The organism is Pseudomonas rhizophila (genome assembly GCF_003033885.1).
GTDB lineage: Bacteria > Pseudomonadota > Gammaproteobacteria > Pseudomonadales > Pseudomonadaceae > Aquipseudomonas > Aquipseudomonas rhizophila.
In genome coordinates, this window is record NZ_CP024081.1 from 2142541 (window position 1) to 2257883 (window position 115343).

General features: G+C 60.4%; 96 protein-coding genes, 1 tRNA gene and 1 pseudogene (1 of these 98 running past the window's edge). 51 read left to right on the forward strand and 47 right to left on the reverse strand.

Features of this window, described 5'->3' with window-relative positions; genetic code table 11:
• The first annotated feature begins 157 nt into the window (after nucleotides 1-157).
• Genes CRX69_RS09950 through CRX69_RS09960 form a run of 3 tightly spaced genes read left to right on the forward strand, consistent with a single transcriptional unit; the run spans nucleotide 158 to nucleotide 2970 of the window.
• The gene (locus CRX69_RS09950) at nucleotides 158-1264 is read left to right on the forward strand and encodes a GGDEF domain-containing protein (RefSeq protein ID WP_047227128.1); all 1107 of its coding nucleotides are present in this window, start codon (nucleotides 158-160) and stop codon (nucleotides 1262-1264) included.
• Entirely contained in the window at nucleotides 1257-2192 is a 936-nt protein-coding gene (locus CRX69_RS09955) for an iron-sulfur-binding ferredoxin reductase (protein WP_076383668.1), read from the forward strand. Before CRX69_RS09950 ends, CRX69_RS09955 begins: the two co-directional genes overlap by 8 nt.
• 28 nt (nucleotides 2193-2220) lie before the next feature.
• Nucleotides 2221-2970 carry an enoyl-CoA hydratase-related protein gene (locus tag CRX69_RS09960; RefSeq protein WP_107321956.1) on the forward strand — a complete coding sequence of 250 codons (750 nt, stop codon included), beginning with the start codon at nucleotides 2221-2223 and terminating at the stop codon, nucleotides 2968-2970.
• A gap of 480 nt (nucleotides 2971-3450) precedes the next feature.
• On the opposite strand, the gene pyk is transcribed toward CRX69_RS09960, so the two are convergent.
• Nucleotides 3451-4902, reverse strand: coding sequence for a pyruvate kinase (pyk, locus tag CRX69_RS09970; RefSeq protein ID WP_047227107.1), 1452 nt, complete (start codon nucleotides 4900-4902; stop codon nucleotides 3451-3453).
• 252 nt (nucleotides 4903-5154) lie between these two features.
• Between pyk and CRX69_RS09975 the strand changes: the two genes are divergently transcribed.
• From CRX69_RS09975 to CRX69_RS10005, 7 genes are all read left to right on the forward strand, one after another.
• A complete protein-coding gene (locus CRX69_RS09975) occupies nucleotides 5155-5529 on the forward strand; it encodes a tetratricopeptide repeat protein (RefSeq protein WP_047227106.1) in 375 nt (124 codons plus the stop codon).
• Nucleotides 5530-5823: 294 nt separating this feature from the next.
• Entirely contained in the window at nucleotides 5824-6183 is a 360-nt protein-coding gene (locus CRX69_RS09980; RefSeq protein ID WP_107321958.1) for a PilZ domain-containing protein, read from the forward strand.
• A gap of 1108 nt (nucleotides 6184-7291) precedes the next feature.
• Entirely contained in the window at nucleotides 7292-10519 is a 3228-nt protein-coding gene (locus CRX69_RS27850; protein ID WP_240539593.1) for a hypothetical protein, read from the forward strand.
• Between the two features lie 132 nt (nucleotides 10520-10651).
• Nucleotides 10652-14284 carry a Tc toxin subunit A gene (locus CRX69_RS09990; RefSeq protein WP_107321959.1) on the forward strand — a complete coding sequence of 1211 codons (3633 nt, stop codon included), beginning with the start codon at nucleotides 10652-10654 and terminating at the stop codon, nucleotides 14282-14284.
• Nucleotides 14281-18366 carry a Tc toxin subunit A-related protein gene (locus CRX69_RS09995; protein WP_107321960.1) on the forward strand — a complete coding sequence of 1362 codons (4086 nt, stop codon included), beginning with the start codon at nucleotides 14281-14283 and terminating at the stop codon, nucleotides 18364-18366. Before CRX69_RS09990 ends, CRX69_RS09995 begins: the two co-directional genes overlap by 4 nt.
• Complete coding sequence (locus CRX69_RS10000; RefSeq protein ID WP_240539594.1) at nucleotides 18359-23128, forward strand: Ig-like domain-containing protein; 4770 nt, start codon at nucleotides 18359-18361, stop codon at nucleotides 23126-23128. Before CRX69_RS09995 ends, CRX69_RS10000 begins: the two co-directional genes overlap by 8 nt.
• Nucleotides 23129-23150: 22 nt before the next feature.
• Complete coding sequence (locus CRX69_RS10005) at nucleotides 23151-24128, forward strand: hypothetical protein (protein ID WP_107321961.1); 978 nt, start codon at nucleotides 23151-23153, stop codon at nucleotides 24126-24128.
• 16 nt (nucleotides 24129-24144) lie between these two features.
• Here the strand turns inward: CRX69_RS10005 and CRX69_RS10010 are convergent, their stop codons facing one another.
• The 6 genes from CRX69_RS10010 to CRX69_RS10035 all read right to left on the reverse strand — a co-directional run bounded on the left by CRX69_RS10010 (nucleotide 24145) and on the right by CRX69_RS10035 (nucleotide 31076).
• Nucleotides 24145-25476, reverse strand: a complete 1332-nt coding sequence (locus CRX69_RS10010) for a DUF58 domain-containing protein (RefSeq protein ID WP_107321962.1) — start codon at nucleotides 25474-25476, stop codon at nucleotides 24145-24147.
• Between the two features lie 217 nt (nucleotides 25477-25693).
• A complete protein-coding gene (locus CRX69_RS10015) occupies nucleotides 25694-26698 on the reverse strand; it encodes an AAA family ATPase (protein WP_047227100.1) in 1005 nt (334 codons plus the stop codon).
• Entirely contained in the window at nucleotides 26695-27858 is a 1164-nt protein-coding gene (locus CRX69_RS10020; protein ID WP_107321963.1) for a DUF4350 domain-containing protein, read from the reverse strand. Before CRX69_RS10020 ends, CRX69_RS10015 begins: the two co-directional genes overlap by 4 nt.
• On the reverse strand, nucleotides 27855-29393 hold the full coding sequence (locus CRX69_RS10025) for a DUF4129 domain-containing protein (RefSeq protein WP_107321964.1): 1539 nt from the start codon (nucleotides 29391-29393) through the stop codon (nucleotides 27855-27857). The genes CRX69_RS10020 and CRX69_RS10025 overlap by 4 nt, the downstream gene beginning before the upstream one ends.
• Nucleotides 29380-30354, reverse strand: coding sequence for a stage II sporulation protein M (locus tag CRX69_RS10030; protein WP_047227097.1), 975 nt, complete (start codon nucleotides 30352-30354; stop codon nucleotides 29380-29382). The genes CRX69_RS10025 and CRX69_RS10030 overlap by 14 nt, the downstream gene beginning before the upstream one ends.
• Nucleotides 30351-31076, reverse strand: coding sequence for an RDD family protein (locus CRX69_RS10035; RefSeq protein ID WP_107321965.1), 726 nt, complete (start codon nucleotides 31074-31076; stop codon nucleotides 30351-30353). Before CRX69_RS10035 ends, CRX69_RS10030 begins: the two co-directional genes overlap by 4 nt.
• Before the next feature lie 498 nt (nucleotides 31077-31574).
• Between CRX69_RS10035 and sbcB the strand changes: the two genes are divergently transcribed.
• Nucleotides 31575-33002 carry an exodeoxyribonuclease I gene (gene sbcB, locus CRX69_RS10040; RefSeq protein ID WP_047227095.1) on the forward strand — a complete coding sequence of 476 codons (1428 nt, stop codon included), beginning with the start codon at nucleotides 31575-31577 and terminating at the stop codon, nucleotides 33000-33002.
• Nucleotides 33003-33095: 93 nt separating this feature from the next.
• Here the strand turns inward: sbcB and mvaT are convergent, their stop codons facing one another.
• Nucleotides 33096-33473 carry a histone-like nucleoid-structuring protein MvaT gene (gene mvaT, locus CRX69_RS10045; RefSeq protein WP_047227094.1) on the reverse strand — a complete coding sequence of 126 codons (378 nt, stop codon included), beginning with the start codon at nucleotides 33471-33473 and terminating at the stop codon, nucleotides 33096-33098.
• A 303-nt stretch (nucleotides 33474-33776) separates the two neighbouring features.
• On the opposite strand from mvaT, the gene purU reads away from it, so the two are divergent.
• Complete coding sequence (purU, locus tag CRX69_RS10050) at nucleotides 33777-34625, forward strand: formyltetrahydrofolate deformylase (protein ID WP_047227093.1); 849 nt, start codon at nucleotides 33777-33779, stop codon at nucleotides 34623-34625.
• Nucleotides 34626-34683: 58 nt separating this feature from the next.
• Complete coding sequence (locus tag CRX69_RS10055) at nucleotides 34684-34875, forward strand: hypothetical protein (RefSeq protein ID WP_076383681.1); 192 nt, start codon at nucleotides 34684-34686, stop codon at nucleotides 34873-34875.
• Nucleotides 34876-34882: 7 nt separating this feature from the next.
• Here the strand turns inward: CRX69_RS10055 and CRX69_RS10060 are convergent, their stop codons facing one another.
• The 5 genes and pseudogenes from CRX69_RS10060 to CRX69_RS28210 form a co-directional block, all read right to left on the reverse strand.
• On the reverse strand, nucleotides 34883-35878 hold the full coding sequence (locus tag CRX69_RS10060; protein WP_076383682.1) for a glucosaminyl phosphatidylglycerol flippase: 996 nt from the start codon (nucleotides 35876-35878) through the stop codon (nucleotides 34883-34885).
• Nucleotides 35875-36642 carry an N-acetylglucosaminyl phosphatidylglycerol deacetylase gene (locus CRX69_RS10065; RefSeq protein WP_107323251.1) on the reverse strand — a complete coding sequence of 256 codons (768 nt, stop codon included), beginning with the start codon at nucleotides 36640-36642 and terminating at the stop codon, nucleotides 35875-35877. The genes CRX69_RS10060 and CRX69_RS10065 overlap by 4 nt, the downstream gene beginning before the upstream one ends.
• Nucleotides 36643-36658: 16 nt before the next feature.
• Nucleotides 36659-37780, reverse strand: coding sequence for an N-acetylglucosaminyl phosphatidylglycerol synthase (locus CRX69_RS10070; RefSeq protein ID WP_047227089.1), 1122 nt, complete (start codon nucleotides 37778-37780; stop codon nucleotides 36659-36661).
• Nucleotides 37781-37965: 185 nt separating this feature from the next.
• Nucleotides 37966-38730, reverse strand: a complete 765-nt coding sequence (locus CRX69_RS28205) for a methyl-accepting chemotaxis protein (protein WP_370695207.1) — start codon at nucleotides 38728-38730, stop codon at nucleotides 37966-37968.
• Between the two features lie 93 nt (nucleotides 38731-38823).
• Nucleotides 38824-39855 (reverse strand): annotated as a pseudogene (locus tag CRX69_RS28210) (HAMP domain-containing protein); the annotation flags it as partial.
• Between the two features lie 189 nt (nucleotides 39856-40044).
• On the opposite strand from CRX69_RS28210, the gene CRX69_RS10080 reads away from it, so the two are divergent.
• Nucleotides 40045-41532, forward strand: coding sequence for a helicase HerA-like domain-containing protein (locus CRX69_RS10080; RefSeq protein ID WP_107321966.1), 1488 nt, complete (start codon nucleotides 40045-40047; stop codon nucleotides 41530-41532).
• A gap of 206 nt (nucleotides 41533-41738) precedes the next feature.
• Here the strand turns inward: CRX69_RS10080 and CRX69_RS10085 are convergent, their stop codons facing one another.
• The gene (locus CRX69_RS10085) at nucleotides 41739-42194 is read right to left on the reverse strand and encodes a DUF721 domain-containing protein (RefSeq protein ID WP_047227086.1); all 456 of its coding nucleotides are present in this window, start codon (nucleotides 42192-42194) and stop codon (nucleotides 41739-41741) included.
• 307 nt (nucleotides 42195-42501) lie between these two features.
• Between CRX69_RS10085 and secA the strand changes: the two genes are divergently transcribed.
• The 4 genes from secA to CRX69_RS10105 all read left to right on the forward strand — a co-directional run bounded on the left by secA (nucleotide 42502) and on the right by CRX69_RS10105 (nucleotide 48311).
• Nucleotides 42502-45237 (forward strand): preprotein translocase subunit SecA, encoded by a 2736-nt coding sequence (secA, locus tag CRX69_RS10090; RefSeq protein ID WP_107321967.1) that lies wholly within the window; start codon nucleotides 42502-42504, stop codon nucleotides 45235-45237.
• A 122-nt stretch (nucleotides 45238-45359) separates the two neighbouring features.
• Nucleotides 45360-46577: a bifunctional glutamate N-acetyltransferase/amino-acid acetyltransferase ArgJ gene (gene argJ / locus CRX69_RS10095; protein WP_107321968.1), complete on the forward strand. Its 1218-nt coding sequence runs from the start codon at nucleotides 45360-45362 to the stop codon at nucleotides 46575-46577.
• 160 nt (nucleotides 46578-46737) lie between these two features.
• The gene (locus tag CRX69_RS10100) at nucleotides 46738-47370 is read left to right on the forward strand and encodes a glutathione S-transferase family protein (RefSeq protein ID WP_107321969.1); all 633 of its coding nucleotides are present in this window, start codon (nucleotides 46738-46740) and stop codon (nucleotides 47368-47370) included.
• Nucleotides 47367-48311: a Nudix family hydrolase gene (locus CRX69_RS10105; protein WP_107321970.1), complete on the forward strand. Its 945-nt coding sequence runs from the start codon at nucleotides 47367-47369 to the stop codon at nucleotides 48309-48311. The genes CRX69_RS10100 and CRX69_RS10105 overlap by 4 nt, the downstream gene beginning before the upstream one ends.
• 136 nt (nucleotides 48312-48447) lie before the next feature.
• Here the strand turns inward: CRX69_RS10105 and CRX69_RS10115 are convergent, their stop codons facing one another.
• The 3 genes from CRX69_RS10115 to CRX69_RS10125 are packed head-to-tail and all read right to left on the reverse strand — an operon-like array spanning nucleotide 48448 to nucleotide 52032.
• On the reverse strand, nucleotides 48448-49029 hold the full coding sequence (locus CRX69_RS10115) for a cob(I)yrinic acid a,c-diamide adenosyltransferase (RefSeq protein ID WP_107321972.1): 582 nt from the start codon (nucleotides 49027-49029) through the stop codon (nucleotides 48448-48450).
• 2 nt (nucleotides 49030-49031) lie between these two features.
• On the reverse strand, nucleotides 49032-51068 hold the full coding sequence (locus CRX69_RS10120) for a sensor histidine kinase (RefSeq protein WP_047227080.1): 2037 nt from the start codon (nucleotides 51066-51068) through the stop codon (nucleotides 49032-49034).
• A gap of 46 nt (nucleotides 51069-51114) precedes the next feature.
• Nucleotides 51115-52032, reverse strand: a complete 918-nt coding sequence (locus CRX69_RS10125) for a putative 2-dehydropantoate 2-reductase (protein ID WP_107321973.1) — start codon at nucleotides 52030-52032, stop codon at nucleotides 51115-51117.
• Between the two features lie 142 nt (nucleotides 52033-52174).
• Between CRX69_RS10125 and CRX69_RS10130 the strand changes: the two genes are divergently transcribed.
• Complete coding sequence (locus CRX69_RS10130) at nucleotides 52175-52660, forward strand: YajQ family cyclic di-GMP-binding protein (RefSeq protein WP_003205057.1); 486 nt, start codon at nucleotides 52175-52177, stop codon at nucleotides 52658-52660.
• Between the two features lie 96 nt (nucleotides 52661-52756).
• A complete protein-coding gene (locus tag CRX69_RS10135; RefSeq protein ID WP_047227078.1) occupies nucleotides 52757-53599 on the forward strand; it encodes a mechanosensitive ion channel family protein in 843 nt (280 codons plus the stop codon).
• Between the two features lie 151 nt (nucleotides 53600-53750).
• Here CRX69_RS10135 and CRX69_RS10140 read toward each other — a convergent pair whose 3' ends face one another.
• The gene (locus tag CRX69_RS10140) at nucleotides 53751-55004 is read right to left on the reverse strand and encodes an OprD family porin (protein ID WP_047227077.1); all 1254 of its coding nucleotides are present in this window, start codon (nucleotides 55002-55004) and stop codon (nucleotides 53751-53753) included.
• An 854-nt stretch (nucleotides 55005-55858) separates the two neighbouring features.
• Between CRX69_RS10140 and CRX69_RS10145 the strand changes: the two genes are divergently transcribed.
• Both CRX69_RS10145 and CRX69_RS10150 read left to right on the forward strand, forming a co-directional pair.
• Nucleotides 55859-56284, forward strand: coding sequence for an HIT family protein (locus tag CRX69_RS10145; RefSeq protein WP_076383691.1), 426 nt, complete (start codon nucleotides 55859-55861; stop codon nucleotides 56282-56284).
• 4 nt (nucleotides 56285-56288) lie between these two features.
• Nucleotides 56289-56495: a SlyX family protein gene (locus tag CRX69_RS10150; protein WP_047227075.1), complete on the forward strand. Its 207-nt coding sequence runs from the start codon at nucleotides 56289-56291 to the stop codon at nucleotides 56493-56495.
• 70 nt (nucleotides 56496-56565) lie between these two features.
• Here CRX69_RS10150 and CRX69_RS28060 read toward each other — a convergent pair whose 3' ends face one another.
• Nucleotides 56566-57171: a cold-shock protein gene (locus CRX69_RS28060; protein ID WP_047227074.1), complete on the reverse strand. Its 606-nt coding sequence runs from the start codon at nucleotides 57169-57171 to the stop codon at nucleotides 56566-56568.
• 374 nt (nucleotides 57172-57545) lie between these two features.
• On the opposite strand from CRX69_RS28060, the gene CRX69_RS10160 reads away from it, so the two are divergent.
• From CRX69_RS10160 to CRX69_RS10245, 18 genes are all read left to right on the forward strand, one after another.
• Complete coding sequence (locus CRX69_RS10160) at nucleotides 57546-58019, forward strand: Dps family protein (protein WP_047227073.1); 474 nt, start codon at nucleotides 57546-57548, stop codon at nucleotides 58017-58019.
• Between the two features lie 206 nt (nucleotides 58020-58225).
• A complete protein-coding gene (locus CRX69_RS10165) occupies nucleotides 58226-58603 on the forward strand; it encodes a ribbon-helix-helix domain-containing protein (protein WP_107321974.1) in 378 nt (125 codons plus the stop codon).
• Between the two features lie 123 nt (nucleotides 58604-58726).
• Nucleotides 58727-58948 carry an FmdB family zinc ribbon protein gene (locus CRX69_RS10170; protein ID WP_003178589.1) on the forward strand — a complete coding sequence of 74 codons (222 nt, stop codon included), beginning with the start codon at nucleotides 58727-58729 and terminating at the stop codon, nucleotides 58946-58948.
• A 75-nt stretch (nucleotides 58949-59023) separates the two neighbouring features.
• A complete protein-coding gene (gene aspS / locus CRX69_RS10175; protein WP_092393309.1) occupies nucleotides 59024-60799 on the forward strand; it encodes an aspartate--tRNA ligase in 1776 nt (591 codons plus the stop codon).
• A gap of 119 nt (nucleotides 60800-60918) precedes the next feature.
• Complete coding sequence (locus CRX69_RS10180) at nucleotides 60919-61665, forward strand: YebC/PmpR family DNA-binding transcriptional regulator (protein ID WP_076383693.1); 747 nt, start codon at nucleotides 60919-60921, stop codon at nucleotides 61663-61665.
• Between the two features lie 171 nt (nucleotides 61666-61836).
• Entirely contained in the window at nucleotides 61837-62361 is a 525-nt protein-coding gene (gene ruvC, locus CRX69_RS10185) for a crossover junction endodeoxyribonuclease RuvC (RefSeq protein WP_030140802.1), read from the forward strand.
• Nucleotides 62362-62475: 114 nt separating this feature from the next.
• A complete protein-coding gene (gene ruvA, locus CRX69_RS10190; protein ID WP_047227070.1) occupies nucleotides 62476-63084 on the forward strand; it encodes a Holliday junction branch migration protein RuvA in 609 nt (202 codons plus the stop codon).
• Nucleotides 63085-64146: a Holliday junction branch migration DNA helicase RuvB gene (gene ruvB / locus CRX69_RS10195; RefSeq protein ID WP_047227069.1), complete on the forward strand. Its 1062-nt coding sequence runs from the start codon at nucleotides 63085-63087 to the stop codon at nucleotides 64144-64146. It begins immediately after the preceding gene.
• Nucleotides 64147-64274: 128 nt separating this feature from the next.
• A complete protein-coding gene (gene ybgC / locus CRX69_RS10200) occupies nucleotides 64275-64742 on the forward strand; it encodes a tol-pal system-associated acyl-CoA thioesterase (protein ID WP_047227068.1) in 468 nt (155 codons plus the stop codon).
• Nucleotides 64732-65427 carry a protein TolQ gene (tolQ, locus tag CRX69_RS10205; protein ID WP_047227067.1) on the forward strand — a complete coding sequence of 232 codons (696 nt, stop codon included), beginning with the start codon at nucleotides 64732-64734 and terminating at the stop codon, nucleotides 65425-65427. Before ybgC ends, tolQ begins: the two co-directional genes overlap by 11 nt.
• Before the next feature lie 23 nt (nucleotides 65428-65450).
• Entirely contained in the window at nucleotides 65451-65903 is a 453-nt protein-coding gene (tolR, locus tag CRX69_RS10210) for a protein TolR (protein ID WP_160893274.1), read from the forward strand.
• Nucleotides 65903-66946, forward strand: coding sequence for a cell envelope integrity protein TolA (tolA, locus tag CRX69_RS10215; RefSeq protein ID WP_076383694.1), 1044 nt, complete (start codon nucleotides 65903-65905; stop codon nucleotides 66944-66946). Before tolR ends, tolA begins: the two co-directional genes overlap by 1 nt.
• Nucleotides 66943-68244, forward strand: coding sequence for a Tol-Pal system beta propeller repeat protein TolB (gene tolB / locus CRX69_RS10220; RefSeq protein ID WP_076383695.1), 1302 nt, complete (start codon nucleotides 66943-66945; stop codon nucleotides 68242-68244). The genes tolA and tolB overlap by 4 nt, the downstream gene beginning before the upstream one ends.
• Before the next feature lie 52 nt (nucleotides 68245-68296).
• A complete protein-coding gene (pal, locus tag CRX69_RS10225) occupies nucleotides 68297-68794 on the forward strand; it encodes a peptidoglycan-associated lipoprotein Pal (protein ID WP_047227063.1) in 498 nt (165 codons plus the stop codon).
• Nucleotides 68795-68800: 6 nt separating this feature from the next.
• A complete protein-coding gene (gene ybgF, locus CRX69_RS10230) occupies nucleotides 68801-69631 on the forward strand; it encodes a tol-pal system protein YbgF (protein WP_076383696.1) in 831 nt (276 codons plus the stop codon).
• Between the two features lie 166 nt (nucleotides 69632-69797).
• Nucleotides 69798-70445, forward strand: coding sequence for a 7-carboxy-7-deazaguanine synthase QueE (gene queE, locus CRX69_RS10235; RefSeq protein WP_047227061.1), 648 nt, complete (start codon nucleotides 69798-69800; stop codon nucleotides 70443-70445).
• 19 nt (nucleotides 70446-70464) lie between these two features.
• Nucleotides 70465-71139 (forward strand): 7-cyano-7-deazaguanine synthase QueC, encoded by a 675-nt coding sequence (queC, locus tag CRX69_RS10240; RefSeq protein ID WP_171061329.1) that lies wholly within the window; start codon nucleotides 70465-70467, stop codon nucleotides 71137-71139.
• Between the two features lie 63 nt (nucleotides 71140-71202).
• Nucleotides 71203-71278, forward strand: a tRNA-Lys gene (locus CRX69_RS10245).
• A 126-nt stretch (nucleotides 71279-71404) separates the two neighbouring features.
• Here the strand turns inward: CRX69_RS10245 and CRX69_RS10250 are convergent.
• Nucleotides 71405-72340 carry a LysR family transcriptional regulator gene (locus CRX69_RS10250; RefSeq protein WP_047227126.1) on the reverse strand — a complete coding sequence of 312 codons (936 nt, stop codon included), beginning with the start codon at nucleotides 72338-72340 and terminating at the stop codon, nucleotides 71405-71407.
• A gap of 171 nt (nucleotides 72341-72511) precedes the next feature.
• On the opposite strand from CRX69_RS10250, the gene CRX69_RS10255 reads away from it, so the two are divergent.
• Genes CRX69_RS10255 through CRX69_RS10280 form a run of 6 tightly spaced genes read left to right on the forward strand, consistent with a single transcriptional unit; the run spans nucleotide 72512 to nucleotide 79419 of the window.
• Entirely contained in the window at nucleotides 72512-73129 is a 618-nt protein-coding gene (locus CRX69_RS10255) for a thermostable hemolysin (protein WP_047227059.1), read from the forward strand.
• Nucleotides 73126-74691 carry an AMP-binding protein gene (locus CRX69_RS10260; protein ID WP_107321975.1) on the forward strand — a complete coding sequence of 522 codons (1566 nt, stop codon included), beginning with the start codon at nucleotides 73126-73128 and terminating at the stop codon, nucleotides 74689-74691. Before CRX69_RS10255 ends, CRX69_RS10260 begins: the two co-directional genes overlap by 4 nt.
• The gene (locus CRX69_RS10265; protein ID WP_047227057.1) at nucleotides 74666-75547 is read left to right on the forward strand and encodes a TauD/TfdA family dioxygenase; all 882 of its coding nucleotides are present in this window, start codon (nucleotides 74666-74668) and stop codon (nucleotides 75545-75547) included. The genes CRX69_RS10260 and CRX69_RS10265 overlap by 26 nt, the downstream gene beginning before the upstream one ends.
• 8 nt (nucleotides 75548-75555) lie before the next feature.
• Nucleotides 75556-76683, forward strand: coding sequence for an aminotransferase class III-fold pyridoxal phosphate-dependent enzyme (locus CRX69_RS10270; protein ID WP_107321976.1), 1128 nt, complete (start codon nucleotides 75556-75558; stop codon nucleotides 76681-76683).
• Nucleotides 76661-78001 carry an aspartate aminotransferase family protein gene (locus tag CRX69_RS10275; protein ID WP_107321977.1) on the forward strand — a complete coding sequence of 447 codons (1341 nt, stop codon included), beginning with the start codon at nucleotides 76661-76663 and terminating at the stop codon, nucleotides 77999-78001. Before CRX69_RS10270 ends, CRX69_RS10275 begins: the two co-directional genes overlap by 23 nt.
• Complete coding sequence (locus CRX69_RS10280) at nucleotides 77998-79419, forward strand: amidase (protein WP_177513902.1); 1422 nt, start codon at nucleotides 77998-78000, stop codon at nucleotides 79417-79419. The genes CRX69_RS10275 and CRX69_RS10280 overlap by 4 nt, the downstream gene beginning before the upstream one ends.
• Nucleotides 79420-79425: 6 nt before the next feature.
• On the opposite strand, the gene CRX69_RS10285 is transcribed toward CRX69_RS10280, so the two are convergent.
• The 6 genes from CRX69_RS10285 to CRX69_RS10310 all read right to left on the reverse strand — a co-directional run bounded on the left by CRX69_RS10285 (nucleotide 79426) and on the right by CRX69_RS10310 (nucleotide 85799).
• Nucleotides 79426-80337, reverse strand: a complete 912-nt coding sequence (locus tag CRX69_RS10285; protein ID WP_047227054.1) for a DMT family transporter — start codon at nucleotides 80335-80337, stop codon at nucleotides 79426-79428.
• 112 nt (nucleotides 80338-80449) lie between these two features.
• Entirely contained in the window at nucleotides 80450-81637 is a 1188-nt protein-coding gene (locus tag CRX69_RS10290; RefSeq protein ID WP_047227053.1) for a cyanate transporter, read from the reverse strand.
• A 126-nt stretch (nucleotides 81638-81763) separates the two neighbouring features.
• Nucleotides 81764-82690, reverse strand: a complete 927-nt coding sequence (gene copD, locus CRX69_RS10295) for a copper homeostasis membrane protein CopD (protein ID WP_269458137.1) — start codon at nucleotides 82688-82690, stop codon at nucleotides 81764-81766.
• 1 nt (nucleotide 82691) lies between these two features.
• Nucleotides 82692-83078 carry a copper homeostasis periplasmic binding protein CopC gene (gene copC, locus CRX69_RS10300; RefSeq protein ID WP_047227052.1) on the reverse strand — a complete coding sequence of 129 codons (387 nt, stop codon included), beginning with the start codon at nucleotides 83076-83078 and terminating at the stop codon, nucleotides 82692-82694.
• A gap of 59 nt (nucleotides 83079-83137) precedes the next feature.
• A complete protein-coding gene (locus CRX69_RS10305) occupies nucleotides 83138-84055 on the reverse strand; it encodes a copper resistance protein B (protein ID WP_047227051.1) in 918 nt (305 codons plus the stop codon).
• Between the two features lie 10 nt (nucleotides 84056-84065).
• Nucleotides 84066-85799, reverse strand: coding sequence for a copper resistance system multicopper oxidase (locus CRX69_RS10310; RefSeq protein ID WP_047227050.1), 1734 nt, complete (start codon nucleotides 85797-85799; stop codon nucleotides 84066-84068).
• Nucleotides 85800-86192: 393 nt separating this feature from the next.
• Between CRX69_RS10310 and nadA the strand changes: the two genes are divergently transcribed.
• Nucleotides 86193-87251 carry a quinolinate synthase NadA gene (nadA, locus tag CRX69_RS10315; protein WP_047227049.1) on the forward strand — a complete coding sequence of 353 codons (1059 nt, stop codon included), beginning with the start codon at nucleotides 86193-86195 and terminating at the stop codon, nucleotides 87249-87251.
• 48 nt (nucleotides 87252-87299) lie between these two features.
• Here the strand turns inward: nadA and CRX69_RS10320 are convergent, their stop codons facing one another.
• The 8 genes from CRX69_RS10320 to CRX69_RS10365 all read right to left on the reverse strand — a co-directional run bounded on the left by CRX69_RS10320 (nucleotide 87300) and on the right by CRX69_RS10365 (nucleotide 97524).
• Complete coding sequence (locus tag CRX69_RS10320) at nucleotides 87300-87788, reverse strand: RDD family protein (protein WP_107323252.1); 489 nt, start codon at nucleotides 87786-87788, stop codon at nucleotides 87300-87302.
• Nucleotides 87789-87881: 93 nt separating this feature from the next.
• The gene (locus tag CRX69_RS10325; protein WP_047227048.1) at nucleotides 87882-88094 is read right to left on the reverse strand and encodes a cold-shock protein; all 213 of its coding nucleotides are present in this window, start codon (nucleotides 88092-88094) and stop codon (nucleotides 87882-87884) included.
• Nucleotides 88095-88488: 394 nt separating this feature from the next.
• On the reverse strand, nucleotides 88489-89613 hold the full coding sequence (gene gcvT / locus CRX69_RS10330) for a glycine cleavage system aminomethyltransferase GcvT (RefSeq protein ID WP_107321978.1): 1125 nt from the start codon (nucleotides 89611-89613) through the stop codon (nucleotides 88489-88491).
• Between the two features lie 38 nt (nucleotides 89614-89651).
• Nucleotides 89652-91028, reverse strand: coding sequence for an L-serine ammonia-lyase (locus tag CRX69_RS10335; RefSeq protein WP_107321979.1), 1377 nt, complete (start codon nucleotides 91026-91028; stop codon nucleotides 89652-89654).
• A gap of 186 nt (nucleotides 91029-91214) precedes the next feature.
• Complete coding sequence (gcvP, locus tag CRX69_RS10345) at nucleotides 91215-94064, reverse strand: aminomethyl-transferring glycine dehydrogenase (protein WP_107321981.1); 2850 nt, start codon at nucleotides 94062-94064, stop codon at nucleotides 91215-91217.
• A 10-nt stretch (nucleotides 94065-94074) separates the two neighbouring features.
• Complete coding sequence (gene gcvH, locus CRX69_RS10350) at nucleotides 94075-94458, reverse strand: glycine cleavage system protein GcvH (RefSeq protein WP_047227044.1); 384 nt, start codon at nucleotides 94456-94458, stop codon at nucleotides 94075-94077.
• Between the two features lie 431 nt (nucleotides 94459-94889).
• Nucleotides 94890-96398 carry a sigma-54-dependent transcriptional regulator gene (locus CRX69_RS10360; protein WP_047227043.1) on the reverse strand — a complete coding sequence of 503 codons (1509 nt, stop codon included), beginning with the start codon at nucleotides 96396-96398 and terminating at the stop codon, nucleotides 94890-94892.
• A gap of 220 nt (nucleotides 96399-96618) precedes the next feature.
• Nucleotides 96619-97524: a LysR family transcriptional regulator gene (locus CRX69_RS10365; RefSeq protein WP_107321983.1), complete on the reverse strand. Its 906-nt coding sequence runs from the start codon at nucleotides 97522-97524 to the stop codon at nucleotides 96619-96621.
• 112 nt (nucleotides 97525-97636) lie between these two features.
• Here CRX69_RS10365 and CRX69_RS10370 point away from each other — a divergent pair, with 112 nt between their 5' ends.
• Together CRX69_RS10370 and CRX69_RS10375 are read left to right on the forward strand one after the other, a co-directional pair.
• Entirely contained in the window at nucleotides 97637-98515 is an 879-nt protein-coding gene (locus CRX69_RS10370) for an MBL fold metallo-hydrolase (protein WP_107321984.1), read from the forward strand.
• A gap of 197 nt (nucleotides 98516-98712) precedes the next feature.
• Entirely contained in the window at nucleotides 98713-99327 is a 615-nt protein-coding gene (locus tag CRX69_RS10375) for an NAD(P)-dependent oxidoreductase (RefSeq protein ID WP_047227040.1), read from the forward strand.
• 31 nt (nucleotides 99328-99358) lie between these two features.
• Here CRX69_RS10375 and CRX69_RS10380 read toward each other — a convergent pair whose 3' ends face one another.
• From CRX69_RS10380 to CRX69_RS10430, 11 genes are all read right to left on the reverse strand, one after another.
• Nucleotides 99359-99688: a GlpM family protein gene (locus CRX69_RS10380; RefSeq protein WP_173407518.1), complete on the reverse strand. Its 330-nt coding sequence runs from the start codon at nucleotides 99686-99688 to the stop codon at nucleotides 99359-99361.
• A gap of 26 nt (nucleotides 99689-99714) precedes the next feature.
• Nucleotides 99715-101043 carry a two-component response regulator AauR gene (gene aauR / locus CRX69_RS10385; RefSeq protein ID WP_047227038.1) on the reverse strand — a complete coding sequence of 443 codons (1329 nt, stop codon included), beginning with the start codon at nucleotides 101041-101043 and terminating at the stop codon, nucleotides 99715-99717.
• Nucleotides 101040-102941 (reverse strand): two-component sensor histidine kinase AauS, encoded by a 1902-nt coding sequence (aauS, locus tag CRX69_RS10390; protein WP_047227037.1) that lies wholly within the window; start codon nucleotides 102939-102941, stop codon nucleotides 101040-101042. Before aauS ends, aauR begins: the two co-directional genes overlap by 4 nt.
• Before the next feature lie 160 nt (nucleotides 102942-103101).
• A complete protein-coding gene (locus tag CRX69_RS10395; RefSeq protein ID WP_047227036.1) occupies nucleotides 103102-103836 on the reverse strand; it encodes an amino acid ABC transporter ATP-binding protein in 735 nt (244 codons plus the stop codon).
• Nucleotides 103833-104504 carry an amino acid ABC transporter permease gene (locus CRX69_RS10400; protein WP_047227035.1) on the reverse strand — a complete coding sequence of 224 codons (672 nt, stop codon included), beginning with the start codon at nucleotides 104502-104504 and terminating at the stop codon, nucleotides 103833-103835. The genes CRX69_RS10395 and CRX69_RS10400 overlap by 4 nt, the downstream gene beginning before the upstream one ends.
• Nucleotides 104504-105250, reverse strand: a complete 747-nt coding sequence (locus CRX69_RS10405) for an amino acid ABC transporter permease (RefSeq protein WP_047227034.1) — start codon at nucleotides 105248-105250, stop codon at nucleotides 104504-104506. The genes CRX69_RS10400 and CRX69_RS10405 overlap by 1 nt, the downstream gene beginning before the upstream one ends.
• 193 nt (nucleotides 105251-105443) lie before the next feature.
• Nucleotides 105444-106358 (reverse strand): glutamate/aspartate ABC transporter substrate-binding protein, encoded by a 915-nt coding sequence (locus tag CRX69_RS10410; protein ID WP_047227033.1) that lies wholly within the window; start codon nucleotides 106356-106358, stop codon nucleotides 105444-105446.
• Nucleotides 106359-106804: 446 nt separating this feature from the next.
• On the reverse strand, nucleotides 106805-108343 hold the full coding sequence (gene glpD / locus CRX69_RS10415) for a glycerol-3-phosphate dehydrogenase (protein WP_047227031.1): 1539 nt from the start codon (nucleotides 108341-108343) through the stop codon (nucleotides 106805-106807).
• Nucleotides 108344-108672: 329 nt separating this feature from the next.
• Nucleotides 108673-109428, reverse strand: coding sequence for a DeoR/GlpR family transcriptional regulator (locus tag CRX69_RS10420; protein WP_047227030.1), 756 nt, complete (start codon nucleotides 109426-109428; stop codon nucleotides 108673-108675).
• Between the two features lie 96 nt (nucleotides 109429-109524).
• The gene (gene glpK, locus CRX69_RS10425; RefSeq protein ID WP_047227029.1) at nucleotides 109525-111030 is read right to left on the reverse strand and encodes a glycerol kinase GlpK; all 1506 of its coding nucleotides are present in this window, start codon (nucleotides 111028-111030) and stop codon (nucleotides 109525-109527) included.
• Between the two features lie 75 nt (nucleotides 111031-111105).
• Nucleotides 111106-111957, reverse strand: a complete 852-nt coding sequence (locus CRX69_RS10430; RefSeq protein ID WP_047227028.1) for an MIP/aquaporin family protein — start codon at nucleotides 111955-111957, stop codon at nucleotides 111106-111108.
• Nucleotides 111958-112277: 320 nt separating this feature from the next.
• Between CRX69_RS10430 and ybaK the strand changes: the two genes are divergently transcribed.
• The gene (ybaK, locus tag CRX69_RS10435; protein ID WP_047227027.1) at nucleotides 112278-112748 is read left to right on the forward strand and encodes a Cys-tRNA(Pro) deacylase; all 471 of its coding nucleotides are present in this window, start codon (nucleotides 112278-112280) and stop codon (nucleotides 112746-112748) included.
• Between the two features lie 171 nt (nucleotides 112749-112919).
• Nucleotides 112920-113729, forward strand: a complete 810-nt coding sequence (locus tag CRX69_RS10440) for a PhzF family phenazine biosynthesis protein (RefSeq protein ID WP_047227026.1) — start codon at nucleotides 112920-112922, stop codon at nucleotides 113727-113729.
• Between the two features lie 105 nt (nucleotides 113730-113834).
• On the opposite strand, the gene CRX69_RS10445 is transcribed toward CRX69_RS10440, so the two are convergent.
• Both CRX69_RS10445 and argF read right to left on the reverse strand, forming a co-directional pair.
• Nucleotides 113835-114944 carry an ABC transporter ATP-binding protein gene (locus CRX69_RS10445; RefSeq protein ID WP_047227025.1) on the reverse strand — a complete coding sequence of 370 codons (1110 nt, stop codon included), beginning with the start codon at nucleotides 114942-114944 and terminating at the stop codon, nucleotides 113835-113837.
• Nucleotides 114941-115343: the end of an ornithine carbamoyltransferase gene (gene argF / locus CRX69_RS10450; RefSeq protein WP_047227024.1), read on the reverse strand. It continues 518 nt past the right edge of the window; the window shows 403 of its 921 coding nt (coding positions 519-921); its start codon lies beyond the right edge, outside the window; its stop codon occupies nucleotides 114941-114943. Before argF ends, CRX69_RS10445 begins: the two co-directional genes overlap by 4 nt.

The window sequence follows — 115343 nt, forward strand, 5'->3', positions numbered from 1 at the left end:
CCAGCCTCGAACAACTGCGTCAATTTAGGCCATTGCTTTGACGCCATTTTTCTGCTCCAGAATTGAATGGTCATTTGCCCTGCACGCCACTAAAGTGGCGTCTGGCCTGTAGCGTAGGACGCCTCCTGTCAGTTCCTTTCCCATGGTGAGTCAACGATTGACCCATAACGCCATTCAACGTCTTTTGCTGAAACGCTTCGCCTTGGCGGCCGCGACTTACGCGCTGGCACTGGTGTTGTTGTGGTTGGCATATTTCAGTGGTCATTACCTCGATTCGTTGCGCGATGTCATCATCGGCAGCGTGTTGGTGGTGTTGTGCCAGGCAGGGCTGTTCGCGCTGTTTATCACCGACCGCAATCTGCGGTTCGCCGACCCCAGTCTTACTGAAATACAGGTACTGATCGGCCTGGGCTGGCAGACCTGGATGATGGCGCATCTGGACCAGGCTCGGGGCGTGTTCCTGGTGTTCTATGTGCTGATCCTGCTGTTCGGGCTGTTCCACTTGTCCCGTCGGGCTTTCGTGCGCTGCGCGATGCTGGTGTTTTTCAGTTTCACCGCCATTACCCTCTGGGACGGTTACTTCTTCAGGCTTCCTGACCCCACGCTGGCCGCGTTACAGGTGTGCGTGCTGTTTATCGTGCTGGTGTGGCTGGTGCTCTATGCCAGTTACGTACAGAACTCGCGCCAACGCATGCGTCAGCGGCGGTTTGCCTTGCAGGCACATCAGGACACCCTGCGCGGCATGATGCGTCAGCTCGAAGATCTGGTGGCCACGGATGAACTGACCGGCTTATTCAACCGCCGGCACTTCCTGCGCCTGGCGTCCCGTGAGCTCAACACACTCCGGCCCAATGTTGCCCATGGCCTGGCCTTGATCGACCTCGACCATTTCAAACGCATCAATGACCTGCACGGCCACGCCGCCGGTGATCAGGTGCTTCAGGCGTTCGCCAGCATCGCCACGGCCTGCCTGCGCGAAGGTGATGTGCTGGCCCGTTACGGTGGCGAAGAGTTCGTCATGCTGCTGCCGGCCTGCGACCCCTCGCGGCTGACGGCCTGTTGCGAGCGGCTGCGCCTGGCATTTACTGAAGTCGAGTTGATCGGCTTGCAGATCGGCTCCCTCAGCCTGTCGGTGGGCATGACGATGCTGGAGACCGGCGACGACCTGGACAACGCATTGCAGCGTGCCGATCAGGCCTTGTACCGTGCCAAGCGAGACGGCCGCAATCAGTGCGCCGCTGCCTGGGAGAATGTCGATGCCTGAAGTAAAAGTCGCCGACCGGCAGTGGACGGTGGCGGCGGGCAGCAATCTGTTGGACACGTTGAATCAGGGCGGCGTGGCCGTGCCCTACAGTTGTCGCGCCGGCAGCTGCCATGCGTGTCTGGTGCAGTGCGTGAACGGTGACGTGCGCGACAGTCGGCCCGACGCCTTGAGCCCCGCGCAGCGCGAGCAAGGCTGGCGGCTGGCGTGTCAGTGCCAGGTGATCGAGGATGTGCAGATCCACACCTTTGACCCGCAACGTGACGGCCGTGCCGCCCAGGTGACCGCCGCGGATTGGCTGAGCCCCGACGTGCTGCGCTTGCGCATTATTCCTGAGCGGGCGCTGCGTTATCGGGCGGGCCAGCACCTGGTGTTGTGGGCCGGCGATGTCGCCCGGCCGTATTCCCTGGCGAGCCTGCCCGAAGAAGACCGCTTCCTGGAGTTTCACCTCGATTGCCGCGAGCCCGGCCAGTTCATCAATGCGGCGCGACAGATGAAAGTGGGCGACCCGATTTTTCTCGGTGAATTGCGCGGCGGCGCCCTGCATTACGATCCCGAGTGGCACGATAAGCCGCTGTGGCTACTGGCGGCCGGCACTGGCCTGGCACCGTTGTTCGGTCTTTTGCGCTCAGCCCTGCATCAGCATCACCAAGGCACCATTCGTCTTATTCACGTAGCCCATGATGCCGCCGGGCACTATCTGGCCAAACCCCTGGCAGCGCTGGCGGCCAAGCATCAACACCTCACCGTGGAGCTGCTGACCACGGCCGAGGCGCCGTCTGCGTTGGCGCAACTGCGGCTTGTTTCCCGGCAAACCCAGGCCTTACTCTGCGGCCATCCCGACCGGGTCGAGGCCTTTGCCAAGCGCCTCTACCTGGCTGGCCTGCCGCGTAATCAACTGCTGGCCGATGTCTTCCTGACCCGTGGTTGAGCGCTGATCTTCAGACGCGAGACCGACCATGACCGATACCCTGCTGCTTGAGCGCGAACGCGGCCTGTTGACCCTGCGCCTCAATCGCCCGGAAAAGAAAAACGCCCTGACCCGGGCCATGTACAGCCAATTGGCCCAAGCCCTGGCGATGGCTGACGCCGACCCGCAGATCAGCGCGGTGCTGATCTGCGGGTCTCATGATTGCTTCACCGCCGGCAACGATATTGTCGACTTTCTCGAACAGCCGCCGGCCGATCTCGACAACCCGGTATTCGAATTCATGCTCAGCCTGCTCGACTGTCGTAAACCGGTAATCGCCGCCGTGGCCGGGCCGGCTGTGGGCATCGGCACCACGTTGCTGTTGCATTGCGACCTGATCTACGTCAGCCGGGACGCGCGGCTGCGAACGCCGTTCGTCAGCCTGGGATTGTGCCCGGAATTCGGCTCCAGCCTGATTCTGCCGAGGCTGCTCGGCCAGGCCAGGGCTGCGCAGTTGCTGCTGTTGGGTGAGGGCTTGAGCGGCGAACAGGCGGCAGCCTGGGGCATCGCCACCGAGGCGCTGGACAGTGGCGAGGCGGCGTTGGCCAAGGCGCGGGACGTGGCACTGCGCTTCGAATCGCTGCCGGCTGAAGCGGTGCGCATCAGCAAACAACTGATGAAGGCGCCGGATCGGGAACAACTGCGCGCCGTGATCGAAGAGGAGGGCTGGCTGTTCACCCAGCGACTGCGCTCGCCGGAGGCGGTGGCGGCGCTGTCGGGGTTTATCAACAGGCATTAGTTTTGTAGCGCATGGGCTGGCGCTATCGCGAGCAGGCTCGCTCCCACATTGGGTTTGTGTTGAACACGTTATTCATGAACACCACAGATCCCCTGTGGGAGCGAGCTTGCTCGCGAAGGCGTCGGCACATTCAACGTTGGTGCAAGCTGACCCACCGCTATCGCGAGCAGGCTCGCTCCCACATTGGGTTTGTGTTGAACACATTATTCATGAACACCACAGATCCCCTGTGGGAGCGAGCTTGCTCGCGAAGGCGTCGGCACATTCAACGTTGGTGCAAGCTGACCCACCGCTATCGCGAGCAGGCTCGCTCCCACATTGGGTTTGTGTTGAACACATTATTCATGAGCACCACAGATCCCCTGTGGGAGCGAGCCTGCTCGCGATAGCGTCAGCCCAGGCAACACCTTTTTCAGACGGCAAAAACCAAAAAGCCCCGCCATTCACATGGCGGGGCTTTTGTTTTCAGCAACCGGTCACTCAGACCATCGGGTCGCCAACGTGCAGGATTTTCATCCCGTTGGTGCCGCCGATGGTGTGGTAGCTGTCGCCCTTGGTCAGGATGACCCAGTCGCCGGTTTGCACCACGCCGCGCTTGACCAGTTCATCCACCGCCGCCTGGCTGACTTCGCCCGGTTGCAGGGCGGCCGGGTCGAATGGCACGGTGTAGACACCACGGAACATGGCCGCGCGAGCCTGGGTTTCGCGGTGCGGGGAGAACGCGTAGATCGGCACCGAGGAGCGGATGCGCGACATGATCAGCGGCGTGTAGCCACTTTCGGTCAGGGCGATGATCGCCTTCACGCCCGGGAAGTGGTTGGCGGTGTACATCGTCGCCAGGGCGATACTCTCGTCGCAGCGCTCGAAGGTCTTGCCGATCCGGTGGCTGGAGGTCTTGCTGGTGGGGTGCTTTTCAGCGCCGATGCAGATGCGTGCCATGGCCTGCACCGCTTCAAGCGGGTAGAGGCCGGCGGCGCTTTCGGCCGAGAGCATCACGGCGTCGGTGTAGTCGAGCACGGCGTTGGCTACGTCGGACACTTCGGCGCGGGTCGGCATCGGGTTCTGGATCATCGACTCCATCATCTGGGTCGCGACGATCACCGCTTTGTTGTGACGGCGTGCATGCAGAATGATCTTCTTCTGGATGCCCACCAGCTCCGCGTCACCGATTTCCACGCCCAGGTCGCCACGGGCCACCATCACGGCATCGGAAGCCTTGATCAGGCCGTCGAGGGTTTCGTCGTCGGCCACGGCTTCGGCGCGTTCGATCTTGGCCACCAGCCAGGCGGTGCCGCCGGCTTCGTCGCGCAGTTGACGGGCGTATTCCATGTCAGCAGCGTCGCGGGGGAAGGACACGGCCAGGTAGTCGACTTCCATTTCCGCGGCCAGCTTGATGTCGGCCTTGTCTTTTTCGGTCAGGGCCGGCGCCGTCAGGCCACCGCCACGACGGTTGATGCCTTTGTGGTCCGACAGCGGGCCGCCGATGGTCACGGTGCAGTTCAGTTCGGTGGCCGTGGCGGTGTCGACGCGCATCACCACGCGACCGTCGTCGAGCAGCAGCTCGTCGCCCACGCCGCAATCCTTGACCAGGTCCGGGTAGTCGATACCGACCACCTGCTGGTTGCCTTCGGTCAGCGGATGGCTGGTGGAGAAGGTGAAAGTGTCACCAATCTTCAACTCGATGCGCTTGTTGGCGAATTTGGCGATACGGATCTTCGGGCCTTGCAGGTCACCCAGCAGGGCGACAAAACGGCCATGCTTGGCAGCAAGGTCACGCACCAGCTTGGCACGAGCCTTGTGCTCGTCGGGGGTGCCGTGGGAGAAATTCAGACGGGCAACGTCCAGGCCAGCCAGAATCAGCTGTTCGAGAACTTCCGGCGAGTTACTGGCCGGGCCAAGGGTAGCGACGATTTTGGTGCGACGGACGGACATGCAAGACTCCTCAGGTTCAAGCGCCAGCGAAGGCTACTATGCTCTTTGGGTGTAGTCATTGTTCATATGCACTACTTTTTCGTTTCTTTTCGAAATGAACATTCCTGAAAATTTTTGCGCCTCTACGGCTTCACATTCCTTCTGTGGCGAGGGGATAAATCCCCTCGCCACAAGAGCACTGCCAAGCTGCGTTTTCGGGTTGAAGATTTCCCCACCCAGGTCGATACAGAGCTCAAGACAGGAGAACCTCCCATGCGATTCGTGCTTTTTGTTGCCCTGGCCCTGAGCATCACGGGCTGCACCCGTTGGTCGATGAACCACCACATGAACCTGGCCTACAAGGCTTACGAGCGGGGCAATTGTGAGCAGGTGATGCTCGAGTTGTCCAAGGTCGACCGCGCCAGCCGTGCCCGGCGCTACATGCAGCCGGAAGTCTCGATGATGCGCGGCCAATGCCTGGAACGACAGAAGCTGTTTGTCGATGCGGCGCAAACCTACCAGTTCATCATGACCCAATACCCTAACAGCGAATACGCCTTCCGCGCCCGGGCCCGGCTGGAAACCTTGCAGAGCCTGGGTCATTACCCGCTCCGCAGCGCCCCGGTAATCCGCCCCACCGCGCTCTGATACCGTCCGTCAATATCATGGCCAGGGGCAATGCCTGGCCACCCCCACCTTGTACGATTGCACAGGATGAAACTATCGTACCGGGGCTGGCTGTCGCCAAACCTTGAGCTATATTTTGTACAAGAAGTGATTAGAGCCAGGTCTCTAATTCAAGAGGCACCTGTGACCGGCAGAAGTAGAGCCAAGGCGCTTGCAAGCGTCTGGCACCGGGATCGGGGAGAGCGGGCCTGTTCGTGCCCGTTCCGAAGTATCGATAGCCCCTGGTAGAGGGGCGTTCAAAAAGCGATACAGGACATGTACAAAAAGAGGCGAATCGAGCGGCATCAGCTGCCGTATTTCCTGCGCGTGTTCAACGGTATGAACGACAAGCCCATCGGCTTTCTGGGCAACGTCTCTGAGGATGGCCTGATGCTGATCAGCCATTTGCCGCTGATGGTCGGCGCGGACTTTAATCTGCACCTCAAGATCCCTAGCGATGACGGACCGCAGTTGGACATTGAATTGAAGGCCAGTTGCCTGTGGTGTCACGAGGATGTGACGCCGCAGCATTTCGACGCCGGTTTCAGCCTCAAGTGGGCGCCGCCGGAGTACGGGCAATTGGTGAGTGCGTTGCAGCAGTATTTCAGTTTTCATCCGTTGCCGGAGTCGGCTTGAAACCGCCTCTGCAGGAATCGGCCTGACTTTTGCGGGGTTGCCTCAATCCAACTTGTGGGAGCGGGCTTGTTCACGAAAACGGTGGATCAGCTTGCATCAATGCTGAATGTGCCGACTGACCCAGTGTGGGAGCGAGCCTGCTCGCGATGGCGTACTTGAGATTGCCATCGCGAGCAGGCTCGCTCCCACAGGTTCTTCATCGCATCTACGACATTATTCAGTCGGCTTAACCTTCAGCGTTGAACCTTCGTCTCGTTATCCAGCAACTTCTCCAGCAACAACACGCCCATCTCGCCCATCTGCCTCAAAGAACCGCGGGTGACCGTTTGTCCGGACTGTCAGGTATTACAGCTGTTCAATAAGCGAGGAGCCTTGTTCACTGTTCCTCCTCTCGGGTGATATGTGCGTTGTCAGTAAAATTGGAAGGTTTATTGTCCTTACTTGATTAGAGGAATGGGTCATGAGTAAGGGGGATGATAAGTCGGAAAGCGATCCTTGTTCCTCTCAAAGAGGGGTGATTTCTCCAGGTGGCGCTGTTGAAGCTTATAAAGAACAATCGATATGATGAGGCAGGTTTAGTTGTCTTGTCTTTCATCCCATTCGTGATTCTCAACCAATATAGGATTGAGGTTGACCTGCACTTGAAAGTCCCTTCGATGAGGGCCGGAACACAACATCCAATTAAAAGGCAAGCTGCCTGAGGTGTCACGAAGACGTAACGCCGCAGCATTTCGACGCCAGCTTCAGCGTGCATGGGGCGCCGCCGGAGTACGCGCAACTGAACAGGCGTGTTGCTGCAATGAAAGGAAACCCGACTGGATGACGTTTGTGCACATCACTTCATCACCGGGCGACTAAAGCCGGTCGCGGGTTGTCAGCGACGCGAATCAAGTTGCGGGGCAAGGCCGAGGCGCACAAGCCGGCGGATTCTGGCGGATCTGTAGTCCGTTGCGCGAGGAAGCGTAGTCAGTTGGGTGCTTCCCTACATCGAGGCGGCCACTGGTCGGGACTGTCAGGTATGACAGGTGTTTAAGCTGAGGAGCTGGCTTCTACTGCCCTGAATATCTTGTCAAGACCAGCCAATTGAAAGGTTAACCTGGAGCTAATCATGATCGACGATGACACCGACGATATTGATGGGCGCGACGCGGCAGAAATATCAGAAGGAACTAACAGAGTTAATGCCGATAAAACTTATGATGTGCGTAAGGTGTCGGACGTTGTTTCTGCAGATGGTTTGGCTACAGAGCACACAGTGTTTATATATCCAATTGGTAGTGGGGTTGCTATCGCGAAGTTTAAGTTTGAGTACGAGTGGAGTTCCGATGGCGCATCATTTACCGTTGTGGGAAAACAGTATTTATCAAGGCCTAGTGGTTTGGCTAACTGTTATTTTAGTTTGAGGGTTGAGAGTAACGGTAACTGGATTCCAGCAAGTGAAGAAAATGCGCGTCAGGATGATACGTGGCATAGCTTTCCGTTTGTGCACACCGTAAGGAGTAATGCTAGCGAGGAGCTGATTAGTGTACGGGTTTTGTATTGGCAGGGTAATAATCGGATGGATATGAACAATTACTTTATAGCCTCTTACAGTCGTCAGAGCCCTTCGATAACGAGCCCTGTCCGTAACGATGACGTGCTACCCAATCTGGAGGTTTCAGGTACAGCTACTTCTGAAGCCTGGGTTGCGGTTTATGAAGGCCACACAGCTCGGCAATTGTCGGACTGGGTGGAATCCGGTTCTGCATGGCGAACAAGTTTGCGTGAACCGCTGACCCCAGGGATAAAAGTACTGACAGCCAGACAGCAACACCGTGGCGTGCTATCAGGCTGGGCCGACAATATATCTGTGACGGTACTGCCCAAGCCCTCCATCTCATCCCCTATTTCCGGATCGAACATAGAGCATCGCAGGCCGGAAATTTCTGGCTCTGGGGTACCGACCGCAGAGGTGCAACTTCACGTCAGCCATTCGGCGGATGAAATACCCCATCCAGTGTGCATCGTTGATTCGCAACGGCACTGGAGAACAACGCCGCATAACAATTTGCCGTTGGGGGCATTTGTGTTTACTGCCAGACAGACATCGGCTGGTATGCATTCTGACTGGGCAGACAATGTTTCTGTTGTGATTGAATTACCCGTACCTGTCATCACCGGCCCCGTAGCCCATTCGGTGCAAGACAGGACCTTTACCGTGACCGGCAACAATGGGCGTTCGGGTGCCATCGTTCAGGTATTCAGAGATCTGACCGACGATCCTAAATTGGGAGAGACCAACACGTTGACGGGGGCTAATTGGAGCTGTTCCGTTACAGCGCCTGTAGGGAATATATCGCTGGTAGCACTCCAACTAGTAGGCGGGACGCCCTCGAATCGAGGCGCACCCCGAGCCTTCAGAATCCGCCCTCCGGCATTGACCGACGTCACCGTCACCACGCCGACGGACACCTCGGTGAAGTTCGAAGGCAGCGGCTACACCGGTTCAACCGTCCAGATCACGGTTGTCAGCGGGCCCGATGCCCCTGCGCCGGGCCCTGTACCGGTGAATGGAGGCAGCTGGAACACAACCGCAACAAATTGGCCATTTGGTTCTTACAGCGTGAAGGCTGTCCAGCGGTTTCCCGACGGTGACAATGGCTGGATTGACTCGCAGCCGTACACGTTCCCGGTCAACCTGAGACTTCCAGACCCGACCGATATCACCTACACACCGGTCTACCGGCCCGTGTTCTCGGGTAAAGGTTTCAACGGTGCGACGGTGAAGATTCTGAATCCCGACGACTCACCAGCGGCCCCCGAAAGGACGGTGTCCGGCGGTGTGTGGTCGAGCCCCGCCTCAGCGGAGTGGGGGCCGACGTTCGAGCGCCAGGTTAAAATCAGACAATTCAAGGATGGTCAGGAATCGCCAACCTGGCAGGAAATCGAGGTCACCATCCCACCGCTGGCACCGGTCATGAACGTGCCGGTGGAAAATGGTCTCTCGCCCAACCTCAGTGGCACTTGCTGGCCGGAGGCGGTGCTGACACTCACATTCAGTGACAGCGCCACCGAACACCCCATCGAGAACAACAACGGCACCTGGAGTTTCCGGCGCACCGAGCCGTTTGCCCCCGAGGTCACCCACACCGCGACCCTGATCCAGACCGCCGCCCAGCAACCCTCACCGCCAGCGCAAAGGACCTTCTCGGTTGCCACACCCATGCGCAAACCGGTGATCACGTATCCCGCTCCCAGTGCCGAGGTCGGTCGCGTGCTGACCGTCCGTGGGCGTGATGGTATGGCCGAGGCGTCGATGCAAGTGCGTGACGCGCAATTTCAAACGGAGCTGGGCGATCCCAAAGTGCTGACCGCCGACGGCGAATGGTCCGTCGAGTTGCCCGTGCTGGAGTTTCGTCCCTACACCATCGACGCGCAACAGACCCTGCGTGGGGAGCCGTCCGAGCGCAGTGAAACCCTGAGGTTCGAGGTGGTGGTGTTGCCACCGGAGTTTGACGTGCCGCAGCCGGGCGGCAACCTGCCGCGCAGCATGACGTTGTCTGGCACAGGCATGCAGGGCGGGTGGGTTGATATCTGGCTCCAGGGTGCAAGCGAGCCGTTGATCGAAGATGTTTTTGTGGGCGCCGATGGCTGGAGTGCTGACGTGACCCTACCGGTAGGCGAAACCACGATTGTGGCCCGGCAACGCTTCGAAGGTCGGCCCTCCAAGGACACTGCGCCGCTGACCTTCAACGTCGTGCCTGCTGCCCCGTTCATTGAAACCCCGGCCACCGACGAGCCCATCGGCCGGCGTGTGGTGGTGTCGGGTTTCGGTGTGCCGGGCGATACCGTGACGGTAAAACTGGGAGATGCCACGCATGCGGTGCTGGGCAGTAGCCCGGTGCTGGAGGATCGCACCTGGTCGGTGACGGTGGAGTTCGATCAACCCGGGGGCCTCTACGGCCTGATGGCCGTGGCGTCGAGCGAGGGTTTTGATTCCGCCGATTCGCCGGCGCGGTCGGTGGTGCTGGGCACCTATCAACCTTCCATCGACGTGCCCGTGACTGGAGGTTGGGTCGACAACCCGGTTCGCTTCGAAGGCGAGGGAAGACCGGGTGTTGGGCGAGTGGTGAGCTGGTTCAATCCGGATCAAGTCTGGGCTTCGGATCTCAACGTCGAAGCGGGTGGTTGGCAGGGAGGGGCGTCGCAATCGTTGGCCGCTGGCGGCCACTGGTGCCGGTTCAGGCAAACCATCACCGACACGGCGGACGGCGCGACGGCCTCCGATTGGGTTGAGAGCGGGCGCTTTGAAGTCCAGCCGCCCAGCAGCCCGACCCAGGCGCCCAACTCCCGATAGACGGTCATGGAACCTGTCGGTTCTGACAGTAGACGGCTTGGGCTCTCAAGCGCCAAATCACGTTAAGCAAACGCTCGGCCTGACGGCTTCGTCGGGCCGCTTCGGGCCGTTATCGAATTCGAGGACTCGTCCATGGCTGACTCCCGCCCCGCTTTACAGCTGCTAAATCAGGTGTTCAGTGACCAACAACTCACCCACTACGCAACGCTGCACACGTACCTCGAAGAGGGCGGTTCGATCTTTACGCTGGTGGAAAAGGGCGTGCAGGGATTGGTGAGGGACTTTGGCGTGAGCGCCGATGACGCTCGTCAGCTGTTACGGCGCCTCAACAGCATGGCCATTTACCTGCGGCGTCAGTTCATCGAGCACACCCTGTACGGTTCGGCAAAAGAGCAGCGGCGGGCAAGCAGTGGTTTGCTGTCGATGGTTCAAGGCCCCAGTTTCGAGCTCTTGTTCAATCCTCAGTTCGACAGCTTGTGCCCACCCCAGGCCCTGGAGTCTTTCGCATCACCCGTGGCGTATTTGATTGAGTTGATGCGGTGGATCGAGCAACGCATCGAAGCGGTTTCAAGCGACGCAAGCAAGTTGCCCTTGCATGACCGGCGCAAAGACCTGAAGCCGCTGAGCATCGATTTCAACGCAGTGCATCAATCGGTGTCGTCGGTGGACATCATCGTCCCGGTGCTGGAAAAGTTTATCGGTTTGCTTCCGGAGGAACTGGAACAGGCCATGATCGAGGCGCGTTATCCCAACGGGCTGCCGTACTTCCAACATTGGGTCACGGTGGACACCGTTGCCCGCCACCATGGCCTGTCGGTGGGCAGTTTTGCCCAAAGCGTGAGCCCGTCCTTTCCGTATTTTTTCCAGACCCAGGCCTGGTACAGCGATGTGGGCCCGGCCCTGGCCCATGCGTCGCGGCTGGGGCCTTATCAGCGGCGGTTGCTGACGGAGCCGCCCGTAGAGTTTGAGGGAGAAGGGGAGGGAGGCGAATACGAACACATGATTTTTTATATGCAGAACTTCGGCGCCGACGCGCTGAATTGGCAGGACCTCATCGAGGTGCCGTTCTTCGGCGAACGGACCAAGCTCGACACCCAGGGGCTCGAGGCTTTGCTGTCGGTACGGGGCTTTGCGCCAGTGCGTTCGGCCAATGTGACGTACTCGTCGCAGGTGCCTGAAGAACCGGAAAGCGGGCGCTCCGGTTCGGTTTACCTCAACGCCAATGCCCACCCCGCTCTCCATATTACCGGTCGCGGAGAGGGCAATTTGTTTCTTCATAAACTCTCCGTGAGCCCAGGCAACGCGGCGGGACTTGCGCATTACGACCGAATGAATCGCAAGTTGCGCCTGGATCAATGGTTGGCACTGCCCAGCGAACAGGTGGATGCGCTGCTGGTGGCGGCCATCAAGGCTGAAGTGCGCGGTGGTGCGCCGGCAGATAACTGGTGGATCACCGAACAGGTCGTGCATGCCCTCGGGCTGTTTCAGTCCTTGCGCGAGCGCTGTGAATGCCCGGTGAACGACTTTGCCGTGTTTATCGACGAGTTGTCGATTTACGGTCGCGGTGAAGCACTGTCCCAATTCGATCAGCTCTTCAATGGCCAGGGCGATTACCGTGACCCCTTGAAGCTCGACGGCGGAACGTTTCCGATCGTGCCGGCACCTGAGGTGCCCGACCTGACCGTCAGCCAATTGTGCAGCGCGTTGGGCATCGACCTGCAGACCTACAACTACCTGGCCCTGGCGATTGCCAATGCCCATGGCATCGACGGCGACAGTCTGCCGCGTAACCTGGCGATCGTGTCCAGTTTCTACCGCATGGTGAAGCTGCCCCGGCTGTTGGGCATTACCCCGGTCGAAGGCGTGTTGTTGCTGACGGTGTTGGGTGGGGAGCTTTGGCTCGACGGTTTGGCGGGTGTGCCCCGGATCAACTCCACCACAAGCGATAGCCCGGATGTGCTGAACCTCATCCAGGCCATGCAATTGTGTGTGGACTGGTGTGCCGATCACGACCTGCCGGTGCTTTGGATGGTGCAGCAGGTCTCGCCGCCTTCTGCGCTGGACGCTTCCCGGGACGCTGAGGGTCGGCTTTTTGAGCAGTTGCTCAATCTGTTGCCCGGCGCACTGCTCACCCACTCGGCGATCCTGATGGGCGGTGTGCCGGCGATGGCGGGCGCCAGTTGGCTGGAGCTGCTGGGGATGCAAACGACATTGGTCGAGTCCGATGGGCTGGTGATGTCGCGCACGGGAACCGAGGCTCAATACCTGGACTTTGCGCGAAGAGAGCTTGATTACGCCGTGACCATCGGCCTCGGTGAACAATATGAACTGGAGCGCCCCGCTATCGTCGAGAGGCTGCTCGCGGTGGTGTTGGAGGCCAGGGACGCCCAGGTCTCGGTGGTCAAGGAATGCCTGGCTGTTTACACGGGTATCGGTTCCGAGCAAGCGCTCGAGGTGCTGGTGTGGGCCAATTCAACGGTGAGCCGGTTGCTGCGTCTGGTGCTCGAACGTGACCTTTCGCATCTTGAAGGCTCGGTGAAGCGACGCATCGCCTTGGCTGACCCATTGCTTGCGCTGCTGGCCGATGTGCGCCGTCGCAGTGCGGTGGTGGCGAAACTTGAGCTGAGCGCAGAGGTGTTGCGCGACTATCTGGATTACGGCCATAAAGCCTGGCTGGACCAGGACGACAAGCACGCGTTCACGGTGCGCACGCTTTATTACCTGACCACCCTCAACCGTGCGTTCGAGCTGAGCGACCAGCCGGCGCAGACGCTGCTCGACTACCTGCGCGAGGTCAATGCGCTGCCTTCTCCGATAGGGGGGCATGCACTGCGTCTGGCCGAACAAGCGGCGTCCATCCGGCTGGCCGGGTTTTTTGACTGGAGCGTGCAGGAGGTGCGCGAGTGCGTCAGCCGCTTCCAATCTGCGCAAAAAATCCTGAAAAACCTGCCCCAGCTGGATCTGTTGATGCGGGTCCGGGTGCTGGCGGCGCGCACCGGCATGGATGCCTTGACGATTTTCCTGATGGGCGGGCTGCCAGAAGAGATCAACAAACCCGCCTACAAGGCCGCCGCCGAACATGCCTTGCTGAGCCTGTCCGAATCCGATAGGCCGTTGGTGACCTTCACCGGGGATCTGAAGCAGCTCGTTACTGTGACGTGCAATCCGGACAAGTCCACGGTGGTGGCTGGGACTGATGAAACAATCACCTTCACCGTCACCCTTATGGACAGCGACGGGAACCCGTTGAGCGGCGTCAACGTTTACTGGAGCGCTGAACTGGGGACCGTTGAAACCAAGGCTACGGAACCCGACGGCGTGGTTGAGGCCGTGTACAAACCGGGCAAGGTGACGGGGTGGGACACGCCGCAATTCTGGCTCGATCTGTTTGAGCGCGAGTATGCCCCGACCGTCGAGGTCACTATCGATGCTAAACACATAGCCATACCATCACGGTACATGTCACCGGTACCTCTGGAAGCGGTACCTGCCGGTCAGGAAGTCGAACTCTACGCCACCATCAAGGACGTCCATGGAAACATTGCGAAAAACCATCTGACGCGCTGGTTAAGCAGGGACTTGGACGACGGGGGAGGCACGGTGGTTTATCGACCGGATCAGAGCTACACCAACCAGGAGGGCGTGGCCCGAACATTTGTTTCCAGCCCTACTGGCGGAAAGTTCCAGATCAGCGTTGCCCCTGAAGGTAGCGTGTTAGCTAATTTCCCGCCCATCATCTTTGAACGCGAGGAGCAAGTACCATGACTCTGAACACGTTGAGTGACTTGCTCGAAAAACGCCGGACCGCCCTGATCGAATACAGCCTCGGGCACGTTGAAAAAAGTGGTCAGAATCCTCCGTACAACTTCCTGCGGACCCCGGCGGACCTGTTCGAACTGCTGCGCCTGGATCCCCTGGACAGTTACCCGGTGCAAAGCTCCTGGGTCGCCGAAGCGACCAGTTGCGCCCAGCAGTTCATCCACGCCGCCTACCGCAAACTGGAACCCGGCTATGCCGACACCGAGTTCGACAAGCGGGACCTGGCCACCTGGGAGCTCTACAACAACTACCCGGATTGGTCGGCGCTGCAAATGATCGCGCTGTACCCGGAAAACTTCATCAACCCCTTCGTGCGGCAGCGCAAGACCAGCCTGTTCAAGACCCTTGAAAACAACCTCAACCAGGCACACTTGAACAGTGATTCGGTGCAGGTTGCCTTGCAGGAGTACCTGCAAACGTTCGAGCAAACCTGCAACCTGGACGTGCTCAGCAGCTACATGGACAGCGTCTCGCCGGCCCGGGCCGACTACTACTTTGTCGGTCGCCAGCGGGTGCCGCCTTACCAATACTTCTGGCGCAAGGCCGAGGTCGAGCTCTCTCCCACTTGCCCGGCCATCAACCCGGCGGCCTGGAGTGAATGGCTGCCGGTGGACACGCCCACGGGCGTGACGATACTGGATATCCGCCCGGTGTTCTGGAGCGGACGGCTGTGCCTGGTGTGGGCCGAATGGCAGTACAAGGTCGAAAGCGTGGACGAGGACGACGTAAGCCTGCCGCACCGGCTGGACATCAAAGTGGCGTTCATGGCCCAGAATGGCCGATGGTCGGCGCCGCTGAGCCTGCACAGCAGCGTGCATGACGACGACCTTTCCCAAGGCGCCCGGTTGATTGCGACGGTGTGGGCCGACCCCTACAACCCCAAGGGCAAGCTGGGCGTTTTTTTGACCAGCGCTGAGGACTCCCTCAAGGTGTTTGCGGTGCGTGACGTGCTGTTCCGCCCCGTGTCCTGGGACGATGGCGGCTGGCTGGAACACGCGGCGCTCAAGCGATTTGTCACGGCTGAGACGGTGCAACATCCGCTGATGAATCAGCCGACCATGGTCACCTCCGTGGAGAGGACGGGCAGTTTGACACCGTACCTGAGCCTGCAGGCGGTGGTGTTTCGCGACGCCAGCACCGACATGGACAAGCTGTTTGTGCAGGGCTATTGCAGGCCAACGGGTTTGACCGGAGAGGCCACCTTTGACCTGACGTTGCAAAATTCGGCCGACGACCCTCCACCCATTTCGGGAAGTTTTCCCTTGGCCGGTGGCTGGAGTACCGAATGGCAGGAGTTTCAGCGTGAGAGTGGCTCATGGCCGGAGCCAACAACGTTTTCGTTCGGGCATACCGCAACCACGGGTGGATATGGCCGAAATAAATTCGAACTGACCATCATCAACGTCACGAAGTTTGCCCCTGTCTCACTGCTCAAGAACAGCCTCGATGCAGCGCAGTTTCTCTCCCTCAACCAACCCGAGCTGACCCTTAAGTACGCCCGCCTGAATTCGCTGTTCGGCCCCGAGCTGGTGCAGCGCTCGAATATCTCCGTCGAGGCGGTGCTGGATTGGGACACGCAGTTTCTGCCGGAGCCGCCCCCGGAAAGCCAAACGATCAGCGAGCCGAACGGAGCCTTCGACGGCGCTAACGGTCTGTTTTTCTGGGAGCTGTTTTTCCACCTGCCGCATCTGGTGGCCACACGTTTGCGCACCGAGGACCGCTTCCTGGAAGCGCAGAAATGGTTGCATTACCTGTTCGACCCGCAAGCGCCGGCCGACCCGGCCAACGACCCTCAGTACCCGAATCCCAAACCGAAGTATTGGCGCTGCCGCCCTTTGAATAGCAACGGCAACCTGGGCTGTGAAACCCAGGCGCCCACCGACCCTGACGCCATCGGCTATTCGGCGCCCCGGCACTTTCAGATTCTGGTGTTCTCGGAGTACGTCAAGAACTTGCTGGCCTGGGGCGACTGGTATTACCGCCAGCTCACCCGTGACAGCCTGGTGGCGGCCAAGCTGTGTTACGTGCAGGCCGAATTTCTGATGGGCAAGGCACCGGCGGTGCGCACGGTCAACCGCTGGGAAACCGACACGGTAGACAGCTTGATGAACAAAAGCAGGTCGCGACCGGCACTTGAGCAGTTCGAGCAAAGCCTGGCGTTCAGCCTCGCGGATTTCCCCGCGGCCGCCGAAGCGCCGCCGCTGCTGGGGCTGTTGGCCAACGAGCCTTTCAAGGCTCCGATCAATGAGCAGTTGCTCGCGCTGTACGACTTGCCCGGCCAGCGCCTGCATAACCTGCGCAACAACCTCACCCTGGACGGCAAGCCACTGGACACACCGCTATTCAGCCCACCCACCGATCCCAACGCGTTGTTGCGCGACCTGGCGGCCGGTGGTGTCGGTGCGCCAAGGCCCATGGGCGGTCGGTTGGTGGTGGGGGCTTTCCGCTGGCGCACGACGTTCGAGGTGGCATTGCGCGCCGTGCAGGCGCTCCAGGATCACGGCGCCCAGGTGCTGCGTCTGCTTGAACAACGGGACCAGGCCGAGCAGCAGGAACTGCAACAGAACCATCTGGTGGAACTGGGCAGCTACGCCCAGACGGTGCAGGAACAGAACATCACTCAGCTCCAGGCGAGCAGGACTGCGCTGCAGCAAAGCCGGGCGGTGGCAGAGGAACGGGCAACCGCTTATGAGCATCTCTACAACGAAAACGTGTCGAAGGTCGAATACGAGGTCATGGAGAGCTTGCAGCTTTCCAAAATCCTGGCATTGACCTCGGCAAGCATCAAACCCGCGGGCGCCGTGATTGCCTCGATGCCCAATATTTTTGGTTTGGCCGCCGGTGGGCATCGTCTCGAGAAAATAGCCGACGCGGTTTGTTTCGGTCTGGATGTTGCTTCGTCGGTGTTGCAAATGGACGCGGACAAACAGGCCACCACCGAAAGTTACCGGCGTCGCCGTGAAGAATGGCTACTGCAACGTAATCAGGCGCAGGCGGAGGTGCGTGCGCTCGATGCGCAAATCACCGCTCAGACCCACGCGGTGAGCGCCGCTCAAACCACGCTGGATCAAACCCTGCTGGCCAACAACCAGGCCTTGACGGTGTACAACTTCATCAAAAAGCGCGCGTCCAATGCCGAGCTGTATGGCTGGCTGCTGGGTCAGTTCAAGGCGTTGCATTACCAGGCCTACGATGCCGTCGTCAGTCTGTGCCTCAGCGCCCAGGCCTCGCTGAGTGCCGAAACCGGTGACTATGATTCGCAGATCCCCTTGCCCCAGGTCTGGCTGGACAACCGCCACGGTCTGACGGCAGGCGAACACCTGCGCGGGCATTTGATGCGCATGGAGCGCGAGTACCTGCAACGCTTTGAACGGCGGTTGGAGCTGGTCAAGACCATTTCCTTGCGCCAGTTGTTCGATGATGCGAGCGACCCGCAGGCCCCCAACAGCAGTTGGGCGAGCGCCCTGGATCAGTTGCGCACCAAGGGAACGCTGGAGTTCAAACTCTCTCAATTGCTGTTCGACCGCGACCACCCGGGGCATTACTGCCGGCAAATCAGCTCGGTCGAGGTCGACCTGCCTGTGCTGATCGGGCCCTATGAACATGTACGTGCCACCTTGCTTCAGATCAGCAGCATGACGGCTACCAAGGCATCCCTTCCAGCGGTGAAGTACTTGCATGATCCCGTGGGTAACGTGGCGCCTTCCGATGTGCAGATCAACCTGCGCAGCGGTCAGCAGATCGCCTTGTCGATGGGGCTTGGCGACCACGGCATGGTGGCGATGAAACCCGATGACAGCATGCTCAACCCCTTCGAAAACACCGGGGTGGTTTCACGCTGGCTGTTGAGTTTTCCAAGGGCGGTCCATGAGCCGCAGAAGAGCACGCTGCTGTCGTTGACGGACATCATCGTGCGCATCCGTTACATGGCCAGGGCCGGCGAGCCACCGTTCGTGCGAGCCGTCGAAGATCAGATCAGCCTGACTCCCCCCTACTCAACCGCCGAAGGAGCAGCTCGCCATGAATAAGCCGATTATCCTGGCCAATGAAAATCTGGTGCTCAATGGCGACTTCGAAAACTGGATCGAGCACTGGACACGGGGACCGATTCCGGGCGACCTGGGCACTGGGAAGGAGTGGTATGAGGGGGAGGAGGAGTTCGTTAGTTTTCTGACCATCGGCGATGAGGCTTCGGTCAGTCAGGCGCTGACGGCGCCCAAGGATCCAGGCGCTCCAGCGCGCTACGTCCTCACCTTTCTGTGCGAGACGAGGCATACCGAACCGGGCAGGCTGGTCATTAGCAGCGATAAACATCCGCAGGAGCAGGAAATCCTGTTGCCGAGAGGAGCAGCCCGGGATGTGGAGGAGGATCAGGCACGGCTGAGGGACGGTCAGCCGCTGGATTACAGACCTATTGCCTACAACGTACCCTTGGACCTGCCGTTCAACGCTCAAGACACCCTCACGCTGAATATTCAAAGCCCGCGAAACGCCCCCGAAGACGACATCGGGGCCATCCGCATTACGCGCATCAACCTCCAAGTGTACCTTGAGCCAGTGCTGATGCAAGCGTTCAAGCTTGACGAGCAGACACTGCCGGCAACCGGGCCTTTGTACGTGTGCCTGGGGGCCTCGGGTGACTTGGCTCATCAGCTTGAATTCAGGCCCGATCCGGACAATGCATGGGCCGGCACCCAAGCTGCGTTGACCAGCGATGACAACCCCCAGGGCGCGGTGCTCGCGACCCCGGCCTGGGGTGTGGATCACCCGTTGGATTCGGCCTGGGCCCTGGACTGTCCGGCGATCGGTGAAGACGGTCCCTATCTGTTTTCGATGGACCTGGTTAACCAGTACGCCGCCGATGCTTATCCGGTGCAGGTGTCCCTGGGGCATCATCGTCTGGCCTTTCGTGGCGTGCTCGAGGCGGCGTATTACCCGGTGCTTGAATACGACCAAAGTGTGCGTTTGGGGGTGCAGGTCACTTCCTATTACACCGGGCAACCCTTGAGCGACCGCACCGTGAACTGGACCTCCACGACCGGGCAGGTCACCGGCGTTGCCGTCAGCCGAACTGACGGCTGGGCCTACTTCGATTTTCAACCGACACAGGCCGGTGATGTCGAGATCCAGGCGTCGGTCGAGAGCCTGTACTACGCCTCTGGCACGTTGACTCAAATCCTGACGGTGCGGGTGCTGGCCACGGATCCGTGGAAGGATGTGCTGACGGTGGTCGAGGGGGTTGAGTCGCGTTGGGAGGAAAAAACCGGTTACCCCAACCGCGGCTCGGAGTATCCCCTCGACGTGAAACTGCCCGCCGCCAGCCCCTTGCAGGGGACGCAGTTGTCGTTGCATTGGAGTGGTGATTCCCACGAGCAATTGGGCGTGGCCGTCAGCCCGGCCCTTGAAGCTCCGGTGCCGGTCACCGGCGCCGAACTGGCCTGGACCTTGACCAGCGAAGATCGGTCTGACGGTCGGTTCGACCTGCAACTGACCTGTTCGAAACTGTTGCTGCCTTCACCGAAAAAAAATATGTCGCTGGCGCGCAATCTGGTTCGGGTGGGTGAAGTCCGAGAGGCCAACAAGTTTCCCGTGGTGGACGAAAATGAAAGCGTGCTGTTGCGGGTGCAGGTGGTGCACTTCGTGGCCAGCGGCGACGGCGATCCGGTCATCAATGCCCAGGTCGAATGGAAAACCGGGGGCGAGACGCTATCCACCGTTACCACCGGCATCGGCGGTTGGGCCAGTGTGTTGTACACGCCGCAGAGTGCGGGGGACAAAGTGGTCATCGCCAGTATCAAGGCCCATGGCGAGGCCGTGGCGGTGGAGCGCCCGTTTGAGGTGAAGGCGATTGCCACCAGCCCCTGGAAAAACGAGGTCAGTATTCTGCTCGATGGCGAGGTGGTTGAGCGCAATGCGCTCGGTGTGCTCTGCCGGCGCGGGCAGACGCACACACTCAAAGTGCTGCCCAATTCCGGCAGCTCGTGGATCGGTAAGAACATCAGTCTGCATTGGCGCGGGACGGCGCCGGATATCGGGCTGGTGCCCAGTGACCTTGGAACGCCCAAAGCGCTGGTGGCAGCCGGTACGGAGTGGAATCTCGCCTCACAAGCGAATACGAGCACCAGCAGCCTGTTTGAGCTGGAGTTGCGCCTGGAGAGCGTTTCAATCGTTCGCGAGCTGACGGGGCGATTGGTGTCTGAGAATCTGACGGAAGAAGTCAGCCTGAGACTCGACCAGATAGCCGCGGCACTGGACGCCCAGGCGCTTTATCCGTGTCTGGGCGCGCTTCATCGTTTTAGCGTTTTACCCAATGCGCTGAGCCCGCTGGTGGGGTTGGAATCAACGTTGGCGTGGTCGGGGACACCCGCCGAGGAACTGGGGGCAACGGTGCGCCCTGCGTTGAATCTTGCGCAACCGATCAACGACGGCGGCGCGATCTGGACGCTGGACTTTACCGCCAGTGAACAACCGGGCGAGTTTGCCCTGGCGTGGGCAGTGCCTGCGCTGGACTTCGTCGCCACGGCCAAGCCGATGACGCTGGCGCATAACAAAGTCAGGATCCAGGGCTGGCGCGAATCGCCGGTCGACCCAGTGGTCGGGCAGGATCCTGCGTGGCTGTGGGTCCAGGTGGTTTCCCACTTCACCGGGCGTGCCGTGGAGCAGGTGCCGGTGACCTGGACAGCGGGCAGTTCAAGCGCGCAACCCACCGACGCCGATGGCTGGTCGGGTTTTGCCGTGGCGCCGGCCGCCGCCGGCACCCAGACAGTGAAGGCCTCGGTGAGCAGTCGTTACGACGGCTACGAAGAGGAACGGCCCTTTGAAGTCACGGCGCTGGCAAGTGATCCGTGGGCGGGGCTGACGGTCCGGTTTGATGGCGCGCCCGCGCGACCCTGGGGTGAAAAAACCTACTTTCCGCGCCGCAAGGGCGAACATGTTTTTGAGCTGATGGCCTCCGAGAACAGCCCTTTGTTCGAGCGTGAGCTGACGCTTGGCATGACCGGAACCGGGCCCACCGAACTGGGCATCAGCTTTTTACCTGACCCCTTGGGAATGCCTCGCGAGTTTCCCAGCGAGGGCTTGCGTTTCACGCTCAAGGCCGGCGATCTGAAGGACGGCAGCTTTGCCTTGCGCCTGGCGTCCCAGCGTCTGGCCAGCCTATCCCCGGCGAATGCGATGTCGTTGGGCGAGGGCGAGCAAGTGCTGGAGATCCGCTGGGACAGCGGGGTTCAGCAAATACTGGAGTGGGAGCAGGAACTGGTCGAACAGGTCACCGTGATCTCCTCCATCAGTGGCAGGCCGATTGCCGGGGTGATCGTGACCTGGCGCGGTGATGACCTGGGGGAAGTGACCACCGTGACCGATTATTACGGGGTGGCGCGCGTGCGTTATGTGCCCACCACGCCCGGCGCGGCACAGTTGACTGCGACGGTGGGGGAAGGGCCGTACGCGGCATCGGTGGCGCTGTCGTACTTCTTGCACCAGCCCCGGGAAATCCAGTCGCTCACCAGCGACCAAGCCAATGGTCATATCGGCGAGCTGGTTTCAGCGCTCGTGACCGTGGTGTCGGCCATGACCGGCGAGCCCTTGGAAGACGTCGAGGTGCGGTGGGAGTACCCCCACATCACGATTGCGCCGACCCGGACAAATGCCGACGGGCAAGCCCCGGTGCAGTTCAGGTTGCCTGGCGTGCGGAAGGGGGTGCTATACGCCATTGTCACGGGGGGCTATGCGGGATGGGAGGTGGCAGGTCTGACCTTTGAGCTGCTGCCCAATGACATGACCTGGCTTCAGGAATTCAACCCCTACATCAATGGCCAACCCGTAAGGTGGCCTGACGTGGAACTGAATCTGGTCCCCGGAGAGGTTTGCACGCTGACGCTGGATTATGAGTACAGCTGGTTGATCGGCGATCCTGATGCGCAAGTCCTTCTGGAATATAAGCCGGGCGAACAAGCACAGGGTTTGATATTCGATCCGCCGTTGGGGCAGTTGGTGGCGATGGAGGCGGGGAGTACTGCGTTGAGCTGGTCTATTTCCACCCAGGAGACCCAGATTGACCCGTTTGTACTGCAATTCGATATGCCGCTGATGAGCGGGATGCCGAAGTCTCCGCCATTGCCGGGAGGGTCTGTCAGACCTGATTACGAAGTGGTGGAGCTGAGTGTTCCTCAGGTCGGTATTCTTTTTAACGAATCCACGAAGGCGCAGGTGTTGGTGCGTCACCGAATCGACAAAACTCCTCAGGCCGGCGTAGACGTGACGTGGGATTTCACGGGGCACCCAACCGTTGTTACCCAGACTGACGCTACCGGTGTGGCCTATTGCGATATTCAGGGCGAACACCACACCGAAACCGGCATTGCCAGGCTGACGGCTTCTGTTTGGAGTCGACCGGGTGATGCTGGAAGCACGTTTATCGAGGTGTGGTTGTTTGATGTAAGCAATGCGCTGCTTCGTGGAACTGAAGTGAGGATCGATGGCTTGCCTTATGTGTGGGCGATAACGTATCCCTACAGATTTGTCAAAAGCGAAGCGACCATCAGCGTGAAGTTTCGCGAGGAGGATGTAGGGCGTGATTGTGCGATCGCCTGTACGCACCCTGGCGTGGTATTCACGCCACCGGCCAATGAGTTGCGACCTGTTCCTGTTACATCCCAGCTTGAATGGAATATCAAGGTCGAGCTGCCGCTGAATACCCGATTTGCTTTCTCCGTGTATTGCCTGGGTGTCACTGGCTCTGCCGGCGGTCATTTTCTCTTCGTACCCGGTTCAGTTGAAGGGCAGCGCTAGCGTGGGCTGGGAGGTAGCACCTATGAAAGTTGCATCAGCACCCAATGACATGACCTGGCTTCAGGAATTCAGGCCTTATGTCAACGGCCAGCCGGTAAGGTGGCCTGACGTCGAGGTGGCTTCAGTCATCGGAGAGGTGTGCACGCTGACGTTGGATTATGAATACAGCTGGTTGATCGGCGATCCGCACGCCCGGATTCTTCTGGAATATAAACCGGGTGAAGAGACGCAGGGTTTGGTTTTCGATCCGCCGTTGGGGCAATTGGTGGCGATGGAGGCGGGGACTACCTCCTTGAGCTGGTCTATTTCTACAGACGAGGCGCAAGGCGGCACTTTTGTATTGCAGTTTGGGATGCCTTTAATTGAGGAAATGCCGAAGTCGCCGCCAGTACCAGGGAGAGTAGTGGATGTCGCGCAAGAGCTGAACGTTAAATTCGACGAGTTTGCGCTCACTTTTGGAGAGGGGGCCGCCTACCCTTGCCATGGTGCAAGCCACACTTTTACCGTTTGGCCTGAACCTTCCAGCTCGCTTCTGAATAAGCAGGTAAAGCTGGTGTGGGATGGCGAATCCGCCGTGAGTCTCGGTGTGGTGGTCACGCCTGCATTGGAGCGTGCCCAGTTATTGACTCTCGAGGGTGCCAGCTGGGAATTGAATTGCCTCAACACTACCCGGGATGGGAGTTTTTCCTTGCGCATGGAAGTCGTGGAGTCGGGCGTGACGACGGGGTCACTCGCTATGTCGTTGGGGCATAACCTGGTCAGGGCTGAGCGTTGGACAACGGGACCATTCCCGTCTTTTGATCCATTACTGGATTATTATCTAAAGCATATTCGTGCCATCTCCAGGTTCACGAATGAACCCGCAGCGGGCGTTCGAACACTGCTTAACGGAGCGCCCTACAATCGCACCAACGCTCAGGGCGAGGTCAGTGCGACGCAATTGGAGGGTGATAGCATGTCCTTGTCGATCGTCAATCGCTATGACGCAAGCCATGCCTGATATGCACGCTGATGGCCTACAAATTCCCCGCCTTCTTCCACCCCAGATACAACGTCACCAGCTCGGCCCCCAACTCCCCGGGCCGGGCTTGCAGCACCGCCACCCCATGGGCACTCAAGCGCTCATGCAATTCGGCCCGGGCGTTCAAATAATCCACTGTCCCGCAATAGGTCAGGGCTTCGGGCAGGGTTTGCACCGGTGTCTGGCGTAAGCGGTCGAGTGCCTCTTCCCGCAGGCTCGCCACCAGAACCCGATGCTGTTGGCCCAGGCGTTTGACGGCGGCCAGCAGCTCTTCATCGTCTTCATCGCGAAGGTTGGTCACCAGCACCACCAGGGCTCGGCGCTTTTGCCGGGTCAGCAGTTGGGTGACGGCGGCCTGGTAGTCGGCCGGGCGTTGGCTGCTGTCCAGGTCGTACACGGTGTTGAGCAACACGTTGAGTTGACCGGTGCCTTTGACCGGTGCGAGGTAGCGTGGCTGTTCGCTGGCGAAGGTGCTCAGGCCCACGGCGTCACCCTGGCGCAGCGCGGTGTAGCTGAGCAGCAGGCAGGCGTTGAGGGCGTGGTCGAAGTGCGCCAGCTCGCCGTCCTGGCTGCGCATGCGCCGGCCGCAATCGAGCAGGAAGATGATCTGCTGGTCGCGCTCGTCTTCGTACTCCCGGGCAATCGGTGTGCGATGGCGGGCAGTGGCCTTCCAGTCGATCTGGCGCAGGCTGTCGCCTTCGCGAAATTCGCGCAGTTGATGAAACTCCTGCCCCTGGCCGCGCCGTTGGCGCTGGCGGATACCCAATTGGCTGAGCCAGTTGTCCACCGCCAGCAGTTGACCGTCGTAGAGTCTGGCGAAATCCGGGTAGACGCGGGTGTGGTCGAGGGCGTCCAGCAGACGTTTGCCGGCCCACAGGCCCAATGGGCTGGGCAGGCTGATTTCGCAGTGTTCAAAGCTGAAGTGACCGCGCTTGAGCGGGCGCAGGCGGTAGCCAACCTGGCTGTGTTGACCGGGTTGCAGCTCGACCGACAAGGGGAGGCTTTCGAAGTCCAGGCCGTCGGGGACGTGATCGAAGACCTGAACATTCAGCGGCTGCGCAAAGTCATGGCTGATCTGTAGCCGCACTTCGCTCCAGCGACCCAGTGCCAGGCTGCCGGGCATCTGCCGTTGCACCCGGGGCGAGGGCAAGCGCTTGAGGCGTACGGCATCAAGTATTGCCAGGGCCAGAAGGGCCAGCAGCAACCCCCAGTGGATCGACAGCAACATCGATGGAACCGCAACGCCCAGCGCCCGCAACGCGCCCAGCACGATGCCGAGGGCCAGCAGAATGGCGAGCCAGGTCAGCAGTAGGCGCGCGGGTTTCATGGGGGCGTTCCCTTGGAGAAGGTATTTGCTTTGGTAAAAGAGTTTGCCGCCAAGAGGTTTCCTGTGGCGAGGGAGCTTGCTCCCGCTGGACGCGTAGCGTCCCCTTGCGGTGTGCCAGGCAAAACCAGGGGGCTGCTTCGCAGCCCAGCGGGAGCAAGCTCCCTCGCCACAGAAAGCGGTCTTGCCTCAAGAAGTGCTCTTGGCACAGGCCGCCTCCTCACAACCGCGGCGCCGGCACTTGATCGAGCAGTTGCCCCAGCACCTGATCCACCGAAAGCCCTTCGATGTCCAGCTCCGGTGCCAGCCGCACCCGGTGGCGCAGGACGGCCAGGGCGCAGCCCTTGATGTCATCCGGCACCACGAACTCGCCGCCGCGCAACAATGCCCGGGCCCGGGCGCAGCGCACCAGGGCAATCGAGGCACGCGGCCCGGCGCCCAGGGTCAGGCCCGGCCAACTGCGGGTGGTGCGGGCCAGGCGCACGGCGTAGTCGAGCACCTGATCGTCCATCGGCAGGTCACTGGCGATGCGTTGCAGCGCTTGCACGTCCTTGGCCTGCAACACCGTGCGCAACGGTTGTACATCGAGCATGTCGGCCCGGGTCGAACGGCTGACCTGACGGACCATGTTCAATTCCTGGTCGGCGTCGGGATAGTCCATGCGCACTTTGAGCATGAAACGGTCGAGCTCGGCTTCCGGCAGCGGGTAGGTGCCTTCCTGTTCGATCGGGTTCTGGGTGGCGAGCACCATGAACGGTTGGGCGATGGGCAAGGCGCGACCTTCGAGGGTGACCTGGCGTTCCTGCATGGCTTCGAGCAGCGCCGCCTGGGTCTTGGCCGGGGCGCGGTTGATTTCGTCGGCCAGCAGCAGGTTGGTAAACACCGGCCCCTTGCGCAGCTTGAACTGCTCGGTCTGCAAGTCGTACACCGCGTGCCCGGTGACGTCGCTGGGCATCAGGTCGGGGGTGAACTGGATGCGCGCGAATTCGCCGCCGAAACAGCGGGCCAGGGCGCGCACCAGCAGCGTCTTGCCCAATCCTGGAACCCCTTCGAGCAAGACGTGTCCGCCGGCGATCAGGGCCGTGAGCACATCGTCGATCACCGCGGCCTGGCCGACCACCGCCTTGTGCAGCTCGGTGCGAATAGCCTGGGCCAGTTGACTGGCGCGCTGGCGCTGTTGGGCGGCGTGGGTCTGGCCGCCGGCAGGTTCGTTCTCTTCAGTCATAAGGCATTCCTGAGGGTTTGCAGATGGGCGACCTGACGGCAGAACTCAGCGCTGGACATGCGCTGTTGCGGTCGGGGGCTTAAGGCCTGGCTGATGGCCCGCGTGGGTTGGCGGGTCAGGCGGGCGAGCACTTGCCACTGTTCGGCCACGGCCAGTTGTTCGAAACCGGGATGCAGATGGCGTGCCCGGCGCAGCACGTCCTGTTGCAAGCTGTGCAGCAGATGCTGACGGCCATTGTGTCGTAGATGAAAACCGGCGCTGGCCTGCACGTGTTCCTCCAACTGGCGCCGCGCCTTGGGAGCCGGTTGTTGCAGCGGGCCCTGACGCACCGCCGAACGCCAGAGCCAGAGGGCGATCAAGGCCAGCAGCGCCACCAAGGCCTGGGGGAAATAACGCAGCAACAGGGCCAGCAAGTTGTCATGGTCGATGTCATACAGCAGCGTCACGTGGGTGTCGGCGCTCAAATACCAGAGCAGCCAGGCGTTGTCGTATTGGTCGATATGGTCGTTCTTCCACAGCTCGGCGTCGGTGAGCACGGTGATCGAGCCCAGGCCATGGTTGAGCTGCATCATGTGGGTCGCCAACGCGCTGTTGGCCCAAGCCTGGGCTAGGTTTTGCGGGTCTTCGAGGTGGAAATCGGTGTCGAAGCCGACGTACGCGGGCGCTTCTTCGTCCTCCAGGTACAGCTTGGTCAGCTTGGGGTAGCGATCCTTGATGAGTTCGGGCTCCGGCGCCTTGAGGTCCTTGCTCAGGAATTGACGCAGGCGCACACGGTCCAGCAATAAGTCGCCGCTGCTGGCGGTACTGTTATCCCACAAGGCTTCGGCGACAAACAGCAATCGTCCACCGGCCTGGGCCCAGTTCATCAACTGATCGACTTCCCGTGGGGTCATGTGGTTGCGTTCACCCAACAACAGCAGGCTGCGCTGATCAGGCTCAAGGTTGGGCAGGACGTCCAGATTATTGGCGTGCTCGACGTTTATGCCCTGCCGGCGCAGGAAATGTTCGGCGGCCAGGTAGGGATTGGCCTGGGCCTCGGGGGAGGGGCCGTGATCGATGGTTTCCTGATAGGGCACTGCGTTCAGGAACAGATAGAGGGCCATGACGCAGAGCAGCGCGGCCACCCCGGCGCCGACCAACAGCCCTGCGCGGCGATTCATCGAGACGCCTCCGGCCCGAACAACCCGCGCCAGTCATCGCACAGTTGCTGTTGCAGGTGGGGCGGCGGCGGGCGATGGCCGTATGCAATGTTTTGCCAGTGCTGAGTCAGGTGTTGGCTGAAGGTCAGCAGGCGTTCATGCTCAAGCTGTTCGATGCGTTGCAGCACCTGGCCTTCGGTGTCGGCCGGTTTCAAGGGAAGCGCAAAGTCATGATGCAACCGGCTGAGCAAGGCCCGATACAGCAGCCCCAGGGCCTGGCGAGGGTCAGCGGCCCATAGTTGTTCCACGCTGGTGGCCACGTCGTCCGGCAGGCTTTCTTCGCGAATATCCAGACCGAACATCTGCGCCGGCATCGGTCGTGCCACGGGTGGGCGTTTTGTCGGTCGCAGATTCACCAAGGCCCTGAGCCTTTCCCGGTAGCGCCAGGCTAGCCAGGCAATCGCCGCCACCAGGCAGGCCCACAGTACGATCTGGATCAGTGCGGCGGCGATGTCGAAGCGTTGGCCGCTGATCCATTTGAACCATGCCTTGAGCCAGCCCGGCGCTTCGTCGGTCTCGGCCGATTCGGCGGTTTCTTCACCCAGACGATAGCGGGTGAGCGTTTCCGGGTTCTTGAACGGCGGAGCCTGGAGGATCGCCTTGATGCTGTCCCTGGAGGCTTCGCTGGTAAGAGGTTGGTTGAGCAGCCGCGGGCTGTCGGGGCCGGTGTTGTCTTCGGCGGCCCAGGCCGGCGGTGCCAGCGGCACCAGCAGCAGTGCCAGCAGCATCAGCGCGGGGGCGGTGCTGCTCAGGCGTTGGCGCAGGCGCCGGAACACCAGCTCAATGTCCCAGGCTTCGAGTATCGTGCGCCGGTTCAGGTAGAGGCTGAAACCGCAGGCGACATACACCGGCTCCCAGACGATCAGCAGCAGGGGATACAGCAGGTTGATCAGGTGTTCGAGCCACAACCAGTCGTGCTCGGCGACGGCGATCAGCGTCTGCCAGTTCCATTGCAGCTCTACCTGTTGCGGCACGAGCAGGTAGAACAGGGCCATGAGGCCGAACCACAAGGCGATCTCCAGGTGGACGCCGATCACGGTCAGCCATTGCGCTGCGCCACGGTTGCGTTGCAGCAGCACCCGCAAGCGCTGTTCACGCGCCTCGCCGTCGAGTCCTTCGAGTTGCACCACGGGCATCAGGAAGCTGCGACTCAGGCTCAGCCGTCGCCAGGTCAGGCTTGCCAGCAACTGGGGCTTGAGCAGCGCGGGCCACTGGCGCAAGGCCTGTTTCAGCGTCGGTGTTTCGCCGAACAGCGCCTTGGACAAAATGTACAGGGGCAAACGGTCAAAGGCCGGTTTCAACCACCAGAACAGGAACATCGCCAGAGACGGCGAATCCCACAGCAGCAGGGACAACAGCGCAAACACCGGCAGCGTGATGACGGCCCAGCTGGTCATCAGCAAACGTCGATGCTGCTGGCTCATCAACACGCCCAGGTCCATGGCTTCCCAGGTGGTGCGCGGGCGGATGACCACGGTGGCATCACTCAGACGCATGGCGGGTCCGTCCGGCAAACACCAGATAACTGATCACCAAAAGCCACAACAAGGCGCCGACCGTGTATTTGGTCGCGGCTGTCACGGCGCTGGAGGACCAGTACGCTTCGATGAACGCGGCAATCAGCAGCAACAGCATCACGCCGCCGATCATCAGCACGCTTTTGCCGGCGGCGATCCGCAAGGCCTCGCCTCGGGTGAGGCGCCCCGGCGCGATCAACGCCCAGCCCAGTTGCAGGCCGGCGGCGCCGGCCAACGTGATGGCAGTGAGTTCGAAGGCGCCGTGGCCGATGACGAACGACCAGAACGTCCCACCCGAGCCGATCTGGGTCAGATGCCCGGCCACCGCACCAATGGTCAGGCCGTTGAAAAACAGGAAGAACGCGCTACCCAGGCCAAACATCAAGCCACTGGCGAATGTCTGAAAGGCGATGCCGATGTTGTGCATGATGTAGTAGCCGAACATGACCCAGTCTTGGCTGGCGGCCCGCTCGATCGAACGCCCCAGGTGCCCGCTGGCCGGGTCGTACATGCCACGTATCTGGCTGACTTCCTCGACGCTCAACAGGCTGTAGACCAGCTCGGGAAACAGATAGACCAGCAGCCCGATGCCGATCAGGCTACCCATGAACATCGCTCCGGCGGCCAGTACGAAACGCCATTGTTCCCGCACGAGTCGGGGGAAACCGGCCAGGATGAAAGTCGAAAGGCTGGTCGATGGCCGGCTGCGATCCCGATAGAGTTGCTGGTGACCGCGCAGCGCCAACTGCTGCAGCGTGTCGACCAGCAGGCTGCTGTAACCCCGTGCCTGGGCCAGCGCCAGATGCTGACAAAGCCTGCGGTAGGCAGGAGGAAAGTCACTGCTTTGGGGCACGTTACGACTGCGCTCCAGTTGATCGAGTTGTCGGGACAGTCGGTCCCATTCGCCTTGGTGGCGGCTTTCGAACAGACTTTGTTTCATGTCGGCCCCAGCAGGCCACGGGCGATGCCATTGAGTTCGGCCACGGCTCTGGGGGCCTGGACGTTCAGTGGCGCGGCCAGGATGCTCGCCAGTTCGTTGACCCGCGCTTGGGACAGTTCAGCCTGGCGTTCAGCGAAACCCAGCACGGCGCGTTGCTCGTTCAGGCTCAGGGTAAAGGGCGGTCGTATCGACTGCGCCAGGGGCAGCGCGGGACGTTTGACCGGTTGCTCGCGATACACCACCAGGGTGCCGGCGGCCAGGTCTCCCAGGCGTTTGAAGGCAGGATGTTGCAGGCAACTGATTGCCCCGAAGGTGTAGCCGAAGGGCAGCATGTCGACAAAACGCAGCAGGTTGCGGATCAGTGAAGCGGACCAGCCGATAGGCCTGCCGTCGTCCTGCACCACTCGCAACCCCATGATCTGCTTGCCGGGGGAGCGCCCCTGGTTCAGCACCTCGAACAGCACCATGTACCACCAACTGACAACGAACAGCAGGATGGAGCCCAGGCCAATGCCCAGCTCACCAAAAAACGCCAGGATGATGAACACCAGCCCCAGGACCAGCCCGCGTATGCCCAGGTCGATGGCAAAGGCCAGCGCACGAGGCATCAACCCCGCCGGGCGCAGCGGCAGGTCGATGCCTTCGGGCGTTTCAACCTGATACCGCGTATCGAGTGGCGGGGGCAGCTTCGCGTTCCTTTGCAGTGCTGGTCTCTCGAGCATGGGCAACCTGAGTGATGGGCCGGTTCGAACGTTCAGTCTCGGTCCCGATGCTAGCAGTCTTCGTGCGGGCAAACGACATAACTATGTATGTCATTTCATGGCTTGCCACAGGATTCAGGGCCCGAACACAAAAGCAGAACCCCTGTGGGAGCGAGCCTGCTCGCGATGACSRCGGCACATTCAGCATTGCCGTTTCAGGCAGACCGCTATCGCGAGCAGGCTCGYTCCCACAGTTYTGATTGACGRTGTTCACGYATTTTGCACCCGCCACACATCCCYTGTGGGAGCGAGCCTGCTCGCGATGACSGCGGCACATTCAGCATTGCCGTTTCAGGCAGACCGCTATCGCGAGCAGGCTCGTTCCCACAGTTTTGATCGGGGTGTTCACTGATCCGGTGTCCGCCTCAGATCCCCTTTGGATTTCAAAACTCAGGCAGCGCTGGCTGCAGGTGGGCTCGAAGGCCTAGACTTCGCCAGTCTTCAACCCAGGAACGCCCCGTGACTTCTATCTTCTGGTACGACTACGAAACCACCGGCATCAACCCGCGTTGCGACCGACCCTTGCAGGTGGCGGGGATCCGTACCGATTTCGAACTCAATGAAATCGACGAGCCGGTGAACCTGTATTGCCAGCCCAGCGAGGACATCCTGCCGCATCCGGCGGCTTGTGCGATCACCGGCATTACCCCGCAATGCCTGGCCGACAAAGGCTTGACTGAAGCCGACTTCATGACCCGTATCCACGGGCAACTGGCCGCGCCCGGCACCTGTGGCGCCGGTTACAACACCCTGCGCTTCGACGACGAAATGACCCGCTATAGCCTCTATCGGAATTTTTTCGACCCGTACGCGCGCGAGTGGCAGGGCGGCAATAGCCGCTGGGACCTGATCGACCTGGTGCGCGCCGCCTATGCGCTGCGCCCCGAAGGCATTGTCTGGCCGCAAGAGGAGGGCCGCGTGACCCTCAAGCTGGAGCGCCTGACCGCCGCCAATGGTATTGACCACGGCCAGGCTCACGATGCGTTGTCGGACGTGCGCGCGACGATCGCCTTGGCCCGTCTGATCCGCCAGAAACAACCCAGGCTTTACGAGTGGCTGTTCCAACTGCGCAGCAAACAGAAAGTCATGGATCAGATCCGCCTGTTGCAGCCTATGGTGCATGTTTCCGGGCGTTTCTCGGCCGCGCGCAACTACATCGGGGTAGTTTTACCATTGGCCTGGCACCCGAAAAATCGCAATGCCCTGATTGTCTGTGACTTGCACCTGGACCCGCTGGGTTTGCTGGACCACGATGCTGAAACCCTGAGGCAACGTTTGTATACCCGCCGTGAAGAACTGCTCGAAGGCGAGTTGCCGGTGCCTCTCAAACTCATTCATATCAACAAGTGCCCGGTGGTCGCGCCGCTCTCGGTGCTGCGTGCCGAGGACCAGCAGCGGCTGCAACTGGACATGGACGTTTATCAGGAGCGTGCGCTGCGGCTAACTGACGCACAGCAAGTTTGGCAGGACAAACTTCAGGCCATTTATGGTCGCGAGGATTTCACTGCCAGTGAGGATCCCGAGCAGCAGTTATACGCAGGCTTCATCGGCGACCGCGATCGTCGATTGTGCGAGCAAGTCCGCATGGCTGACCCTGCTCAATTGGCTTCAGAACACTGGCCTTTTGATGATGAGCGTTTACCGGAGTTATTGTTCAGATATCGCGCGCGCAACTTCCCTGAGACCTTGACCGGCGAAGAGCAGGAGCGTTGGAGACTTTTCTGTCAGCAGCGTTTGTCCTCCCCGGAATGGGGGGCGCCTAATACCTTGCAAAGTTTTGATGAGGCGATGGAGGAATGGATGGCCGTTTCCACGCCATTGCAGCGCGAGGTACTCATAGAGTGGCAGGGCTACAGCCAGCAATTGCGTAAACGTTTAAGCCTTTGAGTGGCGATGAAGTGGGTAAATCGCAGGCATAAAAAAACGCCAGCAATCGCTGGCGTTATTCTGTTCGCATAAAGCGGCGCGAACCGGTGAGGCTTAGCCCAGCAGGGTTGCCCAACCTTCAACCACGTCACCGCCCCACTTGGCTTTCCACTCTTTCAGAGTCTTGTGGTTGCCACCTTTGGTTTCGATGACTTCGCCGTTGTGCGGGTTTTTGTATTGCTTAACTTTGCGAGCGCGTTTGGTGCCGGTAGTTTTTACGGCGCCACGGGTTGCCTTGCTCGATTTGGCTTCTGGATCCAGCATGGCAATGATGTCACGCAGCGATTTCTGGTATTCGCCCATCAGCGTGCGCAGTTTGCCTTCGAATTCCAGTTCTTTCTGCAGCTTGTCGTCTTTAGACAGAGCTTTCAGGCGTTCTTGCAGTTCTTTGATTGCTTCTTCGGTGCTGCGGTATTCATTGATCAAGGACATGAGGACTACCTTATGTAGGACGCGGGTGACAAGGAGACAGTGAGGCAATAGTAATCAGACAGTTTCATCAAGTAAACATTTAACCGATGTTTTATTTAATTAATTAGTGCAGCCTCGCAAAAACGGCGTTGCAGTTAAATACTGAAACACAGTCTTCACATCTGCTCACAAATATAGCGTGTTGCCAAAGGTCCGGCCCATTGCTGCCCGGGCAGACAAATGTGCGCGGCGTGTCATCGATACTGCAGTTTTGCCGCGCAATGGCTAGAATGGCCGCCTTTGTGAAGTTCTGGAGTTCCCCTAATGCGCACTTTTCGGCTGGTGATCGCTTGCCCGGACCGCGTCGGCATCGTTGCTAAGGTCAGTAATTTTCTGGCGTCCCATAATGGTTGGATCACTGAAGCGAGCCATCACTCGGACACTCACAGTGGCTGGTTTTTCATGCGTCACGAAATTCGTGCCGACTCGCTTCCCTTCGGCATCGAAGCCTTTCGTGAGGCGTTCGCACCGATTGCCGAAGAGTTTTCGATGGACTGGCGAATCACCGATACCGAGCAGAAAAAACGCGTGGTGCTGATGGCCAGTAAAGAATCTCACTGCCTGGCTGATTTGCTGCACCGCTGGCACAGCGATGAGCTCGATTGCGACATCGCCTGTGTCATTTCCAACCATGACGCCTTGCGCAGTATGGTGGAGTGGCACGGTATCCCTTATTACCACGTTCCGGTCGACCCACAGGACAAGCAGCCGGCGTTTGCCGAAGTTTCGCGGCTGGTCAAACAGCACGACGCCGAGGTGGTGGTGCTGGCCCGCTACATGCAAATCCTGCCGCCTTCCTTGTGCAGCGAATACGCGCACAAGGTCATCAATATCCACCACAGCTTCCTGCCGTCGTTTGTCGGTGCCAAGCCGTATCACCAGGCCTCGATGCGGGGTGTGAAGCTGATTGGCGCCACCTGCCACTACGTGACCGAAGAGCTGGACGCAGGGCCGATCATCGAGCAGGACGTTGTGCGCGTCAGCCACAGCGACAGCATCGAAGACATGGTGCGTTTCGGCCGTGACGTGGAAAAAATGGTACTGGCGCGCGGCTTGCGTTATCACCTGGAAGACCGAGTGCTGGTGCACGGCAACAAGACCGTGGTGTTCTGACTACACTGCAAAGGGCCTGGGCGAGTGATCACCAGGCCCTTTTTTCATGAGGTTCGCCATGACCGATCCATTGGACAAAGCCACCTCCCGAGCCCCGGCGACCCTGGGTGAGGGGTGCCTGAGCCGTTACGATCCTGAAGCGTTGAGCCCGGAGGATGGCACGGAGTTTCCCGACGCTGCGCAACTGTGGAAACAAATGCACCCCGAGGACGAACCAGCGCCTACCAAGCCTGAAAGCGGTGATTCCTAAAGGGGTGTCACGCCTGCCGCAGCTTGATCAACTTCTTGATCAACGGTCGCCCGACCATCAAAAAGAACACGGGTCCACCGGCGACCAGATAAAAGTAATAAGTCACCGCCCGCCAGATCAGAATCGCCGCTGCGGCTGTAGATTTGCCCACCATGGGCGCCAGCAGCGCCGCCGAGGTCAACTCTGCCGCCCCGGCGCCACCGGGCAGCAGGCTGAACTGCCCTGCGCTCAAGGAGAGCATCTGGATCAGAAAGCTCCAGGCCCACTGCAAATCCGCCCCCAGTCCTCTCAACGCCAGATACAACACGCTGTAGCGCAGGGCCCAGTGAAGGCAGGTCAGGCCGAAGACCTGGAACAGGGTCTGACGGGGCAATTTCAGGGTGTCGGTAAATGCCGCCAGAAAGTGCAGGATCTTGCGTCCCCAGCGTTGGCGAGTGGCGGTCTTTACCCGCAGATGTCGCAATAACCGAGCGCCCAGCAGAATCAGTTTGCGGTGGTAGCGGGCCACCAGCACGCAGCCGAACAGTCCGCCAAACAACGAGAAGGCACTCAATGCCAGCATCCATTCGATGCTCTGGCTGAGGTTCTGGAACAAGGCATAAAACAGGATGCCGACCAAGGCGCAGAGGAAAAACAGCAGATCGCTCAACTGATCCATGGCAAACACCGCGCTGCCATGGGCCGGACGCACGCCGTTGCGCGCCAGCAACGCCATCAGCGTCAGCGGCCCGCCACTGCCGCCGGGCGTGGCACACATGGCGAACTCGGTAGACATGACGATGCCAATGCTTTTCAGCCGGCCGATGCGCCCGCGGTGTTCACCCAGCAGCAAACGCAGGCGCACGGAGTTCAAGCCCCAGCACAGGACAATCATGCCGAGCATGGTCAGCAGCAGTGACAAGGGAAAGCGCTGCACCCGCGACCACATCTCCCCGCCACCCATCAACCACGGCACCAGTAGCGCCAAGAGCAAGGCGGCGCCCAGCCATATCAGCCGTTTCATGCGGCGTCGCGGACCTGCAGGCCCTGGGTCGCCAGCCATTGGACCTTGGTCATCGGTACGCGGCCGTCGTTGAGCAGGCGTTCGAGGGTGCGCAACCAATAATCCCGGGAGAACCCATGGCGCATGTCGACGGGATGCAGGCCAAGGCGAATGACTGGCGCCTGACGCCAGCGCTGTTCACGTTGATCATTGATGACTTTGGAAAGGCCACGGCGCCAGGCGCTGCGGGCGCTCCATACCAGTCCCGGAGCGTCGATCGGGGTGAAGTCCGGCAAGCGATAGAGATGCTGGGGATCGCTGGTGTAACTCAGTGGCAACTGGCGCAGTGCCTGGCGCGTGCCTTCGCTCATGAGCCAGGCCGGAGCGACGAAACCCTCCAGTGGCCACTGGTAGCGCTGGAAGGTTTCGACACCCGCACGCAGGCGGGCGAGGGCCGCCTCCTCGGACAGGCTGTAAAACTCGCCTTCGTGGGTATATACCCGGCGCATGAACCAGTCCTTGGGATGAGTCGCCGGCGGGCCATCGTCGCAATGGTAGTAGCCGTGCAGCACCAATTCGTCGCCGCGCTCGACCCGGTTGTCGAGCAGGCGCCGAAAACCTGGGTGATCCTCCAGCGCATTGGCGTGGTGGAAGTCCGGCACCACCAGCCAGGTCATTGGCACCTGGCCGAGGGCGTCGACAGCTTCGACGAAGGGCTGGTAGTCGGGCCAGGTTTGCGGCGCCACGTCATGCAGCACCAACAGTAGGCTGGGCGATTGATTCATCGACACGGACTTCACCTCAACCATTGGCCAACAGGGGCAGTTGTTCACCCAGGACGCTGTGGTAGTGGCCCAACAGGCTGTTGACCACCGAGTCCCAGGCGTAGTGACGCTCAACGTGCTGGCGCGCCAGCACACCGCGTCGCTGACAGCCTTCGGCAAACAGCTGCCGCACGGCGTTGGCCATGGCCTGTGGATTGTCGGGCGTGCATAGCAGGCCGCAGTCTTCGTGGACGATTTCGGTGAAGGCCCCGGCCGCCACCGCCACCACGGGGATACCGCTGGCCATGGCTTCGAGGATCACCAGGCCGAAGGTTTCCTGGTCACCGGCATGCACCAGGGCATCGGCGCTGGCCATGAGCCGGGCAACTTGCGGCGCCGGACAGAACTCATCGACCACCGTAACGTTGTCCGGCACCACGGCGGGCATGGACGAACCCACCAGCAGCAGGTGGTAACGTTCGCCCAGGCGTTTCATGCACTTGAGCAGCACCGGCAGGTTTTTTTCCCTGGAGCCGCGACCGGCGAAAATCAGCAGGCGCGTGTCTTCGGCAATTCCCAGTTCGGCACGCAGTTCCGGGTCGCGGGCGGCGGGGTTGAAGGTTTGCAGATCCACGCCCAAAGGCTGCACGTAGACGTTCTTGACCCCCAGCCCGATCAACTTGTCGGCCATGACCTGGCTCGGCGCCAGCACCCGGTCGAAATTGCCGTACAACTTGCTGACATAGGCTTCGATGTTGGGCGTGAACCAGTTGCCCATGCGGTTGCTGACCAGCAGCGGCAGGTCGGAGTGATAGAAACCGATCACCGGCACATCGAGCTGGCGCCGGGCATCCAGGGCAGCCCATGCGGTGAGGTAGGGATCGCCGACTTCAATCAGGTCCGGTTGTAAATCACGCAGGACATTGCGCCAGGGCGCCAGGCGAAGCGGGAAGCGGTAGCCCTTGCCGAAAGGCAGGGCGGGGGCCGGAACCTTATAGATCCCGTCGTGCTCGCTCAGATGCGCGCCAGGGATCAACAGACTGTGACGAATTCCGGGCCGATCACTCAGGCGCCGGTGCTTGGCATCCAGATAAGTGCGCACGCCGCCGCTGGCGGGGGCGTAGAACATGGTTATGTCCGCTATGTGCACGATGAACATCCCTCCGGTCTGTATTCTCCTTTGTTGACCTTTAGTAAGAATAGATGTTCGGTTGGGGTTGTGGGCGGCGGAATGTCTGTCAGCGGTGTGTCGTTTGAGAGGGGCCTATCGCGAGCAGGCTCGCTCCCACCATGGATCTGTGTTGTGCACAAAACCCCGTGGAAGCGAGCCTGCTGGCGATGACGTCAGATGCGGAAACTGCCCACCAGTTGCTTCAACCGCGCCGCTTGCTGCTCAAGGTCTGAGCAGGCGCGCAATGTCGATTGCAGGTTCTCCACGCCTTCCTGGTTCAGCGTGTTGATCTCGGTGATGTCCACGTTGATGGATTCCACCACGGCCGTCTGCTCCTCGGTGGCGGTGGCCACTGACTGGTTCATGCCATCGATTTCACCGATGCGCTGGGTCACGCTGTTCAGGCGCTCGCCGGCCAGGTTGGCGATTTCCACGCTTTCCTGGCTGTGGCGCTGGCTGTCGTTCATGGTCGTGACCGAATCCCGGGCGCCGACCTGCAACTCCTCGATCATGGTCTGCACCTGTTGCGCCGATTCCTGGGTGCGGTGGGCCAGGTTGCGCACTTCATCGGCCACCACGGCAAACCCGCGCCCGGCCTCCCCGGCCCGGGCTGCCTCAATTGCAGCATTGAGGGCCAGCAGGTTGGTTTGCTGGGAAATGCTGGTGATCACCTCCAGGATCTGGCCAATGTTCACGGTTTTGCTGTTCAGCGATTCAACGTTGCTGCTTGAGGCACTCAGCAAGTCGGACAAGCGATTCATCGCGGCAATGCTGCGATCCACCACTTGTTGACCATCCTCGGCCAGGCCACGGGCGTCGCTGGCCTGATGGGAAGCTTGCGCTGCATTGCGGGCGATTTCCTGAGCAGCGGCGCCTAATTGATTGATGGCCGCGGCCACGCTGTTGGTGCGACTGGCCTGCTCGTCGGAATTGACCATCGAGGAGTTCGACGCGCTCACCACCCGCAAGGCGACTTCGTTGACGTGTTCGGTGGCGGAGGACACTTCGCGGATCGAATTATGGATACGCTCCACGAAACGGTTGAACGCCGTGCCCAGAATGCCGAATTCGTCCTGATTCTGGATCGTCAGACGTTTGGTCAGGTCGCCGTCGCCATCGGCAATGTCTTCCATCGCCCGGGTCATCACATGCAGCGGTTGGATCAGCAAGCGGATCAACATGCTCAGCAGTGCAATGATGAACGCCACGGCAATGACCGTCGCCACGACGGCCGAGGTGCGGAAATCGCTGAGCATCGAGTAGGCCTTGTCTTTGTCCACCGACACGCCGACGTACCAGTTCACCGAGGGCAGGCCCTTGATCGGCGTGAAGGTCACGATGCGCGTTTGGCCATCGACTTCGACTTCGCTGATCTGGTCGCTGATCTTCGGGGTGTTCGTCGGGTAGGCTTCGGCCAGGGTTTTCATGACCAGGGCTTTATCCGGGTGTACCAGGATCTTGCCGTCGGCGCTGATCAGGTAGGCATACCCCATGCCGTCGAAATTCACGGTCTTGAGGTTGTCCACAATGGTCTGCAGGCTCAGGTCGCCGCCCACGACACCGACATTTTGCGTGGCGTTTTTCGAGGCGCTGGCGATGGAAATGATCAGCCCGCCGCTGGCAGCGTCGATGTAGGGTTCGGTCAGGGTCGAGGTGCTGCTGCTTTGTGCGCCTTTGTACCAAGGACGTACGCGCGGATCGAAACCGTCAGGCATCTTCGCATCGGGGCGAATGATGAAACTGCCCTGGGCATCGCCAAGGTAGGACGCCATGAAGGTCGAGGTCAGCGCTTTCTGTTCCAGCAGGTGGGTGACGCTGCTCGGGTCGGGGGTGACGGCGATGTTCTGGGCCAGGTTCTCGATAAGCAGGATGCGGCCGGTCAGCCAGGTCTGAATGTTATTTGCCGTGACAGCACCCATTTCATGCAGGTAGCTGTCCAGGTCGTCACGGATGGCATTGCGTTGCAGGTAATCGTTGTAGGTCGTGAAGGAAGCGAAGGCTGCAATCACGATGAGCGCGGCGGCTATTAGAATTTTATGGCTAAAGCGCAGGTTTTTATTCATGGCACGGGGGTCCGCTAAGGTCTTGATACGCTAAGCGTGCTTATATATAAGCGCGCAAAAATGGCTTCATAGTGAAAAAAAGCTGATATTTCCTCCTCTCCTTAGGGAATTATCCGACCTTGTTTTCAGTAGGGTCTGTCGCTTTAGATATCGGCCATGCAAGGCCATAGATTAACCACAGGTGACGAAATGCCTGACTCATCGCAACTTGTTATTGGCGCCGACCTTGCCGGCCAACCCATCGCCCAGGCCCTGCGCCTGGCCAACCGTCATGGTCTGGTGGCAGGTGCCACCGGCACCGGCAAGACTGTCACCTTGCAACGCCTGGCCGAGACGTTCAGCGATGCCGGCGTTGCGGTATTCGCCGCAGACATCAAGGGCGACCTGTGCGGCCTCGGCGCCGCCGGCAATCCCCAGGGCAAGGTCGCCGAGCGTATCGCCGGCATGTCCTGGCTCGGCCACAAACCCCAGGCTTATCCGGTGACCTTGTGGGACATTCACGGCAAATCCGGTCATCCGTTGCGCACCACCCTGAGTGAAATGGGCCCGCTGTTGCTCGGCAGCCTGTTGGAACTCACCGACAGTCAGCAATCGGCGCTGTACGCGGCCTTCAAGGTTGCCGACCGCGAAGGCCTGTTGCTGCTGGATCTCAAGGACTTGAAGGCGCTGCTCAATCATCTCAGGGACAACCCTGAGCTGCTGGGGGACGACGCCGCTTTGATGACCACCGGTTCCAGCCAGGCTTTGCTGCGGCGCTTGGCCACATTGGAGCAACAAGGCGCGGATGCGCTGTTCGGTGAGCCGGCCTTGCAGCTTGAAGACATCCTGCAACCGGCCAGCGACGGCCGCGGCCCTATCCATTTGCTGGACGCCAGCCGTCTGGTGCATGAAGCACCCAAAGTCTACGCAACGTTCCTGCTCTGGCTGCTGGCCGAGTTGTTCGAGCAATTGCCCGAGCGCGGCGACGCGGACAAACCGCTGCTGGCGCTGTTCTTCGATGAGGCCCATCTGCTCTTTGCCGATACCCCCAAGGCGTTGCAAGAGCGGTTGGAGCAAGTGGTGCGGCTGATTCGCTCCAAGGGCGTGGGGGTATACTTCGTGACCCAGTCGCCAGGAGACTTGCCGGACGACGTGCTGGCGCAGTTGGGCCTGCGCATCCAGCACGGCTTGCGGGCCTTCACCACCAAGGAGCAGAAATCCCTGCGGGCGGTGGCGGACGGTTTCCGGCCCAACCCGCAATTCGATGCGCTGACGGTGCTGACCGAGCTGGGTATTGGCGAAGCCTTGGTGGGCACTTTGCAGGAAAAGGGCACGCCGCAAATGGTCCAGCGTGTGCTCGTGGCGCCGCCACAATCGCGGATCGGGCCGTTGACCGACGCTGAACGCGCCGGGCTGATCGCCCGTTCCCCTTTGCAAGGGCGTTATGACAAACCCATTGATCGCGAGTCGGCCTATGAAGTGCTGATGGGGCGCAAGGGCTTGGAGCCGCAAGCCGAAGAGGCACAGGGCAAGGCGAGCGCTGAAGAACCGAGTTTCACCGACAAGGCCGGGGAATTTCTCGGTACGGCGGCCGGCCAGGCATTGAAATCGGCGATGCGCCAGGCCGCCAATCAGTTGGGACGGCAACTGGTACGTGGGTTGATGGGGTCGTTGCTGGGGAGCAAAAAGCGCCGGTAACCGGCTCGGCACAGTTCAACATTGTGGGAGCGAGCCTGCTCGCGATGGCGATTCAACAGGCGCCAAATGTACCGACTGATCTGCCGCTATCGCGAGCAGGCTCGCTCCCACAATTGATCTGTGTCGTACACAAAATCTGTGTTCGCTGAAGATCTCCTGTGGGAGCGAGCTTGCTCGCGATAGCGATTCAACTGGCGACCTGGAAGTCAATCCTTGGGCCGCGCATGTGCCGCCAACCGCTCCAGCGCCGCCCGCAGGTTGGGGTCGGTGATGCCATCGGCGGTGGCCTGGATGGTGGCGGCTGCGTCGGTGGACAAGTCCAGCGTGTGCCCCTTGACGGCGACTTGCACCGTGGGCGGTTGTACCTTGAACAGAATCCGCGTCAGGCCGGCAAATTCCTCGAACGCCTGCAATTGCCTCAGCAGGCGCTTTTGCTGATAGCGCAAGCGCGTGGCCCAGTGACCGTCCGTGACGATCAGCAGCAGGCTGCCTTCGCGCCAGGAGGCCACGTGGCAGTGCTCGCGAGCGGCGGGCTGTAGTTGGCTGTCCAGCAGGCGCTGCAAGTGACCCAGTCGTTTGGCGTGGCCGAAGATGGCTTTCAGCGGTTTGGCTTCGCGCAGCAGAACGGCGGGAACCTTGGCTGGAAGAGGGCGAAAGGCCATGAACGAATACCGCAAGTGACAGAGGCGCCATGGTAGCAGAAAGCGCCGAGTACGCCGCGGCCGCTCGCCGCGGGCGCCCTTGTCCGCGCAATCAATGAATAACTTCTCTCGTTTGTGGGTTGAAGTTCGCGCAAAAGCCCTTATTTTAGGGAGGCCCCGTCACAGCGCTGTGCCAGCATCGTGGAATAACGCCACTTTCCTCACCATCGTTTCCGGGTAGAATGCTCGTTCGCATGCGGCCATGAGGGCTGCACGGGCGACTCACGGGGCCGCCCTCCATCCCTTTAGTGTGGAAGATCCTGCCGATATGTTTGCGCCTTTGTTAAAGAAACTTTTTGGAAGCAAGAACGAGCGTGAAGTCAAACGCATGCTCAAGACGGTACAGATCGTCAATGCCTTCGAAGAGCAAATGGTGGCCCTTTCGGACGATCAGTTACGCGCCAAGACTGCCGAATTCAAGGACCGCATCGCCAAGGGGGAAACCCTTGACCAGCTCCTGCCCGAAGCCTTCGCGGTTGCCCGTGAAGCCGGCAAGCGGGTGATGGGCATGCGTCACTTCGACGTTCAGTTGATCGGCGGCATGACCTTGCACGAAGGCAAGATCGCTGAAATGCGTACCGGTGAGGGCAAGACCCTGGTGGCGACACTGGCGGTATACCTCAATGCACTGTCCGGCAAGGGCGTGCACGTGGTGACGGTCAACGACTACCTGGCCCGTCGTGATGCCAACTGGATGCGTCCGCTGTATGAATTCCTCGGCCTGACGGTCGGCGTGGTCACGCCGTTCCAGCCGCCGGAAGAAAAACGCACCGCCTACGCTTGCGATATCACCTACGGCACCAACAACGAATTCGGTTTCGATTACCTGCGCGACAACATGGCGTTCAGCATGGATGAAAAATTCCAGCGTGAACTCAACTTTGCCGTGATCGACGAAGTCGACTCCATTCTCATCGACGAAGCCCGTACCCCGCTGATCATTTCCGGTCAGGCCGAGGACAGCTCCAAGCTGTACATCGAGATCAACAAGTTGATCCCGCAGCTGGAACTTCACGTCGAAGAAGTCGAGGGTGAAGTGACCAAGGCCGGCCATTACACGGTCGACGAGAAGACCCGTCAGGTCGAGCTCAATGAAGCCGGTCACCAGTTCATCGAGGAAATGCTCACCCGCGTCGGCCTGCTGGCCGAGGGCGAGAGCCTGTACTCGGCCCATAACCTGGGCCTGCTGACCCACGTCTATGCCGGCCTGCGTGCGCACAAGCTGTTCCATCGCAACGTCGAGTACATCGTCCAGGACGGCCAGGTCGTGCTGGTGGATGAGCATACCGGCCGGACCATGCCGGGCCGTCGTCTGTCCGAAGGCCTGCACCAGGCCATCGAAGCCAAGGAAGGTCTGAACATCCAGGCCGAAAGCCAGACCCTGGCCTCGACCACTTTCCAGAACTACTTCCGCCTGTACAACAAGCTGTCCGGCATGACCGGTACCGCCGACACCGAAGCGTTCGAATTCCATCAGATCTACGGCCTGCAAGTGATGGTGATCCCGCCTAACAAGCCGCTGGCCCGTAAAGACTACAACGACCTGGTGTTCCTCACCGCCGATGAGAAATACGCGGCGATCATCGCCGACATCAAGGAATGCATGGCCCAGGGCCGTCCTATCCTGGTGGGTACCGCCACGATCGAAACCTCCGAGCACATGTCCGCATTGCTCACCAAGGAAGGTATCGAGCACAAGGTCCTCAACGCCAAGTTCCACGAAAAAGAAGCCGAGATCATCGCCCAGGCCGGTCGCCCGGGTGCCCTGACCATTGCCACCAACATGGCCGGCCGTGGTACCGACATCCTGTTGGGCGGGAACTGGGAAGTGGAAGTGGCCTCCCTGGAAAACCCGACGCCCGAGCAGATTGCGCAGATCAAGGCCGACTGGCAGAAGCGTCATCAACAGGTGCTCGAGTCCGGCGGTTTGCAGGTGATCGCTTCCGAGCGTCACGAATCGCGTCGTATCGACAACCAGCTGCGTGGCCGTGCCGGTCGTCAGGGCGATGCCGGTTCCAGCCGCTTCTATCTGTCGTTGGAAGACAGTCTGATGCGTATCTTCGCCTCTGATCGGGTGAAGAACTTCATGAAGGCCCTGGGCATGCAGCCGGGCGAAGCGATCGAACACCGGATGGTCACCAACGCCATCGAGAAAGCCCAGCGCAAGGTCGAGGGCCGCAACTTCGATATCCGTAAGCAATTGCTGGAGTTCGACGACGTCAACAACGAACAGCGTAAAGTGATTTATCACATGCGTAACAGTTTGTTGGCCGCCGACAACATTGGCGAAACCATCGCAGATTTCCGCCAGGACGTGCTCAACGCAACCGTCAGCTCCCACATTCCGCCGCAGTCGCTGCCTGAGCAGTGGGATGTCGCCGGTCTGGAAGCTGCCTTGCAGAGCGACTTCGGCGTGGCGTTGCCGATCCAGCAATGGCTGGACGAAGACGATCACCTGTACGAAGAAACCCTGCGCGAGAAGCTGCTGGCCGAACTGATCGCCGCGTACAACGAGAAAGAAGACCAGGCCGGCGAAGAAGCGCTGCGCTCCTTCGAGAAGCAGATCGTACTGCGGGTGCTGGACGACTTGTGGAAAGACCACCTGTCGACCATGGATCACTTGCGCCATGGTATCCACCTGCGTGGTTATGCCCAGAAGAACCCCAAGCAGGAGTACAAGCGCGAGTCGTTCACGCTGTTCTCCGAGTTGCTGGATTCGATCAAACGCGACTCGATCCGCGTGTTGTCCCACGTTCAGGTTCGCCGCGAAGACCCGGCCGAAGAAGAAGCCCGTTTGCGTCAGGAAGCCGAAGCCTTGGCCGCGCGCATGCAGTTCGAGCACGCCCCGGCCCCAGGCCTGGAAGTTGCCCAGGAGGAGGGCGCCGAGGTGGATGTTGCCTTGGCGACCGCGCCGGTACGTAACGAGCAGAAGCTGGGCCGCAACGAGCTGTGCTATTGCGGTTCGGGCAAGAAATACAAGCATTGTCACGGGCAGATTCAGTAACACCCGTTTCAAGCGCTGAACGACCCGCGCCGCGACCGGCTTTCAGCCGTCGCGGCGTTTTGCCATTTTGATTCGCCGTCTCGATTAAGGCGGTGTCGATTTATCTATTTAGGAGCGCATTCATGGCTGTTGGTCTTGGTCCGTTGCCAACGTTGCACCCGGTTGCCGGTTTTGAACTCGGTATCGCCTCGGCGGGCATCAAGCGCCCAGGGCGCAAGGATGTCGTGGTCATGCGTTGCGCCGAAGGCTCGACGGTTGCCGGCGTGTTCACCCTCAACGCCTTTTGCGCCGCGCCGGTCATCCTGGCCAAGCAACGCGTGCAGGGGCCGGTGCGTTACCTGCTGACCAACACCGGTAACGCCAACGCCGGCACCGGCGCGCCAGGCCTGGCCGCCGCCGAACGCACCTGCGCCAAGCTGGCCGAACTGACCGGCGTCGACGCCAGCCAGGTGCTGCCGTACTCCACCGGGGTGATCGGCGAACCGCTGCCGGTCGAGAAGATCGAAGGCGCGTTGCAGGCCGCTCTGGATGACCTGTCGGAAAACAACTGGGCCGCTGCCGCCACCGGCATCATGACCACCGACACACTGCCCAAAGGGGCCAGTCGTCAATTCCAGCACGATGGCGTGACCGTGACCGTCACCGGCATCAGCAAAGGCGCCGGCATGATCCGCCCGAACATGGCGACCATGCTTGGCTACATCGCCACTGACGCCAAAGTCTCCCGGCAGGTGCTGCAAGACCTGATGCTCGACGGCGCCAACAAGTCGTTCAACCGCATCACCATCGACGGCGACACCTCCACCAACGACTGCTGCATGCTGATCGCCACCGGCAAGGCCGATCTGCCGGAAATTACCGAAGCCAGCGGTGCGCTGTTTGCCGCCCTGAAGCAGGCGGTATTCGAAGTCTGCATGGAAGTGGCCCAGGCCATCGTCCGTGACGGCGAAGGCGCGACCAAGTTCGTGACCGTGCAAGTCAACGGTGGCGGCAACCATCAGGAATGCCTGGATGTTGGCTACACCGTGGCGCATTCGCCGCTGATCAAGACCGCGCTGTTCGCCTCCGACCCGAACTGGGGCCGGATCCTCGCCGCCGTCGGCCGTGCCGGTGTGCCGGACCTGGACGTGAGCAAGATCGACGTGTTCCTCGGTGAAGTTTGCATCGCCAGCCAGGGCGCACGCGCCGCCACCTACACCGAAACCCAGGGCGCGGCGGTGATGCAGCAGGAAGAAATCACCATTCGTATCGAGCTGGGACGTGGTGATTGCAGCGAAACGATCTGGACGACTGACCTGTCCCACGAGTATGTGAAGATTAACGCGGAATATCGGACTTAACAGTTCGGGACCGAGTTGCTGCCATCGCGAGCAGGCTCGCTCCCACAGGGATTGGTTGGGTGACCTGGACGTGTTCACACCACCGATCCATTGTGGGAGCGAGCTTGCTCGCGATGGCGCCAGTACAGCCTCCACAACACCCCAAGAAAGGATTCCAGACATGAGCCTGCACCTGATCATCGGCGACAAACGCCTTTCCTCCTGGTCCTTGCGCGGTGCGCTGGCCCTGGCGTTGACCGGCGCAAAGTACACCGAAGAGCTGGTCAGGCTCGACCAACCGGACACCCGTGAGAAACTGCTCAAGTATTCAGCCACCGCCAAAGTCCCGTTGCTCAAGACCGAATTCGGTGTGATCGCCGACTCCCTGGCGATTGCCGAATACCTGGCTGAACAGTTTCCCGATGCGGGCCTCTGGCCCAGGGACGTCGCGGCCCGGGCTCAGGCACGTTCGGCCTGTGCACAAATGCACAGCGGTTTTTTTGCTATCCGCAGCCACATGCCGTTTGACCTGCTGCGCGATGCGCCGCTAGTGCCCATGCCGGCGGAGGTTCAAGCGGAAATCCAGCGGATGCTGGCACTGTGGGCCGAATGCCGTGCGGCGGCTACTGAAGCCGGGCCCTACCTGTTTGGCCGCTTGAGTCTGGCAGATGTGTTCTTCGCGCCGGTGGCCGTGCGCTTGCGCACCTATCAGGTGGCGTTGCCCGAGGTCGATGCGGCCTATGTCGAAACTATCTATCAATGGCCGGCGTTCAAGGCGTGGCAACAGGCCGGCCTGGAGGAAACAGCGCGGTGAAACGAGTCCATGTAGCGGCGGCGGTCATTCGTGACGCTGCTGGCAAAATCCTGATCGCCCGACGGGCCGACACCCAGCACCAGGGTGGCCTTTGGGAGTTTCCCGGTGGCAAGGTTGAGGCGGATGAGTCCGTCGAAACCGCCCTGGCCCGCGAACTTCATGAGGAGCTGGGCATTGTCGTCGTCGCCGCCCGGCCGTTGATCAAGGTGCGTCACGATTACCCGGATAAACAGGTGTTGCTGGATGTCTGGGAAGTCTCGGCGTTCACCGGCGAGCCCCACGGTGCCGAAGGGCAGCCGTTGGCCTGGGTCACGGCCCGGGAGCTTTTGAACCATGAGTTCCCGGCGGCCAACCAGCCGATCATCGCGGCGGCTCGTTTGCCCGGCGAATATTTGATCACCCCTGAAGGCCTCGAAACGCCGCAGTTGCTGCGCGGCATGCAAAAGGCTATCGCCGGCGGGATCAAACTGGTCCAGCTGCGCGCGCCCAACGGCTACGACCCGAAGTACCGCGATCTGGCGGTGGATGCGGCAGGTTTGTGCGCCGGCAAGGCCCAGTTGATGCTCAAGGGGCCTTTCGAATGGCTGGGGGATTTCCCGTCCGCCGGCTGGCACATTACCGCCGCGCAATTGCGCAAGCATGCTGCGGCCGGTCGTCCTTTCGGCAAAGACCGTTGGCTGGCGGCGTCCTGCCACAACGCCGAGGAGCTGTCCCTGGCGCAGCAGATGGACGTGGACTTCGTGACGCTCTCGCCGGTGCAACCGACCCAGACCCATCCCGAGGCCCAACCGCTGGGGTGGGAAGCGGCTTCGCGGTTGATCGAGGGCTTCAACAGGCCGGTGTATCTGTTGGGCGGGGTGGGGCCGGACGAGCGGCAGCAAGCCTGGGCGGCTGGGGCGCAGGGTGTGGCGGGGATTCGGGCGTTTTGGCCTGGGCCTTGATTGGTTGGGATGACTGATCGTTCCCACGCTCTGCGTGGGAACGCCTCAACGGACGCTCCGCGTTCGGCTCTGGAGGGACGCGGAGCGTCCCGGGCTGCGTTCCCACGCAGAGCGTGGGGAACGATCATGCAGGTCATCAACTCTCGGGCTTGGCAGCCGCCACCCACAGCACCTCAGCCACCCCTTGCCGCCGGGCAATGACCCGCGCCGCGACGAATAACAGATCCGACAACCGATTGATATACGCCAGCCCCGGCCCGGCCAGTGGCTCCACGGCGTTCAACTGCTGACAACGGCGTTCGGCGCTACGGGCCAGGCTGCGGCAGACGTGGGCCTGGGCGATCAGTGTCGAGCCACCGGGCAGGATGAAATTCTCCAGCGGCCCGACTTCTTCGTTCCATGCATCGATGGCTGCTTCCAGGCGCTCGACTTCCAGCATGTTCAAGGCCTGATAAGCCGGCATCGCCAGTTCACCGCCCAGGTCGAACAGCCGATGCTGACAAGGCGCCAAGACCTCGATCAGCTCCTGTAGCGCCGGATATTCAACTGCCTCTACCGTGAGGCTGGCGAGCAACAATCCCAACTGACTGTTGAGCGTGTCCACCTCGCCAATGGCCTCGACCCGTGGATGGTCCTTGGCTACACGGCGACCATCCCCCAACCCGGTCTCACCTTTGTCGCCGGTGCGGGTGTAAATCTTCGACAGGCGAAAACCCATGTTCAGCGCTCCAGTTGTTTGTGTTCCTGCGGCACCATTGAGGTGCCGGTCAATGGCAGGCGCAAGGTGAAGCAGGTGCCCTGGCCCGGCGCCGACTGCACTTCCATCTGGCCCTTGTGATTATTGGTGATGATGAAATACGACACCGACAGCCCCAGCCCGGTCCCTTGGCCGATTTCCTTGGTGGTGAAGAACGGCTCGAAGGTGCGTTTGCGTACGTTCTCGCTCATGCCGATGCCGTTGTCCTCCACCTGGATCTCTGCCCACGGTGGGTTCAGCCGCGTGCGCAGGATAATGCGCCCGGGTTCGCTGTCGTCCTGGCGTTGATGGATCGCCTGGGCGGCGTTTTTCAGCAGGTTGAGCAGCACCTGCTCCAGCTCGTTGGCGGTGCCGGGCACCGGGCCCAGGTTGGGGTCGAACTGCCGGATGATCGCCTGGCCCTTGAAATCGAAACCGATTGCCAGGTCGAAGTCGTTGCCGGCGATCTCCACCGCCTGGTCGATCAGTGCCGGCAGGTCGCAGGGCGCCATCTGCCGGGTGCTGCGCCGGCTGAAGCTGAGCATGTGGGTGACGATTTTCGCCGCCCGGGCGCCGGCCTGCTGGATGCCGTCGAGCAACTGCGGGATTTCCCGGCTTTGCAGGTAAAGGTTCACCCTTTGCAGTTCGATATTCAGTTGTTCGGCCTGTTCGATGTTCTTCGGCAGCTCCGGCGACAGGCGTCGGCGGATGTTTTGCACGTTGTGCAGGATGGCTCCCAGCGGGTTGTTGATTTCATGGGCCATGCCCGCCGCAAGACCGCCGACCGAGAGCATCTTTTCTGATTGCACCATCATTTCTTCCAGCGACAGGCGTTGGGTGATGTCATCGATGCGGATCACCACGCCGCGTCCGGCGCCGCCCATCAGTGGATAGAAAGTGAGGGCGTAGTGCCGGGCCTCGTCGTCCTTGGTCCAGGTGACGCGTTCGATCTTCGCCACCGTATGCTGTTCGACCGTTTGCTTGAGCTGTGGCAGGTAAGGCTTGAGCGGTTCGAAGGCGAGGAAGATCGGCTGGTTCAGCGCCTCGTCCAGGCGTGTGCCGGAGAGGGCGCTGGCTTCCTGGTTCCATTGGGTGACGTAGAGCTGTTCGTCGAGGGCGATCAGGGCCGAGGGCATGGAGTCGATAATGCTGTTGAGGTAGTTCTGGAAACCGGTGAGCTTTTTCTCGATCTTGCTGCGCACCTGGACTTCCAGCTCCAGTTTGCGATTGGTGTGGCGGGTTTCTTCCGCCAGGCCCTGGGCCTGGTCGTAGGCGGCCTGGGAATCGTCCCGCGCGCGCTTGAGTTGCTGCTCCCGGGCTTCGATCCGCGAGAGCATGGTGTTGAACGCCTCGGCCAGACTGCCGATTTCGTCGTGGTTGCCGCGGGCGGCGCGCAGGGAATAGTTCTCCTCGCGGGTGACCTGGCGCGACAGTTCCTCGAGCTGATGAATCGGCTGGGTGATCAGGCGTTTGATCTGCTGGGCAATGACCAGCCAGAGCAACACGCTGAAAATAAGGATGCCGAGGCTGGCGGTCAGGGTGCCGGTGTAGAACGCAGTCGGCAGTTCGCTGCTGGCAACCAGCAACAGATGACCCGGCGCCGTCCCCGGGCGGGGTAGGGTGATGACCTGATTGCTGCGAAACTCACTGGCTTGCCACGCCTGCATGTGGCGGTAATGGTCCGGCAGCTTGAGCTTTTCGCCCTGTTGCAGTTGCGCCAGGCGTGCGCCCTCGCCGTCATACAACGCAGCGGCCCGCAACGGCGCGTAGCTGTTGAGTTCATCCAGCAGGCGCTGGGCGGTCTGAGGCGACTGCAGGGCATCGGCGATCAGGCTCGGGTTGGCCACCAGCCGACCGATGGTCTGCAGGGCCTGGGGCGCCATGCTTTCCTGGGAAATGTAATAGGCGGCGCTGATAAAGGTCAGGTTGGCCACCAGCAGGACGGTGGTCAACAACACCAGCAGGGCGGCCAGCAGTTTCTGGCCGACCGGGAGGTTTTCAAGGCGCTGGCGCAATGGCATCGGACTCTTCGTTTAAAAGGAACACGAGGGCCAGCGTAGCCGCTGCTCAGTCGCCGGGCAATCCGAGGTTGTTCAAGTGGGTAATCAGACGCTGCCGCAATTGTTCCAGGTGTGGCACCGGTAACCGGTGGCGCTCGGCAACCTTGCAAGCGTGGCCGAGCAGGTAGCTGATTTCGGTGCGGCGGCCATGGGCGACGTCCTGGTACATCGAGGAGTAGTTGGCGGCGGTGGCCTGTATGACCCGTTCGACTTCCGGCTGCAAGTCTTCGGCCGCCATGGGCTGGCCGCAGCGTTCCAGCAGGTCCGTGAGTTCCGCGCAGAGGGTCGCCACTTCGCAGTGATGCGCCTGCAGGCCGCCGTTCTTGCAGTGGTGCAGGACGGTCAGAGGGTTGATGGCACAGTTGAGCGCCAGTTTGCGCCAGAGCCGGGTGAGGATGTCAGCCGTCCATTCGTGGGGTATGGCGGCGGCGGTGAGGTCGTCCAGCCAGATCGGTGCCACCGGGTGCGCGGGGTCACCCAGCCAGGTGTAGCCGTGGCCGGCAAACACCACGCGCCAGTCACCGTCGCGGAATGCCCCTTCGGTACTGGAGGCACTGATGCAACGGGCCTGGGGAACACGATTGGCGACTGCGTCCTGACTGCCGAGGCCGTTCTGTAGCAGGATCAGTTCCGCGTCGGCGCTCAGGCGATGAGCCACAGAAGCCACGGCCGCTTCGGCGTCATAGGCTTTGCAGGCCAGGAGCAGGCGTTTGATCGGCTCGGGGGCGTCGGCTGTTTGCCCGGGTACCGGGTATTGCCGGGCCTGACCCTGTTCCACCAGCGTCAGACCACCGGCGGCCCGATAGGCCTGCAAGCGTTGTTCATTGCGCAGTACCAGCCGCACCGGCAAACCGGCCCGGGCCAGGCGCGTCGCCCACAACGTACCGAGGCTGCCGGCCCCCAGGACATGCCAGGTAGTAGGCATCAGTTTTTTACTCGGTTTGGCGCAGGCATCTGGGGGCTCGCAGTGTCGACAGGAAAAGACCCGTTATAATGAGCCCGATTTTAACCACAAGCCAAGCACGCGCCTTTGTCACGGGCGCGTCTTTTTTATTGGAGAACACTACATGCCGTCATTCGACGTGGTATCCGAACTGGACAAACACGAAGTCACCAACGCCGTTGAAAACGCCGTCAAGGAACTCGACCGTCGTTATGACCTCAAGGGCAAGGGCAGTTTCGAGTTCAAGGAGAAGGACCTGACCGTCAACCTGACCGCCGAGGCCGACTTCCAGCTTGAGGCAATGATCGAGATCCTCAAGCTGGCCCTGGTCAAGCGCAAGATCGACGTTCAGTGCCTTGAGGTCAAGGACGCCTATGCCTCGGGCAAGCTGATGAAGCAGGAAGCCGTGCTCAAGGAAGGCATCGACAAGGAACTGGCGAAGAAAATCGTTGCTCATATCAAGGACGCCAAGCTCAAGGTGCAAGCCGCCATCCAGGGCGAGCAAGTGCGCGTCACCGGCAAAAAGCGTGATGACTTGCAGGAAGCCATCGCGGCACTGCGGGGCAAGGAATTCGGCATGCCTTTGCAGTTCAATAACTTCCGCGACTGATACCCGGTGCACAGAGGCATTGTGGGGAGCGGGCAAACGCTCTTTCACAATGCTTCGCCCGGTCTTTCGTGGTTATGGCAATAGAAGGAGAGGTAGATGGACTTGAACGCTGAAGTGGACAACTTGATCAAGGCGTCCGAGGCCTGGATCCCCATGATCATGGAGTATGGCAGCCGGGTGCTGCTGGCGGTGGTGACGCTGGCCATTGGCTGGTGGCTGATCAACAAGGTAACCCGCAAACTCGGCGGGCTGTTGGCACTGCGCAATGCCGACCTGGCGCTGCAAGGGTTCATCAGCAATCTGGCGAACATCATCCTCAAGATCCTGCTGATCGTCAGCGTGGCGTCGATGATCGGCATTGAAACCACCTCGTTCATCGCGGCCATCGGTGCGGCAGGCCTGGCGATCGGCCTGGCATTGCAGGGCAGTCTGGCGAACTTCGCCGGTGGTGTGTTGATTCTGTTGTTCCGCCCGTTCCGCATCGGTGACTGGATCGAAGCTCAAGGCGTGGCTGGTACGGTCGACAGCATCCAGATCTTTCACACCGTGATTCGCACTGGTGACAACAAAACTGTCATCGTGCCCAACGGCAACCTGTCGAACGGCATCATCACCAACACCAATCGCCAGCCGACCCGCAAAGTCGTGTTCGATGTCGGCGTGGATTACCAGGCCGACCTGCAAAAGGCTCGCGAAGTATTGTTGGAGCTGGCCAAGGACGAGCGTGTACTGGCCGATCCAGCGCCTGAGGCGGTGATTTCCACCCTGGGCGACAGTTCGATCACGGTGTCGTTGCGGGTATGGGTCAAAACGGCCGATTACTGGAGCGTGATGTTCATGTTCAATGAACAGGCCCGGGATCGTTTGAAGGACGCGGGAATTGATATTCCGTTTCCGCAGCGGGTTATTCGTATGGTCCACGAAGGGGCTGCGCAGTAACGCTTTGAATGCATGAGCTGATTGTTAGTTAGCTTGCTAATTACGAAGTTGCTTTTAAGCTGACCTGTAATGGGCACAAAAAAACCGCTCACCTGAATCAGGTGAGCGGTTTTTTATTTGTTGCCGGTGTAACTATCGAATGACCGCTGAATTACAAGATGCTCAGAGGGTATTCGACGATGAAGCGGAAGTCGTTGTTGTCGTTGCCAACACCGGTGCTTCCACGATAGAACGCGCTACGAACGCGGAAAGACAGGTCTTTGGCTGGACCGCTTTGCATAACGTACTTGGTTTCGATGTCGAGCTCGTGTTCTTTTGCGTCATCGTTAGTGCCGGTGTCAATGTTGTCACCGGTGATGTAACGAGTCATGAAGCTCAGGCCAGGAACGCCGTAGGTTTTCATGTTCAGGTCGTAGCGAGCCTGCCAGGAGCGTTCGTCTTTATTGTTGAAGTCGGAGTACTGGACGGAGTTGGCGAGGAAAATAGTGCCGTTGCCGTCAGCGCCATATTTGTAGCCTGCGTCGCCGGTTGAGCGTTGGTGAGCGAGGGTGAATTTGTGGGCGCCAAGGCTGTAAGCCGCTGCGAGGGACCAGATGCGGTTGTCAGCCTCACCGGCGAGCTCTTGACCTTCGCCCTTCGTGTCGTAGCCGTTGAAGTCGAAGTTCAACGACTGATCTTCGTTGATTGGAAGGGTGTAGTTGAGGTTGAGGTATTTCTTTTTGTAGAAATCTTCAATATCGGAAGCAGCTACACCACCTACAAAATTGTCGGTGAACTGATAGGTTGCACCAGCAATGTTAGCGGATTTAAGGCCGGTGCCGTTGATGGTGTCGCGGCCCATGGCAGTCTGATCGCTCAGGGAGGTGAAGCGACCTGCGCTCAGTTCCAGGCCCTTGATTTCGTTGCTGGTGATCAAGGTGCCGGTGGCAACTTCCGGCAGCAGGCGGCTGTCGTCGGTGGCGAACACTGGGCTGCTGGTGAACTGGTTACCGTATTTCAGGACTGTGTCGGACAGACGGAATTTAACCGCGCCGCCAGCCTTCGATTGAGTCTTTTCCAGATTGTCACTGCTGTCCTGGGCGAACAAGCCGTTACCAGCACGACCAGTGCCGCCGTCGAAGCGGACGGAGCCCAATGCGAAAGCGTCAACGCCTACGCCGACGGTACCTTGGGTAAAGCCCGACTCGTAGATAGCGCGTACGCCGAGGCCGGCTTCTTCACGATAACTTTGTTCGTCGCTATCGTTGTTCTTCCAATCACGATTCATGTACAGCATACGGCTCAGAACGTTCAGGCTCTGATCTTCAAAAAAGCCCTTGGATTCTTCCTGGGAAGAGGCCATTGCGAACTGCGAGGTACTGGCCGAAACAGCCAGTGCGATCATGCTCCACTTCATCACGCGCATCGTGATTTGCTCCTTTGGTTTTTAGAAGAGTCTTGCCGTCCCACCTGTTTTTTTATCTGGGCGGCTCTTTCTTTTTGTGTCGGCGCGAACTTATATCACGACGACATTCATTGGCGATACTTGCCCATCCAATCTTTCAGCTTCTTTACGACCCTGTCGCCAATGGCTCGATCCATGTCGTATTTGGGCTGTTCCGGCGCAATCGGACTCACAACTCGAAGTTGCTTCTTTTTTCCGGCGTCGGTGTAAAGACTCCTTTGTTACTGCGCTTGAAGCTCCCTGTGGGCAACCTTGCCACTTTATTTATAGGCCCGCAGGTTTTCGCTTCCGGCGATGCCCTGCAGGCGATATGGGGATGAATGCAACAAGCATGCTCAAACCCGGATTTTGTTCACGTTTTTTTCACATTCTCCATTTTTGCATGGTGAAACCTCATGAAACCGGGCTCCAAAGGCCTTGTTTTAAATGAGGTTGACTGCTGTGGCGCTCTCGTGTTTAGAACCGCTAAACGCTGCGAGACAACCAAAAACGTTACCGGTTCACCCTCTCAGTGAGTAGATCACGGATGCTTCGTGCACTGAGCGTAGACGCGTTGTGCTGTTTTGGTGCAAAAAATCTCTACCTTGTACGAAAATTTTACAGGCTCAGTGCAAGAGGCAGTGCTCGCAGCGCCCGTCTCAGGCCTATGTGTTACCGGCCGCGCTGAGTTGGTGCGCGTACTGGAAAAAAAGCCTCGGACAGGGTCATGACAGTACGCAGTGAACCCTTCGACGTTCAAGGGTATGCTGCGGCTCTATGTCCCCCTCAGGCCCGCTGAGTCGGGCAAAATCGATAACCAGCGAGGAGTGCGCGCGGTGTTTGCTTTAGATCCACAACTGCAACAAGACACGTTAGTCATGGGTGACTTCCCGCTGTGCCGGTTGCTCTTGTCCAACGATTCCAATTACCCGTGGTTCATCCTCGTGCCGCGACGGGAAAATATCAGCGAATTGTTTCAATTGGATGACGCCGACCAGCGGCAGCTGTGGAAGGAAACCACGGCCCTGGCCGAAACCCTCAAGGACTCCTTCAATGCTGACAAGCTGAACGTTGCAACCTTGGGTAACGTCGTCAGTCAGTTGCACATGCACGTCATCGTGCGCAAGCGTGATGACGCGGCCTGGCCAGCGCCGGTCTGGGGCAAACACCCGGCCAGGTCGTATACTGCTGAACAGGTGAAGGTCATTCGCGACCGATTGCGAGCGGCCCTGACCGATGATTTCAAGTTTCTGGAGGGTTGAAACCATGAACCTTGAAGAGCGTGTAACGGATCTGGAAAGTCGCCTGGCGTTTCAGGATGACACTATCCAGGCATTAAATGACGTGCTGGTGGAGCAGCAGCGAGTGGTCGAGCGTCTGCAGCTGCAAATGGCCGCGTTGCTCAAGCGCCAGGAAGAGATGGCCGGGCAATTCGAAACCTTCGAAGAAGAAGCGCCTCCGCCTCACTACTGACCGACCGGAACGACAGGCAATAAAAAACCGCGAGCAGCCAGGCTGCATCGCGGTTTTTTTACGCTTGGGATCAGCGGCGCGGTAGCGCGGCGATCACATCTTCGGCCTGCAGGCCCTTGTCGCGGTTCATCACGGAGAACTCCACGCGCTGGCCTTCGACCAGAACGCGGTGGCCTTCACCACGAATGGCTCGGAAATGCACAAAGATGTCATCGCCGGAGTCGCGGGAGATGAAACCGAACCCCTTGGAAGTGTTGAACCACTTCACGGTGCCGGTATCGCGGTTGGACATGTCGTAGTTTTGCGGTGCGGCGGCCGGTGACGACTTCTTGTAGAAGCTGACAGCCAGGTGCAATGCCACGGCGAGCAGTGATGCGGCCAGGCTGAACAGCACGGCCGGTTGACCGGCGATTTGCGGCATGGGTGCCAGCAGGGTCAGGGTTTGCAGGGCAACGGCCAACACCAGCAAGGCGCTGACCAGGTTTTGCAGTTGATGACGTGGGCCTTTGTTCCAGTAGGGGATAACAGGTGCAAGGGTCAGGTTGAGCAGGCCGAAAAAGGCCAGGTAAAGCGCATCGGGATGTTGCAGGTAAGGCGTGGCTTCGGAACCCAGGCTAGGGATGAAGGACAGCAGCAGGGCAGCTGCGCCCATTAGCAAGTGGACGATTTTCAACATTTTGATTGACTCACGGTTAAGACGGATCACAAGGAAGAGCTGATCGGGGCGGTTCGCTTCGGAACAATAGAGAGGCGTTGGACACATTCCCGAATCAGCCTATGCGCCATGCCCGGAAAAATAGGCGTAGCGACACACTGCCTATTTAACAGCAAAGCCCCGACCTTCTCAAACCCGTTACGGGGGGCGGACCGCGCTGTTCGTCGGCGCAAGGTATCAGGCAAGGGCGTGAAATCTCCCGCCTCGTCGGAACCGTCCGGTGTTGCGGCTTGTCGGTTCAGGAGGGCTGGCGATTTGTCGCAGGCTGGCGGCGGTAACACCGGCTAGAGTGCAAGGGCCGCTGTCGAATTCATCACCGCAGGAGATCAACCAACATGGCAATTGATATCGGGATCAGTGAAGAAGATCGCAAATCCATCGTCGAGGGGCTTTCACGGCTGCTGTCGGACACTTACGTTCTGTACCTCAAGACCCATAATTTTCACTGGAACGTCACGGGGCCGATGTTTCGCACCCTGCACCTGATGTTCGAGGAGCAATACAACGAACTGGCGCTGGCGGTGGACCTGATTGCCGAACGCATTCGTGCCCTCGGCTTTCCTGCGCCGGGCGCTTACGCCGTGTATGCACGCTTGTCTTCTATCAAGGAAGAAGAAGGCGTGCCTGGCGCCGAAGACATGATCCGCCAGTTGGTCGAGGGGCAGGAAGCCGTGACGCGTACGGCCCGTAGCATCCTTCCTTTATCGGACAAGGTCAGTGACGAACCGACCACCGATCTGCTGACCCAGCGCATGCAGGTCCATGAAAAAACCGCATGGATGTTGCGCTCGCTGCTGGAAGACCGGTAAGCGCCGGGCCGGGCGATGACGGAGGGGCTGGCATTATCGCTGGCTCTTTGTGTAGGACGTCGTAATTCGTCGCCTGCCTGCTGCTGGCTTGTCCTACGCCGATGGTCATAAAGTCATCTGGATCTGGCGATGCCGTTGAGCTTCCATAGAGCCACAGATTGGTTGTTCCAATTGAGAGGTTCGTATGGCAAAGGAGTGTCAACGGTATGATTCAAGGAAAGGAACCTGGGGAGGGTGTGCATGGGCGCTTTCAGCCCATTACCATCGACCCGTTCGTCCGGGGGTTCGACATGCAACTGGCCCGGCCCCTGTCCCGATCGATCCGCCTGAACGGGTTCGCCACCTGTCTTCGGCTCGAGCAGGTCTATTGGGATATTCTCGGTGACATGGCCCAGCTCAACAGCTGTTCCATCAGTACTCTGCTGTCCCATGTGGACCGGGAAGTGCACCTGCGCCATGGCGGGGTACGCAACTTCAGCGGTTTAGTGCGCGTGGTTTGCGTGGTGCACAGTTTGAAAGAGGCTGGGACAGCGGTCGTGGGGCGACATTGGCGTGATGAATGCGTGGCGCCTGTCAGTGGCTGAAACCGACCGGCAACGGCCTGTGCCGTCTTACGGCTGCACAGGCCGCATTTAATGGATATAATCCCGCTCTTTGCCGCAAAGCCCAGCCTTTGCGCGAGTAACCTGATCGCCGAGACAACCCCCATGCCGATGTACGACTATCAATGTGCTTCCTGTGGTCATCAGATGGAAGCCATTCAAAAGATCAGCGCGGCACCGCTGGTCGACTGCCCTGCCTGTCAGGCGCCGGAACTGAAAAAGATGCTGTCCATGCCAGGTTTCCGCCTCGGTGGCACCGGCTGGTATGAAACCGACTTCAAGACCGGCGCCAAGAAGAACCTGGCCGGTGGCGACAAAGCTGACTGAGTTGAACACGCGCGAGCTCTTGCACGGGCAGGGCCTCCAACCGAATTTCGAATTACGAGAAGTGAAACCACTACCATGATGCGCAGCCATTATTGCGGCCAACTGAACGAAAGCCTGGAAGGTCAGGAAGTTACTCTTTGCGGATGGGTCCATCGTCGCCGTGACCATGGCGGGGTGATTTTCCTCGATATCCGTGATCGTGAAGGCCTGGCCCAAGTGGTGTTCGACCCGGACCGCGCTGAAACCTTCGCCGCCGCCGACCGCGTGCGCAGCGAATACGTGGTCAAGATCACCGGCAAGGTACGCCTGCGTCCGGCCGGTGCCGGCAACGCCAACATGGCCTCGGGCATGATCGAAGTGTTGGGCTACGAGCTGGAAGTGCTCAACGAAGCGGAAACCCCGCCGTTCCCGCTCAACGAATACTCCGACGTGGGCGAAGAAACCCGCCTGCGCTATCGCTTCATTGACCTGCGTCGCCCGGAAATGGCCGAAAAGCTGCGTCTGCGTTCGCGCATGACCACCAGCATCCGTCGTTACCTGGATGAAAACGGCTTCCTCGACGTCGAGACGCCGATCCTGACCCGCGCCACGCCGGAAGGTGCTCGCGACTACCTGGTGCCGAGCCGCACCCACCCCGGTAGCTTCTTTGCCTTGCCGCAATCGCCGCAGTTGTTCAAGCAACTGCTGATGGTGGCCGGCTTCGACCGCTACTACCAGATCGCCAAGTGCTTCCGCGACGAAGACCTGCGTGCCGACCGTCAGCCTGAGTTCACTCAGATCGACATCGAGACCAGCTTCCTCGACGAAAAAGACATCATGGGCCTGACCGAAGGCATGATCCGCAACCTGTTCAAGGAAGTGCTGGGTCTGGAATTCGGCGAGTTCCCGCACATGACCTTCGAAGAGGCCATGCGCCGCTACGGTTCCGACAAGCCGGACCTGCGTAACCCGCTGGAACTGGTGGACGTGGCCGATCAGCTCAAGGAAGTCGATTTCAAGGTGTTCAGCGGCCCGGCCAACGACCCGAAATGCCGGATCGCGGCCCTGCGTGTGCCAGGCGGGGCAAGCATGCCGCGCAAGCAGATCGACGACTACACCAAGTTCGTCGGCATCTACGGTGCCAAGGGGTTGGCGTACATCAAGGTCAACGAGCGCGCGGCGGGTGTTGACGGCCTGCAATCGCCGATCGTGAAAAACATCCCTGAAGCCAACCTGAACGTGATCCTCGATCGCGTGGGCGCGGTTGATGGCGACATCGTGTTCTTCGGCGCTGACAAGGCCAAGATCGTCAGCGAAGCCTTGGGCGCGCTGCGCATCAAGCTGGGTCACGATCTCAAGCTGCTGACCTGCGAATGGGCGCCGATGTGGGTCGTCGACTTCCCGATGTTCGAAGAGAACGACGACGGCAGTTTCTCCGCGCTGCACCACCCGTTCACCGCGCCGAAGTGCTCGCCTGAGGAGTTGGAGGCCAACCCGGCCACCGCTCTGTCACGCGCTTACGACATGGTCTTGAACGGCACCGAGCTGGGTGGCGGTTCGATCCGTATCCATCGCAAGGAAATGCAACAGGCGGTCTTCCGTCTGCTGGGCATCAGTGAAGCGGAACAGGAAGAGAAATTCGGCTTCCTGCTCGATGCTCTGAAGTACGGTGCACCGCCCCACGGTGGCCTGGCCTTTGGCCTGGACCGCCTGGTGATGCTGATGACCGGCGCCCAGTCGATTCGTGAAGTGATCGCGTTCCCGAAAACCCAGAGCGCGGCCGATGTCATGACCCAGGCTCCGGGTGTGGTGGATGCCAAGGCACTGCGCGAGTTGCACATCCGTCTGCGTGAACAGCCAAAGGCTGAGTAAGGCCGACACCTGAAGGCGCATCTTCGGATGCGCCTTTTCATTGGGGTCGATATTTCTGGTTGCCGGCTACTGTGCGAGCGCAGGGCGGGCAATGTTGCAAAGAGAAACCGGAGCGAGTTATGGCAGGTCATTCCAAGTGGGCGAACATCAAGCACCGCAAAGAACGTCAGGATGCCAAGAGGGGCAAGATATTCACCAAGTGGATCCGTGAGCTGACGGTCGCTGCCCGCCAGGGTGGCGGTGATCCGGGTTCCAACCCGCGCTTGCGCCTGGCCCTGGACAAGGCGCTGGGGGCGAACATGAGTCGCGACATCATCGACCGCGCTATCGCCCGCGGCGCGGGTGCGACCGAAGCCGATAATGTGGAAGAGCTGACCTACGAGGGTTACGGCCCCGGTGGCGTAGCGGTGATGGTCGAGTGCATGACCGACAACCGCAACCGCACCGCCGCCGCCGTGCGTCACGCCTTCAGCAAATGCGGGGGTAACCTGGGCACCGACGGTTCGGTGGCGTACCTGTTCGAGCGCAAGGGGCAGATCAGTTTCGCGCCGGGCCTCGATGAAGATGCCCTGACGGAGGCGGCCCTGGAAGCCGACGCCGATGACGTGGTCAGTCATGAGGATGGTTCGTTCGACGTGTTCACCTCGTTCGCCAGCTTTTACGCCGTGCGCAATGCCCTGGAGGCTGCCGGTTTCAAGCCGGCCGACGCGGAAATCGTCATGCAGCCGACCACCAGCGCCGAACTGGACCTGGAGGGTGCCGAGAAGGTGCTCAAGCTGATCGACATGCTCGAAGACCTGGACGATGTGCAGAATGTCTACTCTAACGCGGACATTCCTGAAGCGGTCGCTGAACAGCTTGGCTGATAGCGTTGTTGGTACAGCGATCTTGTTCAGTTATGCGTAGGTGCTTTATGTGGGAGCGAGCCTGCTCGCGATAGCGAGGGTCCAGCTTGCAAAGATGTTGCAGTGATACCCTTATCGCGAGCAGGCTCGCTCCCACAGATTCAAACACTTCATCTCCAAACCGCAGGCGTTATGACTTTAATCCTTGGTATCGACCCCGGTTCGCGCATCACCGGCTACGGCGTGGTTCGTGATACCGGGCGCGGCTGCGTGTACGTCGCGTCAGGCTGTATCCGCACCGGTGCCGGTGAGTTGCACGAGCGTTTGCAGATCGTTTATCGCGGCGTGCGTGAAGTCATCCAGACCTACGGCCCGGTCACCATGGGCATTGAAAAGGTCTTCATGGCGCGTAACGCCGATTCTGCCCTGAAGCTGGGGCAGGCTCGTGGGGCGGCCATTGTGGCCGGTGCCGAGGAAAACCTGGAAATCGCCGAATACACCGCGACCCAGGTCAAGCAGGCAGTCGTTGGAACGGGCGCGGCGAACAAGGAGCAGGTGCAAATGATGGTGATGCATCTGCTGAAACTGGTCAGCAAGCCGCAGATCGACGCCTCCGACGCCCTGGCCATCGCCATTTGCCATGCCCATACCCGTTCCAGCCTGTTGCCGCATGGCCTGGGAGCCGCACGCAGTCGTGGCGGGCGCCTGCGTCTCTGATAGCATCAGCGCAATCTTTCGTGAGCCCGAGCATTTTGCGCCTGTGTCGTCGGCCTCCATGCTCCGGCCGTTACTCGCCAGCCCACGGCTGGCCTACGCCCAAGGATCTGAAACGTGATTGGACGCTTGCGCGGCACCCTGGCTGAAAAACAGCCGCCGCACCTGATTCTGGATGTAAATGGCCTGGGTTATGAGCTGGAAGTGCCCATGACCACCTTGTATCGCTTGCCGTCGGTCGGTGAACCGCTGACGCTGCACACCCATTTGGTCGTGCGCGAGGATGCCCAATTACTCTATGGCTTCGTCGGCAAGCGCGAGCGGGATTTCTTCCGCGAGCTGATTCGTCTCAACGGCGTCGGCCCGAAACTGGCCCTGGCCTTGATGTCGAGCCTGGAAGTCGACGAACTGGTGCGCTGCGTGCAGTCCCAGGACACTTCGGCCTTGACCAAGGTGCCAGGTGTCGGCAAGAAAACCGCCGAGCGCCTGTTGGTTGAGCTCAAGGACCGTTTCAAGGCCTGGGAAGCGGTGCCGGCCATGTTCGCGCTGGTGCCTAACCAGCCGGACGCGCCAGCGCCCGCGGCCAGCGCGGAAAACGATGCGGTCACCGCATTGATCTCCTTGGGCTACAAGCCGCAGGAGGCCAGCAAGGCGATTTCCGCTATCAAGGAAAAAGGCTTGAGCACCGAAGACATGATTCGTCGTGCCCTGAAGGGAATGATTTAAGTGATTGAAGCCGATCGTCTGATCGCCGCCACGGGTGCCCCCCGTGACCGTGAAGAAGTACAAGACCGTGCGATTCGTCCCGTCAGTCTGGCCGATTACATCGGTCAGCCGGCGGTTCGCGAGCAAATGGAACTGTTTATCCAGGCGGCCCGTGGGCGCAGCGAGTCTCTGGACCATACCTTGATCTTCGGCCCACCCGGTTTGGGCAAGACCACCCTGGCCAACATCATCGCCCAGGAGATGGGCGTGTCGATCAAGAGCACGTCCGGGCCGGTCCTCGAGCGTCCGGGTGACCTGGCGGCGCTGCTGACCAATCTTGAGCCCCATGATGTGCTGTTCATCGACGAAATCCACCGGCTGTCGCCGATCGTCGAGGAAGTGCTGTACCCGGCGATGGAAGATTTCCAGCTCGATATCATGATTGGCGAGGGGCCGGCGGCCCGTTCCATCAAGCTCGATCTGCCGCCGTTCACCCTGGTGGGCGCCACGACCCGCGCCGGCATGTTGACCAACCCGCTGCGGGACCGTTTCGGGATCGTCCAGCGCCTGGAGTTCTACAACAACGCCGATCTGGCGACGATCGTCGGCCGCTCGGCCGGCATTCTCGGGTTGCCGCTGGACCCGGATGGCGCTTATGAGATCGCCCGGCGGGCGCGGGGTACACCGCGGATCGCCAACCGGCTGTTGCGTCGGGTCCGGGATTTTGCCGAAGTTCGCGCCAAGGGCCACATCACCAAACCGATTGCCGACCTGGCGTTGAACCTGCTGGATATCGACGAGCGTGGTTTCGACCACCAGGACCGGCGCCTGCTGCTGACCATGATCGAGAAGTTCGACGGCGGTCCGGTGGGCGTGGACAGCCTGGCGGCGGCCATCAGCGAAGAGCGCCATACCATCGAAGATGTGCTGGAACCGTACCTGATCCAGCAGGGCTACATCATGCGCACCCCTCGCGGGCGTGTGGTGACGCGTCACGCCTATCTGCATTTCGGCTTAAACATCCCGACACGAATGGGTGAGATGCCGGTGGTAGACGAATTCCTCGATGCCGTGGACGATTGAACGACCTCTGTGCAGCGACTTTTTTCAGGTTCGTGCTGTCCCAGACGACACCCGGAGCGTCATTGCATTTCGAGAATGAAAAAACAGTTGCCTGGCCGATTGGCAACCTGAGGAGTAAGCACTAGAGTATGCGCGCGCAAAACGGGCTGGAGTCGTTCGCACATCGCTGTCGCGTTTATTACGAGGACACCGATGCCGGCGGCATCGTTTACTACGTCAATTACCTCAAGTTTATGGAACGGGCTCGAACCGAACGGCTGCGGGAACTGGGTTTTGCCCAATCCGCGCTGGTGGGAGAGGACCTGTTATTCGTCGTGCATTCCAGCGAAGCGCGCTACCACGCGCCGGCGCGACTGGACGACGAGCTTCTGGTAAGTGCCGATGTCATCGAATTGAACCGTGTCAGCCTGCGCTTCAAGCAGCAGGTCAGGCGGGCTACGGATAATGCGCTGCTCTGTGAAGGGCAGTTTCTGGTGGCCTGTGTGCGCACCCATAGTTTGAAACCCCGGGCCATTCCCGAAGCTCTACGTGCGGCCTTTGCCGGCGTGAGCGGCGCCGGTACATACTCAGAGCAGGAGATAAAGCGTGGAAGCTAACGTCGTCGACCATTCCTCCATGTGGAGCCTGGTCAGCAATGCCAGCGTTGTGGTGCAGTTGGTAATGCTGATCCTGGTAGCCGCATCGGTGACCTCATGGATCATGATCTTTCAGCGCAGCAATATGCTGCGCGCCGGTCGTCGAGCCCTGGAGAGCTTCGAGGAGCGCTTCTGGTCCGGTATCGACCTGTCCAAACTCTACCGCCAGGCCGGCAGCAACCCGGACCCGGACTCGGGGGTCGAGCAGATCTTCCGTGCCGGCTTCAAGGAGTTCTCCCGTCTGCGCCAGCAACCAGGCGTGGACCCAGAGGCGGTGATGGAAGGCGTGGCCCGTGCCATGCGCGTCGCCATCTCCCGCGAGGAAGAAAAACTCGAGCAGGGCCTGCCATTCCTGGCCACCGTTGGTTCGGTCAGCCCGTACATCGGCCTGTTCGGTACCGTGTGGGGGATCATGAACTCCTTCCGTGGCCTGGCCACTGCCCAGCAAGCGACCCTGGCCACCGTGGCCCCGGGTATCGCCGAGGCACTGATTGCCACCGCCATCGGTCTGTTCGCGGCCATCCCGGCTGTTATCGCCTACAACCGCTTTGCTGCCCGCAGCGAAACGCTGACCAGCCGTTACTACACCTTCGCCGATGAATTCCAGGCGATCCTGCACCGCAAAGTGCACACCAGCGAAGAATAAGCAGGTATTTCCCAATGGCTTTAATCGCTCGAGCCCGAAAAAAGCGCAAGCCGGTTGCCGAGATGAACGTGGTGCCCTACATCGACGTGATGTTGGTGCTGCTGGTCATCTTCATGGTGACCGCGCCGATGCTCAATCAGGGCGTGAAGGTTGATCTGCCCAAGGTTTCCAGTGAAGCCTTGCCGCAGGACAACGACACCCAGGTCCTGACCATTTCGATCAAGGCTGACAAGACCTACTACTGGAACCTTGGCAGCGAAGTCGACACCGAGAAGCAGCAGGACCGGGCCATGACCTTGCCGCAGATGACCGATGCGGTGACCAAGATCATCAACGCCGGCAACAGCAACGGCAAACGCACCCAGGTCTTCATTCGCGGCGACAAGACCGTCGACTACGGTGCGGTGATGGGCGCCATGGGCGGCCTGCAGAAAGCCGGGGTCGGTAATGTTGGCTTAATCACTGAGGCGCCCTGATGCAGCAACAGCGAGAGCCGTCCGCCTCGGAAAGCTACTTCTGGCCTAGTGTCTGGGCAATTGGCCTGCATGTGCTGGTGTTTGGCATGCTGTTCGTCAGTTTTGCCATGACTCCGGAGCTGCCGCCGGCCAAGCCGATCGTGCAGGCGACCCTGTATCAGCTCAAGTCCAAGAGCCAGGCCACCACGCAGACCAACCAGAAGCTTGCCGGTGAGGCGAAGAAATCCGCCGCGCGCCAGACCGAAGTCGAGCAGATGGAGCAAAAGAAGGTCGAGCAGGAAGAGATAAAAGCTGCGGAACAAAAGAAAGAGCAAGCGGCTCAAAAGGCCGAAGAAGCCAGGAAGGCTGACGAAGCCAAGAAGGCCGACGAGGCGAAGAAAACCGCCGAGGCCAAAAAGGCCGAAGAAAAGAAACTGGCTGATATAGCCAAGAAAAAATCCGAAGAAGAAGCCAAGAAAGCCGCTGAAGAAGAGGCCAAGAAAGCGGCCGCTGAAGAAGCGAAGAAAAAGATTGTCGAGGACGCGAAGAAAAAAGCGGCCGAAGACGCCAAGAAGAAAGCTGAAGCTGACGAGGCGAAAAAGAAAATCGCCGAAGACGCGAAGAAGAAAGCCGCCGCCGACGCCGCCAAGAAAAAGGCTCAGGACGCAGCGCGTAAATCCGCCGAAGAGAAAAAGGCCCAGGCCTTGGCAGATTTGCTTTCCGACACGCCGCAGCGCCAGCAGGCATTGGCTGATGAGCAGGGCGATGAAGTCGCCGGCAGTTTCGATGATTTGATTCGCGCCCGAGCGGCAGAAGGCTGGGCTCGTCCACCTTCGGCACGCAAAGGCATGACTGTAGTATTGCAAATCGGCATGTTGCCCGACGGTACGGTTACCTCGGTCAGCGTGGCCAAGTCCAGCGGTGATGGCCCGTTCGACGCTTCGGCGGTCGCAGCGGTCAAGAACATTGGGCGATTGACGGAAATGCAAGGAATGAAACCGAGCGATTTTGCTCCCTATCGTTCATTCAAGATGACATTCACACCTGAGGATCTAGCCTTGTGAGAAACCTTCTTCGATCAATGCTGGTCGTTATCTGCTGCCTGGCAGGGATAGCGGTAGCAGAGGAAAAGAACATTCTGGTCACCAGCGGCAGCGATCGGGCGACCCCGATCGCCGTCGTACCGTTCGGCTGGCAGGGCGGTAGCGTCCTGCCGGACGACATGTCGGAAATCATCGGTAATGACCTGCGCAACTCGGGTTATTACGCGCCGATTCCGAAGCAGAACATGATCAGCCTGCCGACCCAGGCCAGCGAAGTCATCTATCGCGACTGGAAAGCTCTGGGCGCCCAGTACCTCATGGTCGGCAACATTGTGCCGGCCGGTGGTCGCCTGCAGGTGCAGTACACCCTGTTCAACGTCGCCACCGAGCAGCAAGTGCTGACCGGTAGTGTGTCGGGCAGCGTCGATCAACTGCGTGACATGGCGCACTACATCTCCGACCAATCGTTCGAGAAACTCACCGGCATCAAGGGTGCGTTCTCTACCCGCATGCTCTATGTGACGGCCGAACGCTTCTCTGAGAAAAACACCCGCTATACCTTGCAGCGTTCAGACTATGACGGTGCTCGTGCAGTGACCCTGCTGCAATCGCGCGAGCCGATCCTGTCGCCGCGTTTCGCCCCCGATGGCAAGCGCATCGCCTATGTTTCGTTCGAACAGAAGCGCCCGCGTATTTTCATGCAACACATTGACACCGGTCGCCGTGAGCAAATCACCAACTTCGAAGGCCTGAACGGTGCGCCAGCCTGGTCGCCGGACGGTACGCGCCTGGCATTCGTGCTGTCCAAGGACGGTAACCCGGACATCTATGTGATGAACCTGGCTTCGCGGGCGATTTCTCGCGTGACCAACGGTCCCGGCATCAACACCGAACCGTTCTGGGGCAAGGATGGCTCGACCATCTACTTCACCTCCGACCGTGGCGGCAAGCCGCAGATCTACAAGACCAGCGCCAGTGGTGGCGGTGCCGAACGCGTAACCTTCGTCGGTAACTACAACGCCAACCCTAAACTGTCGGCGGACGAAAAGACCCTGGTGATGATCCATCGCCAGGATGGCTTTACCAATTTCAAGGTGGCGGCTCAGGATTTGCAGCGAGGTAGTGTAAAGATCCTCACTGATAGCACTCTGGACGAGTCACCTACTGTTGCGCCCAACGGCACCATGGTAATCTACGCCACCCGCCAGCAGGGCCGGGGAGTCTTGATGCTCGTGTCCATTAATGGACGCGTGAGGCTCCCGCTTCCTACCGCACAAGGCGAAGTCAGAGAACCGTCCTGGTCCCCTTACCTGAACTGACGCGGCGCAATACGTTTTACTTAACACACTGGGGTTCATTAGGAGTTTCACGATGGAAATGCTGAAGTTTGGTAAATTTGCTGCGCTGGCTCTGGCCATGGCTGTAGCTGTAGGTTGCTCGTCCAAAGGCGGTGACAACGCCGGTGAAGGCGCTGTTGATCCAAACGCTGGTTACGGCGCTAACACTGGTGCAGTTGACGGCTCCCTGAGCGAAGAAGCTGCTCTGCGCGCAATCACCACCTTCTACTTCGAATACGACAGCTCGGACCTGAAGCCAGAAGCCATGCGCGCTCTGGACGTTCACGCCAAAGACCTGAAGTCGAACGGTGCTCGCATCGTTCTGGAAGGCAACACCGACGAACGTGGTACTCGTGAGTACAACATGGCACTGGGCGAGCGTCGTGCGAAAGCCGTTCAACGCTACCTGGTACTGCAAGGTGTTTCCCCAGCTCAGCTGGAACTGGTTTCCTACGGCGAAGAGCGTCCAGTTGCTACCGGCAACGACGAGCAGTCCTGGGCTCAAAACCGTCGCGTCGAACTGCGTAAGTAATTCGTCATGCGAACGTGCCGCCGTGCTGTAACTGTTCTGGCTCTCAGCCTCGCGCCGCTTGCGGTGTGGGCTGCGGTTCCCGTGGTCGATAATGATTCCGGCTATAACAATAGCGCAAGCAATTATCCGCCTGCAGGTTACGGTACGAGCGGCGCCTATGCCGGGGGAGGGGTTTCGGCCCCTGTCTCGGCACAGGGCCAGCTGTTCAACCAACTGCAGCAAATGCAAGACCAGATTTCACGCCAGCAAGGCGCGATTGAAGTTCTGCAAAATGAAATTTCGCGCATGAAGCAGGAAAACCTGGAGCGATACCAGGATCTTGATCGGCGCATAGGAACCGGCGTTGCACCTGCCGCGACTCCTGAGAATTCTCCAGCCGGTGGCGACTTGAACGCCCCTGGCGCAGCCGCAGGCGCGGGAGCAACTGCTCCGGCACCTGCAGCCGGCGGTGAGCCGGCTGATCCGGCGAAGGAAAAGCTCTATTACGATGCGGCCTTCGATCTGATCAAAGCCAAGGATTTTGACAAGGCCAGCCTGGCCTTTGCCGCTTTCCTTCGCAAATACCCTAACAGCCAGTATGCGGGCAACGCCCAATATTGGCTGGGTGAAGTGAACCTGGCCAAGGGCGACCTGCAAGGTGCCGGTCAGGCCTTCGCCAAGGTCTCGCAGCTCTATCCCAAGCACGCCAAGGTGCCGGACTCGCTCTACAAGCTCGCTGACGTGGAGCGTCGCCTGGGCCACACCGACAAGGTCAAGGGCATTCTGGAGCAGGTGGTGGCCCAATACCCGGGTACCTCCGCCGCCCAATTGGCTCAGCGTGACTTGCAGCGTATGTGAGGCTGTTTGATCCGTTTCGAAGAAACCCGCGCTTGTCGCGGGTTTTTTCGTTAGAATTCACGCCCTTTTTATGAAACACGCTTCTTGGGATCTGCGCGTTGGCGGGGTTGCTGGAAGTGCCTGACGGAGGCGGACAGCCTGTTTAGCTGTTACGCCCGTGGCGACTATGCAAGACACATTGAGAATTACCGAAGTTTTTTACTCGTTGCAGGGTGAAACGCGAACGGCCGGGCTGCCCACAGTATTTGTGCGCCTCACCGGTTGCCCGTTGCGTTGCCAATACTGCGACAGTGCCTACGCCTTCAGTGGCGGCACCCTGCGCAGCCTCGACGACATCCTTGAGCAGGTGGCCGGTTTTCGCCCGCGCTACGTCTGCGTTACGGGCGGCGAACCACTGGCGCAACCCAACGCGATCCCCTTGCTCAAGCGGTTGTGCGATGCCGGTTACGAGGTATCGCTGGAAACCAGCGGCGCCTTGGACATCGCACCCGTTGATCCGCGAGTCAGCCGCGTCGTCGATCTGAAGACCCCAGGGTCCAAGGAAGCCCATCGCAATCGCTATGAGAACATCGAACTGTTGACGCCCAACGATCAGGTCAAGTTCGTTATCTGCTCGCGGGAAGATTATGACTGGGCCGTGTCCAAGCTGATTCAATACGGGCTCGACCAGCGGGCTGGCGAAGTGTTGTTTTCGCCAAGTCATCATGACTTGAACGCCCGGGAGCTGGCGGACTGGGTGGTGGCGGACAATTTGCCGGTGCGCCTGCAATTGCAGCTGCATAAATATCTTTGGAACGACGAGCCGGGGCGCTGATATGACTGAACACTCGAACATTGCAGAAAAACGTGCCGTCATCCTGTTGTCCGGCGGCCTCGATTCCGCGACGGTCGTGGCCATGGCGCGTGCCGAGGGCTACCGCTGCTACACCATGAGTTTCGATTACGGCCAGCGCCACCGCGCCGAACTGCACGCCGCCGAGCGGGTGGCCCGGGACCTGGGTGTCGTCGAACACAAGGTGATCGGCCTGAACCTCAATGGCATCGGCGGCTCGGCCTTGACCGACAGCTCCATCGACGTGCCTGAAACTCCCAGCGAAGGCATCCCGGTGACCTACGTGCCGGCACGCAACACGGTGTTCCTGTCCCTGGCCCTGGGCTGGGCGGAGGTGCTGGGTGCCCGTGATATCTTCATCGGCGTCAACGCCGTGGATTATTCCGGCTACCCGGACTGCCGTCCGGAGTTCGTCGAAGCGTTCGAGCGTATGGCCAACCTGGCGACCAAGGCCGGTGTAGAAGGGCAGGGCTTCCGTATTCAGGCACCACTGCAGAATCTCAGCAAGGCCGACATCGTTCGGGCGGGGGTGAAGCTTGGCGTGGACTACGGGCTCACCGTTTCCTGCTATCAGGCTGACGATCAGGGGCGTGCCTGCGGCAAATGCGACAGCTGTCGCCTGCGTGCCGAAGGCTTCGCGGCGGCGGGTGTGAGCGATCCAACCCCTTATTTTTGATTTATTTCAAATTAGGTGTTGAATAGTCCTTAGAAATCAGTATTATACGCGCCACCACACAGCGGGTCGTTAGCTCAGTTGGTAGAGCAGTTGGCTTTTAACCAATTGGTCGTAGGTTCGAATCCCACACGACCCACCATTTTTAGCAGTTTTAAAAGTCTGGAAGGCCCACGAAAGTGAGGATTTCCGGATTTTTTTTTGCCTGTAGAAAACTCGCCGCTTGAAAACCGGAACCACCCGACGATTCGAGTGGTTCCCTGGGTTGTTAAAGCAAGCCGTCCTCGGCGCATACCTTCACGATCTGTTCGCGAAACCAGATGTTGGCGTTGTCCTGGCCGGGTTTCTCGCTCCACATCATATCCAGCGTAAAGTTCGGTAAGCCCACTGGTGGCCTGCGATGGCTGTATTTGCCTTCATCGCAGGTCAACGCCTGGATACGCCGAGGCAACGTCAGGATGAAGTCGGTTCCCGGAATCATATTCAGTGCTGCCACGTAGCTGTTGGCCCGAGCGACAATCTGTCGGTTGTAGCCTTGCCGGGCGAGCCAGCCGTCCACCATGTTGGTGTCGGAGGTCCAAGGCGTCGGAAAAACATGCTGGCAGGCGACGAACGCCTCCAGATCAAATTCCTCCCTGGGCAGTGAAAAGTCTTTATCGACCACGCAGACCAGTTCATCTTCCAGTAATACTTGCGAGCGCAACCCCTTCGCGCCGCGATGAAAGTTGGGGCCAAAACAAACAACCAGGTCGAATCGACCCTCCATCAATTCGTCAACCGGAATGTCTTTGTGAAATTTCGTGATGTTAATGATGACGGGGAAACGGCTGCCAATGAATCGTTTCACTAGCTGGGGAAGTATAAGAAGTTCGAAATACTCCGGGGCGCAAATATTGAATGTTATTTCTTTCTGCGTGGGGTCGAATGTTTGAATGCCGGAGTGGCATATATTTATGGTCTTGAGGATGTTGAGTACATGGCTGTACATGGCCGTGGCTTTGTTCGTGGGCCGCATGCCACTACGGGTATTGATGAATAACTCATCTTCGAAACTTGTGCGCAGCTTCTTCAGGCAGTAGCTCACGGTTGACTGGCTCACACAAAGGGTCTCGGACACCTCGGTGACGCTGCTTTGCTCGTACACCGCGACAAACACCATCAGGTCCTGCATGTCCAGCTTTCTAAGCAAATTACTATTGAGCATAAGATCCTTCTCGGCGCAATCCATCAGCTAGCGTCCCTTGTTTTTATGACAAAGGGGTTTATTTATATATTAGCGGAAGGCATTTATTTTTTAAATGGCTTGTGGGAATTTTCTTAAATATGCTCGCCTCGCTTTTTATAGAAATCCTGCACAAGGACGGAGGAGGACGATATGCAAATTCGCGTCGCAGAAACTAAGACACCGTTATGGGTGCAAGCCACTGAAGTAGTGAAAGAGAAATTTCGCCGTTCTTATTCGGCGTCGGTTGAACCGAATCCACAATACTTTGCGGTCACCCAGGATCCGTCAGACCGTATTCTTGCCTGTGCCGGTATTACATTCGCGGACCACCGCACACTGTTTTCCGAGCAATACCTGGCGCAACCGATAGAAGTGATTTTGTCCCAGCGCCTGGAGAAAACCATCGACCGCTCAAACATTGTCGAGATCGGCAACCTGATCTCCCATCACCTGACGGCCGGCATGATTCTGGTCAACATGATTCCCCTGTTGTCCTGGTGCATGGGTGGGCATTACTTGTTGTGTACGGTGACACCCCGCGTTCGGCAAATGATGGAAAGTTGCCAAATCGATTTCGAGCCGCTGCTGACAGCAGACCCTGCGCGCCTGGGCGAGGAGGGTGGCAAGAACTGGGGGACTTATTACTCCAAATTGCCGGTCACCGGGTTCATCCGGGTAGACCCGCAGCGCTCGCGTTTCGCGGCCATGACGCTCAATACCTCGTTCACCCAACTGCCTGGCGATTCACTGGCGAGGGCGCAGCCATGAGCGGCGGATTTATCCATCACTTGCAAAGCGCGTTGCAAGACAATCGCCAGGCTGTCTGCGCGGTGGACTGGTCGGCGTCGGGCGGCGAGCCGGTGGCATTGACCTATGGCGAGCTGGAACATCGTGCCCTCAATCTGGCCGCTGAACTGCAACGGCGTTTTCCCAGCCCCGCCCATGGCGATCATGTGGTTTTGGGAATTGCCACGCGTAACAGCAGCGACTGGCTGGTGGCCGATCTTGCTTGCCTGTTTGCCGGGATTACCGCGTTACCGTTGCCATTGGCTTTCAGCCAGGCTCAGGCGGAGCATCTGGCCGAGCGTTGCGACGGGTTTGTAGTGGATGCCGCCGGGCAGCGGACACTGGCGCAGCGATGGAAGTTGAATTTCCCTGAAAGCCGTTTGCGCCACATCAGCGAGCCGGTCATCGAACAGCCTTTGTTGCATACGCCCGACGGTGATGAAGACTGGATCTGCAAAATCATTCACACCTCGGGCACGACCAGTCGGCCGAAGGGCGTGCAGTTGAGTACCCAGGCGGTCGGCGCCGTGCTGGCATCGCTGCGTCAACGTATGCCCGCCGATGCTCATCGCCGTTACCTGTCGCTGGTGCCCTTGAGTTTGCTGCTCGAACAGGTGACTGCCGCCTATCTACCGTTGCTGGCGGGCGGAACCGTGCATTTCTTGCCACCGAACGAAGCATTGCTCGGCGAGCCTGGGGCTTCGCCACAGCGTCTGGTCGAGTGGATCCTGCAGGTCCAGCCAACGGCCCTGACAGTGCCGCCGGTGATGGTCAACCGCTTCCTGGAACAAATGGACGAGGGCGGCGAGCAGGGCGAGAGACTGGCGCGCTATCTGCAATCGGGTGCGCATATTACCTGTGGCGGTGCGGCGGTCAGCATCGATGTACTGCGCGGACTGGAAGAACGGGGCATTGCTGTGTACCAAGGCTACGGCCTGTCCGAGAACGCCTCGGTGGTCAGCATGAACACCTTCGAACAGCAGCGCCTGGGCAGCGTGGGCAAACCCTTGCCCCATGTCCAGGTGCGTATCGGCGCCGACCAGACCATTGAGGTCAAGAGCAGCTCACTGTTCAGTGGCTATTCCGGCACGGACCCCAGTGCCTGCTCCATGTCTGCCGATGGCTGGATGGACACTGGAGACCTGGGCATGCTGGACGACGATGGCTACCTCTATGTGCACGGGCGTAAGAAGAACGTGATCTGCCTGCCCAACGGGCGCAACGTCAGCCCTGAACAGGTTGAGCTGGAGTATCGCAAATACCCCGGCGTCAACGATGCCGCAGTGTTTTTCGATGAGCACCATGGCCTGGTGGCGTTGCTGTGTGTCGAGTCGGCCCCCGCGCGCGATGAGCTGGTGGCCTGGTCCGCCCGGCGTTTTTCCGACATCGAAAGACCCAGCCGACTCTGGTTGTTGACCCAAGACGACCCGTTGATCGAGCAGCTTTACACCGTTACCGGCCGGCCAAAACGCGCCGACATCGCCACTGTTTTTTCCACTCTGCAAGGGATTGCATCCAATGACCACGCCTGCTTTTCACTTTGAAACCGCGGACATCTCCATCGTCGAGTCGCACCACTTCGCCAGCCTGGGCAAGAGCGAGCTGTATGAGCTGCTGGGCCATTACGGGGTCGTGCTGTTTCGTAACTGTATCCACAGCGCCGAAGATTTCAGCGCCTACGTCAAACAAAACAGTTCGCGGCTGAGCCTGGATCCGGCCCGCGTCATGGTGGGCGGCGCGGCACAGTTGGTGGACGCGGGACATCAGGCGGTTGGCCTGCACTGCGAAAACGGTAACTCGCCGTTCTGGCCGGACATGACTTGGTTCTATTGTCAGGAAGCACCACGCAAGGGGTCGCAAACGACGTTGTGTGACGGTGAGAAGGTGTTGGCGAAACTGTCTCCAGCCTGCCGCAGTTTTTTTGAAGAAAACCCTATCCGCTACAGCCGTACCGTTGCGGGGGAAAAGTGGCGTCGTTTGGTTTGCCACTATTCGCCAGCGTTGTCGGACCCGGCGGCCGTCGAAATCGAGGACCTGTGGCAAATCATCGGGGAGGACCCGCAGACGGTTATTTCCTTCAACCCGGCCGATGACTCCATTCACTACGCCTTCAGCACCCCGGCGATCCTCACGTCCGCGTTCAGCCAGCGTCCGGCCTTCGCCAACAGCATCCTGGGACCTTCCTTCAACTACGAAGCTCCGGTGATCGACACCGTGGGGGGGCAGCCGATTCCTGCCGGGTTTCTGCGGGAAATTGCCGAAGTGTCCGCCCAGTACACCTGCCCGGTTGGCTGGCGCGATCACGACGTGGTGATGATCGACAACCGTCGGGTCATGCACGGTCGTGAAACCATCGTCGACGAACGTCGACGCATCTTCAACGCCTTGAGCTATCGCTGAGACTCATCATGACGAACAACAACAAATACATTGTCAGTGGACAGTACGAGAGTTATCTCGATGGCGATGGCCGGCAGATTATCGACCTGAGCGGCGGGTTCGGTTTCCAGGTGCCGCCGGTGATCGAGGCGGTCAGTCGCCAAGCGGACATCATGGGGTTATCCAACCGGGTGCTGATGTCCCAACCGCTTATTGCCTTGTGCCGACGCCTGGCCGAGCTGCTGCCTGCGCCGCTCGTCAACTCTTATGTGTGCAGCTCCGGGGATGAGGCGTTCGAGGGCGCATTGAAGTTGTGCAAGGGCCTCAAGCCCAAGGGCAACACCATCGTGTTCATCCAGGGGGGGGATTATGGCGCGCTGACCTACGGACGTTGCCTCAGCGCCGCGCAAGATGATCTGGCCGTGCAGAGTTTTCTAGGGTTCAAGCGAGTGGCGATTCGGCATCTGGCTGACCTGGACACGGTGGACTGGAGCGATTGTTTCGCGGTGTGCCACAGCAACACCCGCGTGGATGCCAGCGGCCGATTGCAACTGCTCGATGCTGCACTGCTCGAGCAATTGCATGCCCGCGCAGCACAGGCTGGCGCGCCGGTCATCGCGGTCGACACCCACAGTTGCCTCGGTAGCCTGGGGACGCTGTTCGGTTTCCAGCGTTATCGTCCTGTCCCGGACATTGTCGTGCTTGGGGGCCCCCTGGGGGGCAGCGCGATTCCCATCGGCACCTATACCTGCAGCGAGCGCATGGCCTGGCAGGTCTATGGGCGCAGCAGTCCGGCCAAACACGGCAGCACCACCGCTGGTAATCCGATGGCGTGTGTAGCGGCCCTGGCCGCCCTGGATTATGTGCAGGCCCACGACTCGCCTCTGCATTGTCTGGAGAACGGTCAGCGGCTGGTGCAAACCCTGGCGCCATTCGGTGCAGTGGCCGTGGGGGGCTGGGTCAGCCTGCCGCTGGCCGATGATCTGCAGCCGTCCCTGCTGTGCGAAGCGCTTTACCAGCAAGGCGTTTATATCAGCCCACCCCGGGGCCGCGAATTGATCTTGCGCTGCCCGATCACTGCACGCCCCGAACAGATTCAACGTGCCGCCCACCTCATCAAGGAGACGCTAAGCCATGTCCTTACTCAGGCCGCATGAACAACTGCTGGATGATTGCCAGCGGCACTGGAGCGCATCGGCGGCCAAGCTGTATCGCCTGGGCAAGACCAGCGTAGAACAGCAGACCGATGGCATCCATGTCACCGATCACACCGGCAAGCGCTTCATTGACTGCGCGTGCAGCTACGGGGTGTTTATCGTCGGGCATCGCAACCCGACAGTGCGGGAGCAGGTGCAGGCGCAATTGAATCAGTTGGCCTGGGTCCCGGAAGGCCGGCGCCATCCGCTTCAAGACAAGCTGTCCGAGCGGCTTTGCCAACTGGTGCCGGGAGAATGGGGCGACGTGCAATTCATGGTCTCGGGTGCCGAGGCCGTCGAGCAGAGCCTGCGTTATGTGCTGCGGATCCAGCCTCAGCGGCGCAGGATCGTCGTGATGAGCGGCTCTTATCATGGCAAGACTTTGGCGGCGATGAGCATTCTGGGCCAGCAACAGCACCACAGCAGTTATGGCATCGCTTGCCCCGAAGTGACCTGTGTCCCCTACGGCGATTTCGCCGCCCTGCAAAAGGCCGTGGGCGAGGGTGTCTGTGCGGTGTACGTCGAGCCGATTCTGGGCGGCGCTCATCTGCAGGTGCCCCCGGTGGGCTACATGGCCAACCTTCGCGCCTTGTGCGACGCCACGGGCACGCTGCTGGTGGCAGATGAAATCCAGACCGGTTTCGGCCGATGCGGCAAATGGTTCGCCGTGCAATATGACGACGTGGTGCCTGACATCATGATCCTCTCCAAGGGCCTGACCGGCGGCTACACCTCGTTCGCTTGCGCCATGTACAGCCGGCGCCTGGCCACCCAGTATCCACTCAGCGAAATCGAGCCCGACACGCGAACCAATGGCGGGCATCCGCTAGCGTGTGCCTCGGCGCTCGCGGCCATCGACTACATCGAGCAACACAACCTGGTGGAGCTGTCGCGGGTCAACGGTGGGTTGCTGCGCCACGGTCTGCAACGGCTGGCCTTGCGTTATCCGCACATCATCGAGGATGTGCCGGGCGTCGGCCTGATGACGGGCCTGCGCCTGCGTGGTTCGGTCTATGAGGCGCTGATGAGCATGGAGCTGGGCAAGCGTGGCGTCCACGCCGGGCATTCCATGAATGAAAAGGCCGAACGCCCGGTGTTGCGTTTTTATCCGCCGCTGAATATCACGCCCGAAGCCTTGCAGCATGTCCTGGCGATGATCGAAGAGTCCCTGCAAGCCATCGATCGGCGCCCGGCGCTGGCGGTGAAAGCGTTTTCCCTGGTGGTGCGCAACATGTATCTGTTGCCCAACAAGTGGCTGCGCAGCAAGGAGGCGTCATGAGCCTGTTCAACCCCGATACGCTGACCCTGCGGGAAATGGCCGGTCTGCTGCGCCGTGGCGTGCTGACCAGCGTCACGTTGCTGGAGTTTTACCTGCAACGCATCGCTGAGCGTAACCGGCACATCAACGCACTGATCCAGCTGGCGCCAGTCGAGGAACTGCGGCGCCAGGCTCGCGAGGCTGACGAGATGGCGCGCGTTGGCCAGATCAGTGGCCCGCTGCATGGCATTCCCATCACCATCAAGGATGTCCTGCATGTGCGTGGTTTCAAGATGTCCCGAGGGCTGGGGGAGCTGTTGGGCGAACCCAGCGAGCAGGACGCAACGGCCGTTGCCCGGCTTCGACAGGCCGGGGCGATCATTCTGGGCATCAGCAATGTGCCTGAGCTGTGCATGGCCTTCGAAACCGAAAACCTGGTCTACGGCCGGACCCTGAACCCCCACGACTTGCAACGCTCCGCCGGCGGCAGCAGCGGCGGTGAGGCAGCGGCGATCGCTGCCGGGTGTTCCCCGGCCGGGCTGGCGTCCGATGCATGTGGCAGTGTGCGGATACCGGCGCACTTCAATGGCATCTGCGGCTTGAAACTGACCCAGGGGCGGGTGCCGCTGACCGGCCAGTTTCCCAATGACCGTTCCGGGCTGTTCCACATGACCTCGGCCTTTGGCGTGATGGGCCGCTATGTCGATGACCTGGCGCTGCTCGGCCAATTGATCAGCGGTGCCGATGGGCAAGATCCGGACACCGTCGATGTACCGTTCACCGCCAGCGAGCCGCTGGCCAACCTGCGGGTGGCGCTGTTCTCGGCGTCGAGCCGCCCGCCGGTCAGCGCGGCGGTGAGCCAGGTATTGCAGCACGTCGAACGATGCCTGGGTCCGGTGGTGGCCGAGGTGAGCACGGTCGCGCCGCCGATGCTCGATGAGGCCTGTGATGTGCTGTGGCGGGTGTTCATCACCGGCGCTGACGCCGGTCGCGGTTGGCGGCAATTGTTCGAGTCCATGAACAAGCGACGTTTTACCCCGGCCATCGCTCAATTGCTGGACATGAGCGAGGCGGTGGAGTTGACCGTGGATGAGGTCAAACGCGACTGGATCATGATCGATACGTTTCGCTATGAGTTGGCGAAATTCTTCAAGCAGCATGACCTGTTCATCTGCCCGGTATTTCCGGACGTCGCGTTCCGTCACGGGGAGTCCCTGGAGGATCGCGACCGGTATGCCTTCGTGTTCCCGTTCAGCCTCAGCGGTTCCCCGGCAGTAGTGATCCGCGCCGGAACGGACCCGACTACCGGGATGCCCATCGGCATCCAGATTGTCGGGCCTCATTGGCAGGAAGAACGGTTGTTGGCAGTGGCTGCTTTCCTGGAGCGTGAGCTGGAGCGCTGGAGTCCGGTTACGCCCCGTCCGGCATCGACGTACTGACCGCCCTCAAGCCGTGACGGTTCTGGTGTTTCGGCTGCTGAGCACCAGTGCCAGCATGCCGATACCCACCAGGGCAGCACCGAGGATCTCGATCATCAGCGGTTGCTGCCTGAGCCAGAACCAGTGCAGTACGGTCACGAACAGGGTGCTGAGGTAGACATAGGAAACCACCGTGGACGGCGCGATTACCCCAATTGCCCGGTGCAACAGCCAGAAAGTGGCGAGGGTGCCGAACACGGCCAGGTACATCAGCCAGCCGATGTCCAGCGTCGACAACTGCAGAGCGCTGCGCCAGCCGCCGCTGAACAGGCAAAACACCAGCAGAAACAGCGCCCCGAACAGCATGTTCCAGAACGTCATCGTCACCGGGTCGCGGCCTTTCAGCGCGCGGACCTTGAACCGTTGGCTGAGGGGGGAATACAGCGCCATCGCCAGGCAACCGGCGCCGAAAACCAGCACGGGATAGAGCGCCGGCAATTGTCCCGGGGCCGAGCCCTTGAGGGTCAGCAACACTGCGCCGATCGCTGCGGTCGACATCGGCAGCAGGCGGGTCTTGAGGCTTGGGTTGGGCAGCAGAAATACCTCGAACAACAAGGTCATCAACGGCACCAGCGTGTACAGCGTCGCGGTATTGACCGCCGAGGTGTAGCGCAACGCTTCGAACAACGAACCGAAGTACGTTGCCAGCAACAGGCCAAGTACGGCATGGGCCAGCAGGCCTTTGCCGGAGACCGGCGAGGTGTTTTTCAGCAGTAAGAGCGGCAGGAACATCAGGGCGGAAAACAGCAGTCGCAAGCCGGTGAGCAGGATCGGATCGATTGACTGACTGACCTGCGCCGCGGCAAAGAACGACGCTGCGATCAGGATTGCCCAGATGAGCATGCCCCAGTGAGCGGCTGCGAAACCGACGTTTTTCATCAAGGTTCTATTCCTGCTTTCAAATACCGGAACGTCATGAGGGACAAATCGGCCGGCTGTCATGGTGAGTGTGAAAAACAGGGCCGCAGTCAACTGCAGCCCTTTGACGCCACTAGCTGATATGTCGCGCGTAGTGTTTGGGATTGAAGCGCAGGACCATCACGATCATCAGCGCCATGACCGCGGTGAGCGACCACCAGGCCCATTCGAAGCTGCCCAACTGATCGCGGATCATCCCGGCAATCAACGGCGAGAGCCCGGCGATCAGGTAACCGATACCTTGCACGAAGGCCGTCAGACCACCGGCCCGACGTGGGTTGTCCAAGTGATCGAGGGATACGATCAGGCTCATCGGGAACAGACCGCCAATGCCCAGCCCCAGCAGGCAAGGCCACAACAGGCTGAAGCGGTCCGGGCTGAGGATCAGGCCGCAGAACCCCGCGATGATCAGGGCCAGCAAAACCGCCAGGACCAGGCGCTTATCCTGGCTGCGGTTGGCAATCGCCGGGGTGACGAGGCCGGACAATACTTCCATCGCGGTGAGGAACCCCAGCAGCAGACCGGCGTGCTGTTCGCTCCAGCCTTTCTCCACGTAATACGGCGCCAGCCACGCCAGCACGCAGGTGTAGGAGGCGGTACCGAGGCCGAAGAAGATCGCCAGCAGCCAGGCCCGCGAATTGCTGAAAAACGATTCCTGGCGCTGCGCCGGGGCAGCGGGCAAAGGCGTGACGGCCGCGCGCTGGGCATACCAGCAGCCCAGGGCGATCAGCGCCAGCAGTGCCCAGATCGCCAGGCCGATACGCCAGCTGCCGGTCTGCGCCAGGACGAACGGTGAAAACGACGCCGCAATCGCCGCGCCGCCCATGATGGACGTGACGTACAGGCCCATGAACAACGAGACATTGTCGGCGAAGCGCGATTTGATCAGTGCCGGCATCACGGCTTGGATCAGGGCGATACCGATCCCCGCCAGCACCGCGCTGATAATCAGCTCGACGGCGCTGTCCAGGTACAGGCGCGATGCCGTGGCGATGCCGATGATCAGCAGCGACAGCACGATGGTGCGGTGCTCACCGATGCGCAGGGCAATGCGCATGCCCAAGAACATCGCCAGACCCATGGCCATGACCGGCAACATGGTCAGTAACGAAGCGGTGCTGAAACTCAGCGGCACCTCGCCGCGAATGGCTGATAACAATGGCCCGACAGCCGCCATAGAGGGGCGCAGGTTCAGTGCCACCAACACCACGCTGACCATCAGCCAGACGGCGTGGGTGCTTGAAGTTCGAACGTTTTCCATAACAGAGCCTTGCTGGATAAAGCTCCATTTAGGCTGGGATGTGAGGGGTGGGGCAAACTGAAATCTGGTGGGGGGTATTTAAAAATCAGGTGCACTCCAAACCCCTGTTCAGCGGAGTCAGTCGTGCTATTCCATCGCCGGACTCAACGTCCCGAGCCATGCCACCAACGCCAGTATTACCACCGCCACGGACAATTCCAGAGCCATGCTGCGCCGCAGGGCATTGACCGCCACGCTGTGCTCCCCGGTCTGCCGAGCCTGTTCCAGCAACGGGCTCAGATGAAAACGATTCAGCGCGGCAAACACCAGCATCGCCGCGAACAACACGACTTTAAGCACCAGCAATTGACCATAGGTGCTATCCAGCAGCCCGTCGACGCGAGGACCGACGATGAACAGATAGTTCACCACCCCTGTCACACTGATCACCACCACAATCACCGCCCCGGCTGTTTCAAACCCGGTCAGGGTTCGCGCCAGGACCGGCAGCCGGTGTTCAGCACGGCGAAGTAGCAGGGCAAACGCAGTCAGGGCGCCCACCCAGCCGCCCGCCGCCCACAGGTGCAGAAAATCGGTGATGAAGTGCCAGTTACGGCGCAGGCCTTCGTCCATGGCGCCATGCCCGGCCCAGGCCAGTGTCGCCAGGGCCACGGCACCGCTGAGGGTGACCAGCCACAAGCTGACGGTCGGTGCCGGGTGGTTCAGGGCCACAGCAATTGTCGCCAGCAACAGCGCCGCGATCCGAACACTCCAGCTCACACCCACGTCGGTCTCGAACACCATCATTTCAATGTGCGGCAACAGCTCGTTCCAGTCGGTGACGCCGCTCATGGCCCAGGCCATGCACAGCATGGCGGCCACCGACAACAGCACGCCAAACAGCGCTGTGGTCAGCACAAGTGCTTTGAAGTGCACCACCACGCCCGAGATCCGCTCTGGACCGCGCAAGCTATACAGACCGAACGCGGCCAGGCCGAACAACACCATCAGATCCAGGTACAGGGCCAAGCGCAGAACAATGTTGAGCAGGTCAATGTTGATCGAGGCGCTCAAGTCACTTCACCTTGAACGTGACATTGCCGGTGATCGGGTGAGTATCGGACGACACCGCGCGCCACTGGACCTGGTAGGTGCCGGTGGTGAGCGGAGCGTTCGGGGTAATGACCATGGTTTTGGGGTCATCGCTGCCGGAGACCTTGGCCTTCATGGGCATGGGCGAGTGCGCCGACATGCCGGGCATCCCGGTCATGACCAGCTTGGCGCCGGAGAACTTGGTCATCAGGTTCTCGGAAAAATGCAGTTCGATCTTTGCCGGCGCCGCACCTTCAGCACCTTCGGCGGGCGTGGAGGAAAGCAGCTTTGGGTGCGCTTGGGCCAGGCCACTGATTAACAGGCCTGTGGACAGCGCGACGGTGACTACAGCGGTTCTGATAAATGACATGCAAGGACTCCTACAGCTCAGGTTTCTAGTTTTTTAGTTGACTGCGATTACAAACACCCTCAGAACCACATGCGCACGCCCAGCACCAGGCGTGCCTCGCTGCGGTCTTCGTTCTCTTCCCGGGCGTAGTCGGCAGTGTTGCCGTAGACGCGGTTCCAGGTGACGCCGATATAAGGGGCGAACTCACGGCGGATTTCGTAGCGCAGCCGCACACCCACTTCAGTGTCCGACAGCCCGGAGCCGACACCGCGATCGGGATCGTTCCTGCCGTAAAAGTTGGCTTCGGCGGTGGGTTGCAGGATCAGACGATTGGTCAGCAGGATGTCGTAGTCGCCTTCCAGGCGCACCGCACTCTGACCGCCTTCGCCGATGAACGCGGTGGCCTCGGCTTCAAAGTTATACAGCGCCATGCCCTGTACACCGAAGGCGGCCCAGGTTTGCGGGTCGCCCGGCTTGAAATCCTGGCGCACGCCGGCGACCACGTCCCACCAGGGGCTGACGGCATGCCCCCACAGGGCCTGGAGTTCGGCTTCCTCGGTCTTGCCGTTGGTGCGTTCGCCTTCGGAGCGCAGCCACAAGCGATCGATGTCGCCGCCGATCCAGCCCGAGGCGTCCCAGCTCAGGGCACTGCCATCATCGGCGTCTTGCCATTCCAATTGGTCGATGAGCAAGAATGAATGGATGGCGCTGTCATGCACGGCATGGCCGCCATGGTCTTCGTAGACGGCGGCGCGGTCGGCGTCGGTCAGCTCGGGAATCGGCGTGCGGCTGCTGGTGGGGGCCGATTGCATCGGTTCCATACCCTGCATCGAGTCCATGCCTTGCATCTGGCTATGGTCCATCCCCTGCATCTGGCTGTGATCCATCTGACTGTGATCCATGCCTTGCATGGCATCGCTCGCGGCCCAGGCCGAGCCAGTGGCGCCCAGGGTGAGGCTGGCAAAAAGTGCCAGGGGGTAGTGAAAAATAGTGGTCATGGTCGGCTCCTCATTCCTGCACCCGAACTTCACGGAACATCCCCATCTCCATGTGGAACAGCAAGTGGCAGTGATATGCCCAGCGTCCGAGGGCGTCGGCGGTGACCCGGTAACTGCGTTTGGAGCCCGGCGGCACATCAATGGTGTGTTTACGCACCATGAACTGGCCATTCTCGTCCTCCAGATCGCTCCACATACCGTGCAGGTGGATGGGGTGAGTCATCATGGTGTCGTTGATCAGCACGATGCGCAGGCGCTCGCCGTACTTGAGCAGCAGCGGTGCGGCATCGGAGAACTTCACGCCGTTGAACGACCAGCTGAATTTCTCCATGTGGCCGGTCAGGTGCAGTTCGAGGGTGCGGCCCGGTTCACGCCCGTCGGGGTCGGGGAACGTGCTGCGCAGGTCCGAGTAGGTGAGGACCTTGCGACCGTTGTTGCGCAGGCCCATGCCCGGGTCGTCGAGCTTGGGGCTGACGCTCATGGCCTGCATGTCCACCAGCGGATTGTCTTTTTCGGAGTCTGGATGGGACAGCCCGGCGTCCATGCCTTGCATGGAACCGTGGTCCATCCCCGCCATCTGGCTGTGATCCATGCCCGCCATGCCTTGCATCGATCCGTGATCCATACCACCCATGCCCATGTCGTCCATGGTGACCAGTGGCCGTGGATCCAGCGGCGGCACCGTTGCCGAAAGACCGGAACGGGTCGCCAGGGTGCCGCAGGCGTAGCCGGTACGATCCATCGATTGGGCAAACAGCGTATAGGCTTCTTCGCTTGGCTCGACGATAACGTCATAGGTTTCGGCCACGGCGATGCGCAGCTCATCAACGCTCACCGGTTTGACGTACTGTCCGTCGGACGCCACCACGGTCATTTTCAGGCCGGGGATGCGCACGTCGAAATAGGTCATGGAGGAGCCATTGATCAAGCGCAGGCGAAGGCGTTCGCCGGGTTTGAACAGACCGGTCCAGTTCATGTCCGGCGTCTGGCCGTTCATGAGGTAGGTGTAGGTGGCGCCACTGACGTCGGCCAGGTCGGTGGGGTTCATCTTCATTTCGGCCCACATCTTGCGATCGGCCACGGTGGCGGCCCAGCCGTTCTTGCCCACATCGTCAATGAAATCACCGACGGTGCGTTTGTTGTAGTTGTAGTAGTCCGATTGCTTCTTGAGCTTGCGGATGACATCGGCGGGGTCTTCGTCGGTCCAGTCGGTGAGCATCACCACGTAGTCGCGCTCGTACTGGAAGGGCTCGGGCTCCTTGGCGTCGATCACCAGTGGGCCGTAGACCCCGGACTGTTCCTGGAAGCCGGAATGACTGTGGTACCAGTAAGTACCGTTTTGCCGGACCTTGAATTGATAGACGTACATGCCATCGGGCTCGATGCCCTTGAAGCTCAACCCCGGCACGCCGTCCATGTTGGCCGGCAGCAGAATGCCGTGCCAGTGGATGGAGGTTGGATCTTTCAAACGGTTGCGCACCCGCAGAGTCACGATGTCACCCTCACGCCAGCGCAGCAGCGGGCCGGGGATGCCGCCGTTGATGGTCTGGGCGGTGCGCGGATTGCCGGTGAAGTTGACCGGGCTTTCGCCGATGAACAGGTCGAACTCGGTGCCCGTCAGTACATTGGGTTGGCCGGGGCTGGTGACCGCCCAGACGGGCGCGCGCCACAAGCCCAGGCCAGCCAGGATGCCGCCGGCAGTCAGGCCTTTTACGAAGGTTCGCCGGGAAGTATTTGATTGCATGCCGTTTGAAGTCCGTCAGTCGATTTGCAGCGAGCACAGGGGCGTCCGTGTGCAGGGTTGAAAGAAAGATGACACAGGCGGGAACGCGAAGTGATTACATTTCAGTCAGGTTGACGCGGCTGTGAGAGCAAGGCTTGCTCGCGATGAAGGCCATGCGGTTTTTCAGAAATCGAGGCGCCAGCTTCGCGGGCAAGCCTTGCTCCCACAGATAGAGCGCTGGCCACAGGGCACAGGTCAGAATGATCTTTTGCAACGGCGGGTTATTCTGTAGCCTTGCCGGCTTCACGCTATACCGTGCCTGATTGATACCCACTTTCCCGGCGGTACCCGAGTGGTCCGGAGCCGGGTGTATACTCGACTTTCGCGCAAAACGCGCCTGCAGGTCTTGCGAACATGACGCAAATTTCCGAACGCCTTCTGGTTCAGGCCCATCTCGACGCCAAACAGCCCAAGCCGCTGACCGCCGAGCAAGAGGCCTGGTACCGCGCCGCCATCGCCGCCGAGCTCAAGGCTCAGGATGCGGTGCTGGTCGCGCACTTCTACTGCGACCCGATCATCCAGGCCCTGGCCGAAGAGACCGGGGGCTGTGTGTCCGATTCCCTGGAAATGGCCCGCTTCGGCAACGCCCATCCGGCCAAGACCGTGGTGGTGGCCGGGGTCAAGTTCATGGGCGAGACCGCCAAGATCCTCAACCCCGAAAAACGCGTATTGATGCCGACCCTGGAAGCCACGTGCTCCCTGGACCTGGGTTGCCCGGTGGAGGAGTTCTCGGCGTTCTGCGACCAGCATCCGGAACGCACCGTGGTGGTGTACGCCAACACGTCGGCAGCGGTCAAAGCCCGGGCCGACTGGGTGGTGACGTCCAGTTGCGCACTGGAAATCGTCGAGAGCCTGATGGACAACGGCGAGACGATCATCTGGGGCCCCGACAAGCACCTGGGCACTTATATCCAGCGCAAGACCGGCGCCGACATGCTGCTCTGGGACGGCGCCTGCATCGTCCACGAAGAGTTCAAGTCCAAGCAGTTGGAGGACATGAAGGCGCTGTACCCGGACGCCGCGATCCTGGTGCACCCCGAGTCGCCAACTTCGGTGATTGAACTGGCCGACGCGGTGGGCTCCACCAGCCAGTTGATCGCCGCAGCCCAAAGCCTGCCAAACAAAACACTGATCGTCGCCACTGACCGTGGCATCTTCTACAAGATGCAGCAGTTGTGCCCCGACAAGGTCTTCATCGAAGCCCCCACCGCCGGCAACGGCGCGGCATGCCGCAGTTGCGCGCACTGCCCGTGGATGGCGATGAATACCCTGGAGCGCACGCTCAAGAGCCTGCAGGAAGGGACCAACGAGATATTCGTCGACCCGGCGCTGATCCCCCAGGCCATTCGCCCGCTCAAGCGCATGCTGGACTTCACCCAGGCGGCGCGGATGAAGCTGGCGGGCAATGCCTGAAGGTGGCTCCAAGTTGCAGCTGCAAGTCCAAAGCTTGCAGCTTGCGACCTATTTCTTTTTCTTGGGAATTCGCACCAGCTGCGTATCCGAGTAGATGTCATGCCAGGTGCGCTTGCGCTTGTCGAACAGCGACCAGATGAAGCCCAGTCCCGCCAGCAGCAATGAGGCGATCGACACGACAAATCGCAGCAGGGCCTGCCACAGGCTGATCGCCGTGCCATCGGCGTTCTGTACCCGAATGCACCACACCTGCATGCCCAGGGTCTGGCCGTTGTGGGTCCAGAACTTGGCGAAGAAGCCGAACAGCACGAAAAGCAGCACGGTGGACAGTAGCGGGTCGCCGTCCAGTGCGCCGGCGTCGGTGAGTGCACGCATTTTTTCTTCGCCGATGATCGCCATCTGAATCATCTTGTAGACGCCGCCAGTGACGATCAGCAGGGCCGTGCACAGCAAAAAGTCATAGAACATCGCGGCCAGGCGACGGCCCAGGGTGGCGGGAGGGAACTCGCCTTGGGGGATGAGCAGGTGTTTGGGCATGACGGCCTCGGTCGAAAAAGAGGCCATTTTACGGATTTACGCCCATAAAAAAGCCCCTGATATCAATCAGAGGCTTTTTTGTTTCTCGAAAGCTTAGCCTTCGGCTTGAACCTCGTCAGCCTGCATGCCTTTCTGGCCTTGCACAGCAACGAAAGTGACTTTCTGGCCTTCTTTCAGGCTCTTGAAGCCGCTGCCCTGAATGGCGCGGAAATGCACGAACAGATCCGGACCGCTGTCAGGAGTGATAAAACCAAAACCTTTCTCGTCGTTGAACCACTTGACGATACCGTTCTGACGCTCAGCCATTTTCTTATTTCCTTTGATGCTAAATTAATGACAGCCTCTTCCACATGAAAGAGTACTGGGGCTGGGTTGCAGGAAAGTAAGAGACGTCGAGCGGGATGTAGCGAACTTCATAAGCTACTGCCCAGGTCACGGTTCCAAGCGACCCATGCAAACACAGTGATCAAACTCTACGCCAACTATGAACAAAAAAACAACCCCCTCTGAAGGCCCCGTATTTGCTCAGCATTCTCGTATTTACAGGGGCTGCGGGCTGGGGCTTATTCGATAGGCTAGTTCAATTGTTTTCAACGTTATAGGTGCAATTTCAATATCGAGTAGATGCACCTTTTTATGGCGGTTGCGTTACACATTAGTGCACGTATAACGCAACCGCGTTACGTATAGAAACAGTCAATCAACCGCGGTAGTAGCGTTGTGGAACAAATGGCATTTTGCTTACAAGCAAAGGCACTTTTTTCCCACGCACGATGGCCCAGACTGGCGTATCCAGTGCGACATAGGCGCTGTCCAGGTAACCCATCGCCAACGGAGCGCCCAGGGTCGGGCCGAAACCGCCGCTGCACACCGTACCGATAATCTCGCCCGCTTCGTCGACGATCTCTGCACCTTCGCGCACGGGTGTGCGTTCCTGGGGCAGCAGGCCGACGCGTTTGCGCTTCACGCCGCCCTGTTGCTGGGCGAACACGGTTTCAGCGCCCGGGAAACCACCGGCCCTGACGCCATCGGCGCGGCGGGCTTTAGAGATCGCCCACAGCAGGCTGGCTTCGATCGGGGTCGTTTCGGTGTTCATGTCGTGGCCATAAAGGCACAGGCCGGCTTCCAGGCGCAGGGAGTCGCGAGCGCCCAGACCGATGGCGGCCACTTCCGGCTCTGCCAGTAGGGCGCGGGCCAGTTTTTCGGCCTCGGCGGCGGGCACCGAGATCTCGAAACCGTCTTCACCGGTGTAGCCCGAACGGCTGATAAAGCAGTCCATGCCCAGCAGCGTGACGCGCTGGAACTGCATGAAGGTCATCTTTGCCACGTCTGGCGCCAGTCGTGCAAGCACGGTGACGGCGGCCGGGCCTTGCAGGGCGAGCAGGGCGCGGGCTTCGAACAGTGGCTCGATGCTGCACTGGTCGCCGATATGGGCGCGCAGGTGGGCCAGGTCCTGCTCCTTGCAGGCCGCGTTGACCACCAGGAACAGCTCGTCGTTGCCCAGGTTGGCGACCATCAGATCGTCGAGGATGCCGCCGTTTTCGTTGGTGAACATGGCATAGCGCTGCATGCCCACCGGCAGGTCGATGATGTCCACCGGCACCAGGGTTTCCAAGGCTTTGGCGGCGTTTGCGCCGCTCAGGCGGATCTGGCCCATGTGGGACACGTCGAACAGCCCGGCCTGATCGCGGGTGTGCTGATGTTCTTTCATCACGCCCAATGGGTATTGCACCGGCATGTCATAGCCGGCGAACGGCACCATGCGGGCGCCGAGTTCGAGGTGCAGGGCGTGCAACGGGGTCTTCAGCAATGGTTCGGTGGACATATCAGCTCCTGGAAAAATGTAGAAGTGAGGCAAGCGCATCAGCATTCGATGATGTTGACCGCCAGACCGCCGCGGGCGGTCTCCTTGTATTTGCTTTTCATGTCGGCGCCGGTCTGGCGCATGGTGCGGATGACTTTGTCGAGGGAAACGAAGTGATGCCCGTCGCCGCGCATGGCCATGCGCACCGCATTGATGGCTTTCACGGAGCCCATGGCGTTGCGCTCGATGCACGGCACTTGCACCAGGCCGCCGATGGGGTCGCAGGTCAGGCCGAGGTTGTGTTCCATGCCGATCTCGGCGGCGTTTTCCACTTGCTGCACGGTGCCGCCGAGCACTTCGCACAGGGCGCCGGCGGCCATGGAACAGGCCACGCCGACTTCACCCTGGCAACCGACTTCGGCGCCGGAGATGGAGGCGTTTTCCTTGTACAGGATGCCGATGGCGGCGGCGGTCAGCAGGAACCGCACGACGCCGTCTTCATTGGCCCCAGGGATGAAGCGCATGTAGTAATGCAGCACGGCCGGGATGATTCCCGCCGCACCGTTGGTCGGCGCGGTGACGACGCGGCCACCGTAGGCGTTTTCTTCGTTGACGGCCAGGGCATACAGGTTGACCCAGTCCAGCACCGACAGCGGGTCGCGCAGGGCAGCCTCCGGGTTCTTGCACAACTGACGGTGCAGCGCCGCCGCCCGGCGCTTGACCTTCAGCCCGCCCGGCAGGATGCCTTCGTTGCGGCAGCCGGCCGCCACGCAATCCTGCATCACCTGCCAGATCTTCAGCAGGCCGGCGCGGGTTTCGGCTTCGGGGCGCCAGGCACTTTCGTTGGTCAGCATCACCTGGCTGATGGACAAGCCATAGGTGGTGCAGTGGCTCAACAAGTCCTTGGCGCTTTTGAACGGGAAGGTCAGGGGGGTGGCATCTTCGACGATACGGTCGGCGCCGGCAGCGCTTTCGTCGACGACAAAACCACCGCCTACCGAGTAATACTCGCGGCTGCGCACCTGCAGGCCCGCCGCATCAAAAGCGCGGAAGATCATGCCGTTGGGATGAAAAGGCAGCGGCTTGCGAATCATCGCCAGGTGCAGTTTTTCGTTGAATTCAATGCAGTGTTCACCCAGCAGGTTCAGGCGCCCGTTGCTGCGAATCTCTCGCAAGCGGGCGTCGACCGTTTCAGTGTCCACGGTATCCGGGTGTTCGCCTTCCAGACCCAGCAGCACGGCCTTGTCACTGCCGTGGCCTTTGCCGGTGGCGCCGAGTGAGCCGTAGAGCTCGACCTTGACGCTGGCGGTGGTGTTGAGCAGGTCATCACGACGCAGCCCTTCGACGAAACGGGCAGCGGCACGCATCGGGCCGACCGTGTGGGAACTGGAGGGGCCGATGCCGATTTTGAACAGGTCGAACACGCTTAACGACATGGTGTTTCTCCGGTTTCTTTTTATGAGGATCGACGGTTTAAGGTCTGGCATAGATCCTTGTGGGAGCGAGCCTGCTCGCGATAGCGGAGTGTCAGGCAACATCTCTATTGGCTGTTACGCCGCTATCGCGAGCAGGCTCGCTCCCACAGAGGATTCGGAGGGCTGGTAGATCGCCCTCCGCTCAGGTCAAGCGTAGCTTTCGATCGACGGGCAGGCGCAGACCAGGTTGCGGTCGCCGAACACGTTGTCGACCCGGCCCACCGGCGGCCAGTATTTGCCGTCGATCAACGACGCCACCGGGTACACCGCTTGTTCGCGGCTATAGGGGTGGGTCCACTCGCCGACGATTTCCGCGGCGGTGTGTGGGGCGTTTTTCAGCGGGTTGTCGTCTTTGTCCAGGCTGCCGTTTTCCACCGCACGGATTTCTTCGCGGATGCAGATCATGGCGTCGCAGAAGCGGTCCAGTTCTTCCTTGGATTCGCTTTCGGTCGGCTCGATCATCAGCGTACCGGCCACTGGGAACGACATGGTCGGGGCGTGGAAGCCGAAGTCGATCAGGCGCTTGGCCACGTCATCGACGCTGATGCCGCTGCTGTCCTTGAGCGGGCGCAGGTCGAGGATACATTCGTGGGCCACCAGGCCGTTGCTGCCGGAGTAGAGCACCGGGTAGTGTTCTTCCAGACGGCGGGCAATGTAGTTGGCGTTGAGGATTGCCAACTGCGAGGCACGCTTGAGGCCCGCGCCGCCCATCATGCGGATGTACATCCAGGTGATCGGCAGGATGCTTGCGCTGCCAAATGGCGCCGCGCACACCGCGCCTTCCTTGCGCGCCATGTTGGCGTGGCCCGGCAGGAAAGGTGCCAGGTGGGACTTGACGCCGATCGGGCCGACACCCGGGCCGCCACCGCCGTGAGGAATGCAAAAGGTCTTGTGCAGGTTCAGGTGCGACACGTCGCCACCGAACTTGCCTGGGGCGCAGAGGCCGACCATGGCGTTCATGTTGGCGCCATCGATGTACACCTGGCCGCCGTTGTCATGAATGATCCCGCAGATTTCGCGGATGCCTTCCTCGAACACACCGTGGGTGGACGGGTAGGTGATCATCAGCGCCGCGAGGTGTTCGCGGTGCTCGGTGGCCTTGGCCCGCAGGTCTTCGATGTCGACGTTGCCGCGAGCATCGCAGGCGGTCACGACCACACGCATGCCGGCCATGTTGGCGGTGGCCGGGTTGGTGCCGTGGGCCGACGATGGGATCAGGCAGATATCGCGACGGTCTTCGCCACGGCTCTGGTGATAGGCGCGGATCGCCAGCAGACCGGCGTATTCACCCTGGGAACCGGCGTTTGGTTGCAACGACACCGCGTCGTAACCGGTAGCAGCGCAGAGCATGGCTTCCAGTTCGTCGGTCAGTTGCTGGTAGCCGGCGCTCTGTTCGGCGGGGGCGAACGGGTGCAGGGCGCCGAACTCGGCCCAGGTCACCGGGATCATTTCGCTGGCGGCGTTGAGTTTCATGGTGCAGGAACCCAGCGGGATCATGGTGCGATCCAGGGCCAGGTCCTTGTCGGCGAGCTTGCGCAGGTAGCGCATCAGCTCGGTTTCGGAGTGATAGCGGTTGAACACCGGGTGGCTGAGAACCGCCGACTGGCGCACCAGCTCGGCCGGGATACGGCTGTGCACGGTGGCGGCCAGGGCGGCGAAATCCGGCAGGGCCTTGCCGTCGGCCAACAGGCTCCACAACGTTTCGACGTCCGCCTGGCAGGTGGTTTCGTCCAGGGACAGGCCCAGGCGTTCAGCGTCCACCACGCGCAAGTTGATGCGCTGGGCACGCGCCTTGTCGTGCAGGGCAGCGGTTTGCGCGCCGGTGTGCAGGGTCAGGGTGTCGAAAAAGCTGTCCTGCTCGACAGCCAGACCCAAGGCGCCCAAACCCTTGGCGAGGATCGCGGTGAGGTGATGAATGCGGTTGGCGATCTGAGTCAGGCCTTTAGGGCCGTGATACACGGCGTACATGCTGGCGATGTTGGCCAGCAAGACCTGGGCGGTGCAAATGTTGCTCGTGGCTTTCTCGCGACGGATGTGTTGTTCGCGGGTCTGCATCGCCAGGCGCAAGGCCGGCTTGCCGAAACGGTCCACGGAAACACCCACAAGGCGGCCCGGCATATCGCGCTTGAAGGCATCCTTGGTAGAGAAATACGCCGCGTGTGGGCCGCCAAAGCCCAACGGCACGCCGAAGCGCTGGGCGCTGCCGATGGCCACGTCGGCGCCGAACTCACCCGGTGCCGTCAGCAGGGTCAGGGCCAGCAGGTCTGCGGCGACAGCGACCAGGGCGTTGGCGGCATGGAAGCGTTCGGTCAGTTCACGGTAATCGAACAGGTCACCGTTGCTGGCTGGGTATTGCAACAGCGCGCCGAAGAAACTGCCGACATCGGTCAGTTCGCGTTCGTCGCCCACGACCACGTCGATGCCCAAGGGCTCGGCACGGGTGCGCAGCACATCAAGGGTTTGCGGGTGGCAATGGCGGGAAGCGAAGAAGGCATTGCTGCCCTTGTTCTTGCTCAGGCGCTTGCAGAAGGTCATGGCCTCCGCGGCGGCGGTGGCTTCGTCCAGCAAGGATGCGTTGGCGATCGGCAGGCCGGTCAGGTCGCTGATCAAGGTCTGGAAGTTCAGCAGTGCCTCGAGACGGCCCTGGGAAATTTCCGGCTGGTAAGGGGTGTAGGCGGTGTACCAGGCCGGGTTTTCCAGCAGGTTGCGCAGGATCGGCGCTGGCGTGTGGCAGTTGTAGTAGCCCTGGCCGATGTAGGTCTTGAACAGTTGGTTCTTGCCAGCGATGGCCTTGATCGAGGCCAGTGCATCGGCTTCGCTCTGGCCGTCGCCCATGTCCAGCACGCTGGTGCCCTTGATGCTTTCCGGAATGACGCTGGCGCTCAACGCTTCCAGGGAGTCGTAGCCCAGGCGCTCGAGCATGGCTTGCTCGTCGCTGGCTCGCGGGCCGATGTGGCGGGCGATGAATTCGTTGGCGGTGCCGAGATTAACGGTCATGTTGCGCTCCTCAGGCTTCGGCGTTGGCTTTGATCAGGCGGTCATAGGCGTCCTGATTCAGCAGTTGGTCAACTTGGGTGGCGTCGGCGGGCTTGAATCGGAAAAACCAGCCTTCGCCCAGCGGATCTTCGTTGACCAGTTCCGGATTGCTTTCCAGGGCCGGGTTCACTTCCAGCACTTCTCCGTCCAGCGGCATGTACACACCGCTGGCGGCTTTCACCGATTCCACGGTAGAGGCTTCGTCACCCTTGGCGTAGCTTTGCAGTTCCGGTAACTGAACATAGACCACATCGCCCAAGGCGTTCTGGGCAAACGCGGTAATACCGACGGTAACGCTGCCGTCGGCTTCAGTGCGCAGCCATTCGTGATCTTCAGTGAAACGCAACTCGCTCATGGAAACTCCTGGGGCCAGATTCGTCTGGTGGACGCGAAGAAAGGCGCGGGGCTTGGCCCGGCCGAATGGTTATATCCTTAGCAAGAATGCGGCCAATGATAATAAATACTTATATATCAATGGCTTACTTGGTTCTGTCGAGCGCAGGTTGTATTGAGCTGTAGCGAAATCGCTACAGCTATACGCCTGGAAAAAATCGTTGTGGGATCAAAGCCTTGCGCGGCGCAGCTTAGCGCCAGGTGTATCGATATCGTTCCGCTGTAGCGCTTTCAGTACAGGTGGAGGTCGTTTTTGAGCCAGGTTCCAGGTACGCCGCAGGTCCCAATGTGGGAGCGAGCCTGCTCGCGATAGCGGTGGGTCAGCCAGCACGGATATTGACTGATACATCGCTATCGCGAGCAGGCTCGCTCCCACAGAGGGCAGCAGCGTGCTTACGGCTTGCCGGAAATCCCGTATTTACGCAACCGATGGGCAATCGCTGTATGGGAGGTTTGCAGGCGGCTGGCGAGCTGGCGGGTCGAGGGGTAGTTGACGTAGAGGCTTTCGAGCAGATGTTTTTCGAAGGCTTCCACCGCTTGCTCAAGGCTTTCGACTTCCACGTCACCCTGGCGCGCCACAGACGTGCCGGCAATGTCCAGGTCGCCAATGTCCACCAGGCTGCTTTCACAGATGGCCGCGGCGCGGAAGATCACGTTCTGCAATTGCCGCACATTGCCCGGCCAGCGGTTGCCCAGCAGCGCCGGGTAGGTGCCGGGGGCCAAGCGGCAGACCGGGCGCTGGATTTGCGCACAGGCCTGCTGCATGAAGTAGCGCGCCAGCAGCAAGATGTCCTGGCCGCGTTCACGTAGCGGCGGCACTTCGACGTTGAGCACGTTCAGGCGATAGAACAGGTCTTCGCGGAACGAACCTTCGCTGACCATTTTTTCCAGGTTGCGGTGGGTCGCGCTGAGGATTCGCACGTTGACCTTGATTTCCCGGTCGCCGCCGACCCGACGGAAGCTGCCATCGTTCAAGAACCGCAGCAGCTTGGCTTGCAGGTAGGGCGACATCTCGCCGATTTCATCGAGAAATACCGTGCCCTGGTTCGCCAGTTCCATCAGCCCCGGCTTGCCACCCCGTTGCGCGCCGGTGAAGGCGCCGGGGGCGTAGCCGAACAGTTCACTTTCGGCCAGATTCTCCGGCAGCGCCGCACAGTTCAGGGCCAGGAACGGCGCGCCGTGGCGGGCACTGATGGCATGGCAGGCCCGGGCCACCAGCTCTTTGCCCGTGCCGGTTTCGCCCTGGATCAGCAACGGTGCATCCAACGCCGCTACCCGCTGGGCCCGGGCCTTGAGGGTGCGGATCGCCGGGGATTCGCCCAGCAACGCGTCAAACCCTTCGGCGTGGTCGTGGTGCAGCGCCGATAGGCGTTCGCCGATGCGGTTTGGCTGATAGAGGGTCAGCAACGCACCGGCGTTTGTAATGGGCGTGGCGTCCAGCAGTAAGGTCTGGCCGTTGAGGGTGATTTCCCGAAGCGGCAGGCGGAAACCATTCTCCAGCAGAGCGACCAACAGGGCTTCGTCACCGAACAGCTCGGCAACGCTTTCCCCGGCCGGTTCACGCCCGTACAGGGCGATCAACGCCGGGTTGGCCAGCAATACGTGGCCGGCGCTGTCGAGGGCCAGTACCGGGTCGGTCATGGCCGCGAGCAGGGCGTCGAGCTGCAAATGCCGACGCTGGCCGGGCAGGATGTCCACCACGGTGACCGCCTGCACGCCCCGCACGCTGAACAGCGCCTCGCGTAATTCGTCCAGCACCTGCGGGCTGAGGGTCGGGGCATCGATGTAGACGTTGGGCGGCACCATCTCCACCGCATCCAGATTGAGATTGCGCCCACCGAGCAGCGCCAGGACTTCCTGGGTAATGCCGACGCGGTCGATGAAACTGACGTGGATACGCATGGGGCGGTTCTGGGTTCTGGAATACGGAGGGTGGCAAGTATGCCTTGGGGCGGGCTATTGGTGAAATCCTGGTGCAGGGTCAAGGATATACACCGATCTCTATTGTGGGAGCGAGCCTGCTCGCGATAGCGCAGGGTCAGTCCACATCTCCATTGGCTGTTGCACCGCTATCGCGAGCAGGCTCGCTCCCACAGGAGGTTGGCGGTGGGGCGGCTATCGTTTACAACCCAATATCCCACTCCGGCCTCTCGGGAAACTTGAGCACCAAAAAATCCAGCAGGCTGCGCAGCGCCGACGGCATGTGTTTGCGTGAGGCATACACCGCGTACATGTTCATCCGGCGGGGTTCGGCGTGGGGCAACAGGCGGATCAGTTCGCCGTTCTTGATGTGCGTGCCGGCCTGGTAGCTGGGCAGCATCGCCACGCCCGCACCGGCTATCGTGGCCTGCAGCAATGTGCTGGCCTCGTTGGCGCTGATGTTGCCCTGCACCGGCACCGAGACCTGCTCGCCGTCCTGCTCGAAATGCCACAGGCTCTTGCCGACGTAGGAGTGGGTCAGGCAGTTGTGCCGGCTCAAATCCTCGACCCGTTGGGGCGTTGGGTGTTCACGCAGGTAGCCGGGCGAGGCGCAGATCACCGAGCGACAGACTGTGAGGCGCCGGGCGATCAGGTTCGGGTCCAGGTCGTTGCTCATGCGGATCGCCAGGTCGATGCGCTCGTCCACCAGGTTCACGGTGCGGTCGAGCATTTGCAGGTCGACGCTGACCCCTGGGTAGCGCACGACGAACTCGGTCATGGCTGCCGCCAATTGGGCTTGGCCGAACGAGGTGCTGGCGCTGATGCGCAGCATACCCCGTGGCGCATCGTCCGACGTACTGACGGCGGCCTGCATGTCGCCGGACAGATCCAGCATCTGCCGACAGCGCGGCAGGATCTCCAAACCCGCGGCCGTCAGGCTCAATTTGCGAGTGGTGCGGTGCATCAGTCGGGCACCAACCCAGTCTTCCAGTTCCGCCAGATACCGTGACACCACCGGTCGTGACAGGTCCAGATGTTCGGCTGCTGCCGACTGACTGCCCAGTTCCACCACGGCGACGAACACTTGCATTGCTTGTAGACGATCCATGATTTGCCCGATTTCAGAAACAAACTATGTCCAAGCATCGCATTTTTTGAAACGAGTCAGGTCCCTAAGCTGCGCTCATTCCCAATCGGGCTTATGCACAACGGAGCACAACATGACCGGATCCACCTTATTCAAGCGTCTGCTGCTGACCAGCGCTTCGATGATTTTTGCGGCCAACACCTGGGCAGCCGACCTTGCCCTGGAGGTCTACAACCCTGGCGCGACGGCCGTTTTCCCGGTGACCTCGGTATTGGTCAGTGGGGAAAAAGAAGTGGTGTTGGTGGACGCCCAGTTCGGCAAGTCCCAGGCCGAACAGGTGGTGCAGAAAATCCGCGCCAGCGGCAAGCAATTGACCACGATCTACATCAGCCACGGCGATCCCGACTACTATTTTGGTCTGGAGACCCTGACCGCCGCGTTCCCGGATGCCAAGGTGCTGGCCTCTGCGCCGACCGTCGAACACATCAAGCACACCATGGACGGCAAGTTGAAATATTGGGGGCCGATCCTCAAGGGCGATGCGCCGAGCAAAGCGATCGTACCCCAGGTACTCAAGGGAGACAGCCTGACCCTGGAGGGCAAGCGCTTGCAGATCATCGGTCTTGATGGCCCGCAACCGGACCGCAGCTTCGTGTGGATCCCGTCGATCAAGGCGGTGGTCGGCGGCGTCGTGGTGGCCGAGAACATTCACGTCTGGATGGCCGACACGCAGACGCCGCAGTCCCACAAGGATTGGCTGGCGACGCTGGAGGGCATTGAAAAACTGCAACCGAACACTGTGATTCCCGGCCATTACCTGGGTGATAGTGCCCGGTCCCTGGCTCCGGTGAAATTTACCGCCGAGTACATCAAGGCCTTCGACGAAGAAACCGCCAAAGCCAAGGACTCCGCCGCCCTGATCGCCGCCATGAAGCAGCGCTACCCCGATCTGGGGGAAGACAGCTCCCTGGAGCTCAGTGCCAAGGTGGCCAAGGGTGAGATGAAGTGGTGAATACCGATCTTTGATCAGAGCACCGTTGTGGCGAGGGGATTTATCCCCGCTGGGTTGCGCAGCAACCCCAAAACAGGCGAAGCGCTCCGTCTGATAAACCTCAATGTCAGCTATAGGGCTGCTACGCAGCCCAGCGGGGATAAATCCCCTCGCCACAAGAGCCTGTATTTCAACATCGCTAACCAATGGAGAACATCATGAGCAAAATCGCAATCATCGGCGCCACCGGTCGGGCCGGCAGCCAGTTGTTGGAAGAAGCCCTGCGTCGTGGCCACAGCGTGACGGCCATTGCCCGTAACACGGCCAAGATCGGTAAGAGGGCCGGTGTGGTCAGCCAGCAGTTGGATGTATTGGACAGCGAGGCCTTAATCGCAGCGGTAGCCGGTCATGATGTGGTGATCTGCGCCGCCCATTTCGCCACCGTGCCGGCCGACAAGGTCATCGCCCCAATCAAGGCTGCCGGGGTCAAGCGCTTGCTGGTGGTGGGCGGGGCCGGTTCGTTGCTGCTGCCGGACAATAGCCGTGTGATCGACAGCGAAGGCTTCCCTGAGGAATACCTCGCCGAAGCCAGCGCCGGAGCATTATTCCTGGACGTGCTGCTCAAGGAACAGGACCTGGACTGGACCTTCCTCTCGCCCTCGGCGGAGTTCGTCGAGACCGAGCGCACCGGTCAGTTCCGTATCGGCAAGGATCACCTGCTGTTCGACGCCGCCGGGCGCAGTTGGATCAGCTTTGCCGATTACGCCATTGCAATGATCGATGAAGTGGAGACGCCGCAGTTTTCGCGGCAGCGCTTTACCGTCGGTTATTGAACCACTGGTTTGGACAGGCGCTCCTGCGGGGTCAGCTGTGGAGTCTCATCCACACGCTGACCAGCACCGTCGCCGCCATCAGCCAAGCCACCGCCGCCACGGCCAGAGAAGCCTCCAGACGCATCCGGTCGACCATCACATACAGCGTCGCCAGGTAGACGAAGTAGGGGATGATCGACCACATGCCAAACACGATGGTGGTTTTCAGATCGTCCACCGAGCGGCCCTTGCCAACAATGTAGTGGGCGATCAGGGCGAAGGTGGGAAACAGTGGCACCAGCCCGGCGATGTAATAGTTCTTGGTCTTGGCGAGCATCGCCAGGATGACCACCACGGCGGCACCGAGCGCTGCTTTGAAAATCAGGTCCACAGGTTTACTGCCCCAGGTTAATGGCTCAGGCCATATTTTTTGACTTTGTCGAACAGCGTGGTCTTGGCCATGCCCAGTTCGAGACTGGCCTGGGTCAGATTGCCACCGCTGCGTTGCAGAGCGTCCACCAGCAGGTTGCGTTCGAAGGCTTCCACCGCTTCGGCGAAGGCCAGGCCCTGGCTGGCGCCGCTGGCCCCCGACTTCTTGAAGGCCGGCAGGCCGAGTGCATAGCGCTCGGCGACGTTGCGCAGTTCCCGCACGTTGCCCGGCCAGTCGTGGCTCATCAGGTTGGAAAGCGTCTGGTTGTCCAGCTCCGGCACCGTGCGGTCGAAGCGCAGGGACGACTGCTGCAGAAAATGCTCGAACAGTTGCAGAATGTCTTCGCGGCGCTCGCGCAGGGGCGGCAGTTCCAGGGTCACCACGTTGAGGCGGTAATACAAGTCGCTGCGAAACTGCCCGGCCCGGCCCAGTTCGTCCAGGTCGGACTTGGTGGCGGCGATGACCCGGCAATCCACGGCCACACTCTGGTTCGAACCCAGCCGCTCGAGGGTGCGTTCCTGCAACACCCGCAGCAACTTGATCTGCAAGGGCAGGGGCATGCTTTCCACTTCATCGAGAAACAGCGTGCCGCCGTCGGCGTGCTCGATCTTGCCGATCCGTCGTTTACCGGCGCCGGTAAAGGCGTTGGCTTCGTGGCCGAAAATCTCGCTTTCGAACAGGTTCTCCGGCAGGCCGCCGCAGTTGAGCGCGACGAATTGTTTGCTGTGACGTCGGCTGAAATCGTGCAGGCAGCGCGCGACCAGTTCCTTGCCGGTGCCGGTTTCACCCTCGATCAGCACGTTGGCCGAGGTGTCGGCTACGTTGGCGATCAGTTCTCGCAGGTGCTGCATGGCCGGTGAACGGCCGATGATCCGGCCTTCCAGGGAGTCGCGTTCGGCCAGTTGCCGGCGCAGCGATGAAACCTCCCGGGCCAGGCTGCGTTGCTCCAGGGCGCGGCGGGCGACGTCCACCAGGCGTTCGGGGGAGAAGGGTTTCTCCATGAAGTCATAGGCGCCTTTTTGCATGGCGCCGACGGCCATGGAGATGTCGCCGTGGCCGGTGATCAGCACCACCGGCAGGCTGCGGTCCCGGGCCTTGAGGCGGGTCAGCAGCTCCAGGCCATCGATGCCCGGCAGGCGAATGTCGCTGATGACGATGCCGGCAAAGTCATCGCCGACCCGCTCCAGGGCCTCTTCGGCGCTGCCCACGCCGATGCAGGGAATGTCTTCCAGGGACAGGGCCTGCTGGCAACCCAGCAGGACATGGGGGTCGTCTTCGACGATCAGTACGCTCAGGTCGTTATTCATGGCTGCTCGGCAGGTAAAGGGCTTACCAACGGTAAACTGAGGGCAAACGTGGTTCCACCTTCGGCCGGGTGTTCGACCTCCAGATGCCCGCCCGCGGCGGCGGCCAGGCTCGCCGAAAGAGTCAGGCCCAGGCCCAGGCCCTGTTCGCCGGGTTTGGTGGTGAAGAAGGGTTCGAACAAATGCTTGCGCGCCTCGGGATCGATGCCATGGCCGTTGTCCCGCACCCGCAGGCGATATTTGCCATCCGAGGCAGTGCCTTCAAGCCACAGCCGCGGCTCGGGTTGGCTCTGCATGGCGTCCAGGGCGTTGCCGATCAGGTTCACCAGGATTTGTTCAAGACGCGTCTGGTCGATCTGTACCTGCACGTCATCGTAACCGGCATGCACCTGGATCTTCAGGCTTTCGAGGCGGCCGCCCAGCAGTTGCAGCGCGGCTTCGACCGCCTTGCCGAGGCTGGCCCGGCCCTGATCGTCCCCGCGCCGGGCGAAGGAGCGCAGGCTGGCGGTGATCCGGCCCATGCGGTCGATCAGGTCGTTGATGGTCTTGAGGTTGGCGCTGGCGATATCCAACTGGCCCCGCTCAAGAAAGCGTACGGTGTTGCCGGACAGGGTACGCAGCGCGGCCAGCGGCTGGTTGAGTTCATGGGCGATGCTGGTGGACATCTGGCCAATGGCGGCGAGTTTGCCAGCCTGCACCAGTTCGTCCTGGGCCCGGCGCAACGTCTCTTCGGCCTGCCGCCGTTCGCGGATCTGGCCCTTGAGCCGTTCATTGCTGGCCCGCAGGTCGGTGGTGCGTTCGGTAATCCGACGTTCGAGCTGGTTGTTGGCTTCCTGCAAGGCCTCCCGGGCAGCGAGGCGAGTGGCGATGACCTTGCGCCGCTCGTTCCAGGCGATCAGCAGGAAAGCCACCAGGGCGAAGGCCACGGCCACCAGGATGCCCTGGTTGATTGCCTGGCGACGCAGGTCTTCAAGTGGCGTCAGCAGGGTGAAATTCCAGGGTGTGTCGCTCAGGGGACGGGTCTGTGACAGATAGCTGATGGGCCGCTCGTCGGACACCAGTTCGGCGTTGGCCGGGAAGGTCAGTTTTTCCATGCCTTCGGCCAGGCGTTCCCGAGCCAGGGGAACCAGCTCGTTCAGTGGGAACCAGTAATACTGCAGGCTGCGGGCCAGGCGCTCTTTGGTTTCGTCGCTCAGCGGTCGCACGGACTTGAGCCGCCGCGCCGGATCGCTGGACAAAATGATGATGCCATTCTCGTCGCTGACGAAGGCTTCCAGGCGCGCGCGCTGCCAGCGCTCTTCCATGGCTTCCAGGCGCACTTTGACCACCGCCACGCCGATGATCTTGCCCTGCTGTTCCAGACCATGGGCCAGGTAATAACCAGGCTCGCCGCTGGTGCTACCGATGCCATAGAAGCGCCCGGGCTGACCGCGTACGGCGTTCTGGAAATAGGCGCGAAAGGACAGGTCTTCACCCAGGTAACTGTCGACGTCGCGCCAGTTGCTGGTCGCCATGACCCGGCCTGTGGTGTCCATCACATAAATGGCCCGACTGCGGCTGCGCCGGTTCAGGCCTTCGAGGTATTCGTTGACGGTCTTGCGATGCTCGGGCGTGGGGTCGTCGAGCAGTTGCGATACGCTGGATTCAAGCTCCAGCAGGCTGGGCAGGTAGGTGTATTTGCTGATCTCGCTCTCGACCGCACGGGCGTGCAGCTCCAACTGGCGCTCGCCGTTCTCGCCCAGGCTGCGAATGCCGTAGTGCTCACTGATCCAGAAGCCGAGGTAACCCAGGCCGATCATCAGGGCAATGATCAGCGGCGGCAGGAACAGATGGCGAATCAGACGAGGCTTCACGGCGAGTGATGGCGGCGCGGCGCGATAGAGAGTGGGGTCGCATTTCATCACAGAAGCCTTGGGTCAACCACAACACAAATCGACAAACCAACACTGCTCCCTTGTGGGAGCGAGCTTGCTCGCGATGACTGCTGATCAGTCGACAATAAGGTGACTGGCAGTCCGCTATCGCGAGCAAGCTCGCTCCCACAGTGGGGAGCGGTGTTGTTTAGTGCTGCAGGATTTTCTCAAGGAAATGCTGCGCACGTTCGGAGCGGGCGCTGATGTCGCCGAAGAACTCTTCCTTCTCGCAGTCTTCGATGATCTGGCCCTGGTCCATGAAGATCACCCGGTTCGCCACTTTGCGGGCGAAGCCCATTTCGTGGGTCACGCACATCATGGTCATGCCTTCGTGGGCCAGTTGCACCATCACGTCGAGCACTTCGTTGACCATTTCCGGGTCAAGGGCCGAGGTCGGTTCGTCGAACAGCATCACGATCGGGTCCATCGCCAGGGCACGGGCAATCGCCACGCGCTGCTGTTGACCGCCGGAGAGCTGGCCCGGGTGCTTGTGGGCATGGGCCGACAGACCGACCCGCTCAAGCAGTTGCAGGCCTTTCTGGGTGGCTTCTTCCTTGCTGCGGCCCAGCACCTTGATCTGGGCGATGGTCAGGTTTTCGGTGATGGTCAGGTGCGGGAACAGCTCGAAGTGCTGGAACACCATGCCAACGCGCGAGCGCAGTTTCGGCAGGTTGGTCTTCGGGTCGGCGATGGACGTACCGTCGACCACGATGTCGCCTTTCTGGAACGGCTCCAGGGCGTTCACGCATTTGATCAGCGTGGACTTGCCCGAACCCGAGGGGCCGCACACCACCACAACTTCACCCTTGCTGACCTCGGTGCTGCAATTGGTCAGTACCTGGAAGTCCCCATACCACTTGTTGATGTTCTTGATAGAGATCATACGGCGAACCTTTTTTGCAGACGCTTGACCAGCAGCGAGGCGGCAAAGCTGATTGTGAAGTACACGAGACCTGCGATGATCAGGAACTCATGGGAGCGGCCGATGATGTCGCCATTGGCCCGCGAAGCATTGAGGAAATCCACCAGACCGACGGTGTAGACCAGCGAGGTGTCCTGAAACAGGATGATGCTTTGTTGCAACAACAGCGGGGTCATCTTGCGAAACGCCTGGGGCAGGATGATCAGGCGCATGGTCTGGCCATAATTCATGCCCAGCGCCTGGGCGGCGCCCATCTGACCCTTGGGGATCGACTGCACGCCGGCCCGCACGATTTCGCAGAAGTAGGCCGCCTCGAACATCATGAACGCCACGACGCAGGAGCCAAACGCACCGATAGGGGTGTCTTCGCCGGTGATCCAGCGCAGAACGAACGGCACCGCCAGGTAGAACCAGGTGATGACCAGCAGCAGCGGGATCGAGCGGAAATAGTTGACGTAGGCGCCGGCAATGCTGGAGATCAGCTTGTTGTGGGACAGGCGCATCAGCGCCAGGATAGTCCCCAGGATGATCCCGCCAACGACGCCCAGGGCCATCAGCTTGAGCGTCATCACCATGCCGTTCCACAAACCGGGAATGGCCGGGATGATGCCAGTGAAGTCGAGTTCCATTATTTACCCCCCACGGAAATCAGGCCGGGCACCGCGACTTTCTTCTCGACCATGCGCATGAGCAGCATCAGGCTCATGTTCAGGGTGAAGTAGATCAGTGTCGCCAGGGTGAAGGCTTCGAACAGGTTGGCGGAGAACTCGGCGGTCTGTTTGGTCTGTGCAAGCAATTCCATCAGGCCGATCAGCGAGGCCACGGAGGAGTTCTTGAAGACGTTCAAGAATTCCGAGGTAAGCGGCGGAATGATGATCCGGTAGGCCTGGGGCAGCAGGACGTTCCAGTAGATTTGCGGCAGCTTGAAGCCCATGGCCCGTGCGGCGGATTCCTGGCCGCGCGGCAGCGCCTGAATACCAGTACGAACTTGTTCGCAGACCCGCGCGGCGGTAAACAGGCCCAGGCACACGACGACGCTCAGATAGGCCGAGGTCGTGGGGTTCAGGTCCTGCTTGTACCACTCCTGCAGGTCCGCAGGCAGCAAGTCGGGCACCAGGAAGTACCAGATGAACAGCTGAACCAGCAGCGGTACGTTACGAAAGAGCTCCACGTAGCCGGTGGCGATACCCGACACCAGCCGGTTCGGCACGGTGCGCATCACGCCCAGAACCGAACCCAGCAGTAGGGCGATGATCCAGGCCGCGACGGCGATGGCGATGGTCCAGCCCAGGCCGGCCACGTACCAGTCGAGATAAATCTCGCTGCCGATGCCGGTGGACTTGAAGAACACGCCCCAGTCCCAGTTGTAATTCATTAGGGTCTCCCCTCAGATCGATCGATATGCAAATACCCGCCTGGGGAAGCTCCATTCCCACCTGACCCTTGAAGGGCAGGCACACACGATCGGCTCGACAGCCACCGGTTCGAGTGTTTCCAGATATGCCAGCAGGGAGTGACCATCCCCTGAAAGCGCAAAAGCACTTCCAGGGGACAAGGTTAGTCAGGAATCAGGATTTCTTTTCGTCGGCCGCTTTGTCGGTCGGTTCGGCGATCAGTTTCTTGAGCTCTTCGCTCATCGGGAAGTTCAGGTTCAGGCCTTTTGGCGGAATTGGCTGCATGAACCATTTTTCGTAGATCTTGTTGATTTCACCAGAAGCGTAGGTGGCCTTGATGGCGTCATCGACGGCTTTTTTGAACGGCTCGTCGCCCTTGCGCATCATGCAACCGTAGATTTCGAAGGACTGCGGGGTACCGGTCACGGCCCAGTCGCCTGGTTTCTTGGCCTTGGCCATTTCACCGGCCAGCAAGGCGTCGTCCATCATGAAGGCAACGGCACGGCCGCCTTCGAGCATGTTGAACGATTCGCCGTGGTCCTTGGCCGAGATCACGTTCATGCCCATTTGCTTATCGGCGTTCATGGACTTGAGGATGCGCTCGGACGTGGTGCCGGCGGTGGTCACGACGTTCTTGCCCTTGAGGTCGTCGAAGTCCTTGTACTTGGAGTCCTTCTTGGACAGCAGCTTGGTGCCGATCTCGAAGATGCCAACGGAGAAATCAACCTGCTGTTGACGCTCGACGTTGTTGGTGGTGGAGCCGCATTCCAGGTCGACGGTGCCGTTTTGCACCAGTGGGATACGGGTTTGCGAGGTCACCAGGTTGTACTTGACCTGCAGGTTCGGCACGTCCAGTTCTTTTTTCAGGGCTTCGACGACTTTCAGCTGAATGTCGTGGGAATAGCCGACCGGTTTGCCGGAGGCGTCCGCGATATAGGAAAACGGAATGGAAGCGTCGCGATGCCCGAGCGTGATGACGCCGGACTCTTTGATCTTTTTCAGCGTACCGGTCAGTTCGGCAGCGAAAACCGGGGTGCTGATCAGAGCGGCAGCAATGGCTGCGCCCAGGAGATGGGGAACGATGCGCATCGATATTTCCTCGACATTGTTTTTCTTATTCAGCCGGTTCGTCGGCCCTGAGTGCTTCGAAGTACCTGGCAGCTCCTGTTGTGTTGGCATGCAGGCATTCGTCTCGAAGGAGTGTAGAGCATGAGTCGTGCCAGACCAGTTGACTCAAATTAACTGTTTGTTTTTAAACGTAATTAATCTTTTTTCTGATTTTTTCCACAGGCTGTTTATCCGGTTGGCCGAATTGACTGGTGAGTCTTGTTCGGAAAACCGAATGCATTCCGGCCTCTCCATGTCTTGTGAGAGCGAGCCTGCTCGCGATAGCGGTCTGCCTGGCGAGACTTATGTTGAAGTTGATGGCCTCATCGCGAGCAGGCTCGCTCCCACAGAGGGCGGCGGTGTATGCCAGATAGCAAAAAGCCCCTGAATCGCCAGATTCAGGGGCTTTCGTATAAGCGGTTAACCGATCAGGCCGCTTCGATCTTGCGACGGTTGTGCTCCACCTTGTCCAGGTATTGCTGCAGCTTCTGCTGTTCGGCCGCGGTGGTGAACAAGCCAAGTTTGCTGCGGCGCCACAGGATATCGTGGGCATCGATGGCCCATTCATCGCTGCACAGGTAGTCGACTTCCCGGGTGTAGAGGCCCGCGCCGATGTATTCGCCCATGTCACCGAGGTTGTGCACGCCTTCAAGCATGCGCCAGGTGCGGCTGCCATAGGTGGTGGCCCAGCGACGGGCAAGCTCGGTCGGCACCCAGTCGAATTTGTCACGAATCGCCGAGCACAGCGCTTGCGGGGTGGTCATGTTTTCGCCGCCGGGGAGGGTAGCCACGGCAGTCCAGCTGGGGCGCATCTGGGTAAAATACGGGGCCAACTGCGCCATGGCCGACTCGGCCAGTTTGCGGTAGGTGGTCAGCTTGCCGCCGAACACCGACAGCAGCGGGGCTTCGTCCGCACTGCCCGACAGCGCCAGGGTGTAGTCCCGGGTGACGGCCGATGGGTTGTCGGATTCATCGTTGCACAACGGCCGAACACCGGAATAGCTGTGCAGGATATCGTCGCGGCTGATCTGCTTCTTGAAGTGCGCGTTGACCACTTTGAGCAAATAATCGGTTTCGCCCTCGGTGATCGCCACTTTGGCCGGGTCGCCGGTGTATTCGCGGTCGGTCGTGCCGATCAAGGTGAACTGGTTCAGATACGGAATGGTGAAGACGATGCGCTGGTCTTCGTTCTGAAGAATGTGCGCGTGCTCGCCTTCGTAGAGTTTCGGCACGATCAGGTGGCTGCCCTGGATCAGACGAATGCCGTAAGGCGACTCCAGCTTCAGGTCGTCGCGAATGAACTTGGCAACCCAAGGACCGGCCGCGTTGACCAGCGCCTTGGCGCGGATCGAAAACAGGCTGCCGTCGGCGCGTTCCAGATGCAAATGCCACAAGCCTTTACTGCGACGGGCGTTCACGCAACGTGTGCGAGTGTGGACATGGGCGCCTTTTTCCCGGGCGGCCATGGCGTTGAGCACCACCAGGCGCGCATCGTCGACCCAGCAGTCGGAGTATTCAAAGCCTTTGGTAATCTCGCTTTTCAGCGCGCTGTCGGCGCCGAATCTCAGGCTTTTGGAACCGGCAAGTTGTTCGCGCTTGCCCAGGTGATCGTAGAGGAACAGGCCGGCGCGAATCATCCAGGCGGGGCGCAAGTGCGGACGGTGGGGCAAGACGAAGCGCATCTGCTTGACGATGTGCGGAGCCTTGGTCAACAGCACTTCGCGCTCGGCCAGCGCTTCGCGCACCAGACGGAATTCGTAATGTTCGAGGTAGCGCAGGCCGCCATGGATCAGCTTGCTGCTGGCCGAGGAGGTGTGGCTGGCCAGGTCATCCTTTTCGCAAAGGAACACCGAGAGGCCGCGACCCGCTGCGTCTGCGGCAATCCCTACGCCGTTGATCCCGCCGCCAATGACGGCGACGTCGTAAACCTCAGCGAGAGGGGGCGTAGGCAAGGTAGAAGTGGGCATCGGCTGGCCTCGGGCTTTTTTTCGAAATATTTGAATTCGAACATTAATGTTCATTTGCGAAAATACTAGCCCATAAACTCGGCAACAGCCAGCAGACTTCGATTGAAAATACTGATCAAAGGAAGCTGAAAGGAAAATTTTCGAACATGAAGCGGGTCGCTGATATGGTCGGAGATGCTTTTGTGGCGAGGGGATTTATCCCCGCTGGGCTCACAGCAGCCCTAAAGCCAGGCGACTCGGTATATGAGGCAAATTGAGTTGACTGTATTGGGGCTGCTGCGCAGCCCAAGCGGGGATAAATCCCCTCGCCACAGGGTTTCGGAGGGAGCTCAGACCACTTCCAACCGAATCTTGTGCTGGCTCAGCAATTGCGCCAGGGCCGGCACGGGTTGCTGATCGGTCACCAGGCAATCGATCAGGCTGATCGGTCCCAGCCTGACCATGGCGTTGCGCCCGAATTTGCTGGAGTCCGCCGCCAGCAGCACCTGCCGGGCGTTGGCGATGATCGCCTGGGAGACCCGCACTTCCTGGTAGTCAAAATCCAGCAGGCTGCCGTCTTCATCGATCCCGCTGATGCCCACCAGGGCGAAGTCGACCTTGAACTGGTTGATGAAGTCGACGCTGGCCTGGCCTACCACGCCTCCGTCGCGTCTGACATTTCCCCCCGCGATCAGGACTTCGAAGTCGTCCTTGGCGCTGAGGATCGAAGCTACGTGCAGATTGTTGGTGATGACCTTCAGGTGGTTGTGATTGAGCAGCGCCCGGGCGATGGATTCGGTGGTGGTGCCGATGTTGATGAACAGCGAGGCATGGTCAGGGATCTGGGCGGCAATGGCTTCGGCGATGCGTTGCTTCTCGTCGCGCATCTGATCGGCGCGCATGGCGTAGGCGGTGTTTTCAACGCTCGAATCATAGGCCGCGCCGCCGTGGTAGCGACGCAGCAGGTTCAGTTCCGCCAATTGATTGATGTCGCGGCGGATGGTCTGCGGGGTGACAACGAATAGCTGCGCCATTTCCTCGATGCTGACGTAGCCGCGTTCGCGGACCAGTTCGAGGATTTGCTGCTGACGGGGAGGCAGATTCATGGGGCTTCCTTTGGGCTGCCATACAAAATTTGCCCATGATGCCGCAGGAATCCCCTCCCGACCAGTTTCACGACCCTCGTCGTACCCAGCTTCGGCTTATTCAGCGTCTTCGTGAGGTTCCCAGTCGCGGGTGCGGCTGACCGCTTTCTGCCAGCCGGCGTAGAGTTTTTCCTTGGCCTGCTCGTCCAGTTGCGGTTCGAATTCGCGCTCGATCACGGCCTTGCCGCGCAGTTCTTCCAGGCTGCCCCAGAAACCACACGCCAGGCCGGCCAGATACGCGGCGCCCAAAGCCGTGGTTTCCCGCATTTTAGGGCGTTCGACCCGGGTGCCGAGAATGTCCGCCTGGAACTGCATCAGGAAGTTGTTCGCTACCGCGCCGCCGTCCACGCGCAGGGCCTTGAGGCGTTCGCCCGAATCCTGCTGCATGGCGTCGAGTACGTCGCGGGTCTGGTAGGCAATCGACTCCAGCGCTGCACGAATGATGTGGTCGACCCGCACGCCGCGGGTCAGGCCGAACAGCGCGCCACGGGCATAGGGGTCCCAGTAGGGGGCGCCCAGGCCGGTGAAGGCCGGCACCAGGTACACGCCGTTGCTGTCCTTGACCTTGTTGGCGAAGTATTCGGTGTCGAGAGCGTCATTGATGATTTTCAACTCATCGCGCAGCCACTGCACGGTGGAGCCGCCGTTGAATACCGCGCCTTCCAGAGCATAGGCCACTTCGCCGCGGGGACCGCAGGCGATGGTGGTGAGCATGCCATGATTGGATTTGACGGCTTTGTCGCCGGTGTTCATCAACAGGAAGCAGCCGGTGCCATAGGTGTTTTTCGCCTGGCCTGGCTCCACGCACATCTGGCCGAACAGGGCGGCCTGCTGGTCGCCGGCGATGCCACCGATGGCGATGCCGCTCTTGGTGCGGCCATAGACTTCCGAGGACGACTTCACTTGCGGCAACATTTCGCGAGGGATGTCGAGAATTTCGAGCATCTTCGCGTCCCACTCCAGCGAGTGAATATTGAAGAGCATGGTGCGCGAGGCGTTGGTGTAGTCGGTGACGTGGACTTTGCCGCCGGTAAATTTCCAGATCAGCCAGCTGTCCACGGTGCCAAACAGCAGTTCGCCGTTACGTGCGCGTTCGCGGCTGCCTTCGACGTTGTCCAGGATCCACTTGAGCTTGGTGCCGGAGAAATACGGGTCGGTGACCAGGCCGGTGGTTTCGCTGATGTACGGTTCGTGGCCGTCACGCTTGAGTTGCTGGCAGATCTCGGTGCTACGTCGGCACTGCCAGACAATGGCGTTATAGATCGGCCGGCCGGTGGTCTTGTCCCAGACCACGGTGGTTTCGCGCTGGTTGGTGATGCCGATCGCGGCGACCTGGTCATGATGCAGGCCAGCCTGGGCCAGGGCTTCGACCATCACCGCGCTCTGGGTGGCGAAGATTTCCATCGGGTCGTGTTCGACCCAGCCGGCCTGGGGGTAATGCTGGGCGAATTCGCGCTGGGCGGTGCAGACCACATTGGCGTCGCGGTCGAAAATGATCGCCCGCGAGCTGGTCGTACCCTGGTCGAGGGCAATGATGTAGTTCTTGTTCTGAATGTCGGTCATGTCGATTGCCTTGGGACGTGAATAAGGGGTGAGGCCTGGCGCACGCTTGAGCGGGCAGAGTGTGCGCCGATTGTTTCAGGATGTTCTGGGTTTGCCGTCAATGGCCGGTTTTGCATCCTTTGTAACAGCCACGGCGCTGGGCAGATGGCGGGCAATCAACCCGCGATAGGCCGCAGCGCCCAGGCATGCACCCACGATCGGTGCAAAAATCGGAACCAGGAAGTACGGGATGTCGCGTCCACCCGTGAGGGAAATTTCACCCCACCCGGTGAAGAAAGTCATCAGTTTAGGGCCGAAGTCTCGCGCCGGATTCATCGCGAAGCCCGTCAGCGGCCCCATCGAGCTGCCAATCACCGCGATCAGCAGGCCGATCAGCAGTGGCGCCAGCGGGCCGCGGGGCAGGCCATTGTTGTCATCGGTCAGGGACATGATCACGCCCATCAGAATGGCGGTGATGATCACCTCCACCAGAAAGGCCTGGCCAGTGGACAGCGCCGGGTGTGGGTAAGTGGAAAACACCGAGGCCAGTTCAAGGCTGGCTTCTGAGCCACGAATCATTTGCCGGGACTGTTCGAAATCGAAGAATAGATTGCTGTACAGCGTGTAGACCAGCAGCGCGCCACAAAAGGCGCCGGCCACCTGGCAAATAATATAGAAGGGTAACTTACGCTTTTCAAAGTCGGTGAAAATACACAGCGCGATGCTGACGGCGGGGTTCAGGTGTGCGCCGGAAACGCCGGCGCTGAGGTAGATCGCCATGCTGACACCGACACCCCAGATGATACTGATTTCCCACAGACCGAAACTCGCACCCGCGACCTTGAGCGCTGCAACGCAGCCAGTGCCGAAGAAAATCAGCAGGGCAGTCCCCAGGAATTCGGCCAGGCATTGGCTGGAAAGGGGTGGCTGTTGTAAAGCAATTGTCATTCAAACCTCGGTTTTTGTTGTTGTCTGGCGCGTCCGGTAAAGCCCGATCGCGCGTTCAGCGCCGAGGTAGGATCCTCATCCTGAACTCGGGGTGTTGGTTGAGACCAGCATTTCTGTTTTCAGTTTCGAAAAAATATAGACAAGAAACGCTGGTGTCAAAGGTCGAAAGTGAACCATTGGTCACATTTAAACTATTCGTGGTGTGAATGACTGTTTCGCTCACGCTAAGTCACTGGGGTTGGCAGCCCAGTTCCAGCGCCTTTTGGCCGACGATGACTTAGAATCCGGCCACGCTTATTCGAATTTTCTCAGGAGCGATCATGACCCCGGCATTGGATCTGCTTAAAAAGGTGCGCGCCGAGCATCGCATTCACAGTTATGAACACGATCCCAAGGCAGCCTCCTATGGTCTGGAAGCGGCAGAAAAGCTTGGACTGGATCCGGCGCAGGTCTTCAAGACGTTGTTGGCGGCCAGCGAAAAAAACGAGTTGTTGGTGGCGGTGGTGCCCGTGGTCGGCAGCCTGGATTTGAAAGCCCTGGCCCATGCCGCCGGCGTAAAGAAAGTCGAGATGGCCGACCCCGCGGCCGCCCAGCGTTCGACCGGTTATCTGCTCGGTGGTATCAGTCCATTGGGGCAGAAAAAACGTCTTCGCACTTTTATCGACAGTTCTGCCCAGCCGTTCGCCAGCATCTTTGTCAGTGCCGGAAGGCGCGGGCTGGAGGTAGAGCTGGCGCCTGCGGTACTGGCCGAGCATACCGGGGCGGCGTTTGCGGATATCGGGCGTGCTTGAAACCGGCGCAGGGCGTGAGCAAGTACCGTTGTCATAATGGTGTCGGGCTTAGGCTGGGTGGCTGCCGGGGGCCTTCGTCCTGGGCTGTAGGGTGAAAATTCGTCGGATCTGTCACTGGAAAAGCAGTAGCTGGGCACTCATGCTCATGCATCAATAACAAGGAGAAGTGCCATGCAGCTTGCGTTTCATCAAGTCGATGCGTTCAGTGATCGGCCGTTTGGCGGCAATCCGGCGATGGTCTATCGGCTCGACGCCTGGCTGGCCGATGACTTGATGCAAAGGATCGCCGCCGAACATAACCTGGCTGAAACGGCCTTTCTGGTGCGTGAAGGCCAGCATTGGCATATCCGCTGGTTCACGCCCACCACTGAGGTACCGTTGTGCGGGCATGCCACCTTGGCCAGCGCCCATGTGCTGTTCGAGGTCTATCACGAAACCGTCGAGCGACTGGACTTCATCTGTCGATCCGGGGCGTTGAGCGTCACTCGCGAAGGTGATCGGCTATGGCTGGATTTTCCAGCCATCGTCCCCAGCGAGTTGGGTGCATCCCTGGTGGTCCAGGCTGCCCTGGGCGTGGAAGCGGTGGACGTGTTGAGCTCCAACGAACTGTTCGTCGTGCTGGAGTCGGAGCAGGCGGTGCTCGATTGCAAGCCGGACATGGCGGCCCTGGCGAAGCTGCCGTGGCCGGGCGCAATCGTGACTGCGCCGGGAAGCCGGCATGATTTTGTCTCGCGCTATTTCGCCCCGGCGATTGGCATCAATGAAGATCCGGTCACGGGCTCGACCCATTGCAGCCTGATTCCCTACTGGTCCAGGCGCTTGGGCAAGCTGGGGCTGACGGCTTATCAGTGCTCGGCCAGGGGCGGCGAACTGTTCTGCCGACTTGAGGGAGAGCGGGTGAAGATTGGCGGGAATGCGACGTTGGTGGCCAGTGGGACGTTGATGTTGGGGGGAGCCGGTAACCTCATCTCAAATCTCTGAGGTCAAAATGTGGGAGCGAGCCTGCTCGCGATAGCGTTGGTTCAGCTTGCATCGATGCTGAATATGCCTACGCCATCGCGAGCAGGCTCGCTCCCACAATTGCTTCTAGCTGGCAGTACTGTAGCGCCGCACGCCGCTTTCCACGGGGGGTATATGGGCCGCCGTGCTCCCTGACGCCTGGAACAGCACCAAGTGTTCAGCCGCTACGCGGATGCCGACGTTGTCCCCCACCAGATGGTCGGCATGGCTCGGGAAAATGGATTCCAGCTGCGCTCCGGTCGGCAATTGCAGGCGATACAGGGTTGAAGCCCCCAGGAACGTCTTGCCGACAATCCTGCCTGTGAGCGGACTGTCCGGTGCGTAGACGATATCGTCCGGGCGCAGCAGCACATCCACCGCACCACCGATGGGCCAGGTGTAGGCCCGATTGCCGCGCAGGATACCCAGCTCGGTCTGCACCGATTCCGGGCTGTCGAGCTGGCCGCGAATGAAGTAGCCCTGGCCAATGAAGCTGGCGACAAATGGCGTCAGCGGTTCATGGTACAGATTGTAGGGCGTATCCCACTGTTCCAGCCGACCCTCCTTGAATACCCCGACATGGTCGCTCACCGCGAAGGCTTCTTCCTGATCGTGGGTTACCAGAATCGCGCTGGTGCCGCGGACCTTGAGAATGTCCCGCACTTCATGGCTGAGCTTGCGTCTGAGCTCACCATCGAGATTGGAGAACGGTTCGTCGAGCAGCAGCAATTGCGGTTCCGGCGCCAGGGCGCGAGCCAGGGCCACACGTTGTTGCTGACCCCCGGACAGTTCATGGGGAAAGCGCTTGCCCAGGCTCTTCAGGTTGACCAGCTCCAGCAGTTCCTCGACCACGCGGTCCTTGTCCGGATGCTTGCGAATGCCAAACGCAATGTTCTCTGCCACGCTCAGGTGAGGGAACAGCGCATAGTCCTGAAATACCATGCCGATGCGGCGTTTTTCCGGGGCGAGGGTGAAACCGGCGCGGGAGATGGTTTCCCCCGCCAGCTGGATCTCACCTTCCTGTACCGGTTCGAAACCGGCGATGGCTCGCAGCGTCGTGGTCTTGCCACACCCGGACGAGCCGAGCAGGCAACCGATATCCCCGGCATTGAGGTGCAGGTTGAGGTTCTGGACGACGCGCTGGTTTTGATAACCGCAAGTCAGGTTCTGCAGGTTCAGTAGCAGGGTATGGCTCATGCGTGGTGGTACGCCGGCTCGACCAGAAACTCGAGCAAGGCCTTTTGTGCGTGAAGGCGATTTTCTGCCTGATCCCATGCCACGGAGCGTGGATCGTCCAGCAGGTCGACGCTGATCTCCTCGCCGCGATGGGCCGGCAGGCAGTGCATGAACAGCACGTCAGCGTCCGCCAGGTCGAGCAGGGCGCGGTTGACCTGAAGTGGCGCGAACAGTTTCAGACGCTTGGCGGTTTCTTCTTCCTGGCCCATGGAGGTCCAGACATCAGTGCTCACCAGATGCGCGCCGGCCACGGCCTGTTTCGGATCACGGACGATGGTCACCCGGCTCCCGGCCTTGGCCACCAGTTCGGCACTGGGGTCGTAGCCTTCCGGGCAGGCGATGCGCAGTTGGAAGTCGAAC

Coding starts and splice junctions, on each gene's coding strand:
- CRX69_RS09955 (WP_076383668.1), top strand. CDS start 1,257: ATGCCTGAAGTAAAAGTCGCCGACCGGCAGTGGACGGTGGCGGCGGGC.
- CRX69_RS09960 (WP_107321956.1), top strand. CDS start 2,221: ATGACCGATACCCTGCTGCTTGAGCGCGAACGCGGCCTGTTGACCCTG.
- pyk (WP_047227107.1), bottom strand. CDS start 4,902: ATGTCCGTCCGTCGCACCAAAATCGTCGCTACCCTTGGCCCGGCCAGT.
- CRX69_RS09975 (WP_047227106.1), top strand. CDS start 5,155: ATGCGATTCGTGCTTTTTGTTGCCCTGGCCCTGAGCATCACGGGCTGC.
- CRX69_RS09980 (WP_107321958.1), top strand. CDS start 5,824: ATGTACAAAAAGAGGCGAATCGAGCGGCATCAGCTGCCGTATTTCCTG.
- CRX69_RS27850 (WP_240539593.1), top strand. CDS start 7,292: ATGATCGACGATGACACCGACGATATTGATGGGCGCGACGCGGCAGAA.
- CRX69_RS09990 (WP_107321959.1), top strand. CDS start 10,652: ATGGCTGACTCCCGCCCCGCTTTACAGCTGCTAAATCAGGTGTTCAGT.
- CRX69_RS09995 (WP_107321960.1), top strand. CDS start 14,281: ATGACTCTGAACACGTTGAGTGACTTGCTCGAAAAACGCCGGACCGCC.
- CRX69_RS10000 (WP_240539594.1), top strand. CDS start 18,359: ATGAATAAGCCGATTATCCTGGCCAATGAAAATCTGGTGCTCAATGGC.
- CRX69_RS10005 (WP_107321961.1), top strand. CDS start 23,151: ATGAAAGTTGCATCAGCACCCAATGACATGACCTGGCTTCAGGAATTC.
- CRX69_RS10010 (WP_107321962.1), bottom strand. CDS start 25,476: ATGAAACCCGCGCGCCTACTGCTGACCTGGCTCGCCATTCTGCTGGCC.
- CRX69_RS10015 (WP_047227100.1), bottom strand. CDS start 26,698: ATGACTGAAGAGAACGAACCTGCCGGCGGCCAGACCCACGCCGCCCAA.
- CRX69_RS10020 (WP_107321963.1), bottom strand. CDS start 27,858: ATGAATCGCCGCGCAGGGCTGTTGGTCGGCGCCGGGGTGGCCGCGCTG.
- CRX69_RS10025 (WP_107321964.1), bottom strand. CDS start 29,393: ATGCGTCTGAGTGATGCCACCGTGGTCATCCGCCCGCGCACCACCTGG.
- CRX69_RS10030 (WP_047227097.1), bottom strand. CDS start 30,354: ATGAAACAAAGTCTGTTCGAAAGCCGCCACCAAGGCGAATGGGACCGA.
- CRX69_RS10035 (WP_107321965.1), bottom strand. CDS start 31,076: ATGCTCGAGAGACCAGCACTGCAAAGGAACGCGAAGCTGCCCCCGCCA.
- mvaT (WP_047227094.1), bottom strand. CDS start 33,473: ATGTCCTTGATCAATGAATACCGCAGCACCGAAGAAGCAATCAAAGAA.
- purU (WP_047227093.1), top strand. CDS start 33,777: ATGCGCACTTTTCGGCTGGTGATCGCTTGCCCGGACCGCGTCGGCATC.
- CRX69_RS10055 (WP_076383681.1), top strand. CDS start 34,684: ATGACCGATCCATTGGACAAAGCCACCTCCCGAGCCCCGGCGACCCTG.
- CRX69_RS10060 (WP_076383682.1), bottom strand. CDS start 35,878: ATGAAACGGCTGATATGGCTGGGCGCCGCCTTGCTCTTGGCGCTACTG.
- CRX69_RS10065 (WP_107323251.1), bottom strand. CDS start 36,642: ATGAATCAATCGCCCAGCCTACTGTTGGTGCTGCATGACGTGGCGCCG.
- CRX69_RS10070 (WP_047227089.1), bottom strand. CDS start 37,780: ATGTTCATCGTGCACATAGCGGACATAACCATGTTCTACGCCCCCGCC.
- CRX69_RS28205 (WP_370695207.1), bottom strand. CDS start 38,730: ATGGTCAATTCCGACGAGCAGGCCAGTCGCACCAACAGCGTGGCCGCG.
- CRX69_RS10080 (WP_107321966.1), top strand. CDS start 40,045: ATGCCTGACTCATCGCAACTTGTTATTGGCGCCGACCTTGCCGGCCAA.
- CRX69_RS10085 (WP_047227086.1), bottom strand. CDS start 42,194: ATGGCCTTTCGCCCTCTTCCAGCCAAGGTTCCCGCCGTTCTGCTGCGC.
- secA (WP_107321967.1), top strand. CDS start 42,502: ATGTTTGCGCCTTTGTTAAAGAAACTTTTTGGAAGCAAGAACGAGCGT.
- argJ (WP_107321968.1), top strand. CDS start 45,360: ATGGCTGTTGGTCTTGGTCCGTTGCCAACGTTGCACCCGGTTGCCGGT.
- CRX69_RS10100 (WP_107321969.1), top strand. CDS start 46,738: ATGAGCCTGCACCTGATCATCGGCGACAAACGCCTTTCCTCCTGGTCC.
- CRX69_RS10115 (WP_107321972.1), bottom strand. CDS start 49,029: ATGGGTTTTCGCCTGTCGAAGATTTACACCCGCACCGGCGACAAAGGT.
- CRX69_RS10120 (WP_047227080.1), bottom strand. CDS start 51,068: ATGCCATTGCGCCAGCGCCTTGAAAACCTCCCGGTCGGCCAGAAACTG.
- CRX69_RS10125 (WP_107321973.1), bottom strand. CDS start 52,032: ATGCCTACTACCTGGCATGTCCTGGGGGCCGGCAGCCTCGGTACGTTG.
- CRX69_RS10130 (WP_003205057.1), top strand. CDS start 52,175: ATGCCGTCATTCGACGTGGTATCCGAACTGGACAAACACGAAGTCACC.
- CRX69_RS10135 (WP_047227078.1), top strand. CDS start 52,757: ATGGACTTGAACGCTGAAGTGGACAACTTGATCAAGGCGTCCGAGGCC.
- CRX69_RS10140 (WP_047227077.1), bottom strand. CDS start 55,004: ATGCGCGTGATGAAGTGGAGCATGATCGCACTGGCTGTTTCGGCCAGT.
- CRX69_RS10150 (WP_047227075.1), top strand. CDS start 56,289: ATGAACCTTGAAGAGCGTGTAACGGATCTGGAAAGTCGCCTGGCGTTT.
- CRX69_RS28060 (WP_047227074.1), bottom strand. CDS start 57,171: ATGTTGAAAATCGTCCACTTGCTAATGGGCGCAGCTGCCCTGCTGCTG.
- CRX69_RS10160 (WP_047227073.1), top strand. CDS start 57,546: ATGGCAATTGATATCGGGATCAGTGAAGAAGATCGCAAATCCATCGTC.
- CRX69_RS10165 (WP_107321974.1), top strand. CDS start 58,226: ATGATTCAAGGAAAGGAACCTGGGGAGGGTGTGCATGGGCGCTTTCAG.
- CRX69_RS10170 (WP_003178589.1), top strand. CDS start 58,727: ATGCCGATGTACGACTATCAATGTGCTTCCTGTGGTCATCAGATGGAA.
- aspS (WP_092393309.1), top strand. CDS start 59,024: ATGATGCGCAGCCATTATTGCGGCCAACTGAACGAAAGCCTGGAAGGT.
- CRX69_RS10180 (WP_076383693.1), top strand. CDS start 60,919: ATGGCAGGTCATTCCAAGTGGGCGAACATCAAGCACCGCAAAGAACGT.
- ruvC (WP_030140802.1), top strand. CDS start 61,837: ATGACTTTAATCCTTGGTATCGACCCCGGTTCGCGCATCACCGGCTAC.
- ybgC (WP_047227068.1), top strand. CDS start 64,275: ATGCGCGCGCAAAACGGGCTGGAGTCGTTCGCACATCGCTGTCGCGTT.
- tolA (WP_076383694.1), top strand. CDS start 65,903: ATGCAGCAACAGCGAGAGCCGTCCGCCTCGGAAAGCTACTTCTGGCCT.
- pal (WP_047227063.1), top strand. CDS start 68,297: ATGGAAATGCTGAAGTTTGGTAAATTTGCTGCGCTGGCTCTGGCCATG.
- ybgF (WP_076383696.1), top strand. CDS start 68,801: ATGCGAACGTGCCGCCGTGCTGTAACTGTTCTGGCTCTCAGCCTCGCG.
- queE (WP_047227061.1), top strand. CDS start 69,798: ATGCAAGACACATTGAGAATTACCGAAGTTTTTTACTCGTTGCAGGGT.
- CRX69_RS10250 (WP_047227126.1), bottom strand. CDS start 72,340: ATGCTCAATAGTAATTTGCTTAGAAAGCTGGACATGCAGGACCTGATG.
- CRX69_RS10255 (WP_047227059.1), top strand. CDS start 72,512: ATGCAAATTCGCGTCGCAGAAACTAAGACACCGTTATGGGTGCAAGCC.
- CRX69_RS10260 (WP_107321975.1), top strand. CDS start 73,126: ATGAGCGGCGGATTTATCCATCACTTGCAAAGCGCGTTGCAAGACAAT.
- CRX69_RS10265 (WP_047227057.1), top strand. CDS start 74,666: ATGACCACGCCTGCTTTTCACTTTGAAACCGCGGACATCTCCATCGTC.
- CRX69_RS10270 (WP_107321976.1), top strand. CDS start 75,556: ATGACGAACAACAACAAATACATTGTCAGTGGACAGTACGAGAGTTAT.
- CRX69_RS10275 (WP_107321977.1), top strand. CDS start 76,661: ATGTCCTTACTCAGGCCGCATGAACAACTGCTGGATGATTGCCAGCGG.
- CRX69_RS10280 (WP_177513902.1), top strand. CDS start 77,998: ATGAGCCTGTTCAACCCCGATACGCTGACCCTGCGGGAAATGGCCGGT.
- CRX69_RS10285 (WP_047227054.1), bottom strand. CDS start 80,337: ATGAAAAACGTCGGTTTCGCAGCCGCTCACTGGGGCATGCTCATCTGG.
- CRX69_RS10290 (WP_047227053.1), bottom strand. CDS start 81,637: ATGGAAAACGTTCGAACTTCAAGCACCCACGCCGTCTGGCTGATGGTC.
- copC (WP_047227052.1), bottom strand. CDS start 83,078: ATGTCATTTATCAGAACCGCTGTAGTCACCGTCGCGCTGTCCACAGGC.
- CRX69_RS10305 (WP_047227051.1), bottom strand. CDS start 84,055: ATGACCACTATTTTTCACTACCCCCTGGCACTTTTTGCCAGCCTCACC.
- CRX69_RS10310 (WP_047227050.1), bottom strand. CDS start 85,799: ATGCAATCAAATACTTCCCGGCGAACCTTCGTAAAAGGCCTGACTGCC.
- nadA (WP_047227049.1), top strand. CDS start 86,193: ATGACGCAAATTTCCGAACGCCTTCTGGTTCAGGCCCATCTCGACGCC.
- CRX69_RS10320 (WP_107323252.1), bottom strand. CDS start 87,788: ATGCCCAAACACCTGCTCATCCCCCAAGGCGAGTTCCCTCCCGCCACC.
- CRX69_RS10325 (WP_047227048.1), bottom strand. CDS start 88,094: ATGGCTGAGCGTCAGAACGGTATCGTCAAGTGGTTCAACGACGAGAAA.
- gcvT (WP_107321978.1), bottom strand. CDS start 89,613: ATGTCCACCGAACCATTGCTGAAGACCCCGTTGCACGCCCTGCACCTC.
- CRX69_RS10335 (WP_107321979.1), bottom strand. CDS start 91,028: ATGTCGTTAAGCGTGTTCGACCTGTTCAAAATCGGCATCGGCCCCTCC.
- gcvP (WP_107321981.1), bottom strand. CDS start 94,064: ATGACCGTTAATCTCGGCACCGCCAACGAATTCATCGCCCGCCACATC.
- gcvH (WP_047227044.1), bottom strand. CDS start 94,458: ATGAGCGAGTTGCGTTTCACTGAAGATCACGAATGGCTGCGCACTGAA.
- CRX69_RS10360 (WP_047227043.1), bottom strand. CDS start 96,398: ATGCGTATCCACGTCAGTTTCATCGACCGCGTCGGCATTACCCAGGAA.
- CRX69_RS10365 (WP_107321983.1), bottom strand. CDS start 97,524: ATGGATCGTCTACAAGCAATGCAAGTGTTCGTCGCCGTGGTGGAACTG.
- CRX69_RS10370 (WP_107321984.1), top strand. CDS start 97,637: ATGACCGGATCCACCTTATTCAAGCGTCTGCTGCTGACCAGCGCTTCG.
- CRX69_RS10375 (WP_047227040.1), top strand. CDS start 98,713: ATGAGCAAAATCGCAATCATCGGCGCCACCGGTCGGGCCGGCAGCCAG.
- aauR (WP_047227038.1), bottom strand. CDS start 101,043: ATGAATAACGACCTGAGCGTACTGATCGTCGAAGACGACCCCCATGTC.
- aauS (WP_047227037.1), bottom strand. CDS start 102,941: ATGAAATGCGACCCCACTCTCTATCGCGCCGCGCCGCCATCACTCGCC.
- CRX69_RS10395 (WP_047227036.1), bottom strand. CDS start 103,836: ATGATCTCTATCAAGAACATCAACAAGTGGTATGGGGACTTCCAGGTA.
- CRX69_RS10400 (WP_047227035.1), bottom strand. CDS start 104,504: ATGGAACTCGACTTCACTGGCATCATCCCGGCCATTCCCGGTTTGTGG.
- CRX69_RS10405 (WP_047227034.1), bottom strand. CDS start 105,250: ATGAATTACAACTGGGACTGGGGCGTGTTCTTCAAGTCCACCGGCATC.
- CRX69_RS10410 (WP_047227033.1), bottom strand. CDS start 106,358: ATGCGCATCGTTCCCCATCTCCTGGGCGCAGCCATTGCTGCCGCTCTG.
- glpD (WP_047227031.1), bottom strand. CDS start 108,343: ATGCCCACTTCTACCTTGCCTACGCCCCCTCTCGCTGAGGTTTACGAC.
- CRX69_RS10420 (WP_047227030.1), bottom strand. CDS start 109,428: ATGAATCTGCCTCCCCGTCAGCAGCAAATCCTCGAACTGGTCCGCGAA.
- glpK (WP_047227029.1), bottom strand. CDS start 111,030: ATGACCGACATTCAGAACAAGAACTACATCATTGCCCTCGACCAGGGT.
- CRX69_RS10430 (WP_047227028.1), bottom strand. CDS start 111,957: ATGACAATTGCTTTACAACAGCCACCCCTTTCCAGCCAATGCCTGGCC.
- ybaK (WP_047227027.1), top strand. CDS start 112,278: ATGACCCCGGCATTGGATCTGCTTAAAAAGGTGCGCGCCGAGCATCGC.
- CRX69_RS10440 (WP_047227026.1), top strand. CDS start 112,920: ATGCAGCTTGCGTTTCATCAAGTCGATGCGTTCAGTGATCGGCCGTTT.
- CRX69_RS10445 (WP_047227025.1), bottom strand. CDS start 114,944: ATGAGCCATACCCTGCTACTGAACCTGCAGAACCTGACTTGCGGTTAT.